At 70.7% G+C, this 111,159-nt stretch carries 111 protein-coding genes and 1 riboswitch (2 of these 112 only partly in view); of the genes, 48 read left to right on the plus strand and 63 right to left on the minus strand.

The genetic code is table 11. The features are described from left to right. The 4 genes from ACFXJ8_RS03760 to ACFXJ8_RS03775 all read right to left on the minus strand — a co-directional run. On the minus strand, positions 1-277 hold the 5' portion of the coding sequence (locus ACFXJ8_RS03760) for a hypothetical protein (protein ID WP_379642250.1). The gene continues 14 nt to the left of window position 1, outside the view; only the first 277 of its 291 coding nucleotides appear in the window; its start codon is at positions 275-277; its stop codon lies off the left edge, out of view. Further along, entirely contained in the window at positions 274-1,008 is a 735-nt protein-coding gene (locus tag ACFXJ8_RS03765) for a LytR/AlgR family response regulator transcription factor (RefSeq protein ID WP_379642251.1), read from the minus strand. Before ACFXJ8_RS03765 ends, ACFXJ8_RS03760 begins: the two co-directional genes overlap by 4 nt. Before the next feature lie 66 nt (positions 1,009-1,074). Next, entirely contained in the window at positions 1,075-2,211 is a 1,137-nt protein-coding gene (locus tag ACFXJ8_RS03770) for a sensor histidine kinase (protein ID WP_379642252.1), read from the minus strand. 55 nt (positions 2,212-2,266) lie between these two features. Continuing rightward, positions 2,267-2,866: a molybdopterin-dependent oxidoreductase gene (locus ACFXJ8_RS03775; RefSeq protein WP_379642253.1), complete on the minus strand. Its 600-nt coding sequence runs from the start codon at positions 2,864-2,866 to the stop codon at positions 2,267-2,269. A gap of 250 nt (positions 2,867-3,116) precedes the next feature. Between ACFXJ8_RS03775 and aroF the strand changes: the two genes are divergently transcribed. Both aroF and ACFXJ8_RS03785 read left to right on the plus strand, forming a co-directional pair. Beyond that, on the plus strand, positions 3,117-4,151 hold the full coding sequence (aroF, locus tag ACFXJ8_RS03780) for a 3-deoxy-7-phosphoheptulonate synthase (protein WP_379642254.1): 1,035 nt from the start codon (positions 3,117-3,119) through the stop codon (positions 4,149-4,151). Positions 4,152-4,265: 114 nt separating this feature from the next. Next, positions 4,266-4,556, plus strand: coding sequence for a YiaA/YiaB family inner membrane protein (locus tag ACFXJ8_RS03785; protein ID WP_379642255.1), 291 nt, complete (start codon positions 4,266-4,268; stop codon positions 4,554-4,556). Positions 4,557-4,568: 12 nt separating this feature from the next. On the opposite strand, the gene thiI is transcribed toward ACFXJ8_RS03785, so the two are convergent. The 3 genes from thiI to macS form a co-directional block, all read right to left on the minus strand. Further along, entirely contained in the window at positions 4,569-5,765 is a 1,197-nt protein-coding gene (gene thiI / locus ACFXJ8_RS03790) for a tRNA uracil 4-sulfurtransferase ThiI (RefSeq protein WP_379642256.1), read from the minus strand. A 103-nt stretch (positions 5,766-5,868) separates the two neighbouring features. Then, positions 5,869-6,492: a response regulator gene (locus tag ACFXJ8_RS03795; RefSeq protein ID WP_379642557.1), complete on the minus strand. Its 624-nt coding sequence runs from the start codon at positions 6,490-6,492 to the stop codon at positions 5,869-5,871. A gap of 21 nt (positions 6,493-6,513) precedes the next feature. After that, positions 6,514-7,620, minus strand: a complete 1,107-nt coding sequence (gene macS, locus ACFXJ8_RS03800; protein ID WP_379642257.1) for a MacS family sensor histidine kinase — start codon at positions 7,618-7,620, stop codon at positions 6,514-6,516. Positions 7,621-7,735: 115 nt separating this feature from the next. On the opposite strand from macS, the gene ACFXJ8_RS03805 reads away from it, so the two are divergent. Then, positions 7,736-8,743, plus strand: a complete 1,008-nt coding sequence (locus ACFXJ8_RS03805; protein WP_379642258.1) for an MHYT domain-containing protein — start codon at positions 7,736-7,738, stop codon at positions 8,741-8,743. Positions 8,744-8,927: 184 nt separating this feature from the next. On the opposite strand, the gene ACFXJ8_RS03810 is transcribed toward ACFXJ8_RS03805, so the two are convergent. Further along, positions 8,928-9,953: a 6-phosphofructokinase gene (locus ACFXJ8_RS03810; RefSeq protein ID WP_379642259.1), complete on the minus strand. Its 1,026-nt coding sequence runs from the start codon at positions 9,951-9,953 to the stop codon at positions 8,928-8,930. A gap of 149 nt (positions 9,954-10,102) precedes the next feature. On the opposite strand from ACFXJ8_RS03810, the gene glpK reads away from it, so the two are divergent. Next, positions 10,103-11,569 carry a glycerol kinase GlpK gene (glpK, locus tag ACFXJ8_RS03815; RefSeq protein ID WP_379642260.1) on the plus strand — a complete coding sequence of 489 codons (1,467 nt, stop codon included), beginning with the start codon at positions 10,103-10,105 and terminating at the stop codon, positions 11,567-11,569. 64 nt (positions 11,570-11,633) lie between these two features. Here glpK and ACFXJ8_RS03820 read toward each other — a convergent pair whose 3' ends face one another. Continuing rightward, the gene (locus ACFXJ8_RS03820; RefSeq protein ID WP_379642261.1) at positions 11,634-12,587 is read right to left on the minus strand and encodes a phosphotransferase family protein; all 954 of its coding nucleotides are present in this window, start codon (positions 12,585-12,587) and stop codon (positions 11,634-11,636) included. A 140-nt stretch (positions 12,588-12,727) separates the two neighbouring features. Between ACFXJ8_RS03820 and ccmA the strand changes: the two genes are divergently transcribed. The 3 genes from ccmA (at position 12,728) to ACFXJ8_RS03835 (ending at position 15,812) form a co-directional block, all read left to right on the plus strand. Beyond that, positions 12,728-13,357 (plus strand): heme ABC exporter ATP-binding protein CcmA, encoded by a 630-nt coding sequence (ccmA, locus tag ACFXJ8_RS03825; RefSeq protein ID WP_379642262.1) that lies wholly within the window; start codon positions 12,728-12,730, stop codon positions 13,355-13,357. Between the two features lie 38 nt (positions 13,358-13,395). Continuing rightward, a complete protein-coding gene (locus tag ACFXJ8_RS03830; RefSeq protein ID WP_379642263.1) occupies positions 13,396-14,925 on the plus strand; it encodes a DUF6297 family protein in 1,530 nt (509 codons plus the stop codon). A 182-nt stretch (positions 14,926-15,107) separates the two neighbouring features. After that, complete coding sequence (locus ACFXJ8_RS03835) at positions 15,108-15,812, plus strand: Clp protease N-terminal domain-containing protein (protein WP_379642264.1); 705 nt, start codon at positions 15,108-15,110, stop codon at positions 15,810-15,812. On the opposite strand, the gene ACFXJ8_RS03840 is transcribed toward ACFXJ8_RS03835, so the two are convergent. Further along, the gene (locus ACFXJ8_RS03840; protein WP_379642265.1) at positions 15,809-16,735 is read right to left on the minus strand and encodes a lactonase family protein; all 927 of its coding nucleotides are present in this window, start codon (positions 16,733-16,735) and stop codon (positions 15,809-15,811) included. The two genes, ACFXJ8_RS03835 and ACFXJ8_RS03840, sit on opposite strands and share 4 nt — an antisense overlap. A 31-nt stretch (positions 16,736-16,766) precedes the next feature. Between ACFXJ8_RS03840 and ACFXJ8_RS03845 the strand changes: the two genes are divergently transcribed. Further along, a complete protein-coding gene (locus ACFXJ8_RS03845; protein WP_379642266.1) occupies positions 16,767-17,690 on the plus strand; it encodes a GNAT family N-acetyltransferase in 924 nt (307 codons plus the stop codon). Here ACFXJ8_RS03845 and ACFXJ8_RS03850 read toward each other — a convergent pair. Further along, positions 17,687-18,778, minus strand: coding sequence for an alkaline phosphatase PhoX (locus ACFXJ8_RS03850; RefSeq protein WP_379642267.1), 1,092 nt, complete (start codon positions 18,776-18,778; stop codon positions 17,687-17,689). The genes ACFXJ8_RS03845 and ACFXJ8_RS03850 overlap by 4 nt on opposite strands. Positions 18,779-18,920: 142 nt before the next feature. Here ACFXJ8_RS03850 and ACFXJ8_RS03855 point away from each other — a divergent pair, with 142 nt between their 5' ends. Continuing rightward, on the plus strand, positions 18,921-21,623 hold the full coding sequence (locus ACFXJ8_RS03855; RefSeq protein WP_379642268.1) for a P-loop NTPase fold protein: 2,703 nt from the start codon (positions 18,921-18,923) through the stop codon (positions 21,621-21,623). Positions 21,624-21,678: 55 nt separating this feature from the next. Here ACFXJ8_RS03855 and ACFXJ8_RS03860 read toward each other — a convergent pair whose 3' ends face one another. Then, positions 21,679-22,146, minus strand: a complete 468-nt coding sequence (locus tag ACFXJ8_RS03860; protein WP_379642269.1) for a Dps family protein — start codon at positions 22,144-22,146, stop codon at positions 21,679-21,681. Between the two features lie 110 nt (positions 22,147-22,256). On the opposite strand from ACFXJ8_RS03860, the gene ACFXJ8_RS03865 reads away from it, so the two are divergent. The 5 genes from ACFXJ8_RS03865 to mmuM all read left to right on the plus strand — a co-directional run bounded on the left by ACFXJ8_RS03865 (position 22,257) and on the right by mmuM (position 27,861). Then, positions 22,257-23,213, plus strand: a complete 957-nt coding sequence (locus tag ACFXJ8_RS03865; RefSeq protein ID WP_379642270.1) for a MerR family transcriptional regulator — start codon at positions 22,257-22,259, stop codon at positions 23,211-23,213. Beyond that, positions 23,210-26,008 carry a VIT domain-containing protein gene (locus ACFXJ8_RS03870; protein WP_379642271.1) on the plus strand — a complete coding sequence of 933 codons (2,799 nt, stop codon included), beginning with the start codon at positions 23,210-23,212 and terminating at the stop codon, positions 26,006-26,008. The genes ACFXJ8_RS03865 and ACFXJ8_RS03870 overlap by 4 nt, the downstream gene beginning before the upstream one ends. A 306-nt stretch (positions 26,009-26,314) precedes the next feature. Continuing rightward, positions 26,315-26,500 carry a hypothetical protein gene (locus ACFXJ8_RS03875; RefSeq protein WP_379642272.1) on the plus strand — a complete coding sequence of 62 codons (186 nt, stop codon included), beginning with the start codon at positions 26,315-26,317 and terminating at the stop codon, positions 26,498-26,500. Beyond that, on the plus strand, positions 26,497-26,835 hold the full coding sequence (locus tag ACFXJ8_RS03880; RefSeq protein WP_379642273.1) for a hypothetical protein: 339 nt from the start codon (positions 26,497-26,499) through the stop codon (positions 26,833-26,835). The genes ACFXJ8_RS03875 and ACFXJ8_RS03880 overlap by 4 nt, the downstream gene beginning before the upstream one ends. Before the next feature lie 159 nt (positions 26,836-26,994). Next, positions 26,995-27,861, plus strand: coding sequence for a homocysteine S-methyltransferase (gene mmuM / locus ACFXJ8_RS03885; protein ID WP_379642274.1), 867 nt, complete (start codon positions 26,995-26,997; stop codon positions 27,859-27,861). On the opposite strand, the gene ACFXJ8_RS03890 is transcribed toward mmuM, so the two are convergent. Next, the gene (locus ACFXJ8_RS03890) at positions 27,794-29,143 is read right to left on the minus strand and encodes an MFS transporter (protein WP_379642275.1); all 1,350 of its coding nucleotides are present in this window, start codon (positions 29,141-29,143) and stop codon (positions 27,794-27,796) included. The genes mmuM and ACFXJ8_RS03890 overlap by 68 nt on opposite strands. Positions 29,144-29,231: 88 nt before the next feature. On the opposite strand from ACFXJ8_RS03890, the gene ACFXJ8_RS03895 reads away from it, so the two are divergent. Continuing rightward, complete coding sequence (locus ACFXJ8_RS03895) at positions 29,232-29,444, plus strand: hypothetical protein (protein WP_379642276.1); 213 nt, start codon at positions 29,232-29,234, stop codon at positions 29,442-29,444. On the opposite strand, the gene ACFXJ8_RS03900 is transcribed toward ACFXJ8_RS03895, so the two are convergent. After that, complete coding sequence (locus tag ACFXJ8_RS03900; protein ID WP_379642277.1) at positions 29,441-30,142, minus strand: lysophospholipid acyltransferase family protein; 702 nt, start codon at positions 30,140-30,142, stop codon at positions 29,441-29,443. The two genes, ACFXJ8_RS03895 and ACFXJ8_RS03900, sit on opposite strands and share 4 nt — an antisense overlap. 164 nt (positions 30,143-30,306) lie before the next feature. On the opposite strand from ACFXJ8_RS03900, the gene ACFXJ8_RS03905 reads away from it, so the two are divergent. Next, positions 30,307-31,065: an alpha/beta hydrolase gene (locus ACFXJ8_RS03905; protein ID WP_379642278.1), complete on the plus strand. Its 759-nt coding sequence runs from the start codon at positions 30,307-30,309 to the stop codon at positions 31,063-31,065. A gap of 42 nt (positions 31,066-31,107) precedes the next feature. Further along, the gene (locus tag ACFXJ8_RS03910) at positions 31,108-31,557 is read left to right on the plus strand and encodes a hypothetical protein (RefSeq protein WP_379642279.1); all 450 of its coding nucleotides are present in this window, start codon (positions 31,108-31,110) and stop codon (positions 31,555-31,557) included. Here ACFXJ8_RS03910 and ACFXJ8_RS03915 read toward each other — a convergent pair. Genes ACFXJ8_RS03915 through ACFXJ8_RS03945 form a run of 7 tightly spaced genes read right to left on the minus strand, consistent with a single transcriptional unit; the run spans position 31,550 to position 37,143 of the window. Then, the gene (locus ACFXJ8_RS03915) at positions 31,550-32,650 is read right to left on the minus strand and encodes a hypothetical protein (protein ID WP_379642280.1); all 1,101 of its coding nucleotides are present in this window, start codon (positions 32,648-32,650) and stop codon (positions 31,550-31,552) included. The genes ACFXJ8_RS03910 and ACFXJ8_RS03915 overlap by 8 nt on opposite strands. 36 nt (positions 32,651-32,686) lie before the next feature. Then, positions 32,687-33,379: an endonuclease/exonuclease/phosphatase family protein gene (locus ACFXJ8_RS03920; RefSeq protein WP_379642281.1), complete on the minus strand. Its 693-nt coding sequence runs from the start codon at positions 33,377-33,379 to the stop codon at positions 32,687-32,689. Positions 33,380-33,388: 9 nt separating this feature from the next. After that, positions 33,389-34,321, minus strand: coding sequence for an ROK family glucokinase (locus ACFXJ8_RS03925; RefSeq protein ID WP_379642282.1), 933 nt, complete (start codon positions 34,319-34,321; stop codon positions 33,389-33,391). Positions 34,322-34,350: 29 nt separating this feature from the next. Beyond that, positions 34,351-34,764, minus strand: a complete 414-nt coding sequence (locus tag ACFXJ8_RS03930; protein ID WP_379642283.1) for a hypothetical protein — start codon at positions 34,762-34,764, stop codon at positions 34,351-34,353. Then, positions 34,757-35,920 (minus strand): ArsA family ATPase, encoded by a 1,164-nt coding sequence (locus ACFXJ8_RS03935; protein ID WP_379642284.1) that lies wholly within the window; start codon positions 35,918-35,920, stop codon positions 34,757-34,759. Before ACFXJ8_RS03935 ends, ACFXJ8_RS03930 begins: the two co-directional genes overlap by 8 nt. Beyond that, entirely contained in the window at positions 35,917-36,354 is a 438-nt protein-coding gene (locus ACFXJ8_RS03940) for an SRPBCC family protein (RefSeq protein ID WP_379642285.1), read from the minus strand. The genes ACFXJ8_RS03935 and ACFXJ8_RS03940 overlap by 4 nt, the downstream gene beginning before the upstream one ends. A 21-nt stretch (positions 36,355-36,375) precedes the next feature. After that, positions 36,376-37,143: a metallophosphoesterase gene (locus tag ACFXJ8_RS03945; RefSeq protein ID WP_379642286.1), complete on the minus strand. Its 768-nt coding sequence runs from the start codon at positions 37,141-37,143 to the stop codon at positions 36,376-36,378. A gap of 181 nt (positions 37,144-37,324) precedes the next feature. Here ACFXJ8_RS03945 and ACFXJ8_RS03950 point away from each other — a divergent pair, with 181 nt between their 5' ends. Then, positions 37,325-39,079, plus strand: a complete 1,755-nt coding sequence (locus ACFXJ8_RS03950; RefSeq protein ID WP_379642287.1) for an AMP-dependent synthetase/ligase — start codon at positions 37,325-37,327, stop codon at positions 39,077-39,079. On the opposite strand, the gene ACFXJ8_RS03955 is transcribed toward ACFXJ8_RS03950, so the two are convergent. From ACFXJ8_RS03955 to ACFXJ8_RS03965, 3 genes are read right to left on the minus strand one after another with little or no spacing between them, the layout of a single operon-like run. Beyond that, positions 39,076-40,113 carry a serine hydrolase domain-containing protein gene (locus tag ACFXJ8_RS03955; RefSeq protein ID WP_379642288.1) on the minus strand — a complete coding sequence of 346 codons (1,038 nt, stop codon included), beginning with the start codon at positions 40,111-40,113 and terminating at the stop codon, positions 39,076-39,078. The two genes, ACFXJ8_RS03950 and ACFXJ8_RS03955, sit on opposite strands and share 4 nt — an antisense overlap. 34 nt (positions 40,114-40,147) lie before the next feature. After that, positions 40,148-41,347 (minus strand): FAD-dependent oxidoreductase, encoded by a 1,200-nt coding sequence (locus tag ACFXJ8_RS03960; RefSeq protein WP_379642289.1) that lies wholly within the window; start codon positions 41,345-41,347, stop codon positions 40,148-40,150. Continuing rightward, positions 41,334-41,939: a PadR family transcriptional regulator gene (locus tag ACFXJ8_RS03965; protein ID WP_379642290.1), complete on the minus strand. Its 606-nt coding sequence runs from the start codon at positions 41,937-41,939 to the stop codon at positions 41,334-41,336. The genes ACFXJ8_RS03960 and ACFXJ8_RS03965 overlap by 14 nt, the downstream gene beginning before the upstream one ends. Positions 41,940-42,106: 167 nt before the next feature. On the opposite strand from ACFXJ8_RS03965, the gene ACFXJ8_RS03970 reads away from it, so the two are divergent. The 3 genes from ACFXJ8_RS03970 to ACFXJ8_RS03980 are packed head-to-tail and all read left to right on the plus strand — an operon-like array spanning position 42,107 to position 43,674. Then, positions 42,107-42,625: a toxin-antitoxin system HicB family antitoxin gene (locus ACFXJ8_RS03970; protein ID WP_379642291.1), complete on the plus strand. Its 519-nt coding sequence runs from the start codon at positions 42,107-42,109 to the stop codon at positions 42,623-42,625. A 54-nt stretch (positions 42,626-42,679) separates the two neighbouring features. Then, positions 42,680-43,474: a DUF4097 domain-containing protein gene (locus ACFXJ8_RS03975; protein ID WP_379642292.1), complete on the plus strand. Its 795-nt coding sequence runs from the start codon at positions 42,680-42,682 to the stop codon at positions 43,472-43,474. Next, complete coding sequence (locus tag ACFXJ8_RS03980; protein WP_379642293.1) at positions 43,471-43,674, plus strand: hypothetical protein; 204 nt, start codon at positions 43,471-43,473, stop codon at positions 43,672-43,674. Before ACFXJ8_RS03975 ends, ACFXJ8_RS03980 begins: the two co-directional genes overlap by 4 nt. Before the next feature lie 613 nt (positions 43,675-44,287). Here the strand turns inward: ACFXJ8_RS03980 and ACFXJ8_RS03985 are convergent. From ACFXJ8_RS03985 to ACFXJ8_RS04010, 6 genes are all read right to left on the minus strand, one after another. Next, the gene (locus ACFXJ8_RS03985) at positions 44,288-45,376 is read right to left on the minus strand and encodes a glycosyltransferase family 4 protein (RefSeq protein WP_379642294.1); all 1,089 of its coding nucleotides are present in this window, start codon (positions 45,374-45,376) and stop codon (positions 44,288-44,290) included. A gap of 334 nt (positions 45,377-45,710) precedes the next feature. Further along, the gene (locus ACFXJ8_RS03990; RefSeq protein ID WP_379642295.1) at positions 45,711-46,943 is read right to left on the minus strand and encodes a M48 family metallopeptidase; all 1,233 of its coding nucleotides are present in this window, start codon (positions 46,941-46,943) and stop codon (positions 45,711-45,713) included. After that, positions 46,940-47,923 (minus strand): hypothetical protein, encoded by a 984-nt coding sequence (locus ACFXJ8_RS03995; RefSeq protein ID WP_379642296.1) that lies wholly within the window; start codon positions 47,921-47,923, stop codon positions 46,940-46,942. The genes ACFXJ8_RS03990 and ACFXJ8_RS03995 overlap by 4 nt, the downstream gene beginning before the upstream one ends. 70 nt (positions 47,924-47,993) lie before the next feature. Further along, complete coding sequence (locus tag ACFXJ8_RS04000; RefSeq protein ID WP_379642297.1) at positions 47,994-48,425, minus strand: C40 family peptidase; 432 nt, start codon at positions 48,423-48,425, stop codon at positions 47,994-47,996. Between the two features lie 130 nt (positions 48,426-48,555). Next, positions 48,556-48,698, minus strand: a riboswitch (cyclic di-AMP (ydaO/yuaA leader). Positions 48,699-49,053: 355 nt separating this feature from the next. Then, a complete protein-coding gene (locus ACFXJ8_RS04005) occupies positions 49,054-50,004 on the minus strand; it encodes an NlpC/P60 family protein (protein ID WP_379642298.1) in 951 nt (316 codons plus the stop codon). A gap of 107 nt (positions 50,005-50,111) precedes the next feature. Next, positions 50,112-51,389, minus strand: coding sequence for an NYN domain-containing protein (locus ACFXJ8_RS04010; RefSeq protein ID WP_379642299.1), 1,278 nt, complete (start codon positions 51,387-51,389; stop codon positions 50,112-50,114). Between the two features lie 166 nt (positions 51,390-51,555). On the opposite strand from ACFXJ8_RS04010, the gene ACFXJ8_RS04015 reads away from it, so the two are divergent. Beyond that, positions 51,556-52,584, plus strand: a complete 1,029-nt coding sequence (locus ACFXJ8_RS04015) for a phosphotransferase family protein (RefSeq protein WP_379642300.1) — start codon at positions 51,556-51,558, stop codon at positions 52,582-52,584. On the opposite strand, the gene ACFXJ8_RS04020 is transcribed toward ACFXJ8_RS04015, so the two are convergent. Both ACFXJ8_RS04020 and ACFXJ8_RS04025 read right to left on the minus strand, forming a co-directional pair. Further along, positions 52,579-53,238: a response regulator gene (locus ACFXJ8_RS04020; RefSeq protein ID WP_379642301.1), complete on the minus strand. Its 660-nt coding sequence runs from the start codon at positions 53,236-53,238 to the stop codon at positions 52,579-52,581. The two genes, ACFXJ8_RS04015 and ACFXJ8_RS04020, sit on opposite strands and share 6 nt — an antisense overlap. Continuing rightward, positions 53,226-54,395, minus strand: a complete 1,170-nt coding sequence (locus ACFXJ8_RS04025; protein WP_379642302.1) for a sensor histidine kinase — start codon at positions 54,393-54,395, stop codon at positions 53,226-53,228. The genes ACFXJ8_RS04020 and ACFXJ8_RS04025 overlap by 13 nt, the downstream gene beginning before the upstream one ends. A gap of 111 nt (positions 54,396-54,506) precedes the next feature. Here ACFXJ8_RS04025 and ACFXJ8_RS04030 point away from each other — a divergent pair, with 111 nt between their 5' ends. From ACFXJ8_RS04030 to ACFXJ8_RS04040, 3 genes are read left to right on the plus strand one after another with little or no spacing between them, the layout of a single operon-like run. Next, positions 54,507-54,731 (plus strand): hypothetical protein, encoded by a 225-nt coding sequence (locus ACFXJ8_RS04030; RefSeq protein WP_379642303.1) that lies wholly within the window; start codon positions 54,507-54,509, stop codon positions 54,729-54,731. A 3-nt stretch (positions 54,732-54,734) separates the two neighbouring features. Then, a complete protein-coding gene (locus tag ACFXJ8_RS04035) occupies positions 54,735-55,226 on the plus strand; it encodes a PH domain-containing protein (protein WP_379642304.1) in 492 nt (163 codons plus the stop codon). After that, positions 55,223-57,049, plus strand: coding sequence for a PH domain-containing protein (locus ACFXJ8_RS04040; RefSeq protein WP_379642305.1), 1,827 nt, complete (start codon positions 55,223-55,225; stop codon positions 57,047-57,049). The genes ACFXJ8_RS04035 and ACFXJ8_RS04040 overlap by 4 nt, the downstream gene beginning before the upstream one ends. 63 nt (positions 57,050-57,112) lie before the next feature. Here the strand turns inward: ACFXJ8_RS04040 and ACFXJ8_RS04045 are convergent, their stop codons facing one another. From ACFXJ8_RS04045 to ACFXJ8_RS04055, 3 genes are read right to left on the minus strand one after another with little or no spacing between them, the layout of a single operon-like run. Continuing rightward, positions 57,113-58,666: a hypothetical protein gene (locus ACFXJ8_RS04045; protein WP_379642306.1), complete on the minus strand. Its 1,554-nt coding sequence runs from the start codon at positions 58,664-58,666 to the stop codon at positions 57,113-57,115. A 44-nt stretch (positions 58,667-58,710) separates the two neighbouring features. Beyond that, positions 58,711-60,138 carry a serine/threonine-protein kinase gene (locus ACFXJ8_RS04050; protein ID WP_379642307.1) on the minus strand — a complete coding sequence of 476 codons (1,428 nt, stop codon included), beginning with the start codon at positions 60,136-60,138 and terminating at the stop codon, positions 58,711-58,713. A gap of 4 nt (positions 60,139-60,142) precedes the next feature. Beyond that, positions 60,143-61,660 (minus strand): serine/threonine-protein kinase, encoded by a 1,518-nt coding sequence (locus tag ACFXJ8_RS04055; RefSeq protein WP_379642308.1) that lies wholly within the window; start codon positions 61,658-61,660, stop codon positions 60,143-60,145. 94 nt (positions 61,661-61,754) lie between these two features. Here ACFXJ8_RS04055 and ACFXJ8_RS04060 point away from each other — a divergent pair, with 94 nt between their 5' ends. After that, complete coding sequence (locus tag ACFXJ8_RS04060; RefSeq protein WP_379642558.1) at positions 61,755-63,491, plus strand: DEDD exonuclease domain-containing protein; 1,737 nt, start codon at positions 61,755-61,757, stop codon at positions 63,489-63,491. Positions 63,492-63,508: 17 nt separating this feature from the next. After that, positions 63,509-63,796 (plus strand): Lrp/AsnC family transcriptional regulator, encoded by a 288-nt coding sequence (locus tag ACFXJ8_RS04065; protein ID WP_379642309.1) that lies wholly within the window; start codon positions 63,509-63,511, stop codon positions 63,794-63,796. A 603-nt stretch (positions 63,797-64,399) separates the two neighbouring features. Here the strand turns inward: ACFXJ8_RS04065 and ACFXJ8_RS04070 are convergent. The 4 genes from ACFXJ8_RS04070 to ACFXJ8_RS04085 are packed head-to-tail and all read right to left on the minus strand — an operon-like array spanning position 64,400 to position 68,595. Next, complete coding sequence (locus ACFXJ8_RS04070) at positions 64,400-66,052, minus strand: cytochrome bc complex cytochrome b subunit (RefSeq protein WP_379642310.1); 1,653 nt, start codon at positions 66,050-66,052, stop codon at positions 64,400-64,402. Beyond that, positions 66,049-67,158 carry a Rieske 2Fe-2S domain-containing protein gene (locus ACFXJ8_RS04075; RefSeq protein ID WP_379642311.1) on the minus strand — a complete coding sequence of 370 codons (1,110 nt, stop codon included), beginning with the start codon at positions 67,156-67,158 and terminating at the stop codon, positions 66,049-66,051. The genes ACFXJ8_RS04070 and ACFXJ8_RS04075 overlap by 4 nt, the downstream gene beginning before the upstream one ends. Next, positions 67,155-67,964 (minus strand): c-type cytochrome, encoded by an 810-nt coding sequence (locus tag ACFXJ8_RS04080; protein ID WP_379642312.1) that lies wholly within the window; start codon positions 67,962-67,964, stop codon positions 67,155-67,157. The genes ACFXJ8_RS04075 and ACFXJ8_RS04080 overlap by 4 nt, the downstream gene beginning before the upstream one ends. Before the next feature lie 16 nt (positions 67,965-67,980). Beyond that, complete coding sequence (locus ACFXJ8_RS04085) at positions 67,981-68,595, minus strand: heme-copper oxidase subunit III (RefSeq protein WP_379642313.1); 615 nt, start codon at positions 68,593-68,595, stop codon at positions 67,981-67,983. A 197-nt stretch (positions 68,596-68,792) separates the two neighbouring features. Between ACFXJ8_RS04085 and ACFXJ8_RS04090 the strand changes: the two genes are divergently transcribed. The 3 genes from ACFXJ8_RS04090 (at position 68,793) to ACFXJ8_RS04100 (ending at position 71,046) form a co-directional block, all read left to right on the plus strand. Continuing rightward, positions 68,793-69,191, plus strand: coding sequence for a hypothetical protein (locus ACFXJ8_RS04090; protein ID WP_379642559.1), 399 nt, complete (start codon positions 68,793-68,795; stop codon positions 69,189-69,191). Between the two features lie 7 nt (positions 69,192-69,198). Then, a complete protein-coding gene (gene trpD / locus ACFXJ8_RS04095) occupies positions 69,199-70,245 on the plus strand; it encodes an anthranilate phosphoribosyltransferase (RefSeq protein WP_379642314.1) in 1,047 nt (348 codons plus the stop codon). 108 nt (positions 70,246-70,353) lie between these two features. After that, on the plus strand, positions 70,354-71,046 hold the full coding sequence (locus ACFXJ8_RS04100) for a sensor histidine kinase (protein ID WP_379642315.1): 693 nt from the start codon (positions 70,354-70,356) through the stop codon (positions 71,044-71,046). A 16-nt stretch (positions 71,047-71,062) separates the two neighbouring features. Here ACFXJ8_RS04100 and ACFXJ8_RS04105 read toward each other — a convergent pair whose 3' ends face one another. From ACFXJ8_RS04105 to coxB, 4 genes are all read right to left on the minus strand, one after another. Then, positions 71,063-72,250, minus strand: coding sequence for an Ig-like domain-containing protein (locus ACFXJ8_RS04105; protein WP_379642316.1), 1,188 nt, complete (start codon positions 72,248-72,250; stop codon positions 71,063-71,065). A gap of 145 nt (positions 72,251-72,395) precedes the next feature. Continuing rightward, positions 72,396-72,791: a cytochrome c oxidase subunit 4 gene (locus ACFXJ8_RS04110; RefSeq protein ID WP_379642317.1), complete on the minus strand. Its 396-nt coding sequence runs from the start codon at positions 72,789-72,791 to the stop codon at positions 72,396-72,398. After that, positions 72,788-74,446, minus strand: a complete 1,659-nt coding sequence (gene ctaD, locus ACFXJ8_RS04115; protein WP_379642318.1) for a cytochrome c oxidase subunit I — start codon at positions 74,444-74,446, stop codon at positions 72,788-72,790. The genes ACFXJ8_RS04110 and ctaD overlap by 4 nt, the downstream gene beginning before the upstream one ends. Next, positions 74,443-75,195, minus strand: a complete 753-nt coding sequence (coxB, locus tag ACFXJ8_RS04120) for a cytochrome c oxidase subunit II (RefSeq protein ID WP_379642319.1) — start codon at positions 75,193-75,195, stop codon at positions 74,443-74,445. Before coxB ends, ctaD begins: the two co-directional genes overlap by 4 nt. 203 nt (positions 75,196-75,398) lie before the next feature. Between coxB and ACFXJ8_RS04125 the strand changes: the two genes are divergently transcribed. The 3 genes from ACFXJ8_RS04125 to ACFXJ8_RS04135 all read left to right on the plus strand — a co-directional run bounded on the left by ACFXJ8_RS04125 (position 75,399) and on the right by ACFXJ8_RS04135 (position 77,879). After that, positions 75,399-76,532, plus strand: a complete 1,134-nt coding sequence (locus ACFXJ8_RS04125; RefSeq protein WP_379642320.1) for a cysteine desulfurase family protein — start codon at positions 75,399-75,401, stop codon at positions 76,530-76,532. A gap of 67 nt (positions 76,533-76,599) precedes the next feature. Then, on the plus strand, positions 76,600-76,845 hold the full coding sequence (locus ACFXJ8_RS04130) for a sulfurtransferase TusA family protein (protein WP_379642321.1): 246 nt from the start codon (positions 76,600-76,602) through the stop codon (positions 76,843-76,845). 602 nt (positions 76,846-77,447) lie between these two features. Continuing rightward, the gene (locus ACFXJ8_RS04135; RefSeq protein WP_379642322.1) at positions 77,448-77,879 is read left to right on the plus strand and encodes a CBS domain-containing protein; all 432 of its coding nucleotides are present in this window, start codon (positions 77,448-77,450) and stop codon (positions 77,877-77,879) included. A gap of 513 nt (positions 77,880-78,392) precedes the next feature. On the opposite strand, the gene ACFXJ8_RS04140 is transcribed toward ACFXJ8_RS04135, so the two are convergent. Both ACFXJ8_RS04140 and erpA read right to left on the minus strand, forming a co-directional pair. After that, entirely contained in the window at positions 78,393-79,379 is a 987-nt protein-coding gene (locus ACFXJ8_RS04140; protein WP_379642323.1) for a carbohydrate kinase family protein, read from the minus strand. Between the two features lie 99 nt (positions 79,380-79,478). Continuing rightward, complete coding sequence (erpA, locus tag ACFXJ8_RS04145; protein ID WP_183658723.1) at positions 79,479-79,832, minus strand: iron-sulfur cluster insertion protein ErpA; 354 nt, start codon at positions 79,830-79,832, stop codon at positions 79,479-79,481. Between the two features lie 266 nt (positions 79,833-80,098). Here erpA and nadA point away from each other — a divergent pair, with 266 nt between their 5' ends. Continuing rightward, complete coding sequence (gene nadA / locus ACFXJ8_RS04150; protein ID WP_379642324.1) at positions 80,099-81,241, plus strand: quinolinate synthase NadA; 1,143 nt, start codon at positions 80,099-80,101, stop codon at positions 81,239-81,241. Positions 81,242-81,320: 79 nt separating this feature from the next. Here nadA and ACFXJ8_RS04155 read toward each other — a convergent pair whose 3' ends face one another. The 6 genes from ACFXJ8_RS04155 to ACFXJ8_RS04180 all read right to left on the minus strand — a co-directional run bounded on the left by ACFXJ8_RS04155 (position 81,321) and on the right by ACFXJ8_RS04180 (position 86,030). Next, positions 81,321-82,049 carry an SIMPL domain-containing protein gene (locus ACFXJ8_RS04155; RefSeq protein WP_379642325.1) on the minus strand — a complete coding sequence of 243 codons (729 nt, stop codon included), beginning with the start codon at positions 82,047-82,049 and terminating at the stop codon, positions 81,321-81,323. Positions 82,050-82,133: 84 nt separating this feature from the next. Further along, on the minus strand, positions 82,134-83,447 hold the full coding sequence (locus ACFXJ8_RS04160; protein WP_379642326.1) for an alpha/beta fold hydrolase: 1,314 nt from the start codon (positions 83,445-83,447) through the stop codon (positions 82,134-82,136). Positions 83,448-83,490: 43 nt separating this feature from the next. After that, positions 83,491-84,048, minus strand: coding sequence for a hypothetical protein (locus tag ACFXJ8_RS04165; RefSeq protein WP_379642327.1), 558 nt, complete (start codon positions 84,046-84,048; stop codon positions 83,491-83,493). 3 nt (positions 84,049-84,051) lie between these two features. Then, the gene (htpX, locus tag ACFXJ8_RS04170) at positions 84,052-84,951 is read right to left on the minus strand and encodes a zinc metalloprotease HtpX (RefSeq protein ID WP_379642328.1); all 900 of its coding nucleotides are present in this window, start codon (positions 84,949-84,951) and stop codon (positions 84,052-84,054) included. Positions 84,952-84,954: 3 nt separating this feature from the next. Beyond that, entirely contained in the window at positions 84,955-85,233 is a 279-nt protein-coding gene (locus tag ACFXJ8_RS04175; RefSeq protein ID WP_358123869.1) for a hypothetical protein, read from the minus strand. Continuing rightward, positions 85,230-86,030, minus strand: a complete 801-nt coding sequence (locus ACFXJ8_RS04180; protein ID WP_379642329.1) for a PspA/IM30 family protein — start codon at positions 86,028-86,030, stop codon at positions 85,230-85,232. The genes ACFXJ8_RS04175 and ACFXJ8_RS04180 overlap by 4 nt, the downstream gene beginning before the upstream one ends. 152 nt (positions 86,031-86,182) lie before the next feature. Between ACFXJ8_RS04180 and ACFXJ8_RS04185 the strand changes: the two genes are divergently transcribed. Continuing rightward, entirely contained in the window at positions 86,183-86,767 is a 585-nt protein-coding gene (locus ACFXJ8_RS04185) for a DUF3043 domain-containing protein (RefSeq protein ID WP_379642330.1), read from the plus strand. An 84-nt stretch (positions 86,768-86,851) separates the two neighbouring features. Here the strand turns inward: ACFXJ8_RS04185 and ACFXJ8_RS04190 are convergent, their stop codons facing one another. Then, complete coding sequence (locus tag ACFXJ8_RS04190; RefSeq protein WP_379642331.1) at positions 86,852-87,199, minus strand: hypothetical protein; 348 nt, start codon at positions 87,197-87,199, stop codon at positions 86,852-86,854. A 10-nt stretch (positions 87,200-87,209) separates the two neighbouring features. Continuing rightward, positions 87,210-88,262, minus strand: a complete 1,053-nt coding sequence (locus tag ACFXJ8_RS04195; RefSeq protein WP_379642332.1) for an SMI1/KNR4 family protein — start codon at positions 88,260-88,262, stop codon at positions 87,210-87,212. 37 nt (positions 88,263-88,299) lie between these two features. Between ACFXJ8_RS04195 and ACFXJ8_RS04200 the strand changes: the two genes are divergently transcribed. Beyond that, positions 88,300-89,298 (plus strand): aldo/keto reductase family protein, encoded by a 999-nt coding sequence (locus tag ACFXJ8_RS04200; protein WP_379642333.1) that lies wholly within the window; start codon positions 88,300-88,302, stop codon positions 89,296-89,298. A 49-nt stretch (positions 89,299-89,347) separates the two neighbouring features. On the opposite strand, the gene ACFXJ8_RS04205 is transcribed toward ACFXJ8_RS04200, so the two are convergent. Continuing rightward, entirely contained in the window at positions 89,348-89,554 is a 207-nt protein-coding gene (locus ACFXJ8_RS04205; RefSeq protein WP_379642334.1) for a hypothetical protein, read from the minus strand. 136 nt (positions 89,555-89,690) lie between these two features. Here ACFXJ8_RS04205 and ACFXJ8_RS04210 point away from each other — a divergent pair, with 136 nt between their 5' ends. Beyond that, on the plus strand, positions 89,691-90,686 hold the full coding sequence (locus ACFXJ8_RS04210) for a bifunctional adenosylcobinamide kinase/adenosylcobinamide-phosphate guanylyltransferase (protein WP_379642335.1): 996 nt from the start codon (positions 89,691-89,693) through the stop codon (positions 90,684-90,686). A 102-nt stretch (positions 90,687-90,788) separates the two neighbouring features. Here the strand turns inward: ACFXJ8_RS04210 and ACFXJ8_RS04215 are convergent, their stop codons facing one another. Then, entirely contained in the window at positions 90,789-91,595 is an 807-nt protein-coding gene (locus ACFXJ8_RS04215; protein ID WP_379642336.1) for an ABC transporter ATP-binding protein, read from the minus strand. 341 nt (positions 91,596-91,936) lie between these two features. Between ACFXJ8_RS04215 and ACFXJ8_RS04220 the strand changes: the two genes are divergently transcribed. Continuing rightward, positions 91,937-92,695, plus strand: coding sequence for an adenosylcobinamide-GDP ribazoletransferase (locus ACFXJ8_RS04220; protein WP_379642560.1), 759 nt, complete (start codon positions 91,937-91,939; stop codon positions 92,693-92,695). 63 nt (positions 92,696-92,758) lie between these two features. On the opposite strand, the gene ACFXJ8_RS04225 is transcribed toward ACFXJ8_RS04220, so the two are convergent. The 3 genes from ACFXJ8_RS04225 to ACFXJ8_RS04235 are packed head-to-tail and all read right to left on the minus strand — an operon-like array spanning position 92,759 to position 94,937. Further along, positions 92,759-93,616: a CPBP family intramembrane glutamic endopeptidase gene (locus tag ACFXJ8_RS04225; RefSeq protein ID WP_379642561.1), complete on the minus strand. Its 858-nt coding sequence runs from the start codon at positions 93,614-93,616 to the stop codon at positions 92,759-92,761. Further along, the gene (locus tag ACFXJ8_RS04230) at positions 93,616-94,593 is read right to left on the minus strand and encodes a hypothetical protein (protein WP_379642337.1); all 978 of its coding nucleotides are present in this window, start codon (positions 94,591-94,593) and stop codon (positions 93,616-93,618) included. The genes ACFXJ8_RS04225 and ACFXJ8_RS04230 overlap by 1 nt, the downstream gene beginning before the upstream one ends. Beyond that, positions 94,590-94,937, minus strand: coding sequence for a GntR family transcriptional regulator (locus ACFXJ8_RS04235; RefSeq protein ID WP_379642338.1), 348 nt, complete (start codon positions 94,935-94,937; stop codon positions 94,590-94,592). The genes ACFXJ8_RS04230 and ACFXJ8_RS04235 overlap by 4 nt, the downstream gene beginning before the upstream one ends. 96 nt (positions 94,938-95,033) lie before the next feature. Between ACFXJ8_RS04235 and ACFXJ8_RS04240 the strand changes: the two genes are divergently transcribed. From ACFXJ8_RS04240 to lipA, 8 genes are all read left to right on the plus strand, one after another. Then, the gene (locus ACFXJ8_RS04240) at positions 95,034-96,503 is read left to right on the plus strand and encodes a leucyl aminopeptidase (protein WP_379642339.1); all 1,470 of its coding nucleotides are present in this window, start codon (positions 95,034-95,036) and stop codon (positions 96,501-96,503) included. A 38-nt stretch (positions 96,504-96,541) separates the two neighbouring features. Beyond that, positions 96,542-97,906 (plus strand): dihydrolipoyl dehydrogenase, encoded by a 1,365-nt coding sequence (gene lpdA / locus ACFXJ8_RS04245; RefSeq protein WP_379642340.1) that lies wholly within the window; start codon positions 96,542-96,544, stop codon positions 97,904-97,906. Positions 97,907-97,927: 21 nt separating this feature from the next. Then, the gene (locus ACFXJ8_RS04250; RefSeq protein WP_379642341.1) at positions 97,928-99,391 is read left to right on the plus strand and encodes a 2-oxo acid dehydrogenase subunit E2; all 1,464 of its coding nucleotides are present in this window, start codon (positions 97,928-97,930) and stop codon (positions 99,389-99,391) included. A 424-nt stretch (positions 99,392-99,815) separates the two neighbouring features. Next, positions 99,816-100,709: a TIGR01777 family oxidoreductase gene (locus ACFXJ8_RS04255; RefSeq protein ID WP_379642342.1), complete on the plus strand. Its 894-nt coding sequence runs from the start codon at positions 99,816-99,818 to the stop codon at positions 100,707-100,709. 37 nt (positions 100,710-100,746) lie between these two features. After that, positions 100,747-101,484, plus strand: coding sequence for a Type 1 glutamine amidotransferase-like domain-containing protein (locus tag ACFXJ8_RS04260; RefSeq protein ID WP_379642343.1), 738 nt, complete (start codon positions 100,747-100,749; stop codon positions 101,482-101,484). A 59-nt stretch (positions 101,485-101,543) separates the two neighbouring features. After that, entirely contained in the window at positions 101,544-102,218 is a 675-nt protein-coding gene (gene lipB, locus ACFXJ8_RS04265; RefSeq protein ID WP_379642344.1) for a lipoyl(octanoyl) transferase LipB, read from the plus strand. Positions 102,219-102,300: 82 nt separating this feature from the next. Continuing rightward, the gene (locus tag ACFXJ8_RS04270) at positions 102,301-103,227 is read left to right on the plus strand and encodes a M48 family metallopeptidase (protein WP_379642345.1); all 927 of its coding nucleotides are present in this window, start codon (positions 102,301-102,303) and stop codon (positions 103,225-103,227) included. A gap of 18 nt (positions 103,228-103,245) precedes the next feature. Next, positions 103,246-104,175: a lipoyl synthase gene (gene lipA / locus ACFXJ8_RS04275; RefSeq protein WP_379642346.1), complete on the plus strand. Its 930-nt coding sequence runs from the start codon at positions 103,246-103,248 to the stop codon at positions 104,173-104,175. 118 nt (positions 104,176-104,293) lie between these two features. Here the strand turns inward: lipA and ACFXJ8_RS04280 are convergent, their stop codons facing one another. Together ACFXJ8_RS04280 and ACFXJ8_RS04285 are read right to left on the minus strand one after the other, a co-directional pair. Beyond that, positions 104,294-104,584: a hypothetical protein gene (locus ACFXJ8_RS04280; RefSeq protein WP_379642347.1), complete on the minus strand. Its 291-nt coding sequence runs from the start codon at positions 104,582-104,584 to the stop codon at positions 104,294-104,296. Further along, entirely contained in the window at positions 104,577-105,149 is a 573-nt protein-coding gene (locus ACFXJ8_RS04285) for an RNA polymerase sigma factor (protein ID WP_379642348.1), read from the minus strand. Before ACFXJ8_RS04285 ends, ACFXJ8_RS04280 begins: the two co-directional genes overlap by 8 nt. A 305-nt stretch (positions 105,150-105,454) precedes the next feature. Between ACFXJ8_RS04285 and ACFXJ8_RS04290 the strand changes: the two genes are divergently transcribed. Continuing rightward, positions 105,455-107,749, plus strand: coding sequence for a glycoside hydrolase family 3 C-terminal domain-containing protein (locus ACFXJ8_RS04290; protein WP_379642562.1), 2,295 nt, complete (start codon positions 105,455-105,457; stop codon positions 107,747-107,749). Positions 107,750-108,038: 289 nt separating this feature from the next. Here the strand turns inward: ACFXJ8_RS04290 and ACFXJ8_RS04295 are convergent, their stop codons facing one another. From ACFXJ8_RS04295 to ACFXJ8_RS04305, 3 genes are all read right to left on the minus strand, one after another. Further along, positions 108,039-108,590: a dihydrofolate reductase family protein gene (locus tag ACFXJ8_RS04295; RefSeq protein WP_379642349.1), complete on the minus strand. Its 552-nt coding sequence runs from the start codon at positions 108,588-108,590 to the stop codon at positions 108,039-108,041. Further along, positions 108,587-109,369: an alpha/beta fold hydrolase gene (locus ACFXJ8_RS04300; RefSeq protein WP_379642350.1), complete on the minus strand. Its 783-nt coding sequence runs from the start codon at positions 109,367-109,369 to the stop codon at positions 108,587-108,589. Before ACFXJ8_RS04300 ends, ACFXJ8_RS04295 begins: the two co-directional genes overlap by 4 nt. A 189-nt stretch (positions 109,370-109,558) precedes the next feature. Continuing rightward, positions 109,559-110,233 (minus strand): DUF998 domain-containing protein, encoded by a 675-nt coding sequence (locus ACFXJ8_RS04305; protein ID WP_379642351.1) that lies wholly within the window; start codon positions 110,231-110,233, stop codon positions 109,559-109,561. Positions 110,234-110,352: 119 nt separating this feature from the next. Between ACFXJ8_RS04305 and ACFXJ8_RS04310 the strand changes: the two genes are divergently transcribed. Beyond that, positions 110,353-111,159, plus strand: partial view of an alpha/beta fold hydrolase gene (locus ACFXJ8_RS04310; protein WP_379642352.1) — the start only. It continues 1,848 nt past the right edge of the window; 807 of the gene's 2,655 nt are visible here — the first part of the coding sequence; it begins with the start codon at positions 110,353-110,355; its stop codon lies off the right edge, out of view.

Raw genomic sequence — 111,159 nt, forward strand, 5'->3', positions numbered from 1 at the left:
CCACGCGTTCCGCCCGTCTGAGCTGGAGTACGGCCAGCACCACCCAGAGTGGCTGGACGGCGAGCGTCACCACCAGCCAGTCGCCTTCGGCGGTCAGCAAGGGCAGGGCGACCAGCACGGCGACCACCGCCGCCACCGTGACCAGCGCGCTGCCGGCCTGCCTGCGCATGAGCGCCCTGACCTCCGCGTCGCTGCCCGGCCCGTCGAGCCCGAGCGGCACCGGGGCCCGCCGGACCGCGGCGGGCCTCCTCGGCACGACCACCCGCCGGGCGTTCATGTGAGCGTCTTGAACTGTCGCACCAGTTGCTCCCTGACCTGTCTGGTGTGGCGGCGGCTGACGGGCAGCGTCTCCCTGCCCACCGTCAGCAGCACCCTGCCGCCCTCGAAGCGCAGCTCGCTGACGTGGCGGGCCGACACCAGCGTGCTGCGGTGCACCCTGATGAAGCCCGCGCTCGCCCAGCGGCGCTCCAGCGCGGCCAGCGACATCCGCACCAGGTAGCCGCCGTCGGAGGTGTGCAGGCGGACGTAGTCGCCCTTGGCCTCGGCGTACCAGACCGCCTGCTGCGGCACGAACCTGGTGACCCCGCCGAGCTCGACCGGGATGACGTCGTCGGCGCCGGGCTCGGAGGAGGGGGCGGCGGCCTCGAGCCTGCGCACGGCCTCGGCCAGCCGCTCGGCACGCACCGGCTTGAGGAGGTAGTCGACCGCCTCCAGCTCGAAGGCCTGCACCGCGCAGTCGTCATGGGCGGTGACGAACACCAGCCTGGGCGGGCGGGGGAACCCGCCGACCAGCCGCGCCAGGTCGAGCCCGTCGAGCCCCGGCATGCGGATGTCGAGGAAGACGCCGTCGAGCCGCTCGCCCGCCCCGATCAGCTGCACCATGTCCTGCAGCGCCGTGACCCCGTCCGAGGCGGTCGCGACGTGCTCGACCCTGGTGTCCTGACGAAGCAGGTAGGCCAGCTCCTCCAAGGCGGGCACCTCGTCGTCGACGGCCAGCACACGTAGCATGCGTTCCAAACTGCCTCAAGAACGCACACGTCACAAGCGACACGCCAGCTCTGGGTAAAGAATTGACTACAAAGAGCTATGGCGGGCCTTCGGCACGCGCATCTTCACCTTGGTGCCCGCGCCCACGGCCGTCTCCACCACCAGGCCGTAGTCCTCGCCGTAGATCTGCCGCATCCTGACGTCCACGTTGGCCAGCCCGATGCCGCCGCCCCCGCGGCGCGGATCGTCGTCGAGCACCTCGCGGGCGCGCTCGGGCTCCATGCCCGTGCCGTCGTCCTCGACCGTGATGTGCGCCTCCGGGCCGGCGTCGCGGACCACGACCCTGACCTCTCCGGTGCCGTCGCGCCCTCCCATGCCGTGCTTGATGGCGTTCTCCACCAGCGGCTGCAGGCACAGGAACGGCACCGGCACCGGCAGCACCTCCGGCGCGACCTGCACGCTGAAGCGCAGTCGGTCGCCGAAGCGCGCCCGCTCCAGCAGCAGGTAGCGGTCCACGCAGGTCAGCTCGTCGGCCAGGGTGGTGAAGTCGCGCGCCCTGCGCAGCGCGTAGCGGGAGAAGTCGGCGAAGTCGAGGATGAGCTCGCGCGCCCTGCACGGGTCGGTCCTGACGAACGAGGCGATCGTGGTCAGCGCGTTGTAGACGAAGTGCGGGGAGATCTGGGCGCGCAACGCGCGCAGCTCGGCCTCCATCGCCTGCCGCCTGGAGGAGTCGAGCTCGGCCAGCTCGAGCTGGCCCGACACCCACCTGGCCACCTCGGTGACCGTGCGCACCAGCGCCGCGCTCACCTCCTCGTCGTAGGCGGACAGCGCGCCCACCACCCTGCCCTCGACGGTCAGCGGCACCACGACCGCGCCGTTCGGCTCGCCCGCGAACACGTGCGGCCGCCCTGAGGCCAGCGAGGCGCGCGCGTGCGCCAGCACCTCCTCGGGGCAGGCGCCGTCGCAGGCCAGTGCGGCGTCGGTGGAGGTGATCGCGACGGCCGAGGTGCCGAGCAGGGCCCGCAGATGCCGTACGGCCTTGCGCGCCGACTCCCGCGTCAGGCCGGTCCGCAGCGAGGGGGCCGCCATCGCCGCGATGTGCAGGGTCGTGAAGGTGGCCTCGTCCTTCCAGCCACCCTCGGGTAGCTGGGGACGCCGTCTGGCCAGGGCGAACCCCGCGACGAACGCGAAGGCGGCCAGAACCACGCAAGCGGTGGTCGACATGCGCGCAACCGTAGCCAACAACGCACCGTGTCCGGGTGGGAACGCTGCGAGAGACCTAAGGGGGTGGACCTTCGCCGGGCTCCTCTTGGTAGGAGTAGCGCTGCTCCTTCCACGGGTCGGCCACGTTGTGGTAGCCGCGCTCCTCCCAGAAGCCGCGCCTGTCCTCCACCAGGTACTCCACCGCGCGCACCCATTTCACGCTCTTCCACGCGTACAGGTGCGGGACGACGATGCGCAGCGGGAAGCCGCGCTCGGCGGCCAGCGGCTTCTCGTCCAGGTCCGTGGCGAACAGGGTGCCGGGAGCCGTCAGGTCGGACATCCTGATGTTGGCGCCGTAGCCGTACTCCGCCCAGATCATCACATGGTGGACGCCGGGGGCCGGGGGCGCGGCGGCCAGGATGGTCCGCGGCGTCACGCCCGCCCACTCGTTGCCCATGAGTGAGAACTTCGTCACACAGTGGAAGTCGGCCAGGAGCGACGTCCGCGGCAGCCGTTGGAAGTCCTCCCAGGTGAAGCGGTGCTCCTCGCCCGAGGCCGTCGCGCCGAAGACCCGGAAGTCCCAGGATTCCTGCCTGAACCGCGGCACCCTGCCGTAGTGGATGACGGGTCGACCGCGTGGAATGTACTGGCCTGGGGGCAGGCGCGACTCTTCCACGATCACTCCCTCGCCGACTGTGTTCCACGCCATCCTCCCATCCCCCGCGCGGCGGACCGGACCCGGTGCCCGCTTGCCGGCTCTCGGGCATGCGCTACTATTGCCGCACTATGCACATCACCTTCCTGTTTTGGTATGGCGACGGACCCGATCGGACCGTTCGCCATCTGGTGATGCGCTAGCACACAGGCGATCGAAGGCCCCGGGTCCAGTCAGGACCCGGGGCCTTCGTCATTTTCAAGGAGAAATCATGGTCATCGTGATGGGCGCCGAGGCGACGCAGGGCGACGTCGAGGCAGTGGTCGACCTGGTGCAGGCGGCAGGGGTGGAGGCGTTCGTCAGCAGGGGCGTGCAGCGCACGATCGTCGGCCTCGTCGGCGACGTGACGCAGCTCAGCAGCGTCAACCTGCGCGGCATGAGCGGGGTGCGCGACGTCATGCGGGTGTCGACGCCGTACAAGCTGGTGAGCAGGGAGAACCATCCCGACCGCTCCACCGTGCACGTCGGCGGGGTGCCGATCGGCCCCGGCACCGTGACGCTCATCGCCGGGCCGTGCGCGGTCGAGACCCCGCAGCAGACGCTCGAGGCGGCCCAGATGGCCAAGGCGGCGGGCGCGACCCTGCTGCGGGGCGGCGCCTACAAGCCGCGCACCTCCCCCTACGCCTTCCAGGGGCTCGGCGAGAAGGGGCTGCGCATCCTCTCCGACGTGCGCGAGGAGACCGGGCTGCCGATCGTGACCGAGGTCGTCGACGCCCACGACGTCGACCTCGTCGCCTCCCACGCCGACATGCTGCAGGTCGGCACCCGCAACGCGCAGAACTTCGCGCTGCTGCAGGCCGTCGGCGCGGCGGGCAAGCCCGTCATGCTCAAGCGCGGCATGAACGCCACCATCGAGGAGTGGCTCATGGCGGCCGAGTACATCGCCCAGCGCGGCAACCTCGACATCGTGCTGTGCGAGCGCGGCATCCGCACCTTCGAGACCGCCACCCGCAACACCCTCGACGTGTCGGCCGTCCCCGTCGCCCAGCGCCTGTCGCACCTGCCGGTCATCATCGACCCGTCCCACTCCGGCGGCCGCCGCGACCTGGTGCTCCCCCTGACCCGCGCCGCCATCGCGGTCGGCGCCGACGGCATCATCGTGGACGTGCACCCGCACCCCGAGCAGGCCCTGTGCGACGGCCCGCAGGCCCTGGTCGACGGGGACCTGCGTGAGCTCGCCACGATCATGCGGACCTTCCCCGGCCTGATGGGCAGGAGCGTCGTGGGCGACGCGCTCGCGGTCTGACGCGCGTTCTTTTGGGCTGGTACGGCGGGCGCGCCACGAACCGCCTGCCGTACTCATGAGTAACTAAGTATTTCTCCGCATGTGTCGGCGTTTGCGGCTCGCCATCATCGAGCCATGAACAAACCGATCCAGCCCACCCAGACCACTGCCTACTACATCCAGTCGGTGCTTTCCTTCGGTGTGTCCCTGGCCGCCGTGGCGATCGGCGTGGCCTACCTGCCGGTCTCCGGATGGATCAGGGCGTTCCTCACGGTCGGCGTCCTGTACGTGGTCACGTCGGCGTTCACGCTGGCCAAGGTGGTGCGCGACCGCCAGGAGCTCAGCGTGGTCACCAACCGGGTCGACCAGGCCCGCCTCGACAAGCTCCTCGCCGAACACGACCCGTTCAAGGTGGACACCCCCTGACCGCACGGGCTTTCAGAGGGTGTACTCCTGGATCGAGTCGGCCAGCTGTACGGCGAGCTCCTCCGCGTCGAGGCGCTTCTCGATCAGCTTCAGGTCCTCGATCTTGGCCCTGGTCTCCGCGCGCTTGGGCGCCAGCAGTGTGCAGCAGTCCTCGTCGGGCAGTTCGGAGATCTCCAGGGTGCCGATGCGCCGGGCCTCGGCCATGATCTCGGTCTTGTCCCAGCCGATCAGCGGTCGCAGGATCGGCAGGTCGACCGCGTTGTCCTGGGCGGTGATGTTCTGCAGCGTCTGCGAGGACACCTGGCCGAGGGCGTCGCCGGTGACGAGCGCTCCGGCCCTGATGCGGTGGGCGACCTCCTCGGCCGTCTTCAGCATGAGCCGCCGCTGCGCGATGACCGCGAGCCGGTCCTGGCCGGAGGTCCTGATCGACTGCTGTGCCTTGCCGAACGGCACGACCCACAGCCGCGACCTGCCCTGGAAGCGGTCGAGCTTGCGGACCAGGGCGTACGCCTTGTAGATCGACTCGGAGGTGGTGAAGGGGATGCCGGAGAAGTGCAGGAAGTCGACGTGGAGCCCGCGGCGCATCATGCGGTAGGCGGCCACCGGGGAGTCGATGCCGCCGGACATCAGCACCAGCGCCCTGCCGCTGCTGCCGACCGGCAGGCCGCCCTGGCCCTGCAGGCCGTCGGTGAAGACGAAGACCTCGTCGCGGTCGACCTCGATGAACACGGTCAGCTCGGGGCGCTTCAGGTCGACGGGCAGGCCGTAGGTGTCGTTGATGGTGCCGCCGACGAGGCGGTCGAGCTCGTTGGAGCGGAGGGGGAAGCGCTTGTCGCGACGGCGGGAGCGTACGGCGAACTTCGCGCCCCGCTTGACCTCGTCACGATCCTTGATCAGCTCAAGCGCGGCCTTGACGACGGTGTCGGGGTCCTTGGCCACGCGCCACGCGCGGTGGATCCACACCAGGCCCGGCACGTCGGTCACGCGCTGGGCGACCTGGTCGGCCACCTCGACGCTGGTGCCCTCGGGCAGGAAGATCGCGATGACGCCGTGGCGCTGGCGCACGTCGGTCTTGAGGTCGAAGTCCTTCAGGGCGGCGCGGATGTTGCCGACGAGCCTGCGCTCGAACAGCTCGCGGTTCTTGCCTTTCAGGACGATCTCCCCCAACTTGAGCAGAACGCACGGCTCGCCCAGGGCGGACATCGTCATGGCGGGAACCTCCGGGAGGAATGTGGGAAAGCGGCGCCATCTGCAACGCCGCGACGCATCGAGTTTAGTCCGCCGGGGAGTGCCGGAGCCTCAGGAGAACGGGTCAGAGGTCTTTGTCGAGGCCCTGTTCGATGGCGTAGCGGACGAGTTCGACACGGTTGTGGAGCTGGAGCTTGTTGAGCGTGTTCTGGACGTGGTTCTGCACGGTCCGGTGACTGAGGACGAGCCGGTCGGCGATCTGCTTGTAAGACAGCCCCTTGGCCACCAGCCGCAGCACCTCCGTCTCCCTGTCGGTCAGCCGGGGCCCTTCGGGCTGGGCCTGCGGCGTGGTGGCCAGCCTGCGGTACTCCCCCAGCACCAGCCCGGCCAGCCCCGGAGTGAAGACCGCGTCGCCCGCGGCGGTTCGCGCCACCGCGTCGAGGAACTCCTCCCGGCCCGCCGACTTCACCAGGTAGCCGGAGGCGCCCGCCTTCACCGCCTCAAGCACGTCCTGCTGTTCGGCGCTGGCCGACAGCACGAGGATCTTCACGCCGGGCAGCCCGCTGGCGACCTGCGCGCCCGACAGGTCGGGCAGTTGCAAATCGAGCACGACCACGTCGGGCCTGACCGCCTCGGCCACGCGCAGCGCCTGTCGTCCCTCGCCCACCGCCGCGACCACCTCGTAGCCCGCCTCGGTCAGGTCTCTGGCCACCGCGTCGCGCCACATGGGATGGTCGTCGACCACCATCACCCGCACCACGCCGCAACTCTATGGCCGAAAGAGCGGTGCCGGAATGGTGATCTCCACTTCCGTGCCCTCGCCCGGCGTGGACAGGATCGTCACCCGGCCGCCGAGGTCGGCCACCCGCCCCTTGATGGACTGCGCCACCCCGAGCCGTCCGTCGGCGTGCGCCTGTTCCAGCCGCCCGTCGGCGATGCCGGGCCCTTCGTCCCTGACGCTCACGGTCACCTCTCCGTCGCCCTCCTCCGCGAACACCCAGGCCCGCGCCTGCTCACCGCAGTGCGCGCGCACGTTGTCGAGTGCCGCCCGTACGGCCGCGGCCGTCTCCTCGGCCGTCGCGGTGGGCATGACGAGCGGCGTGGCCGGCGTGGACACCGTCACCTGGGCGGACCCGAGCCGCATCAGCAGCGCGCGCAGATCCGCCGAGCCGGTCGGGGCGGCCCGCACGGCGACCAGTTCGCGCAGGGCGGCCTCCTGCTCCCCCGCGAGCCTGCCGAGCTCGGCCGCCTCGCCGCCGAGCTCCTGACCCCGCCGTTTGACCAGCGCCAGCACCTGGAGCACCGAGTCGTGGATGCCGCGGGCCAGGCGTTCGCGTTCGCGCTGCGCGGCCTCCATCTCGACGGCCCGCTGCATGCGTTCCTCGGCTCGGATGGCCAGGCGCGCCACGTGCCCGACGACGATCCCGGTCATGAACAGCAGGACCGCCCCGTTGATCAGGATCGGCGTGCCGGGCCCGGTCATCCGTACCCAGAGGTCGGCTCCCGCCACCATGGCCGCCGCCACCCCGCCGAGGCGGCGTCCGCCGTACACGGCCCAGGCCAGGACGGGGCCTGCCACCCAGATCGCCGGCACCGGCATGCTGCCCAGCTCGCCCTGGAACTCTCCCTGCACGTACGGCGTGGCCAGCAGGCACGCCAGCGCCACGAGCATGTCGATGACCAGCAGCGGCCACCCGCGCATGGCTTCGACGGAGTAGCAGAAGGCGGCGGCCGCGGTCCACAGCGCCATGATCGCGATGACCGTCCAGCCGGCGACGGGGTGGGCGAAGCCTTCGTGCTGGACCATCAGCACCGCCGCGTAGCCGAGCGAGGCGACACGGAACACCGCGATCGCCCGCCAGAAGGCAGAGTCCATGAGGCATTCTCACGTTTCCGACTGGGGTGTTTGACAGATAGTTCGACTATCCATGCAAAGAGGACAGACCCGCTGTCACAATCCGGTGGATCCCTATGGCAAGGATTGTCACACTATGAATCATTTCACCCAGGGTGCGCTCACGCCGATCCTCGCGTACGTGATGTCGTGCATGGGCTCGATGCTCGGACTGCGGCTGACCGCCCAGGCCAACGCCTCGACCGGCTCCTCGCGTGCCCGATGGCTCGTCGGCGCCGCCATCTCCATCGGCGGCACCGGCATCTGGGTCATGCACTTCATCGCCATGATGGGCTTCGACGTCGAGGGCACGGAGATCAGGTACGACGTGCCGCTCACCGTCGCCTCGGCGCTGGTGGCCGTCATCTTCGTCGGTGCGGGGCTGTTCCTGGTGGCCTACGGCAGGGCCAAGGTGCCCGCGCTGCTCGGCGGCGGGTTGCTCACCGGGCTCGGCGTGGCCGCGATGCACTACATGGGCATGTACGCCATGAACATGTCGGCCCACGTCTCCTACGATCCGACGATCGTGGCGGCCTCGGTCGTCATCGCGGTCGTCGCCGCGACGGTCGCGCTGTGGTTCACGCTGCGGGTCAGGCGGGCGGTGGCGATCACCGGCGCCGCGCTCATCATGGGGGTGGCGGTCTGCGGCATGCACTACACGGGCATGTTCGCGATGGCCGTCCAGGTCCAGCACGAGCCCGGTCACGTGGGCGGCGCGGACGCGCTGTCGTTCCTCGTGCCGCTGATGACGGTGGTCAGCCTGATCACCTTGACCATGCTGCTGATGGTCATCCTGTCTCCTTCGCAGGAGGAGCTCAGGGAGGACGCCGAGCTCATGGCCCGCCTCGAGATGCGCCGCCAGGCGGCCGCCCGCGCGCAGACCCTGCGCGCGCCCCAGCCCGTTCCCGCCGGTCCGCCCGCGCAAAGAGGCCGTGCCGCCCAGCGGCGCGCCGCCCAGGCCCGGTCCCAATACGGAGGGCAGGAATACAGCGGACAGGAATACAACGGATCCGAGTACGGCGGGCCGGAATACGGCGGGCCCGACCCCAGAAGGGCCCGCGCCCCTCAGGGCCAGGGCCAGGGGTACCCGTATCCGCGGAACTGAGACGTTCCGGACGAGAGGGCCGCGACGGGCGGTGTCCCCGGCGCGGCCCTCTTCGCGATCGACAAGGGTACGGCTCGCGCCCGCTACATCGGGCCGCGACAGTCAGGGCACGAGCCGTACCTGGAGGGGAATGGAGCGGACTCCCGCTCTGCCCTCAAGGTACGGCCGGCCGCTTGCAATCGGCTTAACCGAAGAAGACCTCGGCCTCCTCGTAGCGCTCGACCGGCACGGTCTTCAGCTCCGAGGTGGCCTCGTCGAGCCCGACCCGCACGATGTCGGTGCCGCGCAGCGCCACCATCGTGCCGAAGTCGCCCGCGTGGACCGCGTCGATCGCCTGCAGGCCGAACCTGGTGGCCAGCACCCGGTCGAACGCGGTCGGCGTGCCGCCCCGCTGGATGTGCCCCAGCACGGTGGTGCGCGCCTCCTTGCCGGTGCGCTTCTCGATCTCCTTGGCCAGTTGCTCGCCGATGCCGCCGAGCCGTACGTGGCCGAAGGCGTCGAGCTCGCCCGCCTGCAGCGTCATCTGCCCCTCGACGGGGTGGGCGCCCTCGGCGACCACGATGATCGGCGAGTAGCGGGTGCGGAAGCGCGACTCGACGTACTCGCAGACACGGTCGATGTCGAACGGCTTCTCGGGGATGAGGATGACGTTGGCGCCGCCCGCCATGCCCGCGTGCAGGGCGATCCAGCCCGCGTGGCGGCCCATGACCTCGCAGATGAGCGCCCTGTGGTGGGACTCGGCGGTGGTGTGGAGCCGGTCGATGGCCTCGGTGGCGATGTTGACGGCGGTGTCGAAGCCGAAGGTGTAGTCGGTGCCGGACAGATCGTTGTCGATGGTCTTGGGCACGCCGACCACCTTGACGTCACGGTCGTACAACTGGCGGGCGACACCGAGGGTGTCCTCGCCGCCGATGGCGATCAACGCGTCGATCCCCGCCGCGGCGAGGTTCTCCTTGATCCGGTCGACGCCTCCCTCGATCTTGATCGGGTTGGTGCGCGACGAACCGAGGATCGTGCCGCCGCGCGGCAGGATTCCGCGCACGGCCTGGATGTCGAGCGGCATGGTGTCGCCTTCGAGGGGGCCACGCCAGCCGTCTCTGAACCCGACGAACTCGTGTCCGTAAACACTGACACCCTTGCGAACAACAGCCCTGATCACAGCGTTCAGACCGGGGCAGTCGCCACCTCCGGTGAGCACTCCAATACGCATGGCGGGTTCCTCCCGATGGGGTTCACGGCCAAACTAATGGGGCGGTGCGATCGGCGCGGACTCCTGCCGCGTGGCGACACGAACCTCGCCGACGCAACGCATTGTGCCCCCTGGCACGGACATTGGTCTAGACCAAAAGGTGAGGCGCCGTGGGTGTTTTGGCGATAGACGCAGGCACTACTGGAGTAACCGCCCTGATCGTTACCGATGAGGGCAGAATTGAATCCCGGGGATACGAGGAGTTTGCCCAGCATTTCCCCCATCCTGGATGGGTCGAACACGCCCCTGAGGAGATCTGGCAGGCGACGCTCGCGGCCTGCCGTACCGCGCTGGACGGAGCCTCGGCGGCGCCCACCTGCGTCGGCCTCACCAACCAGCGGGAGACGGCGGTCCTGTGGGACCGACGCACGCTGGCCGCGCCGCGCCGCGCGATCGTCTGGCAGGACAGGAGGACGGCCGACATCTGCGCGAGGCTGCGCGAGGCGGGCCACGAGCCGCGCGTGTCCGAGCTGACCGGGCTGCGCCTCGACCCCTACTTCACCGCGACCAAGCTGACGTGGCTGGCGGCCCACGATCCGCGCGTGTGGGAGGGCGTCGTCTCGGGCGCGACGGCGGTCGGCACCGTCGACTCCTACCTGATCGCCAGGCTGACGGCGGGCGCGCGGCACGTGACCGACCCGTCCAACGCCTCGCGCACCCTGCTGTACGGCCTGGCCTCCGGCACCTGGGAGGAGGAGCTGTGCGAGCTGTTCGGCGTCCCCTCGCACGCGCTGCCGGAGATCGTCCCGAACTACGGCGAGATCGGCAGGACGGCCCCCGAGGCCTTCCTGGGGCTCGACCTGCCCATCACGGGGATGGCGGGCGACCAGCAGGCGGCACTGTTCGGCCAGACCTGCTTCGCCCCCGGAGAGGTGAAGTGCACCTACGGCACCGGCTCCTTCCTGCTGGTCAACACCGGTGACGAGATCGTCCGCTCGGACGCGGGCCTGCTGTCCACCGTCGCGTGGCAGACACCCTCGGGCGAGCGCACCTACGCCGTGGAGGGCGCGATCTTCGTGACGGGGGCGGCGGTGCAGTGGCTGCGCGACGGCCTCGGCCTGATCAACACCGCGCCCGAGTCGGAGGCGGTGGCCCGTACGGTGCCCGACAGCGGCGGCGTGGTGTTCGTGCCCGCGCTGACCGGGCTCGGCGCTCCCCACTGGGACCCCGACGCGCGCGGCACGATCACCGGCATCACCCGCGGCACGACCCGCGCCCACCTGGTGCGCGCGACGCTGGAGGCGATCGCCTTCGAGGTGCGCGACGTGGTGGAGACGATGCCCGAGGTCGCCGCGTTGAAGGCCGACGGCGGAGCCAGCTCCAACGACCTGCTCATGCAGTTCCAGGCCGACCAGCTGGGCATCGCGGTCGAGCGCCCGGTGGTCCAGGAGACGACCGCGCTGGGCGCCGCCTTCCTGGCGGGGCTGGGCTCGGGCGTGTGGGGCTCGACGGACGAGCTGCGCAAGACCTGGCGGCTCGACCGGCGCTTCGAGCCCGGCGAGCGCGACGAGGCGGCCTACGAACGATGGCGCGACGCCGTGAGCCGAGCGTGTGCCTCCCAGAGCGTCGGACCATGACCTCGTCGAGATTGCCCGCTCGATGCGGCAGAACGGCACTCGTGGCTGTCGGGCTCGTGCAGCCTCACATCCGGGATCTCAGCACGTCGACCTCGCAGCCTGGCGAGGACGGGTCGAAGCCATGCTCGACCAGCCAGCGGACCGCCAGCAGGCTTCGCAACGACCACCACGCGCGGATCACGTCAAGGTCGACGTCGGTGCCGTAGCCGGCGACGACGTCGCCAAGGTGCTCCTCGTGTCCGAGCGTCAAAGTGGCGAGGTCGTACAGGGCATCGCCCTGGGCCGCCTCGGACCAGTCGATCACGCCGGTGACCTCATCACCGTCGACGAATACGTGGGAGACCTGCAGGTCGCCGTGCGTGAACACCGGTGTCCACCGCCGGAGCGCAGCCTCGGCAACCCGGCGGTTACGCGTGACCAGGCCGGTGGGAAGGACGCCGTTCGTGACGAGCCACTCGCATTCGCCGTCGAGGTGCGAAGCGATCTCGTCGAGGCTCCGACCGGGCCATGACGGCAGCGGCGCGTCGTGCAGCTTCCGTGCGGCGGCACCCGCCGCGGCCCACGCCGCCGACGACGCGATCGACGGCTCGCCGAGGCGGCCGAGTGCCGTCCCTGGGAGGGCGGCGAGCGCGAGCACGGGCGGCTTGCGCCACAGGACCTCCGGAGTCGGGATCGGCGCCATAGCCATCGCCTCGACCTCGACGTCGATGCGCGTCTGATCGGCGTCGATCTTCAGGAACACGTCACCGACGCGCAGGGTCGCGCGCTCGTGATGGGCGACGACGACCTCGACCTCCTCCACGTCGGCCATTATCGCGGGGATGACCATCGACGTCGCCGGGTTTATCGCGTGCGACCGCGCGGCTGACCGCGTCCCGCTGCCCGGGCGGCCTCGTGCACGCCACCGACCGCTGACGGGTCGAGCGCTGCATTCGGCCCGCACCGAACCGATCCAGCGCTCGGCACAGCAGTTCGCCGTCAGTGTCGGCGGCGACGTCATCAGCACCGTGATGCCCACGGCGGCGAAAACCTCGAGCGCGTCCGCGATGGCGAAGGCGATGGCCTGGCTGGGCGCTGGGGAAGGACGGCGGGTTGGTGGTGAGGTCCAGGGCAGTGCTGAAGGCGACCGCGCCGGGGCTTAGTCGTTAGGCTCCAACGATGCGCGAACCGATCATCGCCGTCGATGACCTCTCGGTCGAGCTGGGCGGCAATCCCGTGCTGAGCGGGCTGACGCTCAGTGTGGGCCCGTCCGAGCTGGTGGCCCTCGTGGGGCCGAACGGGTCCGGCAAGTCGACGCTGCTCCGCTGCCTGGCGGGATTGCAGCCCGCCACCAGCGGCACCGTCAGCGTGTTCGGCGCTCCCCCTGCCGACGACGCCGCGTTCTGGCGGCGCGTCGCGCTGCTGAGCGACGAGCCCGCCTGGTATCCGGGGCTGACCGCCGGCGAGCATCTGGAGTTGATGCGGGCCGTGCACGGCGAGCCGCGCATGACCGTCGAGGCGGCGCTGGAGCTGTTCGCGCTGCGGGAGCGCGCCGACGCGCCTCCGCTGAACCTGTCGACGGGCCAGCGCCAGCGGTTGTCGCTCGCCGCCGCGCTCCTGAGGCCCAGCAGCCTGCTCCTACTGGACGAGCCGGAGCGCGGCTTGGACGCCGGGTTCCGCGAGCGCCTTGGAGCGCTGCTCAGCGAGTACACGGTCGCGGGCGGCACCGTGGTCATGGCCACCCACGACCCGGAGCTGGCCGGCCGGGCACGCCAGGTGTCACCGACGGACGGGCGGGTCGCCGCATGAGTGCTTCTCCCCCTCAGGGATCCGGGTCGGTCCGGTCGGTGCGAGCGTTCGTGCGGTCGCGGGGGCGTGCACCCGCGAGTCTGCTCGACCGGTACGTTGCCCTGTTCGCGCTGGCGGTGGCTGCGGCGGTGGCCGGGAATCCCGTCTCGTCGGCGCTGGCGGGCCTGGCAGGGCGAGTCGAGGTCGCGCAGGTCGGGCCGGGGGTGGCGTTGGTGGTGCTGGCCTACGCCGGGTTCGTCGCCGCCGCCCGCGCCGCCGGGCCGGTCGTGGTGACGGCCGCCGACGCCGCCTGGCTGCTCCTGTCGCCGCTCGATCGGCCGGGCGTCCTGGGCCGTACGGGACGTGTCCTGCTGCTGGTCTCCGTCGTGGTGGGGGCGGGGCTCGGGCTCGGCTTGCTGGCGGTGCTGGGCGCTCCCGACCAGTTGGTCTGGCGGCTGATGGCCGCGCTGGTCCTCGGCGTTTCGGCGTCCGTGGGCGGGATGGCGCTGGCGGTGCTCGGCCAGGCGTCCCAGTCATGGCACGCCTGGGTGACCGCCGGGCTGGTCGCGCTGCTGGTGGTGGCTGTGGTCGCCGCCAGCGGCCAGGCGCGCGGCGTGCTCGCCGCCGTCGCCGCCGCGCCCCTTCCCGCCGTGACGGCCACCGCCTCGGCCGTCGCGCTGACGTCCACCCTGCTGATCCGGCGGGCGTGGACGGCGCTCGCCCGCATCCCGTCACGGACGATCCTGGCGGCCTCGACCCGCGCCGGGCATGTCACGACCGCCACCGTCACCCTGGACCCCGGAGCTCTCACTTGGATCGCCGAGGACAACCACTGGCGGGCCAGGAGCCTGCGCTCCAGGCCGTGGCCGTCCCTGCCCTGGCCGTTTTTTAGCGCAGGCAGCCCCTCACCGGCCTGGCTGCGCATCGCACGCGGGCCCGGGCGCCTGGCCGGGCCGTTCGCGCTGGCCTGGCAGGACTGGGTGCGCGCCGCTCGACGTCCTGGACGTCTGGCCGCGATGCTCGCCACCGCCGCGCTGCCCGCCGTGCTGGCCGGGGCGGGTGGCGCGCCCGCGGCGGTGGGAGCCTCCGTACTGGCGGGCGCGCTGGCGATGGCGGCGGGCGCCACTTCCGGCGCCCGCCGCGACGCCGACAACCCGAGCCTGGCACGGCTCGCCGGTGTCGGCCACCCTCAGGCGCTGGCCGCGCGCGCCCTGCTGCCAGCGCTGCTCAGCGGCGTCTGGACGGCGACCGCGCTGACCGGGCTGTCGCTGGCGGGCTGGCTGCCCGCCGGGGCGTGGTGGCTGTTCGGCCCCCTGGCGGCCCCGGCCATCGCCGCGGCGGCCCTGCGGATGGCTCGGCGCGGCCCCGTGGACCATTCGATGCCCGTCATCGACACCCCGGGCGGCGCCATCCCGACCGGCCCGCTCATCTGGGCGCTCATCGGCGTTGACCTCGCCGTCCTGGGATCCCTCCCGGCGGTCGTGGCGCTGGTGAGCCAGCCGCACGCGATCGGCGGATTCCTCGCGGCCCAGGCCGCTTTGGGCGCGGCCGTCCTCGTCGGCTACGTCCACCGAAGCCGAGTGGCGTAGTCGACCTGGCAGTGTCCTCTTTGGCAGGCTCTCAGGCCGGGCCCTCCATGACCCGCCATGTCCGTCGTCACCGATCCGCCTCCCGACGACACCGCCGACCGATCTTGGTGACGAGTATCGCTCGCAGTCTCAGCGTCAACTCTGGGTTGACGATCTCTCTGTCGTCAACCTATGGTTGACGCATGGAGAACGCCATCAGGCTCGACGACCTGATCTCAGCGATCAAGACCCGCGGGGGCGACCCCCTCGCCCAGCTCTCCGACGCGGTCACCCTCGGAGAACACCTCGGCGACGTGGCCGACCACCTCATCGGCCACTTCGTCGACCAGGCCCGCCACTCGGGCGCCTCGTGGACGGACATCGGCCGCAATATGGGCGTGTCCAAGCAGGCCGCCCAGAAGCGGTTCGTGGCCAAGGACGGTCCGACCCTCGCCGAGGACCTGCGCAACTACGGCCGCTTCACCGAGCGCGCCCGCAGTGTCGTCGTCCAGGCCCAGACGGAGGCCAGGGACGGCGGGCACGACCAGATCGAGGTGGGGCACCTGGTGCTCGGCCTCCTGCACGAGCCCGAGGGATTCGCCGCCAAGGTCATGGCCACGCTCGGCGCGAGCCCGCAGGCCGTACGGGAGGCGGTGGCCGTGCCCGCGGGGTCCGGCGGGGGCGACATGATCGCCTTCTCGGCGCAGGCCACCAAGGCGCTCGAGCTCACGCTGCGCGAGGCGCTACGGCTCGGCCACAACTACGTGGGCACCGAGCACATCCTGCTCGGGATCCTCTCGCTGGAGGAGGGGCCCGCGGTGGAGGCGCTGACCGGCCTGGGCGTGACGAAGGAGGCGACCGAGCAGGAGGTCAAGCGGCTGCTGGCCCGCTTCCTCGCGACGAGCTAGCGCGGCAGCACGCAGGCGGGCGCGACGGCGTCGATCACGACGTCCGTCGGCTGGGGAACGCCGCCCCTCAGGGTCAGCACCGAGACCGTGTCGCCGGTCTGGTTGGCCACGTACATGGCGGCGCCGTCGATGGCGAAGTGCCTGGGCCAGGCGGCGCCGCTGGGCACCTCGGCCACCATGGACAGGTCGGCGGCGCGCAGCACGGAGATCGTGTCGGGGCCGCGGTTGCCGACGTAGACGTACTCGCCCGCCACGTCGATGTGCGAGGGGTAGTTCGTGCCCGGCTGCTCGCTGGCGACGGCGGCCGCCACCTCGTTCCAGTCGCCGTCGTAGGTGCGGACCATGGCGTCGAGCTCGCCCGCCACATGGCAGCGGCCACCGGCGAACACCAGGTGGCGGGGGCCCGTGCCCGCGGGCAGCTTGACGAAGTCGAGCGCCCGGCCGTCGAGGGCGTAGCGGCGGATCTCGTCGGTGCCGAGGTCCGAGACGTGCAGCACGTCGTCGTGGAAGACGGCCTGGTGGGCGTGGGGCCGCTCCTGCCGTTCCCACACCGGCCCTGAGCCGCTGTGGGTGAGCACGATCGGGTCGCCGGTGAACGCGCCGTTCGCGTCGAGCCGGTGCAGGCTGACGACGCCGTCGCCGTAGTTGGCCACGGCCAGCAGCTCCCCGCCGGGGTGCACGGCCAGGTGGCACGGCTGGCTCCCCTCGCTCGGCCGCCCGTCCAGCTCGGACAGCTCGCCGTCGGTCACCGTGTAGGCGGTCAGCGTGCCGGTGTCCTGCTCGCCCACGGCGTACAGCACGGGCAGAGTCGGATGGAAGGCGAGGAAGGAGGCCTTGTCGGCCGCCGTCCGCGCGACCACGTCGAACTCGCTGTTCGCAGTGAGGATGTCAGGGCCGTATCCACCGATAAAGAGGTGCTTCACAGCGGACATCCTTTCATGCTTGACTGTGTCAATGAACTCGTTGACCGAGGCAAGGATCGCGGAGATCAGGGCCTTCAATCGCTTCTACACCAAGGTCATCGGCATCCTGCAGCTCGGCATGCTCGACTCGCCCTACTCGCTGACCGAGGTGAGGGTGCTGTTCGAGCTGGCCAACGCCGAGGGGCTGGTGCTGGAGGCGGGCGAGCTGCGGCGGATGCTCGACCTCGACGCCGGATACCTCAGCAGGATCCTGACCAGGTTCGAGACCGACGGCCTGGTCTCCAGGGAGCGGGCCTCGACCGACGCCCGCAAACAGGTGGTACGGCTCACCGAGGCGGGTTCGGTCCTCTTCGCCCGCCTCGACCGGCGCCAGAGCGAGCAGATCGGCGCGCTGCTCGACGGGCTGAGCGAGCAGGAGCAGTCGCGACTCACCGAGGGGATGGCCGCGATCAGGGCGGTGCTCGACCGGGCCGCGTCACCCGCCCGCGCGCCGTACGTCATCAGGCCGCCGCGATCCGGCGACCTCGGCTGGGTCGTGTGGCAGCACGGGGCGCTCTACAGCAGGGAGTACGGCTGGGGCCTCGACTTCGAGAAGCTCGTGGCGGGCATCGTCAGCGCGTACGACCCGGAGAAGGACGCGGGCTGGATCGCCGAGATCGACGGGACGCCGGTCGGATCGGTGTTCTGCGTGCACAAGGACGAGCACACGGCCCAGCTGCGGATGCTGCTGGTGGAGCCCTCGGCGCGCGGGCTCGGCCTGGGGCGGCGCCTGGTGGAGGAGTGCCTGCGGCACGCGCGGGAGTCGGGCTACCGGCGGATCATGCTGTGGACCCGGGACTGCCTGGACAGCGCGCGCCGGATCTACCAGGCGGCCGGGTTCACCCTCGACTCCGAGGAGAAGTCGGTCGAGAACGGGGTGGACGTCGTCGAACAGGTCTGGTCCCGCGACCTCTAGAGCGCAGCTGAGAAGGGGCCCGTCACCTCGAAGGTGTGGCCGTCGCGGCCGCCCGAGTCGCCCCTCCTGCCGCGCTGGGAGGAGAAGTAGAGCCGCCTGCCGTCGGGAGAGAACGCGGGCCCCGTCAGCTCCGACCGGCCATGTCCGGAAAGCCGCAGGAACGGCGAGACCTCTCCCGAGGCGCTGACCAGGCTGATCTCCATGTTGCCGCCGTCCTCGGCGACGAACAGCTCACCCGAGCCGGTGCCGGTGATGTTGTCGGCGCCGCGCACGGTCGACAGCGTCCGCAGCCTGCCCGCCGCCGCGTCGTAGGCCCACACCTTGCCGTCGCCCTTGGTGGTGAAGTAGCAGACACCGCCCGTGTAGTGGCAGCCTTCGCCGCCGTCGAAGTGCCTGGCGTCGTCGACCTGGTGGCGGGTGGCCCTGGTGAGCGCGGCGGGCGAGGGAACGCGCCGCCAGGCGCCCGAGGTGGTCAGCACCTCGAGCGTGCCCTCTGTCAGGTCGCCCCAGTCGCGCGGCCTGAACCGGTAGAAGCAGCCGTCGGGCTCGTCCTCGGTCAGGTAGACGACCTGCCGGTCGGGGTCGCAGGCGGCGGCCTCGTGCTGGAAGCGGCCCATGGCCAGGCGGGGGCGGGCGGCGCGGGAGCCGTACGGGTCGCACTCGAAGACGCGGCCCCGCGTGATCTCCTCGCACGACAGCCACGTGTTCCACGGGGTGGCGCCGCCCGCGCAGTTGAGGTTGGTGCCCGACAGGATCCGGTACGCGTCGCGGACGGCCCCTCCGGCCCCGAACCTGAGCGCGGACACGCCGCCGAGCAGCGGGATCTCGGAGTTGGACACGTAGATCCAGCCCGCGCCGTCGGGGAAGCACGCGCCGCCGTCGGGAGCGGCGTGCCAGGTCAGCCCCGCCACCTTGCGGCCCGAGCGGGCGACCACGCGGCCGGTGAACCCCCTGGGAAGGGCGAGGCCGTCGGCGTTCGGCTCCTGGAGCGGGCCGTAAGGGCCTGCGGAGGCGTACGCCTTCGACGAGCCGAGCCACAGCGAGCCGACGACGACGGCGCCCGTGCGGAGGAGAGTTCTGCGCAACATGTGGGCCCTCCCTGTCAGTTGTCACGCTAGGCCCAAGCCCCTACCCAGTGGAGCGGAACGACATGAATGGAAGGGGATCTCGCCGTCAAACTCTGCGCAAACCCTGCTCCGGAAGCCGATCCGGAGCCCCAGCATTCTGGACATGACACCCATGCAGCTCGCTCCCAGGGTCAAAGCGCGCAGGGCGCTGGTCTTCCTGGACGGCGAGCCCTCCCGCAGGCTCGCCCACGCGCTGCGGCAGCGCGGGTTCGAGGTGCGTACCGGCGAGGCCGAGGCGCCGTTTCCCGCCCTCATCGCGTTCCTCCAGTCGGCCAGGCCAGGCGAGCTGCTGCTGGTGCGCTGGCCCGCGGGCTCGGCGTGGGTGCCTAGCGCGTTCACGGGACTGATCTCGGAGTTCGCGCGGCGGCTCGGCGACTCGTGCGCGGCGGCGCTGCTGCTGGTCGTCGACTTCGGCTGGGTGCTGCACAGCGGCCCCGACGAGCCCGGCCACGCCCGCCTCGACGTGCCTGGCGATCCGCCGGTGGCCGCCGCGGCGCTGACGGCCTCGCTGGGCAACGCCGCCGAACGCCCAGGACCCGCCCCGTCGCTGACCGAGCTGCTGGCCGACGGGCTGCTCGCGCGGCGCGACGCGGTGACGGTGTCCGATCTGTACGGCATGGCGAAGCGGAGCTACGAGGAGCTCGGCTCCGACCTGCGCGCGATCATGTTCAGCCACGGCGACATCGAGGACGTGACCGTCAGCGCCGGCCGTACCGCGGGAGAGGCGGCGCTGGCGCACACCGCGGCCATGCTGAGGGCGGCCGGCGAGCGGGAGGTGCCGGAGTCGGCCGCGGAGATCGTCGCGCGCGTCCACGACCTGCACCTGAGCGAGCCCGCGCGACGGCTGCTGCCCGTGGCCGCGCTCCTCGGGCCCGCCGAGGAGCTGACGGCCGACCACGCCGACCTGCTGGACGCCCGCGAGGGCCTGGACGAGCTGGTCAGGTGGGGTCTGGCGCCGGCGCCGCACCGGGCGGTGCGCGAGTTCGGCGGCTCGCTGCTGTCGCGGGAGGAGTCCGAACGGCTGGCCTGGAGCCTGCGGCGCATGCGCGCCCGCCGCACCGCCGTACAGCCGAGAGCCCGGCTGACGCCGGACCGGTGGACGCTCGACGACCGGCTCGGGCACCGCGTGTACGCCGAGGCGATGGCCGCCTTCATCCGCCACCCCGACACCCAGCCGCCGCTGACGATCGGCGTGAAGGGCCCGTGGGGCGTCGGCAAGACGTCGCTCATGCGGATGGTGCAGGAACTACTCGATCCGGGGGCGACCGGTGGCAGCCCGGTCGGCCTGCGCCCGCCGTCCCGCCGGCGCGGCCCCGTCACCAACGCCGAGATCCTCGATCGGGTACGGCGGGCCGTCACCTCGCGCGAGGACCGGGCGGTCCCCGACGCCGACGGCGACTGGCGGCCGACGGTCTGGTTCAACCCGTGGATGTACCAGGACGGCGAGCAGGTGTGGGCGGGTCTCGCCCACGAGATCATCACGCAGGTCACGCAGCGCCTGTCCCCCGTCGAGCGCGAGAGGTTCTGGCTGGAGCTGAACCTGACCCGCGTCGACAGGGAGTCCGTCCGCAGGCAGGCCTACCAGCTGGCGCTCACCAGGCTCGTGCCCGTGGGGATCGGCCTGGCCGGGACAGGGCTGCTGTCGGGCGCGTCGCTCGCGGCCGAGCAGCTGCTGCCCTGGCTCAAGGGGACGGCCGCCGCGATCGGGGCGGCGGGCGCGGTGGCCGCCGTGACCGCCGGGACCCTGCGGATCGCCAGGTTCTTCGGCGAGTCGGCGGGCGGCAGCTTCAGCGGCCTGATGCGCCCGCCCGACCCGCTCGGGCTCGGCCTGGAGCACGACTACCGCGGCAGGGCGGGCTTCCTGCACCTGGTGCACACCGACCTGCGCAACGTGCTCGACCTGGTGGCCACGCCCGAACGGCCGCTCGTGGTGTTCGTCGACGACCTCGACCGCTGCTCGTCGGGGACGGTCGCGCAGGTCATCGAGGCGATCAACCTGTTTCTGGCGGGCGAGTTCCCCAACTGCGTCTTCGTGCTGGCGATGGAGCCTGACGTGGTCGCCGCCCACGTCGAGAACGCCTATCGGGGCCTGCGGCTGCCGGACGGGGTCGGCTGGCGGTTCCTGGAGAAGATCGTGCAGCTGCCGCTCAGCGTGCCGCAACTCGATGACGAGCGGCTGCCCCACTACCTGCGCGCCCTGCTCGGCCTGCCGTCGGGCGAGGCGCCGCCGTCCCTCGAACCCGTGCGGGAGGAGGAGATCGACAAGGTGGAGGCGGCCATCAGGCGGCTGTCGCCCACCTCGGCGACGCTGGAGCACAGTGTCAGGCACGCGCAGGCCGCCCTCGGCGCCCGCCCCGAGGAGGTACGGCGCGCGGCCGACCGCGTCTTCGGCGACCTCTACAGCGACGAGAACGCCTTCCACGCCATCGAGGCCACACTTCCGTGGCTGGACCTGCGCAACCCGCGCGAGGTGAAGCGGTACCTCAACGTGTTCCGCTTCTACTCGTTCGTCACCTACCGGCGGCAGCTGGCCGGGGCGCCGCGAACGCCGGACGCGGCGGTGGCCAAGCTGGCCGCGCTCACGGTCGGATGGCCGCACCTGCTGTCGACCCTGTCGACGGAGGCGCATCCGGGCGCGACCGTGCTCGACCGGCTGGAACGGGCGGCGCTGCGCGGCGACGGCGACGCCTGGCTGCGGGCACTCATGGAGGCCGAGGTCGACACGCACGGGGCGGCGGAGGAGGCGCTGCGCCTCCTGCTCGCCACCCGCCCGCCGGTCGCCGCGCTGGCCGCCCTCTTCCTCTAGCTTCCAGCATTGGCCGCTTTCGTCCGCGCTGGCGCCTTTCGCCGGCGCTGGCCCTTTAGCGCTGGGCCTGGAACATCCAGTGCTGCTTCTCGACGTCCTGGGTGACGGCGATCAGCAGGTCCTGGGTGACGGGGTCGGGCTCGTCGGTCGCGGCGACGCGCTCGCGCATCCGCTTGGTGACCCCTTCGAGGATGTCGGTGAAGGTAGCGACGACCTTGCCGTCCTCGATCCACCCCTGCTCGGGCTGCTGCAGCTTCGTCGACCCCGCGATCGTGGCCGAACGCCCGTCCGGGTTGATCCCCAGCGCGACGGCCCGCTCCGCGACGGTGTCGGCGTGCTCGCGGGCCACCGCCACCAGCTCGTCCAGCTGCAGGTGCAGCGGACGGAAGTGCGCGCCGATCACGTTCCAGTGCGCCTGCTTGGCCACCAGGGAGAGATCGATCAGATCGACCAGCGCCCCCTGCAGAGCCTCCGCGACGACCTTGCGCGCCTCACCCGAAAGCGGTCCGGTGATCGTAGCCATGAGGTGTCCTCTCGTCGCTCGACAATCAGTTCTCATCTTGAAGAACCCATGTCACCGGCCGAATCTTCCCCACCTTGACACTGCAACGGTGACAGTGTCATTCTTGCAGCATGAGTGAGACCTGGACGATCGGCGAGCTGGCACGGCGCGCGGCCGGCGAGTTGCGCACGTCGGGCCCGCAGGCCAACGGGCGGGTGCGCGAGGTGCCGAGCGAGCGGCTGATCAGGTGGTATGCCACGATCGGGCTCCTCGACCCGCCGCTGACCAGGCGCGGCAGGGTCGCCCTCTACGGCCGGCGTCACCTGTTGCAGCTGGTGGCGATCAAGCGGATGCAGGCCGACGGGTCGTCCATCGCGGAGATCCAGGTGGCCTTGACCGGCGCCACCGACGCGATGCTCGCCCAGGCCGCCCACCTCCCCGGCCTTTCCCCCAGCCCCGAGCGCGTGGATCCGCCCCCTGGAGGTCTCTCCGCCATGGGACCGCCCCTTGCGCCTCCCTCCACCGCGAGTCGGGCCCGTGGGTCTTCCCCCTCCGCGGCCCCCCAGCCCGGAGCTCCGCTCTCCCCGGCCTCCTCTGCCGCGCCTGCGCCCGCGATCGCCGAGGACCTGAGGCATGACCACGCCGTGACATCCCCCGCCCCACCGCCCACGGGGGAACCTTCTGCACCACCCGAGGTCCACGATGGCCTCGAACCAGCCTCGCCCCCCACGCCAGGCGACACCGGACGGCCACCCTCCGCCCTACCGCACTCCCCCGCCACCGCGCCGTTCGACGACCCCGACACCGGGCGGCCTTCCCCCGCCCTTCAGGGGTCTCCGGACCGCACGCCAGACACCGTGTGGCTGGGCGAGGAGACGGGCAGGCCGCGGTTCTGGGCCCGTGCCCCCGAGCCGGGCCCCCGATCATGGCCCGTCCACGGGGTACGGCTGGCAGAGGGCGTGACGCTGCTCATCGACGGGGCGGGCCGTACCCCGTCCGAAGCCGACCTCGAGGCAGTCCTCGCCGCCGCCGGACCGCTTCTCACGGTGCTCGAAGAGCGCCGCCTCCACGAAGGGAGCGCGACATGAAGATCATTTCGCTGGACCCGGCCGAGTGCCTGCCGGTCCCCGAGGCCGGCATGGGCGCGCTGCGGACCGAACGCGGCAACCTGCCGCTGGAGAGCGTCGACGTAGCCACGCGCATCTCGGGGCTGATCGCGGGGGTGGAGGTGGCGCAGGGCTTCCACAACCCCTTCGGCGTGACGCTGGAGGCGACCTACGTCTTCCCGCTTCCCGACAGGGCGGCCGTGACCAGGTTCACGATGGAGGCCGATGACCGGCTGATCGAGGGGGTGCTCAAGGAACGCGGCCAGGCGAGAGCCGACTACGACAGGGCGTTGGCCGAGGGCAGGCGGGCCGCGCTCGCCGAGGAGGACAGGCCCGACGTCTTCACGATCACCGTCGGCAACATCCTGCCGGGCGAGCGGGTCACCGTACGCCTGACGCTGAGCCAGCCGCTGCCGTACGAGGACGGCGCGGCCACCTTCCGCTTCCCCCTGGTCGTCGCGCCCCGCTACATCCCCGGCGACCCACTCGACGGCGCTCCCGCGGGCGGCGGCGTCGCCCCCGACACCGGTGCGGTCCCCGACGCCTCCCGCATCACGCCACCCGTGCTGCTGCCTGGCTTTCCCCATCCGGTACGGCTGTCGCTGCGCGCCGACATTGACCCCGCGGGTCTCGAGTTGCGCGAACTGGCCTCCAGCCTCCACGTCGTCCAGCGCGAGGGCACGACCGTCGAGCTCCAGCCTGGCGAGCGCCTCGACCGCGACTTCATCCTCCGCATGGGCTTCGAGGCGTCGACGGCGCTGCTGCTCGACGGTGACGGCACCTTCAACCTGACCGTGCTGCCGCCCGCGCTGCGCGAACGCCGTACCCCGCGCGACGTGGTGCTGCTGCTCGACCGTTCGGGCAGCATGACCGGCTGGAAGATGGTGGCGGCCAGACGCGCCGCCGCCCGCATCGTCGACACGCTGACGACCGACGACAGGTTCGCGGTGTTGACGTTCGACTCGGTGGTGGAGCAGGCGTTCGAGGGGCTGCGCGAGGCGTCCGACCGCAACCGCTATCGCGCGGTCGAGCACCTGTCCAGGGTGGACGCCCGCGGCGGCACCGAACTGCTCGCCCCGCTCCAGCAGGCCATCGCCCTGCTCACCCACCCATCCGCCGTCGAAACGACCACCAACCCGCCAACCCCGGTGATCTCACCGATTCCCCGGGCCTCGGCCACCCCTGCCGATCCGCACACTTCCCCGGCCTCGGGCACACCCGAGATCTCAGCCACCCCCGGCGATCCACACACTCCCCGGGCCTCGGCCAGCTCCCCGAGCTCGCCGACCGCCCCCGGCTCGCCGACGCCAAGTGGCTCGAACAGCCCCATGAGCTCAGCCACCACCGCAGAGTCAGGCAACGCCGAAAGCTCAGGGGGCATCGTCGCCGGAAGGACAGCCAGAGCTGCGGGGTCGGCCACCGTGCCCGGCGATGGGCAGGGCGCCCGTGACAGGGTCGTCGTGCTGGTCACCGATGGCCAGGTCGGCAACGAGGACCAGATCCTGGAGCAGGCGGGAGGCGCGCTGTCGGCCATGCGCGTCCACGTGGTCGGCATCGACAGAGCCGTCAACGCGGGCTTCCTCGGCAGGCTGGCGACCCTCGGCGCGGGCCGTTGCGAGCTGGTCGAGTCGGAGGACCGCCTCGACGCCGCCATGGAGCAGATCCACCGCAGGATCGGCGCTCCGCTGGTCACCGACCTTTCGCTCAAGGGCCTCGACGTCGAGCCCGACACCGTCACCCACCTCGGCTCGATCTTCCCCGGCGTCCCGCTGACGGTGTCAGGACGCTACCGCGACGGCTCGTCCGTCACCGTCCACGGACTGGCGGGCGGCACGCCGTGGGAGGAGACCGTCCCGGCCACCGTGGTCGACAACCCGGCCATCCGCGCGATCTGGGCCCGTGCCCACCTGCGCGACCTCGAGGACCGCTACGCCATGGGCGAGCGCGACCTCGAGCCCAGGATCGTGGAGACGTCGCTCACCTACGGCGTGCTGTGCCGCTTCACCGCCTACGTCGCGATCGACACCCACCAGGTCGCCGAGGGCGCACCGGAACACCGGGTGATCCAGCCTGTCGAACCGCCCAGCGGATGGGAGATGCCTCCCATGCCGCCCTCGGCGTCCGGCATGATGTTCACCGCCATGGTCGCCGCGGCTCCGGCCGCCCCGCCCCGGCCCCGCCCCGGCCAACCGGCAGGCCCGGGCCTGCCGCGTGCCCTCCCCGAGCCCGGTGCCTCCGCTCCGCTCGGCGATGCCCCCGGCTTCGGTGGCAGTCCCACCGCCCAGCCGAGTATCGACTGGATGGACGACGAGCAGGCCCGAGGCGGCCCCGGCGACTCCACGATGGGCGGCACCCCGTCCTTCAGCCGCAGAGCCAGACCGGCCCGCGGCAGGGTCAGTCCGCCGCAGCCAGTGGTACGGCACGAGCTCGACCTGATCAGGCCGCAACTCGTCGCCGAACTCGAGCGGCTGAAGACGGTCCTCGTCGACCGCCGGCTCTACCTGGCCGATCTCGGTAGTCGCCTGGCCGCCCTGTCCGCCTACCTCGGCGGTCACCCCGAACTGTCGGCGCTGGCCACCGAACTGGAGACGGCCGAACACCCCGACTCCGACGCGGACGCCCTCTGGACCCGCGCGGTCGAGGTCCTGACCAGGCTCGTAGGCGGCCCCACCACCGGCGGCCACCGCACCGAGACCACCGCCGACCACTCCGCGGAGACCACTGGCGGCCCCTCCACGGAGGCCACCCGCTCTCGCCCGTTCTGGAAGCGGAGCTGACCGACCGGTCTGACGAGCCGACCGAAGGCCGGGCTGGATGGTCCACCCGCCCGGCCTTCACCCCCCTACCACGCCTTGGAGGCAACCGGAACCGTCACCTTCACACTGGCCGGGGCACGCACCGCTGGTCCGTCCAGCGCTTTCCCTCTGGAGCCAGCCCTGCCCCTCACCGAGGTGCTCCAGCACCCACCAAGTACCACTACTGACCGGCGACGAAGCGCCGGTCCGGGCTACTCTCACAGAAGCGGGACCTGACTGAGGAAAGCAGCCAGGTCCCTTACCCCCCACGGTAAGGGAGATCAACAGTTGAGCACAAAGACCACGGTAGAGCCTCTCACCGCTCTGGAGGCTGGGGCCTTCCGTACGGGCGAGGACGTGGCCGCGATCAAGGCTGAGATCGCTGACCTGCACGAGGATGTGGCATATACCCGCCAGGGCGTGGATCTGCTCCTCGACCACTACGGCATCGAGCGGCCCGAGGAGTCGAAGTGAGCATCAAGGACGTCAGCCTCCGGCTCGCCACGGTGCTGGAGAACGAACTGATCCAGATCCGGGCGGACCAGATGGAGGCCGCCGAGGCCCTGACCAACCGGATCAACGGAGTGGGTGAACGAGTCAAGAGGCTGGACGCCAAGGTCACGACGCTGGTCGAGACGATGGACGCCAAGGTCGCGACGCTGGACGAAAAGGTCACGACGATGGACGCCAAGGTCACGACGATGGACGAAAAGGTCACGACGATGGACGCCAAGGTCGTGACGCTTCAGGACACCCAGACTCAGATGCTGGAGATCCTGATCGACGTCCAGCGGAGACTGCCCTCCTAAGCCCGAGGCATCATCAGCCCCTTCCCCACGCGGGAAGGGGCCTTTCTGTTGTCAGGTGGCATGGCGGGCCAGGCTCCGGTACCGGGTTGGCCGCCGTCGGAGGCGGGCCGGGGGTGGCGGGGAGGAAACCGGCGGGAGAAGTGCGAATAAGGTGAAGGCGTGAGCACACTTGTCCTGGATGGCGGCCTTGCCACCCATCTCGAAGCGCTGGGCGCCGACCTGCGCGACGAGCTGTGGTCGGCGCGGCTGCTGCTGGAAGACCCCGCCCTCATCCGCCGCGTCCACGCCGACTACTTCGCCGCAGGCGCGCAGGTGGCCACCACCGCCAGCTACCAGGCTTCCATTCCGGCCTTCGTCAAGCGCGGCCTGTCCGAGCGGGAGGCCGCCGACCTCATCACCCGCTCCGTCGAGCTTGCCACCCAGGCCAGGGACGAGGCGGGCGGAGGACTGGTCGCCGCCAGTGTGGGCCCGTACGGCGCCTATCTGGCCAACGGCGCGGAGTACACCGGCGTCTACGACCTCGACGAGGACGGCCTGGCCGACTGGCACCGCCCGCGGTGGGAGATCCTGGCCGGTTCGGGCGCGGACCTGCTGGCGTGCGAGACCATCCCGTCGTTCGCCGAGGCCAAGGCGCTCAGCCGCCTGCTGAAGGAGACACCCGAGGTGAGGGCGTGGATCGCCTTCTCGTGTCGCGACGCCGTACATCTCAACGACGGCACCCCGATCAGGCGGGCCGCGGCCCTGTTCGCCGACAGCCCGCAGGTCGTCGCGGTGGGCGTCAACTGCACGGCGCCGTCCCACATCTCGGGGCTGATCGGGGAGCTGGCCGGGTTCACGGTCGTCGTCTATCCGAACTCGGGCGAGACGTGGGATGCGGAGGCGCAGCGTTGGCGCGGGTTCGCCGACCCGATGGAGTACGGCCAGGCCGCCAGGCAGTGGAAGGACCTGGGCGCGTCGTTCATCGGAGGCTGCTGCCGGACGACGCCTGAGCATGTGAAGCAGGTGCGCGCAGCCACCGCAGGGTGAGCAGCGCACCGGCGAGGACGACGGCCGCGACGACGAGGAACCCGGCCGACATGCCGTGGGTGGCCAGGGCGCTGCCCATGACGGCGACGCCGACGGCGCTGCCCAGCTCACGGGCGGCGCTGGTGAGGCCGGAGCCGAGCCCGGCGCGTTCGGGCGGCAGCGCGGCCATGGCGCGGTGTGAGAGGGGCGGCAGGCTGAGCCCCATGCCCCCGCCCATGAGCGTGGGCCCGATGGCGTAGATCACGTACGGCGTGCCGGCGCCGACGAAGGACAGCGCGACCAGCCCGATCACGACGAGTGCGAGCCCGGCCGGCATCGCCTTGCGCGGGTCGAGGCGCGCCGACAGCCGCGACAGCACGATCATCGGCAGCGTGAGCGGCAGGATCGCGACGCCGGTGAGCAGCGGCGACAGGCCCATGACCTCTTGCAGGTAGCGGGCGTTGACGAAGAACAGCGCGAACAGCCCGAAGAACAGGGCGGCGACGCCGAGCGTGCCGGCGCGCAGTCCCGGCCTGGCGGACAGGCGCGGGTCGAGCAGCGGCCCCGCCGTACGGAACTGGTGGGCGACGAAGCCGGCGAGCAGCGCGGCGGCGACGCCGAAGGCGCCGAGCACGGGGGCGCTGATCCAGCCGTGCGAGGGCCCCTCGATGACGCCGAACAGCAACGCGACGGAGCCCGCGATGAGCAGCGCGGCACCGGGCAGGTCGAGGTCGGCGTGGTGGCGGGGCAGCCTGGGCGCTATCCGGGCGGTGAGCAGGGCGAGCAGTCCGGCGATCGGCACGGGGATCAGGAACAGCGCCTGCCACGGCAGGTACTGCATGATGAGCCCGCCGCCCACGTTGCCGACGACGCCCGCGATGCCGGTGGCGGCGGTCCAGGTCGCGATGGCCTTGCCGCGTTCCTCGGGCGGGTGGACGCCGACGGTCAGCGACAGCGAGGCGGGCATGATGAGGGCCGCGCCCGCGCCGCTGAGCGCCCTGGCGGCGATGAGCACACCGGTCGTGGGGGCGAGCGCGGCGATCAGGCTGCCGAGGGCGAACACGCCGAGGCCGGTGAGCAGCACGCCTTTGCGGCCGTAGCGGTCGCCGGCCGCGCCGGCGGGGATGAGCAGGCAGGCGAAGACGATGACGTAGGCGTCGACGATCCAGACGAGCTGCGACGAGCTGGGCCGCAGCGCGCTGGCGGCGAGGGTGGGGATGGCCAGGTTGACGGCGGCCACCAGGGAGACCGCCAGGGTGACCGCGGCCGCCATGACGGCCAGGACCCTGGATCTTTCGGGCATGCGAAACCCCTCGAAACAGGTGGGAACGGGAGACGTCCTCACCGTAGGATCGGAGGTGACCTAACTCGCCTTCACCCAGTCGCTGATCGTGCTGCGCGACTCCGACCTGGTCGGAATGGTGGGCGCGTGGCAGGCGCCCGAGGCGGTGGCGGCGCTCGGTCTGGTGACGTTCGAGATCCCGCTGGAGCTGCCCGCGCTGGAGATCTCGCAGGCCTGGCATCCCCGCCACGACGCCGATGCCGCCCACGCCTGGCTGCGCGCCACGGTCAGGCGAGTGTTCCTCGACAGCGGGCGAAGCTAACCTCGCTCCGCGCGTGCCGCGCGCTCCATCTCGACCCTCGCGCTGGCGGCGTACTTGTCGACGTACTCCTGGCCCGACAGCTCCATCAGCGCGTACATGATCTCGTCGGTGACGGCCCGCAGCACCAGGCGGTCGTCCTCCATCCCGTAGTAGCGGGAGAAGTCGAGCGGCTTGCCGAAGCGCACGCCTGGCCTGATGCCGAGCTTGGGCAGCGGCCGTCCTGGCGGCATCATCTCGAAGGTGTTGACCATCGCCCACGGGATGACGGGCACCCGCGACTCCAGCGCCATCCTGGCCACGCCCGTCTTGCCCTTGTAGAGGCGGCCGTCGGGCGAGCGGGTGCCCTCGGGGTAGATGCCGAGCACATGGCCCTCGGCCAGGATGCGCTTGCCGGTGCGCAGCGCCGCCTCGCTGGCCTTGCCGCCGGAGCGGTCGATCGGCACGGTGCCGACGCCGCTGAAGAACAGCCGGGTGAAGAACCCCTTGACGCCGCGCCCGGTGAAGTAGTCGGACTTGCCGAGCGAGATCACCTTGCGCGGCAGGTGGAGCGCGCCGAAGAAGTGGTCGGCGAAGGACAGGTGGTTGCCGGCGAGGATGACAGGACCCTGGCGCGGCACGTTGTCGAGGCCCTCGGCCCACGGCCGGAAAACCAGATGCAGGAACGGCGACAAGATGGCCTTGACCACCCAATAGAACACCTGGCCACCTCTCCCTCGGAACAGTCGGTAATCATCTTCGCATCTCGGGGGCGAAGCTCCTACACCACTACTCGCGCAACTCCCCCATATCATGCGACGATCGGGCAAATCGGGGATCCATCAGCAGGTGTTGTGCAGGGATGATTTCCCGGCGAGGAGCGGTTATGCCGGTCATGCCAGGTGCCGAGCCGTACCACCACGAGGCCGGACAGGTCGGTGTGTTGCTGTGTCACGGCTTCACCGGCACGCCTCAGTCGTTGCGCCCGTGGGGGGAGTATCTCGCGGCGCGCGGCCTCAGCGTGGCCCTGCCCAGGCTGCCGGGACACGGCACCACGTGGCAGGAGATGAGCCACACCCGCTGGGAGGACTGGTACGCCGAGCTGGAGAAGGCCTTCGAGGACCTGCGCGGCAGGTGCGAGGAGGTGTTCGTGGGCGGTCTCTCGCTGGGCGGCTGCATGGCCTTAAGGCTGGCCGAGGTGCACGGTGAGGGCGTCAAGGGCGTAATCGTGGTCAACCCCTCGATCGCCAACGACGTCCCGCTGCTGCGCCTGGCGCCGGTGCTGAAGTGGTTCGTCAAGTCGGTTCCCGGCGTGGCGGGCGACATCAAGAAGCAGGGGGCGGTCGAGCTCGCCTACGCGCGAACCCCCGTCAAGGCGGCGGCGTCGCTGCCGTGGCTGTGGTCGCTGGTTCAGGCCGACCTCGGCGCGCTCGCCGCGCCGGTCCTGGTCTTCCACAGCCCGGACGACCATGTGGTCAAACCGACAAGCGTGGCGATCCTGCGCGAGCGGGTCGCCGGAGTGACGGTGGAGGAGCTCCCCGATAGCTACCATGTTGCGACTCTGGACAACGATGCCGACAGGATCTTTGCCGGGAGCCTGGACTTCATCAGGAGACATGCCTCGGTACCCTTGCAGAGAGACTGATCGCCGCCAGGGGGAATGTGCGATCTTCGTGAAGGATGTGACGTGACGCCACAGAGTGACGAGGACGAGGTCTGGCGTCAGATCGTCGCGTCCTACAACGAACCCGACTCGGCCGAGCAGCCGTGGCCCGACAGTGAAAACCTGTCCCCCGCCGACCATGAGCCCGAGCCCACCCGCCGGGTGATCAAGGCCTCCGAGCCCGAGGACGACGACGAGAGCCCGCTCGACCAGGAGGAGGACGACGAGGGCCATTTCGTGCCCGAGCCGCCCCCTCCGCTGCCCAAGCTCGACCTGGCCACCAAGGTGGCGTGGGTGGCGCTGTTCGGCGGTCCCGCCTACCTGCTGGTGGCCGCCATGAGCGGCTGGGACATGCAGGGCTGGGCGCTGTTCACCGCCGTGGCGGCCTTCATCGGCGGCTTCGTCGCGCTCGTGGTGCGCATGGGCGACGGCCCGCCCAACGACTCGGGCTGGGACGACGGCGCGGTCATTTAGCCGACGAGCGGCCGAACGACTCCACGATGTCGCTGTAGCGTTCGGCCGCGTCGACGACGTGGCCGACGGCCCAGACGCCGCCCTTGCCCGGCAGGTAGGTCACGGCCTGCAGCCTGACGCTGCCCCTGTCCTTCTCGGGGCCGCCGCGGATGACCTCCCACCGCTTCTTCTCGTGGCGCAGCAGGAACGCCTCGCCGTCGTGGTCGGGGTCGTAACCGGAGACCCAGAAGCGGCCCTTGCCGTCGCCCGTCACACCGTAGAGCCTGGCGCGTGACTTCGGCAGGTCGGCGCGGGCCCACCGCTTGCCGTTCCAGACGAGCGCGAGCGGCTCGGACACGCCGAGCTCGCCGTAGACGCCGCCGACCGCCACCGCCTTCTTGGCGCTGTCGACGTAGACGTCGCGCAGGTAGCCGCCGGGGATCGAGGGCAGCGGCATCGAGGTCCACTCGCCCTCGGCGTACCGCATGATCAGCGGGCGGTCGCCGGTGTTACCGACCGCGAAGGAGCCGTCGACCGCGTAGAGAGCGCCCTTCTTGTCGATCGGGTGGAAACTCCACTTGCCGCCCTGCCCGGTCAGCAGCAGCGCCTCGCCGTCGCGGCTGCCCGCGACGACGACCTTGCCCGCCCGCGCGTCGATGCCGCCGAACCAGTCGCCCGCCCGCATGCCGGGCACTCTGACCCTGTCGAAGCCGGAGGCGTCACCCCTGCCGAGGAACGGCAGGCCGTCGTGACCGTCGCCCACCGCCCACACCTGGCCGGACGAGACCGCCGACACGCTGCGCAGCGGCCCCGCGCCCGTCGCCTCGCGAACCGGCACCTCGCTCCACGAGCTGCCGTTCCACCTGCCGATGGCGCCGCGGTTCTCCCACACGTCCCAGATCTGCTGCTGGCCGACCGCCCACACCTCGTTGGCGGAGACGGCGTCGACGTCGGTGAGGGAGCTGTCGGCGCTGAGACTCACGCGCGTCGAGCGCTGCCACGCCTCGATCGGCGTGCGGGCTGGCTCGGCGTGCGCGGCGCTCACGACGGGCAGGCCGGAGACGATGGTTGCCACGCACAGGAACAGCGCACGCCGCCGAAGGCGACGGGTCATGACCAAATGGTACGGCCAGCGGTGAGGCCGCGCCGCCTAGCCCCGCACAAGCCTGGCGACCACGGGAAGGTGATCGGTGGCCGCGACGAGGTCGGCGGCATCGGCTTCCACGCCGCCGCACCAGGCCACCTGCAGCCCCTGAGCAGCGAAGATCGCGTCGATGCGCCGGTCGGGGCGGCTGGCCCTGAAGGTCAATCCATTACCTCGCGGCGCCAGCGGATAGCAGTCGCTCAGCCTGGCCGCGATGTAGCGCCAGGTGGTCTTGTCGTCCTGCTCGTTGATGTCGCCCGCCAGCACGATCGCCGCGTCGAACCTGGCCGCGACCTGCTCGATCATCGCGACGGCCTCGGTGGCGTGATGGAGCCTGGCGGCCTCGTCGAGATCGAGATGGATCGAGCCGACGGCGAAGCGCGCGCCTTCGACCTCGACGACCGCGATGGCCACCGCCCTGATCTCCAAACCTATGAAGATCTTTAAGACGCGGCTCTCGGTGTGCAGCAGCCGTACCTTGGGAGCCAGGAGGATGGCGACGCCGCCGAGCCTGCCGCCCGCGGCCACCCGCAGGCCCGCCGACTCGGCCAGCTCCATGCGCCGGCGCCGCCAGCACAGCAGCCGCGGCGCCTCCTGCACGCACAACACGTCGGGACTCATCGCCCTGATGACCCTGGCAAGCGCGGCGACGTCGTCCTTCATGCCGCGCACGTTGTAGGTGCCGACCGTGATGGTCACATGGCGAATTTAACGCCTGCGCGCCAGATCCGCAGCGCCTACGAGGCCCGCGGACGCGCCGAGTTCGGCGAGCCTGATCTCGGCGACGGGCCGGTGGCCCCGGCCGGTCAGCACGCGGCCGAACGTCTCGCGGGTCCTGTCGATGAACAGGTCGGCCGCCCTCGACACGCCGCCGCCGATGATGAAGCGCCCGGGGTCGAGCACGGCGGCCAGGTCGGCCATGCCCTGGGCCAGCCAGTCGGCTATGGCGGTGAAGGCGGCCAGCGAGGCCTCGTCGCCCTGCCTGGCGGCCTCGGTGACCTCCTCGCCCTCGATCGTGCCGCCTGCCAGGCCCAGCAGGATGCCGGCCCGCTCGGGCTGGTCGGCGGCGATCTCGCGGGTCTGGCGGACGAGCGCGTTGCCGCTGGCGTACTGCTCCCAGCAGCCGAGGTTGCCGCACCCGCACAGCCTGCCCTCGGGCACCACCTGCATGTGGCCGAGCTCGGCGCCCATGCCCCAGCGGCCGCGGTAGAGCTGGCCGTCGATGACGATGCCGCCGCCGATGCCGGTGCCGACGGTGATGCAGACGATGTGGCTCTCGCCTCTGCCCGCGCCGAAGCGGGCCTCGGCCCATGCCATGGCGTTGGCGTCGTTCTCCACGACGACGGGCAGCCCGATCAGCTCGGTGATCTTCTTCTGGAGTGGCTCCTCGCGCCAGGCCAGGTTGGGCGCGAAGCGGACGATCGAGCGGGTCTCGTCGACGAATCCGGCCGCGCCGACGCCGACCGCCTCGATCTCCTTGCCCTTGGCCAGCTCCCTGACCACGTCGGCGACTGTCTCGGCCACCAGGTCGGGCCGGTCGGCCGGGGTGGGCCGCAGCGCGTTCGCGAGGATGGCGCCGTGCTCGTCCACCACTCCGGCGGCGACCTTCGTCCCGCCGATGTCCACGCCGATGGTCAGCATGTCCGTCCAACCTTTCTACCCGGGGCTCCTCAGCCCAGGTCGATGTGCTCCACGTCCTCGTGCCGCTCCTCGCGGGGCCTTCGGGGGGAGCTCGGACGGCTCAGCGCGTCGAGCGCCTGGCGGAAGGCGGCGAACAGCTCTCCGCCTGCGGCCATCAGGTGCCCGGTCACGTCGGACCCCGACTCCTTCTGCGCGGCGATGGCCCTGCAGACCGGGCACGCGCGGCAGATGTACTCGCCTTCGGGGTGTTCGGAGACGGCCTCGCCCCACACGTCCTTGTCACGCTCACGGCCGCCACCGCCGCCGGTGAACGAATTGATCACCGTCTTGCCCACCTGGCGGGTCGCGCGCCCCTGCAGCGCGTCGAACAGCTTGCGCGCCTCGTCGGCGACCGTGCCGATGGGGTCCGTCCTGATGGGGTCTCTGTCGTTGCTCTCAGTCATCTCGCCCTCCTGCCACGAACCGTACCCGGAGGCGGCCCTCGCGGAGCACCGCGCCGCTGACCTTCCTGCGGGCCAGCGCCGTGGGCAGGGCCAGGATCCTGCGGTACGGCCCTGCCGTGACGATCAGCTCGTCGCCCTTGCGGGCCAGGTCGACCTCGGCCCTGTCGGCTCCCGGCAGGGCCAGGGACAGCTCGTGCCCGTCGAAGATCAGCGGCGGCTCGACGGCGGGGTCGGCGAACGGATCGCTACCGGCGTACAGGCCCTCGCCCACCTCGGCCAGGGCGTCGACGCCGACGGGCTCGCCGGGAAGGTAGGGGACGACGTGGACGGGCAGCGGCGCGAACGACTCCTCGGCCTCGGCCAGCAGCTTGGACTGCGCCCGCACCCACTGCGAGCGCCAGGCGTCGGCGTCGTCGGCGGGGAAGACGCGGTTGGCGATCACGGCGTCGACGCGGTAGCCGTACAGGTTGAGGGAGGTGAGCGTGCGCCTGGCCTCGGCGAGCACCACCGACTCCGGCGTCATCACCAGCCTGACGGAGGCGGATGCGCCCGTGAGCAGCTCACGCACCTCCATGAGGCCACGGTGGAACCGCTCGCCCGCGCTCACGACCTCGTCGCCGGGGGTGCTGACGTGGGCCAGGCCGCGCACGAACGGGGCCACGACCTTCATCAGCCTGCGCCCCACGGGCAGCAGGCGGGAGACGTGCCAGTCGAGCGCCTCAGGCAGCGCCAGCAGGCGCAGCGTCTCGGCGGTCGGCGCGCAGTCGACGACGACCACGTCCCAGCGGCCCGACCTGGCCTGCTCGCGCAGCTCCAGCAGCGCGATGACCTCCTCGGCGCCCGGCAGGACGGTGACCTCCTCGGAGGTGATCTCGTCGAGGCCGAGCTCGGCGAACAGGCCCCTGGCGTAGTCCTGCAGCTCTCCCCAGTGGCGTTCGAGCGACTTCTGGGTGTCGACCTGGTGGAGGTGGAGGCCGGGCTCGATCTCCACGGGCTGGTCGCCCACGCTGACGTCGAGCGCGTCGGCCAGCGAGTGCGCGGTGTCGGTGGAGACGACCAGCGTCTTCAGCCCGCGCCTGGCGGCCAGCGTCGCCGTGGCCGCCGCCACCGTGGTCTTCCCGACGCCGCCCTTACCGGTGAAGAGCAGAACCCTCATCGGCCTTCGACGCGCTTCTTCAGGCCCTTGAGCGCCGTGTCGACGATGACCTTCTCGGCCTTGCGCTTGATCATGCCGATCATCGGGACCTTCAGGTCGACCGCCAGCTCGTAGGTCACCTCGGTGGCGCCGCCCCGATCGGCCAGGGTGTAGCTGCCCTTCAGCTCGCGCACCATCGTGCCCGACTCGACGACCTGCCAGCTGACGCTCTGGTCGTCGGACCATTCGTAGCCGAGGGTGTAGGTGTCGCTGATCACCCCCGCGTCGAGCACGAAGCGCACGGTCTGCGGGCGGCCTTCGCCGTTGGTCGTCAGAACCTCGGCGGACTTCACCTGGCCGGCCCATTCGGGGTAGGCGGGGAAGTCGGCGACGACGGTCATCACGCGGGTGCGGTCGGCGTCGATGGTGATGCTCGACGTGGTGCGATCAGCCATGCGACAACGGTACCGGTCGGGTCACCATTCGAGGACGTACGGGACGCCCTTTCCACGGAAATGACCGACGTTCACGCATTCGGTCCTGCCGATCCTGGTACGCGCGTAGAGCGGCTGGTGCACGTGGCCGAAGAGCGCGTATCGGGGCTGGGTCCGCCTGATCGCCGCCAGCGTCGCCTCGCTGCCCCGCTCGTAGCGCCTGGCGACCACGTCGTACAGCAGCTCGGGCACCGCGGGAGGGATGTGGCAGCACAGGACGTCGACCTCGCCGACCGCCTCCACCTTCGCGGCGAACTCCTCGTCGCTGATCTCGTACGGCGTGCGGTAGGGCGTGCGCAGCCCTCCCCCGACGAACCCGAACCTGAGCCCGCCGATCTCCGTGGTCTGCCCGTCGAGCACCTGGAGCCCTGGCTTGAGGTAGTCGCCCCACAGCCTGGGCAGGTCGACGTTGCCGTAGGTGAGGTAGGCGGGCGTCGGCATGGCCTCGAACAACCGCGCGTACTGCTCCCTGACGATCGGCTCGATGTGGTCGCGCGGATCGCCGCCGAGCCCCGCCCACAGCCGCGCCGACAGCCGCCTGGCCTCGTCGAAGCGCTTGGCGGTGCGCAGCGCGATGAACTCGGCCGCGTTCTCCGCCCCGAACAGGTCGGGGAAGATGCCCTGCGCGTGGTCGTCGTAGTCGATGAACAAGATCAGGTCGCCCAGGCAGATCAGCGCGTCGGCGCCGTCGCCCGCGCGGGCCAGCGCGTCGACGCTTCCGTGGACATCGCTCACGACATGCACCCGCATACGGCACACCCTAACCGCGCACCCTAACCGTGGGGCCTCGTGGCTCGTGCGGCGCAGCGCCATCCGGCTGCTAGCGTGATGAACGCCCTAGATAACGCCTATGTGACGAGGCTACCCACGCGTAACTTAACGCGGTAGCGTCCCTGCTCGTCCCATCAGCGTGCACCCGGAGGAGTGATCCGTGCGCGAGTACAGCGTCCCCGTCCTGGTGGATGTCCCGCTAACCGCCAACTGCACCGACACGGTCTTCCGGCGAGGCGAGCAGGAGCCCGGGGCGGTCGTGATGCGCAAGAAGGCCGGCGACAGCTGGCCCGCCGTCACCGCTCGCGAGTTCCGTGACGAGGTCGCCGCGCTGGCCAAGGGCCTCATCGCGGCGGGGATCGAGCCGGGCGACCGCATCGCGTTGATGTCGCGCACGCGCTACGAGTGGACCGTCATCGACTACGCCATCTGGGCGGCGGGCGCGGTCAGCGTGCCGGTCTACGAGACCTCCTCCACCGACCAGGTCGCGTGGATCCTGTCCGACAGCGGCGCCAAGGCCGCCTTCGTCGAACTCGACACCCACGAGGAGACCGTCAGGGCGGCGCAGCCCTCGCTCGCGAACGTCTGGCGGGTGGAGGAGATCGCCTCCCTCACCGGGCCCGACGTCTCCGACGAGACGCTCGAGGCCCGCCGTACCTCCCGGCATGGCGCGGACCTGGCGACGATCATCTACACCTCAGGCACCACGGGCAGGCCGAAGGGCTGCCGGCTCACCCACGACAACCTGATCTTCACCTCGATCAACGTGGCCCGTGGTCCGCTGGAGCAGCTGTTCGAGGTGCCGGGCAGGGCCGCGCTGCTGTTCCTGCCGCTGGCGCACGTGTTCGCCAGGGTGATCCAGATCGTGCTCGTCGAGACGGGCACCGTCCTGGCCCACACGCCGAACATGAAGAACGTCGCGCCCGACCTGGCCGCCTTCCAGCCCACGTTCCTGCTCGGCGTGCCCAGGGTGTTCGAGAAGGTCTACAACGGCGCCGAGCAGAAGGCCATCGCGGGCGGCAAGGGCAAGATCTTCGCCCGCGCCGCCGACGTCGCCATCGCCTACAGCAAGGCCCAGGCCGCCGGGGGCGCGCCGCTCGGCCTCCGGTTGCGGCACAAGCTCTTCGACAAGCTCGTGTACGGCAAGCTGCGCCAGGCCACCGGCGGCCGCCTGTCCGCCGCCGTCTCCGGCGGCGGCGCGCTCGGCGAGCGGCTCGGCCACTTCTTCACCGGCGTCGGCATCGAGGTGTTCGAGGGGTACGGCCTGACCGAGACCACCGCCCCCGTCTCGGTCAACATGCCGGGCGCCAACAAGATCGGCACCGTCGGCAAACCGATCCCCGGCGCGAGCGTCAAGATCGACGAGGACGGCGAGATCCTCACCAGGGGCCGCCACGTCTTCCACGGCTACTGGAACAACGACGAGGCCACCGCGGGCGCCATCGACGCCGACGGCTGGTACCACACGGGCGACGTCGGCGAGCTCGACGGCGACGGATACGTGCGGATCACCGGGCGCAAGAAGGAGATCCTGGTGACGGCGGCGGGCAAGAACATCGCGCCGGCGCCGCTGGAGGACGCGATCAGGTCGCACCCGCTGATCTCCCAGGCCATGATCGTCGGTGACGGGCGGCCGTTCGCCGCCGCCCTGATCACGCTGGACCCCGAGGCGCTGGCGCAGCGCGGGCTGTCGGTCAAGGAGGCCAGGCAGGACACGGCGGTGCTGGCGGAGGTGCAGTCGGCGGTCGACACGGCCAACGCGAGTGTGTCCAGGGCGGAGCAGATCAAGAAGTTCGTCATCCTGGACGTGGACCTGACGGAGGAGAGCGGGCACCTGACGCCGACCCTCAAGGTCAAGCGGAACCTGGTGATGCGCGACTTCGCCGCCGACATCGACGGCCTGTACGCCACCTAGCTCCTGCTGTAGGCCGCCTCGCGCAGGGTGTTGTCCAGCGCGTTGCGCGCGGCGTCGGTCAGGTTCCTGTCGTAGGTGACGACCACCGAGATCCCGTTGTCCCACATCGCGAAGAAGGAGCTGAACTGCCGCGGGGTGGTCGCCGACGATCCCCAGCTGCCGTGATGGAAGAGGTTGCGGCCCGATGCCGTACGCACCACGAACATCCCCAGCGACGCGGTCGGCTTGCGCGAGTTGGCGCGCGCGTCGATGAACCTGTGGGCCGCGGGGCTCAGCAGGCGGGCGCGGGGGTCGTAGGCGCGCGCGAACATCGCGTAGTCGACCGCCGACAGCTCCCAGCCGCCGAACGCGCCCATGGCGCGGATGCCCGCGCCGATCCTCGCCTGGGCCGCGCCGCGCGGAGCCAGCGCCATCCGCCGGCAGTAGGACTCGTACGGCTCGCGGGTGACCGACTGGATGACGAGCCCGAGGATCGCGTAGTTCATGTTGTTGTAGACCTCGCTCCTCGGCATGGTGCTGAGCGGCTGCCGCAGCGCGAGGCGGACGAGCCTCCTGTCGGAGGAGGCGGCGTTGGGGATCCCGGCCAGTCCTGCCTGGGACGGATCGACGGTGATCCGGCTGGTGTGCCGGAGCAGCTGCTCGATGGTGATGTCGCCGACCGCCCTGCTCGACCACCGTCCGGTCATCCTCCGGAAGCTGGGCGGCAGCGAGCGGAGCGGCGTGTTGAAGCGGAGCCTGCCGTCGTCGACGAGCGACATGACGCACACGCCGGTGATCGCCTTCGACAGTGAGGCGACGGGAGCGGGCGTCTCCGCCGACATCTCGTTGTAGCCGTAGGAACCGACGAGCGCGTTGTCGCGCATCACCGCGAGACCGGCGTTGGCGACCCCGTTGGCGGACATCCACCGGCTGAGAGCGGCGTTGACGCGGTCCTGGACGGTGGACCGCTGGGCGACGGCGGGGGCGGCCGGGGACATCCCGATCGCCATCGCCGCGGTGAGGGCGAGCGTCACGAAGCGCCTGGCATGCATCATTCCCCAGGGATAGCGCCCACCGCCTTCAGGATGCTTACAGCGCGCCGACCGGAGCGTCCCACCGCACGTGGTGACGTTGCTCGACGCCGAGCGCGCGCTCCGGCCTGAGGAAGGTGCGCATCGCCACCGGCATCATCATCCGCATCATCGTGATGGCGAACGGCCCGAGCGCCTTGCTGTTGTTGGTCCTGGCCGCCCGGGCCGCGACCTTCTCGACCCTGCCGCGGCGCAGCCGTACATAGGCGGAGAAGGCGGCGGGCGCGTCGGGCAGGTCGCGCAGGCAGCGGGCGAGCTGGACCGCGCTCTCCGCCGCCAGTGACGCGCCCTGGCCCGAGCTGGGCGACGGCGCGTGCACGGAGTCGCCGACCAGCACCATCCTGTCGCTGTGCCAGCGCGGGACGCTCGGCATGATCGCGACCGAGCCGAGCGCGACCAGCTCCTCCTCCCTGGTGTGCCGCAGCAGGTCGGGGCCCGGCACGTCATGGGCGTAGATCTCGTGCAGCCTGCGCAGCCACTCCCTCGCGGGCACCTCCCGCGCCTGGGACGTGGTCATCGGCGTCCGGTGGGGAAGGTTGGCGAACCAGGCGGTCCTGCCGTCGGGCTGCACCCAGTAGCCGAGGAAGCCGTGCCTGCCGAAGACGAAGTACGTGGCGTCGGCCCGGGCGGGGAGCGCGATGTCGGCCAGTCCGCCGAAGTTGAGGAGCGGGACGTGGCGCGGACCGGGCGCGGCGGGGTCGATGAGCGTGCGGACGACGGAGTTGATGCCGTCGGCGCCGACGAGGATGTCGGCGTCGGCGCTCGTCCCGTCGGCGAACCTGGCGGTGACGCCGGTGGGACTCTCGTCGGCGGCGACCAGGCGCCTGCCGTACTCGAAGGAGACGCCGCAGGCGCGGGCGTGCTCGTGCACCGCGCGGTAGAGCTGCGAGCGCCACATCGCCTGACTGGGCTGGAGGTCGCGCAGGCCGGGGAACTCGCCGATCCGCCTGCCCGCGCCGTCGTTGATGACCGTGTACGCCACGGGCTGCCCCACGGCCCTGACGGGGTCGTCGGCGCCGACGGCCCGTAACGCGTCGAGCCCGTTGGGGGCGATGGTGAGCGTGCCGCCGATGCCGTCCGCGCTGCCCGCGTAGGCCTCGAAGACGGTCGCCTCGACGCCCGCGCGGCGCAGCGCCATCGCGGTCACGGGGCCCGCGATGCCACCGCCGATGACCAGTGCCGTTCTAACCGCTGTCATGCTGACTCCCGAAGACCGTGTGCCATGTCTTGATGTAGTCGGGTTGCTGGAGCGACTCGATGAGCCGGGTGACGAAGCGGAGCTCGGCCTCCAGGACGGCGAGCCGGTACTCCTCCTCGACGAGGAAGACCCACGCGACGCCGCCGTCGGTGGCGGCCCGCACGCTTTCGCCGATCTCGCGGGTCTGCGCCTCGAGCGCGGTCGTGCGCCGTCGCAGCAGGTCGGCCGCCTCGGCCGGGTTCAGGACGCTGAGCAGCGAGAGCGCGACGCCGAAGTACGGATACTCCTCCACCGGCCTGGCGACCAGCTCGCCCAGCCAGTCGTAGAGCTCGTGCCGCCCTTCGTCGGTGAGCGCGTAGAGCGTGCGTTCCGGCCGCTCGGTGTCACGGACGGTCTCCCGCTCGACGATGAAGCCCGCCTTCGCCAGCTGCTTGACCACCATGTACAGCGAGCCCCTGTTGTACTTGAAGCTGCGGTCCTTCTCGGTCTCCTGCAGCCGCCGCCCGAGCTCGTACGGATGCATCGGCTCCATCAGCAGGAACGCCAGCACCGCCAAGGCCAGCGGGTTGGACACCTTGCGCCGGTTCTCCACTCCACCTCCATAGTTGATATCAACTATCCATTTACAGCTAGTTGATGTCAACTATCTTTGTGGCGGCGGCCGGGTCGCGCCAGGGCCTCCCCTTTTGTCCGACTGGTGCGGCAGTGCTTGACGTCATCCCTCTTGCCATGACGTCACCTTGATGCCATGATGACGTCATGGATCTGACGCAGTACATCGAGAACCTGCGCCGCGAGTTCGGCGACGCGGCCGAGGCGGCGGGCTCCGAGGCCCGCGCCACGGCCGACCGGCTCACCGGGCTGCTCGACTCGGCGCTGCGCCTCACCCTGATCGAGGTGCTATCCGAGGCCGCCGACGAGCTGACGAGAGAGATCGAGCCGGGCGTCGTCGACGTGCGAATCCGCGGCCGGCAGCCCGAGTTCGTGGTCACCATGCCGCACGCCTGGCACGCGGGCGCACCCGGCGCTCCGCAGCCCCCCACCGCGCCGCCGCCACCCGGTCCGCCCGAGCCGCCGGGTGACGCCGACCAGGGCACGGCCAGGATGACGCTCCGGCTACCCGAGGCGCTGAAGGCCCGCATCGAGCGGGCCGCCGCGACCTCGGGCGTCTCGGTCAACGCGTGGCTGGTCAGGGCGCTGTCCGGCGCCGTGTCCGAGCCCCAGCCACCCGCCCCGCCGCCCACCATCGGCCGCCGGATCAGCGGCTGGGTGAGCTGACAGCTCGTTCGTTCGTCTCTTCTTCACACCTCCGCACACCGATGGAGTTCCGTCATGCCCGCTTTTCCCACACCAGACCCCGTCTCCGTCCACGTCGACTTCCCAGCGGGCCGGCTGCGGGTCACCGCCACCGAGCGCGATGACACCCATATCGAGGTACGGCCGGCCGACCCCGCCAGCGAGACCGACGTCGAATACGCCCAGGCCGTCCTCATCGAGCACACCGACGGGCTGATCACCATCAAGGCCCCTGACCGGCCCCGGCTCAGAAGAACCCCGTCGCTCGACGTCACCATCGACCTGCCCACCCGCTCCAACCTGCGTGCGATCACGGCGTCGACCGACGTCACGGCCACGGGGCAGTTGGGCGAGGTCGAGGTCAACTGCGCCTCAGGTGACGTCACTGTGGCACACGCGGGCAGCCTCGGCGTCAAGTCCGCCTCGGGTGACGTCAGAAGTGACGTCATCGAGGGCGACGCGGTCATCAACGCCACCTCGGGCAAGGTACGGCTCGGCACGGTCCACGGCCACACCTCCGTCGTCACCGCCTCCGGCGACGTTCGCATCGACCAGGCGGGCCGCGACGTCGACAGCCGTACCGCGTCCGGAAAGCTCGTCATCAAGAACATCCGGCACGGCAAGGTGTCCGCGGAGACGGCCTCGGGCGACATCACGATCGCGATCGCAACGGGGTCGGTGGCCTGGCTCGAGGTCTCGTCGCTGTCGGGACGGGTGAAGTCCGAGCTGCGCCAGTCAGGAGAACCGGCCGAGGGCGTCGACACCGTCGAGGTGCGGGCGCGCACGCTGAGTGGCGACATTTCCATCGTCAGGGCGGAGGAACCCCGATGAACGACCAGATGAGCTACCTACTCGCCCACTCCGTGCACCGGGACCGCGTCGAGGAGGCTGAGCGCATGGTCGCCCTCCACCCGTACCGCGCGTCCCACCGCGCCACGATCCGTCACGCGATGGCGGTCCGCCTGCACCGCCTGGCCGACTCCATCGACTCGTCCCGCCCGACCCGCATCAACCCTTCCCCCTCGCGTTAACCCGCGACCCCCTTCCCGATATCCCGCAACGCCTCCACTTCCACTCAGGAACGCCTCCACTTCCACTCACGGCGGCACCCCCTCCCGTAACCGGCAACGACCTCTTTCCCGAGCCCAACCAACTCACCACACCCACCGGTCCAACCCCATCGAATCCGGCTGAGGCCCTCGGATGCCGCGCCGACTCGCCGGCCACCACGTCGGTTGAACGCTCCTCCGGGATCGTCCAGTCGGTTGAACGCTCCTCCGGGATGCTCCGAAGGATTCCAGGCCGACCCAACCGAGCGGCCACCCCACCCACCAGCCCGCCACACCCATGGTCGTCGAAACCGGATGCCACCCCAGCGGCCGCCAAGGACCAGGGGCACCCCACCAGACCGCAACCGATAAGTCCAGAGCGCTCCAGCTGGCCTGGCCGACCTAAGCCACTACGCGCGCGGTCGTCGACCCAGAGGCCACCCCCGGCAGCCCTGAGGGACTCGTGGTGCCACGCCGGGCCACAACCGATATGTCCTGTCAGAGGACCCCAGCCGACCCCCAGCCGAACAGCAACGCCACCAGTGTCGGCGCCAGTGTCCCCCGGCGCCCTAAGGACCAGTGCAACCGCTCCGGGTCAGAGGAGGGTGTGGAAGCGGGTGGCGATGTGCTCCCAGTTCCATTCGCTGGAAACCCACTCCCTGCCCCGCTCCCCCATCTTCCGTGCCCGCTCGGGGTCGCCCAGCAGGTCGACGAGCGCTGCCGCCACCTCGTCCACCGACCTGCCGTCCACCACGAGTCCGGTCTCGCCGTGCCGTACCGCGTCCGGAGCACCGCCGGACGCTCCCGCGACGACAGGAAGCCCGGTGGCGGAGGCCTCCAGGAACACGATCCCCAATCCCTCGACGTCGATCCCGCCCAGCCGTGTCCTGCACGGCATGGCGAAGACGTCGCCCACCGCGTAGTACGAGGGCAGCAGAGAAGGGGGCACGATCCCGGTGAACCGTACCGACCCGCCGAGGGGCGCCGCCATGCGGGTCAACCGCCGCCGGTCGGGCCCGCCGCCCACGATGAGCAGCACCGCGGCGGGGACGGCCCTCAGCACCTGCGGCCATGCTCTGATCAGCTGGTCCTGTCCTTTGCGCGGCACGAGCCTCGACACGCACACCACGACAGGTCTGTCCTGTAGTCCGAGCGTCCGTCGTAGTTTCGCGGCGTCCACCGAAGGATGGAAGAGGGACGGGTCGACACCTGGCGTGAGCCGTACGAGCTTGGCGGGAGGCACCACCGCCGCGAGCCGGGCGTGGGTGTAGGACCCCAGGTAGGTGACCACGTCGGCGTGGGCGCCGATCCGCCGCATCAGCGGGCGGAACAGCGGCGAGGACTCGTGCCCGTGGGTGAGCATGACGATCCGGCGCGCTCCGGCCGCGCGCAGGCGGGGCGCGAGGAGGCCGAGAGGGGCGGCGGCCCCGAACACGACGGTGTCGGCGCGGTGGGCGGCCACGAGCCTGGCCGCCCTCCGCGCCACGGCCGGTGCGGGAAGCATGAGTGAGGTGGGGTGCCTGACGACCGGGTACGGCTGGCGCCGGTCGAACTCCTCGCATCCGCGCCACCGTGGGGCGTAGACCAGGACCGAGGGGGTGCGAAGGGCGAGCCCGTGCACGAACGACTGGATACCGCCCGGCCGGGGCGGGAAGTCGTTCGTGACGATGAGGACCCTGGTCATACCTGAACCTCGTTCGCGAGGGCGGCCCTGACCCCAAGACGAACACCGTTCGCGAGGGGAGCCTTGCACGGGCGACGAACAGCATTCGCGAGGAGAACGCCGCTCGCGCGTCGAACACTGGTCGTGGAAGGAACGCCACTCGCGCGACGAACACTGGTCGTGGAAGGAACGCCACTCGCACTACAAAACATCGGTCGTAGCAGGAACGCCGGGCGCGACCACGAACCCCGCTCGGACAACGAACATCGTTCGCGCAGAGGCTCGAGACGAACTCTGGTCGTGAGACCGAGAACCCCCCTCGCGTGACGAACACCGGTCACGGGAAGGGCCGGGTTCACGGGGCGTTCATGAGCTCCCATGAGCGGGCCATGGCGATGCGTTGGGGTGCGGTCGGGTGCGAGGCATAGAGCACATATTCCACAGCATCAGGCGACAAGTCCGAAATGTTGGTAACGGCAAGCCGCTTTTGCATGGCGATGAACGTCCCAGGGTCCCTGGTCAGGTCGAGCGCGTGCAGGTCGGCTCTGGCCTCGACGTGACGGCTGACGACGTTCTGCGCGGGCCCGGACAGCACGGTCGCCAGCGAGAGGAAGCCCATGATGGCCCCCACCGCCAGCGGATCCGAGAGCGGCCGCCGCCACAACGGGGCCAGGCAGAACAGCAGCACCGCCCCGAAGGCCGCGCCGAGCCCGCCCACGAGCGTGCCGTTGAGCACGTCGTTGTACTTGGCGTGCCCCAGCTCGTGCGCGATGATCAGCTCCACCTCCTTCTCCGGCGCGGCGAGCAGCGTGTCGTAGACGACGATCCTGCGCGTGGCGCCGAACCCTGACACGTAGGCGTTGAGCGCGGTGGTCCTTCGTGAGGCGTCGGCGACGAGTACGTCCTCGACGGGCACGTCGGCCCGCTTCGCCAGGTCGAGCAGGTCGGTGCGCAGCTGTCCTGCGGGCATCGGGGCGAAGTCGTTGAAGATCGGCTCGAAGACGACGGGGTAGATGAAGGAGGTGGCAAGCGTCAGCACGAACGCGCCGACGGCCGCCGGGATCCACCACCGCTTGAAACGCCTGGCCAGGCCGACGATCGCCAGCACCATGACGGACAGCAGCGCGACGCGCACCCCGATCGACTTCAGCCTGTCGCCGGTCCAGCTCCCCCAGTTCTGGGTGGACAGCCCGAAGTCGCGCAGCTCGGTCTCGAACCACATGCCGAGCGGCCAGCGCAGCACCTCGACGACGGCGGTCAGCACGAGGACGCCGAGGACGACCCGCAGCCACCACGGTCCCTTGACCCTGCGGACCAGGCGCGCGCCGAGGGGGGTGGCCACGAGCAGCCCCGCGAAGAAGACGGTCAACCCGAGCGACAGGTAGGAGGGCACGCTGGTGGCCGCGTCGAAGGCGCGGGAGCGGGCGATCTCGGCGGCGGTGAAGTCGTGTGCGGGGTCGGGCGACACGGAGGGCGCGCCGGCCATGAGGTCCCATGGTGTGGTGAGCGCGACGACCGCGAGGATCGCCACCCCGAGCACCGCCAGCGCGATGCCCCCGATGCCCGCCTGCCGGTCCAGCCGCCTCATCCGCTTTCCCCCATATCGGTCAGCTCGTTCCGGACATACTCCCGCCAGTGCGCGGTCAGCGTGGGGACCGACAGGCCCAGCGACGCGAGCGCCTGGCCGAGATCCTTTCCGGCAGCCCGATAGTAGAGGTCGACGAGCGCCTGCGTGCCGTACCGGATGGCGATCAGGCGGCTGGCCAGCCACGCCTCCTGGTAGACCTGCGCGAGGCGGGGCGCGCCCGGCGCGAAGTCGGCGTCGGCGGGCAGCGCGGCGGGCAGCCGTCCCGCGCGCGCCTCAGCGGCCAGTTCGGCTGCCGCGACCCGCGTGGGGAGCCCCGAGCGCAGGTAGCCGACGTAGTCGGCGAGCCCCTCCCGCAGCCACACAGGCCGCCCTCCCACGCCACCGGCCACTCGGGTGAGCTCAGGCGCGCGTACGGCATCGCCTGCCCCGGCGGAGATTCGGGCGGGCTCGGGCGCGCGTACGGCGTCGCCTGCCTCAGCCACCACGCGTGGCGCGTCCCCAGCGGCCAAGGGGGTGAGTTCGGGGGCGCGGGCGGCGTCGCCTGCCGCTGCGGCCACGTGGGTGAGTTCGTGGGCGAGGACGACGTCGCGGCCGACGGGCGTCAGGCGCGCGAACGCGTCGGGCAGGACGATCACCCGCCCCGCCGAGGCCAGCGCGGCCAGTCCATCGACGGATCCGGTGCCCGCGAGCGCGACCGCCTCGGCGGTGGTCCGGGGCACCAGCACCACCGGCCGTACGGCACGCCGCAGCACAGTGGAGACGGTCAGCGCCGCCGTATCGGCCCGGGAGGCCAGGTCACGCAGGAGGGCGGCCTCGGCGTGGTGGCCGACGACGAGCGAGCGCGGGCCGTACGCCAGGGTGACGCCTGACTCCCAGACCCCTCTGGCCTCGGGCGGCAGCCGTCGGCCCGCCGACCCCGCCACCGTGCAGATCGCCGGGCAGGCCAGCGCGGCCGCCAGCAGCGTTCTGCGGGTCACCACGGCTGCGATGCTAGCCCGAACACGCCGGAGCCCCGTCCAAGGGGGGTGGACGGGGCTCCGGGCGTCCGGCTCAGCCGCCGGGGCGGACCGCGCCGGCGAAGGAGGCCTTGCGCCAGCCGTTGAGCCTCTCGATCCGCACGGTCTTGCCAGTGCTCGGCGAGTGGATCATACGGCCGTTGCCGACGAACATGCCCACGTGGCCCTTCCCGCGGAAGAACATCAGGTCACCTGGCTTGAGGTTGCTCCACGTGACCTTCCTCTTGATGCGCGCGTACTGGCTGTACGTCACGCGCGGGATCTTGATGCCGGCCTTGGCCCAGGCGTACTGGACCAGTCCTGAGCAGTCGAAAGCGCCTGGGCCCGTGCCGCCGAAGCGGTAGGGGTCACCGAGCTGCTTTTTCGCCGCGGCGACGGCCTTGGCGGCCTTCACCTTCTGCCGAGCGGTGCTGGTCTGCCGCTTCGCCGTGGACGTCGACGTCGCGGCCGTCTTCACGGTGCTCACCGCGTTGACGGTCACGCTCGCCTGTGCCGTGGGTGCGTGGAGGACGACTCCTCCCATCGCCGCCACGACGCCGCTCAGGGCAAGGCAGGACAGACGGGTTTTCTTGACGGGGGTAGACAGAACGTCTCCTTGGGACTTCCACGAATGCCTACCGGGTTAGCTGACGGGTTCGGGCGTGGAAGTCGCCCTTCCGGCCCTCAGGCCGGATTCACCCCAGGAACGTGGGTCCCCGGCTCCGTGCTCCATGCCGCACGGACTCGGCAGGTCGGTCCGCGCACGACAGAGGGGGGACTCGGCGCGGCGACCAGCGGATCTTTATGCGTGCTCACCGGACACGCCTGGCGCCGGTGAACGTTGCGGGCGCCATGGCTTGGTCGCCGCGATGGGAGAAAGTACCCAAACGGCCAACGGCGGGCAAAGCCGAAGTAAAGCTGTCAAGATCACCGACCCATACTTGTCAGAACGGGATCCGCTGCTCCAGGAAACGCTCCGTTATCCGAAAGTGACGCTACTCACACTTGGACAAATGGCGACTTGTCAGGTCCCATCTGTCACTCAAGTCACACCCGTAACAGGGGTAGGTACGGCCTCGGCCTCGCACCGAGAGCGGTCGATGTCAGCCAGGGCACTACGGGCGGATGGCGCCGACGAGTCGCCTGCCGTAGGCGGACAGGGGGACGATCTTCACCACGTCCCCCGTCTGCGGCGCGTGCACGATCTTGCCGCCGCCCGCGTAGATGCTCACGTGCCCGAGGCCCTCGCTGAAGATGAGGTCGCCGGGCTGCAACGCGTCGAGGGAGACCCTGCGCTTGGCGCCCCACGCCCACTGCTCCCAGGTGGTGCGCGGCAGCGACACGCCGCCCGCCCGCCACGAGGCCTGGGTCAGGCCGGAGCAGTCCCAGCCGCCGGGGCCCGTCCCGCCGTACTGGTACGGCTTGCCGACCTGCGCGTAGGCGAAGGTGAGCACGGAGGCCGCGTTGCCGGAGGCCGAGCCCGTGTACTTGATGCCGGTGCTGTTCGGGTTGCCCACCTTGTAGGCGCCGAGCCTGCGCAGCAGCTTCTCCTGCTGCTCGATCAACTCGAGGACCTTGTCCTTTTCCGACTTGACCTCGTCGCGCAGCTTGTCCGCCTCGGTGAGCGCGTCCTGGGCCTTCTCCTTGTCGGCCTTGAGCTGGCGGTTCTCGTCGTCGAAGACCGCGAGGGTCTGCGCGCGCTCGGCCGTCATCTGGTCGATGAGCGCCATGCTGCCGAGGGTGGCCGTGGGGTCGGCGTCGCCCAGCATCGAGGTCCAGGCGGTCATGTCGACGCCCTGGTAGGCGTTGACGGCCATGCCGACGACCTCGGCCCGCAGGCCCGCCACCTTGGCCACCTTGGTCTTGTACCTGGTGTTGAGACCGGTGAAGGTCTTCTTCGCCTTCTTGTACTTCTCGGTGGCGGTGTTGTACCTGTCGACGACCTTGTCGGCCTTGTCGTTGAGCTTTTCGAGTTTGGCCTTCGCCTGCGCGATCGTCGGTTTGGGATCGGCGACCGCGCCGTCCAGAGGCAGGAGGAGAGCCCCGATCGAGAGACCCACAGCCACCGGTACCCGGCCAAACCTCACAGCTACACGCCTCCCAGTGATCACGCCTGGGGCGAAATAGTACAGAAGCGTTGCCTACCGGCTCAAAATGTCACCCAAGTTGTGACCTAGGCACGGCCAAGACGGCGCAGGAGCAGCGCCGACTGCACGGGCCGCGCGCCCATCCTGCGCACCGACTCGGCCACCTCGCGGTCGGAGGAGACCACCGCGATCGCCCTGCCCTGCGGCTCGGCCCTGACGAGCTGGCGGATCAGGTCGTCGGCGATCTCGCCTGGCGCGCTGAACATCACCCGCACCCCGCGCGGCGCCACGACCTGCACCGGCGCGTTGAGCTCCGCGCCGTCGAAGACCACGGTCACCTCGACCCTGGTCTGCGCGACCAGGCCGCCGAGGCCGGTCATCAGCCGGTTGCGCTGGTCGGCGAGGGTGAGCGTGCCGTACCCCGTCTTGGTCACGTTGTAGCCGTCGATGATCAGGTGCACCTGCGGCAGCGCCATCAGCTGGTCGAGCAGCTGCGGATCGTCGTCGGCCAGCGCTCTGGCGGGCACGCCCCGCACCGTGGGCGCGCCCGGCGTGACGGCCGCCACCGAGTCGGCGGGCCGGCTGATCGTGGTGGGCAGGGCCAGCTCCCTGCGCAGCCCGGCGGAGGCGTCCTGGAGCGCGTCGAGCAGCACCCTGATCCTGGAGTCCTCGACGCTGCGGCCCTCGCGGGCGGCCCTGCGGGAGGCTTCGAGCTGCCGTTCGACATCGGCCAGGCGTTCCTTCAACCGGCGCAGCTCCGACTCGCCCGCGCTGCCGGCCGTGGACGCGGCCAGCTTGGCCTCCTCCGCCGCGTGGGCCATGTCGGCGGCGAGCCGGTCGGCGGCCTTGAGCCGTTCTCTGGCGTCGTGGAGTTTGCGCCGCAGGTCGGAGTTCTCGGCCCGGGCCGCTCTGAGCTGCTCGCGCAGCTTTTCGGCCTCTTCCTTGGCGGCGGTCTTCTGGGTGGCCAGCTGCTCGCGCAGCCTGGCGACCGTCGCCTCCTGGGCCGAGCCCTCGGCGGCGACGGCCGACTTCTCGAGGTCGGCGCGCGCCGTCTCCACCATTTCCGCCCAGCCGGGTGGCCTGGTCAGATAGGCTGCCGCCGCGACCAGCACGGGGTCGGCGGCGGGTGGCACGTTGCCCTCGGCCAGCGAAGCGATCAGCTCTGGCCAGCCCTTCTCGATCGACTCGGCGACGGCCTCGCGAAACTTCTTGTCGGTCTCCAGCTGGGCGGCGATGGGCGCGCCACCGAGTTTGGCGCGTTTACGGGGGTCGAACTTGGCGATGCCGCGCAGCGGTTGCGGGACGGCGGTGGCCGGCATCGTGCCGAGCAGCTGCGCCGCCAGGTCCACCACGTTGAGCCTCACCTGCTCAGGAAGTGGACGAGACAGGCCTTCACCGGCTGAGCTCATCCCACTGCCTCTCATGACCCTTCGCGATTGCGCTACTCACCAAGGGTAAGGCTGTCCCGCACATGTCCGTGTCGTGACTCACATATGGACAAGCGCTTGGTTGGAGATGTACGACAGGGGCGTGACAGAGCCGATGCGTACCTCCACCAGGGACCTCGACGACCTGCGCGAGCGGCTGAGCGCCTGGCTGGGTGACGACGTCTCCCAGCTGTCGCGTCCGTCGGCCAACGGGATGTCCAGCGAGACGCTGTTCTTCACCGCCGGAACGACCAGGTGCGTGGCCCGGCTGGCGCCCGCGCGGGAGGCGGTGCCCGTCTTCCCCACCTACGATCTCGGCACACAGTTCGAGGTCATGCGGCTGGCCAGGGAGCGGGCGGGGGTTCTCGCGCCGAGGACGCTGCGCTTCGAGCCGTCGGCCGAGCCGCTCGGCACGCCGTTCTTCGTGATGGAGCGGGAGGAGGGGCAGGTGCCGCCCGACGTCCCGCCGTACACCTTCGAGGGCTGGTTGCTGGAGGCCGCGCCCGCCGACCGGCGGCGGCTGCAGGACGCCACGGTCGCCGTCGCGGCCCGGCTGCACGGCACCGCGTTCAGCGACGCCGAGCTGGCGCCGCTCGGCGCGCGAGGGCTGCGGGCCCACGTCGACGCGCAGCGCGCCTACTACGAGTGGATGCGCGGGCCGACGCGCATCCCGCTGCTGGAGCGCGCCTTCAACTGGCTGGAGGAGCACTGGCCTGAGGATCCCGGCCCCGACGTGCTGACGTGGGGCGACGCCAGGATCGGCAACGTGATGTACCGCGACTTCACCCCCGTGGCGGTGCTCGACTGGGAGATGGCGGCGGTGGGGCCCCGCGAGCTCGACCTGGCCTGGATGATCTTCCTGCACCGGTTCTTCCAGGACCTGGCCGAGGTCTTCGGGCTGCCGGGCCTGCCCGGCTTCATGCGCCGCGCCGACGTCTGCGCCACCTACCTGGACCTGACCGGCCACCCGCCGCGGGACATGGACTTCCACGAGGTGTACGCGGCGCTGCGGCACGGGATCGTCATGGCCCGCGTCTGGCAGCGCCGTATCCACTTCGGCGAGCAGCCCGTGCCCGACGATCCCGACGACCTGGTGCTGCACCGCGCCCTGCTGGAGCGGATGCTGTCATGACTCCGAGTCGTGGACCAGCAGCGCGATCTGCACCCTGTTGTTGAGGTCGAGCTTGGTCAGCACGCGCGAGACGTGCGCCTTGACGGTCGCGACGCTCATGTAGAGCTCGCGGCCGATCTCGGCGTTGGACCTGCCCTGCCCGACCGCGACCGCCACCTCGCGTTCGCGCTCGCTCAGCCGCGACAGCAGCTCTCGCGCCCTGTCCCTGCGGCTGCCCGCGCCGCCCTCGGCCACGTGGGAGATGAGCTGCCTGGTGACGGCGGGCGACAGGATCGGCTCCCCCGCCGCGACCTTGCGGATCGCGGCGACCAGGTCGGTGGGCGGGATGTCCTTCAGCAGGAACCCGGCCGCGCCCGCCCGCAGGGCCCGCAGCACCTGGGCGTCGGCGTGGAAGGTGGTCAGCACCACGACCTCGGGCGAGCCGGTCGTCGCGCGCAGCGCCTCGGTCGCCGCCAGGCCGTCGACGCGCGGCATGCGGATGTCCATGAGCACCAGGTCCGGCCGGTGCAGGGCGACCAGTTTCGGCACCTGGTCGCCGTCGGCGGCCTCCCCCACCACCTCGATGTCGTCGGTGCCGCCGAGGATCATCGACAGCCCCGCCCTGACGAGCGCGTCGTCGTCGACGAGCAGCACGCGGATCTTCACTTCTGCCACGGCAACCATGCTTCCAGAACGAAATCACCCTCAGGGGTACGGCGGTGCTCCAGCCGTCCGCCCGCCAGTTCGGCCCGCTCGGCCAGCCCGATCAGCCCCGTGCCAGTGCCGGGGATGCTGGACGGCCAGCCGGTCTTGTTGCGCACCGTGATGGTCAGCCCCTCTTGCGGCCCGCCCATGACCTCCGCCCGCACGGGAGCGCCCGGGGCGTGCTTACGGGCGTTGGTGAGCGCCTCCTGGACGATCCGGTAGGCGTTACGGCCGAGGCTCTCCGGCGCCTGACCGGCCGCGAGCCGGAGCGTCACCTCCATGCCCGCCTCCCTCGACTCCTCGACCAGGCCCGGCAGGTCGGCCAGCGTAGGCTGCGGACGCTCGGGCCGGAGCTCGCCCTGCTCGCCCGGCTGGCGCAGCACGCCGATCACCTCGCGCAGATCCTGCAGCGCCTGGTGGGCGCTCTCCCTGATCGCCCCCGCCGCCTTGGCGATCTGCTCGGGCGGCGCGTCGGGCCGGAACTCCAGCGCGCCCGCGTGGAGGCTGAGGATGGAGATCCGGTGGGCGAGCACGTCGTGCATCTCGCGGGCGATGCGCTCGCGTTCGAGCCGCCTGGCCTCGCGCCCCGCCACCGTGGCCTGCTCCCTGAGTGAGTAGACCAGCTGGCGCCTCGACCTGACCACGATCCCCCAGCCGAACACCGCCAGCACGATCATGAGCCCGAAGCCCGCCGTCCACAGGGGACCGAGCGCGGCGTCCGGACGCCACCAGGCAAACGGCAGAACCGTGACCAGGTTGAGCCCGAAGAGGATGCCGGAGATCTTGAAGGGGCGGTGCACGGCGACCGTGAACAACGCCACCGCCGCCGCCCCGCCCACCATGACGAAGAAGGCCGACAGTACCGCCGTCACGACCGCGAGCGTGACCGGCCACCGGCGGCGCAGCCACACCGACGCGCAGGCGAGCGCGCCGAGCACCTGCTCGCCGATCCGCAACGGCCTGGCCAGGTTGTCCAGGTCGGGCAGCGTCAGCACCGCCAGCCCGCACGCGATCAGGAAGGCGAGGATGTCGACGATCCAGTCGCGCGTCGAGCGGCGCACCGGCCGTCCCTCGTCGGGATCGCCGAGCAGGACCGAGGGCAGCAGCCACCGGTACTCCACGTTCATGGTGTCCCACGTTATGGCCTTGCTTCGGCCCGGCGACAGCGACCAAAGTCGATGCCGTCGCCGACCTCCGGCCGACGCCCGCGCCCCTGCCCTGGCCCGAGGCTTGACCGCATGAAGGCAATCCTCGACGTGGTCGGAACCGTGCTCCTCATCCAGGGCGTCGGCGGCGTGGTCAACACCGTCCTCGGCTGGTGGGGCTGGGCGCACGACTTCCTGCTCATCAACCGCCTGGCGTTCCTCGACGGTTATGAGGTCTTCGCCGGAATCGGGCTCGGCGTCCTCGGTTTCGCGCTACTGGCCGCGGCCGACTCCATGCAGAAGAAGACGACGAGCTGACCCATGGCCGAGCTCACCCTGCGCCCACCCCGCAACCTCGCCGACCCGCGCACCGTCTCCTGGTGGACCGTCCAGGCGTTCATGCTCGCGCTGCCGCTGGTGGCCGCCATCGGCGTGGCCTACTGGTTCTTCACGCCGCGCCCCGCCTTGCTCGGCGCGGCAGCCGTGGCCGTCTCGCTGGCCTGCCTACTGCTGGCCACCTTCGCGCCGCGTGCCTACTACCGGGTCCAGCGGTGGGAGATCACCGACGAGGCCGTCTACGTCCGCACCGGCTGGATCACCCACACCTGGCGGGTGGCGCCGATGTCGCGCGTCCAGACCGTCGACACCGCGCGCGGCCCCGTGCAGCGGCTGTTCGGGCTCGCCGACGTCACGGTGACGACCGCGTCGGCCGCGGGCGCGATCACGATCGAGGGGCTCGACCACGAGCTCGCCGCGGAGCTGGCCGCCAGGCTCACCGCAGTCACCCAGGCCACGCAGGGAGACGCCACATGACCACCGGCATCGAGACGGCTGTGGCGTGGAGCACGCTCCACCGCAGGATCCCGCTGGCCACCGCGGCCATGTCGCTGACGGTCGCCGTGCCCGCGGCGTTCGCCGTGACCCGGTTCCTGCTCGGCGAGGACCTGGCCCGCGAGCTGGTCGTCGGCTGCGCCGCGGGCGTCGTCGTCCTGGTGCTGGTCGCCGGCTACGTCTACGGCGTGGCCCGCCTGCGCACCACCCGCTTCAGGCTCACCACCGATCGGCTGGAACTGCACACGGGGGTCGTGGTGCGCCAGCAGCGTTCGATCCCCCGTGACCGCGTGCGCAGCGTCGACGTCAAAGCCGATGTCGTACGGCGTGCGCTGGGCCTGGCAGTCGTCAAGGTGGGCACCGGCGAGCACACCACGGGAGAGCACGCCGAGCTCACCCTGAACGCGATAGCCGCCACCGAGGCCGAGACGTTGCGCCGCACCCTCCTGACGGGGGCGGGCGCGGCGGCGTCCGGCCAAACCGTCGCGCCCCGCCAAGCCACCGTGGCCTCCGCATCGCCCGACCAGGCCGCCGTGCCCGCTGTCAGGCCGGGCGCCGGGGGCGAGGAGGGTGGGCAGGTCGTGGCCGCCCTGCGGTGGAGCTGGATCCGCTACGCGCCGCTGTCGATCTGGGTGTTCGTCGGCGGCGGGATCGCCATCGGCGCGATCAAGAAGGTGCTCGACGTGGTCGGCATCGACCTGTTCAGCACCTCGGCCGCCAAGGCCGCGTGGGAGTGGCTGACCGGCAACCCCTGGGTCGCGGTGCCGATCGTGGTGGCGGTCAGCCTGCTGGTGGGACTCGTCGGGGCGGTGGGCCTGTTCGCCGAATCATGGGGCAACTACCGCCTCGACCAGGAGGCCAGGACGCTGCGGGTGCGCAGGGGGCTGCTCACCACGCGCTCGCTCACCCTGGAGAAGCGCAGGCTCCGCGGGGTGGCGGTGGCCGAGCCGCTGCTGCTGCGGCTGGGCGGGGGCGCCAAGGTCAGGGTGGTCGCGGTCGGGCTGCGCAAGGCGGAGGGGCAGGAGAGCGAGGAGGTTTCGGCGCTGACGCCGCCCGTCCCCCGCGCGGAGGCCTTCCGCGTCGCCTCCCACGTCCTGCACGCCGCACCGGCCCCGGCGGGACGGGATCCGCACGCCGCACCGGCCGCCGGGCGGGAGGCTGTCCCGCACGCCGTATCCACCCCGGGCGGATGGGATCTGCACGCCGTACCGCCCCCGGGTGGATGGGATCCGCACGCCGTACCGCCCCCGGGCGGGTGGGATCCGCACGCCGTACCGGTCGCCGGGCGGGAGGCTGTCCCGCACGTCCCGGGCCCGGGCGGGTGGGCGAGTGTCGGGTGGGGCGAGCTGGAGCCGCACCCGAGAGCCGCGAAGGGGCGGCGCACCCGTCAGGCGCTCGTCACGGTGGTGGTGCTCGCCGCGGCCATGGGCGTCACCGAGTGGCTGACCGGCTGGATCCCGGTCGCCGCGTGGGCACTGCCTGTCCTCGCCGTGCCGGTCGCGCTGGCCCTGGCCGCCGACGCCTACCGAGGGCTCGGACACCGGCTCACCGGTGGACACCTGCTCACCCGAGCGGGTTCGGCGGGACGCACCACTGTCGCGCTCGACACCGGCGGCATCGTCGGCTGGCGGATCAGGCAGTCCTTCTTCCAACGCCGCCTCGGCCTCATCACCGTGGCCGCCACGACCGCCGCGGGCGACGGCCACTACGACGTGCTCGACGTGGGCACCACCGAGGGGCTCGACCTGGCGGCCCGCGCCGTACCAGGACTGCTCGGGCCCTTCCTCGTCGAAAGCGCCCCCTGACCGCCTCGGCGGGGAGGAGCGCGGGTGGCGGATCCGCCATCCCCGCCCAGCCCCGCCGACGCGTCAGTCGTTCTTCAGCCCCGCCTTGGCGAGGGAGGCGAGGATCTCCCTGGCGACCGTCATGGCACCGTCACGAGCCTCCTTCTCGCCCAGCACCTTGACCTTGGGCGAGTTGGTCGGCTCGTCGGCGCCGAGATCGGATCCGGCGTAGGAGGCCTGGATGACCGTGGGACCCAACCTGACCACGACGTCGGCGCTGCCGTTGAACACGGTGTTCTTCTTGTCGACCCGGTATTGGACGTAGGCGGCGTCGCCGAGCCCCTTCAGCTCCTCGATCTTGCCCCAGGTGACGCCGCCGATCCCGCTGCTCTCCGAGAACCTGGCGCCGCCGAGTTTGGTGGAGTAGTTGCTCAGCGCGGCGGTCGGGTCGCCGGCGCCCGCGCGGTTGCTGAACACCTGGATGGTGAGGAGCACGCTGCGGATCCTGCGCCTGCCCTCGCCGGCGGGGACGTTCAGGTTGAGCCAGCGGCACTCGGTCTCCTTCATGCCCGCGGCGCCGTTGGCCCTGGCGCGCTCGGTGGCGCCAGGCACCAGCTTGATCATCGCCGGTGTCATCCGCTTGCACGCAGGGGGCAGCTGGGCCATCACCGTGGGCGAGGACGACGGCGTCGGCGCGGGAGTCGGGGCGGCGGTCGGGGTCGCGGACGGCGACGGGCTGGGCTCGGCATGGGCGAGCTGGCCGGGGTGCGCCTTCTTCCACTCCGCCGCCGACTTGGCCAGGTGGGTCAGCAGGAGGCCGACCTCGCGCAGCGCGTTCTCCTCGCTGATCGACTGGGTGCCCTCGTTCGAGAGCATCTTGGCGTCCTTGCGCTGCTGGCTCGCCTGGTAGCGAACCTCGATGACCAGGTCGTCGACGCGGACGCGGCCCTCGCCGAAGGAGTACCAGAGCAGCTTGTCACGCCGCCACGTGTACTGGCCGAAGGCGGCGCCGTCACCCACCCCCGCGTAGTCCCTGACGGGCGAGTTGTAGTTCTTCTCGCCAGGCTCGTCGGGCTTGTCCTGGTTCTTCGCCTTGTAGTTGAAGAAGCCCCGCTCCGACTCGAACGACTGCTGCGCCTCGGCCCTGCCGGTGCTCGGCCCATCGGGCTTGTGCTGGGCGATGGAGACCTTGATCTCGCGGCTGCGCCAGAACTCGCCGTGAGAGATGCGGCGGTTGCTCCAGTCGCAGTAGGAGTAGACGGCGTAGTCTGCCTCCCTCGACCGCTTGTCCACGGTCGCCGCCGGCACCAGGCGCTCGGCCTCCGCGGCGGGAAGCATGGCGCAGACGTCCATCACCGGCCTGGTCGGGGACGGGGTGGCGGACTGGCTGGTCGCGGGTGAGGCCGCGTCACCCGAGGTGGTCTTGGCGGGCTTGCCGTACAGGAGGAACGCGCCCGCGCCACCGGCGATCAGCACGACCGCGGCCCCTGCCGCCACCGTCGGCAGCACCCATGAGCGACGCTTCGGCGGCTGGGGCGGCGGCGACGGCATGGTCGGCACCTGCTGGAACTGATGGGACTGCCAGTCCGGCGCGCGGTATGGGTTGGTGGGCGGGGGATCGTCCTGATTCCAAGACATGGGCATGGATGCTATCCGCTGGGCTTGCAATTGACTTGCACTGGTCACGGCCGAAGCGATGATGTGACCTGGCGCGCCGCCTCCTCCGCCACCCGCTGCCGCCGGCCGTCGACCCCCTTCACGTCATGGACGTTGTAGACGATCTCCGCAGTGAGGTTGCTGTCGCGCAGGGCCACGCGATACCACGCCTGGCCCGAGTCGTCCCCGCCCATCTGGTAGGTCTCGTAGGAGTCCTGGGCGAAGGCCGCCTCGCCCACGCCCCGGAGGTCTCTGATCTTGTAGGTGGTCTTCCTGAAGGCCGTGCCGTCGGACGCGGCGGCGGCCGTCCGGTCGTTGTCGAACACCAGCGCGGCGACCTGCGGCCCGTCATGGCCGCCCTGCGGCCCGTGTACGGCCAGCCGCACGCTGATCGAAAGCTCGGCGCGCGATCCCTTCCATACCTTCCAGGCGCATTCGCCCGGCATCGGCGCCTGCCTGTCCACCTTGCCGCCGCCCAGCAGGGCCTTGGCCTGGGCGTCGCCGAGCAGCGCGCAGGCGTCAGGCACGTCGGCGAACCTGCCCTGCTCCCCCGCGCCTGGCACGGCGAAGGCGTAGGTCACCCCGCCCACGACGGCCACCGCCGCGAGCGCCAGCGCCGCGGGCAGTTTCCATCTGCGGCGCGGCCGGTAGGCGACGGGCGCGGTGTTGACCGAGGCGGTCAGCCGTTCGCGCGCCTCACGCGGCTGCGGGCGCCGTTCGGGCTGCTTGGCCAGCAGGTCGAGGATCAGCCTGCCCAGTTCGCGACCGGCCCGCTCGGGCGGCGGCGGGTCGTGCAGCAGCACGGCGGCGGCCACCGCCGCCTGCATCTCCCTGTGGAACGGCGGGCGGCCCTCGACCGCGGTGTAGAGGCTCGCGCCCAGCGAGAACAGGTCGGAGGGGGGACCGGCGGGCAGGCCGTTCAGGCGCTCGGGAGGCATGTAGCCGGGCGATCCGCCGCCGCCGACGCCGCCGACGGGCGCGGCCACGCCGAAGTCGGTGAGCATGGCGGTGCCGTCGGCGTCGAGCAGGATGTTGGCGGGCTTGACGTCCTGGTGGAGGATGCCGTGCGCGTGCGCGACCTCCAGGGCCGACAGCACCTGCAGGCCGATGCGGGCCACGATGTGCGGCGGCAGCGGCCCGCTCTCTTTGATGATCTTGTCGAGGGAGCGGCCCGTGGCCAGGTCCATGATGATCCAGGGCAGCCCCTGGTCGAGCACCACGTCGTGGACCATGACGATCGACGGGTCGCGCAGCCTGCCCGCCGACCTCGCCTCGTGGATGGCCTGCTCGACGAAGGCCGCCCGGCTCGCCGCGTCGAGGTGGTCGGGGATGCGGACCTGCTTGACGGCGACGTCGCGGCCGAGCCGTTCGTCGCGGGCGTGCCACACGGTGCCCGCGCCGCCCTCGCCGAGCCGTTCGACCAGCCGGTAGCGCCCGGCGAGCACGTACTCCACGTCGCTAGCCCCCGTCCCGCAGCGCCTGCGCGCTCTGCCGGGCGACGGTCAGCGCGCTCTGCCTGACCTGGTCGTCGGTGGGCCTGCTGGCCAGCGTGGTGAACTCCACCTGGACCACCAGGTTGGCCACGCGATACATGACGACGGCGGTGTGGACCCTGCCCTGGGCGCTCAGCTCGTAGGCGTAGCCCTCCTCACCCACGCCCTGCAGGGGCCGCGTCTTGCCGATCTGGGCGGTGAACGGCCCCTTCGCGCCGATCTCCTTCCACGACCACTGCAACTGCGGGTACCTGCCGATCCACGCCCGCTGGCTCTGCATCAGCCTGCGCGCCGAGTCCGTCGTCATCGACCACGGCTGCGGAGTGTCGGAGTCGCGCTGCGCGGTCAGCGAGACGCCCCTGCCGCTGACGGTCCACTGGCAGACCACGCCGAGCCTGTCGTCGCTCTCGGCGACGCTCTGCCCGCCCTTGGGCGGCTGGCCCGTGCCGAGCACCTCACCCACCTGGGAGGGCGTCAGCAGCCCGCACATGTCGACGGGCAGCGTGAAAGCGGTGGGCGTGGCCGTACCGCCCCTCCAGAACAGCAGGGCCGCGGTGATCGCGCCCGCGACGGCCACGGCGCCCGCGGGAACCAGCCACACCAGCCGCCTGCGCCGCCGCTTCGCGACCCGGCCGGGGACGGTCAGGTCCTGGACGGCCAGCGGCGGGGCGGCCTGGCCCGCGGCGACCTGGCGCAGAGCGTGCACCGTGCTCCACGGGTCGGGGCGAGCGGCCGGGTGCCTGGCCATCATCGCGCTCAGCACGGGCGCCAGCGGGCCGGAGCGCTGAGCCGGCCTGGGCGGCATGGTGAGCGTCGCCTTGATGCGCTCCATCGCCGTGCCCTCGTAGGCGGAGACGCCCTCGGCCGCGGCGAACAGCGTCGCGCCCAGCGACCACAGGTCGCTCGGCGGCCCGCCCGGCTCGCCCTCCAGCCGCTCGGGCGCGATGAACCCCGGCGAGCCGATCATCAGGCCCGCCTGGGTGAGCGGCGCCTCCCCCTCCTGCCGGGCGATGCCGAAGTCGGTCAGCACGACCCTGCCGCTGTCGGTGAGGAAGATGTTGCCCGGCTTGACGTCGCGGTGCTGCAGGCCGCGCGAGTGGGCGGCGGTCAGCGCCTCCAGCACGTCGGCGCCGATCCTGGCGACCGTCGCGGTGGGCATCGGGCCGTCCTGCGCGATGGCGTCGCCGAGGGTACGGCCGCGCAGCAGCTCCATGATCAGCCATGGCCTGCCGTACTCGACGATGACGTCGTGGAGCGCGACAATCCCGGGGTGGCGCAGCTGTGCGGTGGCCTGCGCCTCGCGCACCGCCCTCGCGACCGCCTCTGACCTGTCCTGCTCGCCGAGGCCTTCGGGCAGCGTGAGCTCCTTGACCGCCACCTCGCGGTCAAGCATCTCATCTCTGGCCAGCCAGACCTTGCCCATTCCGCCGCTGCCCAGCGGCCTGATCAGGGTGTAGCGGCCGGCGAGTCGTCCCCCGGACATAAAGGGGAGAGTAACGAATAATCTCCCCTGATGAGGCCCGCCGGTCCGTCCGGTGATCCCTGGGCCGCCCGGATAACTGTCGGTGCGCGTGTCTATGGTCTTGGACGTGGACGCGGTTCAAGGCACTCTCGACGAGCTCGGCACCCCGCTGAGCCAGGTCACCTTCGTCGTATTCGACCTGGAGACCACCGGCGGCTCGGCGCACGAGCACGCGATCACCGAGATCGGCGCGGTCAAGGTGCGCGCGGGCGAGGTGATCGGCGAGTTCGCCACCCTCGTCGACCCCGGTGGGCCGATCCCGCCGTTCATCTCCGTGCTGACCGGCATCACCGACTCGATGGTGATGGCCGCCCCGCGGCTCGAGTCGGTGCTGCCGAGCTTTCTCGAGTTCATCGCCGGTGCGACGCTGGTCGCCCACAACGCCGCCTTCGACACCGGCTTCATCAAGGCCGCCTGCGCCGCGCAGGGCTATCCGCCGCCCGCCAACCCCGTCGTCGACACCGTCGACCTGGCTCGCAGGGTGCTGACCCGCGACGAGATCCCCAACGCCAAGCTCTCCACGCTCGCCAGGTTCTTCCACAGCCCCGTCGAGCCGTGCCACCGGGCCCTGCAGGACGCCAGGGCGACCGTCGACGTGCTCCACGGCCTGATCGCCCGCGCGGGCTCCTTCCAGGTGCACACGCTCGAAGAGCTCAAGTCGTTCGTCCGCGCCCCCACGCCCGAGCAGCAGCGCAAGCGCCACCTCGCCGAGACGGTGCCCCATGCCCCAGGCGTCTACCTTTTCGAAGACGTCCGCGGCGAGGTCCTCTACATCGGCAAGTCCACCAACCTGCGCAACCGCGTCCGCTCCTACTTCACCGCCAGCGAGACCAGGCCGCGCATCCGCGAGATGATCGGCATCGCCGAGCGGGTCCGCCACATCGTCTGCGCCACCCCGCTGGAGGCCGAGGTCAGGGAGCTGCGCCTGATCGGCGGCAGCAAACCCCGCTACAACCGCAGGTCCCGCTTCCCTGAGAAGGTCGTCTGGCTCAAGCTGACCGACGAGGCCTTCCCGCGCCTGTCGATCGTCCGCGAGCTCAAGGACGACGGCGCCGCCTACCTCGGCCCCTTCACCAGCGCCAAGGCCGCCGACGACGCCCGCACCGCGCTCCACGAGGCCGTGCCGCTACGCCAGTGCACCGAGCGGCTCACTGCCAAGACGTGGCGGCCCGCCTGCGTGCTGCACGAGATGGGCCGGTGCGGCGCCCCCTGCGAGGGCAAGGAGACGCCCGCCGACTACTCCCTCCACGTCGACAGCGCGCGCAGGGCCATGGCCACCGATGTCTCCCTCGTCTTCACCACCCTGGAGGCCCGCATGGAGCGGCTGTCGGTCGAGCAGCGCTACGAGGAGGCCTCGGTCGACCGCGACCGGCTCGCCTCCTACGTCCGCACCGCCGCCCGCATGCAGCGGCTGACCTCCCTGACCCGCATCCCGCAGATGGTCGCCGCCAGCCCGGCCTTCGACGGCGGCTGGGACATCCACGTCATCCGGTACGGCAGGCTCACCGCCGCGGGGCACATGCCGCGCGGCGCCCACCCCACCCCGTTCGTCGAGGCGCTCGTCGCCACCGCCGAGGTCGTCGCCCCCGGGCCGGGGCCCATCCACGCCGCCAGCGCCGAGGAGAGCGAATGCATCCTGCGGTGGCTGGAGTCGCCGGGGGTGCGCCTGGTCGAGGTCGACGGCGACTGGGCGCTGCCCGCCCACGGCGCCGCCCGCCACAATTCCCGCATCGAGCTGGCCTACCAGCGGCTCGACCACCGCAGCAGGCGTGAGGGGCGGCCATTGCGGTGACCCGATACAGTTGGGTCATGGTCACGGCAATCGTTCACATCAACGCCGAGGTGGACCGGATCCCGGAGATCGCGCAGACGATCGCCGAGATCGACGGCGTCAGCGAGGTCTACTCGATCACCGGCGAATACGACCTGATGGCCATGGTGCGCGTCGCCGCCTACGAGGAGATCGCCGAGGTGATCCCCGGGCGGATCAACAAGGTGCCCGGCGTTCTCGACACCTCGACGCACATCGCGTTCCGCACGTACTCCAAGCACGACCTCGACGCCGCCTTCTCCATCGGCCTCACCGAGTCCGACTAACCCGGCCACCACGAGTCCACGCTGAGTATTGACCGCTGGTGGCCGTCCGCGCGTCTGTACGGGCCGACGCCGCTTTGCCGTCCATCGAGTCCGTACGGCAAGCCCAGTCAAGGCCACCGCAGGCGCGTGGCCGGGGCCTGTCCATCACGCCGCTCCAGCAGGACTCCGGCTGGCCACCGTCACGTCGCCCGTAAAACCCAGTCCGTTACCCAGGCCCGCAACGCCCGCTCGCTGACGCATATCCCCGGCCAGCCACCGTCGCGTCGTCCCTGAAACGCGGTCCGTTGGCCGCCCCCGCCACGCACGCTCGGTGACGCGTATCCCTGGACAGGCGCCAGCCACGTGCCGAGGGTGGCGCATGACCCGGCCAGCCGTACAGACCGACCTTACGCGCGCAAGGGACCACGCGGCCTGCCGTACAGACCGACACCACGCGCGCCAGAGACCACGCCCGGTATACGACCTCCACGCGCGCCAGAGAGCACGCGCCCACAGGCCCACAAAAAGAGCCCCAGGCACGCCGCTAGAGACGCCGCCGGAGACAGGGAAACGCCCCGGCTCGGACGGATAGTGTCCGGGTCGGGGCGTTTCGCTGTGGTGCGCCTAGTGCGTCAGGGTGTGGTCGTCGCCGGGGGTGATCTCGGCGTGCTCGTCGCCGTGACCATGGCCGTGACCGTCGTCCAGCGGGATCTTCTCCCCGCCGTACGCCTTCGACATGCGACCGCGCAGCTTGCCGATCGGGCCGCGCATCCCCTTCGGCGGGATGCCGTCGGTGTCGGCGTCGACGTCGACCTGCTGGATGGCTTCCTTGCCGCGCATGTGGGCCTCGATGTCCTCCGCCGGAGGCGTGTGGATCTCGATGAACTCACCGTGCGGCAGCCGCTTGATGACGCCCGACTCCACGCCGTGCCCGATGATCGCGGCGTCGGCACGCTGCAGACCCAGGCAGATGCGGTAGGTGACGATGTAGGCGATCACCGGGGCGACGATCACCGCGACGCGGCCGATGTAGGTCGTCCAGTTCAGGCTGATCTGGAAGTTGGCCGACAGTTCGTCGTTGGCGCCAAGCAGCCACAGCACGCCGTAGAACGTGATGGCCGCCATGCCGATCGAGGTGCGGTGCGGGTTGTTGCGGGGACGCTCGGCGATGTGGTGCTCGCGCTTGTCGCCGGTGATCCACCGCTCCATGAACGGGTACAGCGCCAGGCCGGTCATCACGATGCCCATGGGCACCAGCGCCGGGATGATCACGCTCAGCGGCAGCGTGCCGAACTCGCTGGCCCCGAAGATGTTGATCTCCCATGGCGGCATCAACCGCAGGGAGCCTTCGAGGAAGCCCATGTAGAAGTCGGGCTGCGAACCGGCGGAGATGTCGGCGGGAGTGTAGGGACCGAACGCCCAGATCGGGTTGATCTGCGCGAAGGTCGCCAGGCCCGCCACCACCGCGAAGGTGAACAGGAAATAAGCACCGGCCTTGAGCATGAACGCCGGGTAGAACGGCGCGCCGACCACGTTGTGGTTGTCGCGGCCCTTGCCGGGCATCTGCGTGTGCTTCTGCACCCACATCAGCACCATGTGGGCCGAGATCAGCGCCAGCAGGATGCCGGGGATCAGCAGGATGTGCAGCGAGTAGAACCGGGAGATGACATCCTCACCCGGGTACTCCCCGCCGAACAGGAAGAACGTGATGTACGTGCCGACCAGCGGCAGCGAGATCGCCACGCCCTCGGTGATCCGCAGACCGGCGCCGGACAGCAGGTCGTCGGGCAGCGAGTAGCCGGTCAGGCCCTCGGCCAGCGCCAGCGTCAGCAGCAGGACACCGATCAGCCAGTTGAGCTCGCGCGGCTTGCGGTATGCACCCGTGAAGAACACGCGGAGCATGTGCACCATCATGCCGGCGACGAACAGCAGGGCGGCCCAGTGGTGGATCTGCCGCATGAGCAGACCGCCGCGGACCTCGAAGCTGATCTCCAGCGCGGAGGCGTAGGCCTCCGACATCACGACGCCCTTGAGCGGCTCGTAGGAGCCGTCGTAGACGACGTGCATCATGCTGGGCTTGAAGAAGAACGTCAGGAACGTGCCGCTCAGCAGCAGGATGACGAACGAGTAGAGCGCGATCTCGCCCAGCAGGAACGACCAGTGGTCGGGGAAGACCTTGCGCAGGTTGCGCTTGAGGAAGGTGCCCGCGCCGATCCGGTCGTCGAGGTAGCTCGACGTGCCGCTGATGGGCTTGGGAACCGTCTTCAGGTCGCTCATGCGTGGCCTCCCTCGGAGCGGACCTTCGCCTCGGCGTCGCCGCGCTCCCAGAAGCTGGGGCCGACGGGCACCGCGAAGTCACCCTTGGCGATGAGGTAGCCCTGCTCGTCGACCGCGATGGGCAGCTGCGGCAGCGGCCTGGCGGCCGGGCCGAAGACGACCTTGGCGCCGTCGGCGGCGTCGAACGTCGACTGGTGGCAGGGGCACAGGATGTGGTGCGTGGTCTGCTCGTACAGGGCCGCGGGGCAGCCGACGTGCGTGCAGATCTTGGAGTAGGCGACGATGCCGTCGTGGGTCCAGTTCAGGTTCGTGCCCGACTTGATCTCGTCAGGGCGGAACTTGATCAGGATCAGCGTGGCCTTCGCCAGGGCGTTGAGGTCGTGCTCGTAGCCCTCGGGAACCACCGAGAGGATGCCGCCGGGCGAGTTGAAGTCGGCGGCGCGGATCGGCTGACCCGTGCCCTCGACGACGAGCTTGAGCGGCTTGCCCTCCTTGGTCTTCTCCCCCCACACCGTGTGGCGGAGCTCCTTGTGGAAGGCGGAGGCGGGCATCTTGGAGTTGTCGAGGTCACGCAGCAGCACCAGCGGGATCAGCCCCAGCGGGGCCGAGGCCAGCAGCAGCGTACGGCGCAGCAGCGGCCGCTTGACGAAGCCGCTCTCCTTGGCGCCCTGCAGGAACGTCTCGGCGACGTAGCCCCTGGTGTCGCTGTCGGAGGCCATCGCGTGGCGCTCCTGGACCAGCGTGTACTTCGGCATGACCTGGCGGACCCATACCACGATGCCCACCGCGAGGCCGAGCAGCGCCACCGTCAGCGGCGCGCCGAGCGCGAGGTTGGAGATCGCCGTGCTGTCGACGTCGCCCACCTGGAAGACCACGTAGTTGACGATGAACACGATGGCCGCGATGAAGGTGACCGTGAAGCAGAGCGCCACGATCTTCTCACCCTTGCGGGCCTTGGCCTCGTCGGGGTAGTAGACGCCGGGAACCTCCACGTCCTCCGGCTTCTGCTCCGCGGGGATCAGCGTCTTGCCGTGCGGAGGGGTCCCGATGACGCGCTTGGGGACGCGCTCGTCGGGCTGCTCGATCTCATGTCCGTTGTCTGTCATGACGCCTGTCGCTTCTTAGCGGTGATCCAGATGGCGGCAAGTACGAGGGCGCTGATGCCCACGAGCCACGCCACGAGGCCCTCGGTGACCGGGCCGATGCGGCCAAGACCGAAGCCTCCGGGGTCCTTCTGCTCGCGCACATCGACGATGTACGCGATCATGTCGCGCTTCTCCTTGGGCGTGATCGTGGAGTCGTTGAAGACCGGCATCGCCTGCGGGCCGGTGGCCATCGCCTCGTAGATCTGCTTCGGCGTCGCCAGGTTCAGGTTCGGCGCGTACTTGCCCTGGGTGAGGGCGCCGCCGGCACCGGTCCAGTTGTGGCACTGGATGCAGTTGGCGCGGAAGAGCTCACCACCCCTGGCCACGTCGCCCTGTGCGGGGTCGACCGCGTTCTTGTCGGGGATGACCGGCCCGCCGCCGAGCGACTGCACGTAGGCGGACAGCTGGCGGGTGGTGTCCTCGTTGACCCACGTGGGGGTGGGCTTGCGCGGTGCCTGGGCGCCAGGGTTGGCGGCGGGCATACGGCCGCTGCTCACCTGGAAGTCGACCGCCGCCGCGCCCACGCCGACGAGCGTGGGCCCGGTGGACGTGCCCTCGGCGTTGAGGCCGTGGCAGCTCGAGCAGTGCGCTTCGAAGAGCTTCTTGCCTTCAGCGACGTCGTCGGCCTTGCCGGACGCCAGGGCGGCGTCAGCCGGCCTGCTGGCCGGCGTGATGAGGGTGTACACCCCCCCGACCAGCGCCAACGCGAAAAGCAGGACGGCGTATCTCGCGAGCGGATGCCGCCGCCGAGCGGTGATCCTAGTCACAGAGATCCCCGTTTCCTTACTGGATGATGTAGATGGTCGCGAAAAGGCCGATCCAGACAACGTCAACGAAGTGCCAGTAGTAGGACACGACGATCGCGCTGGTCGCCTGCTCATGTGTGAAGCGCTTCGCGGCGTACGTGCGTCCCAGCATGAACAGGAACGCGATCAGTCCACCGGTCACGTGCAGGCCGTGGAAGCCTGTGGTCAGGTAGAACACCGAGGTGTACGGGTTCGCGGAGAGCGTCGCACCCTCGTGGGCGAGCTGCATGTACTCGTAGATCTGGCCGCCGACGAAGACGGCGCCCATGAGGAAGCTGACGAGGTACCAGAAGCGGAGCTTGCCGACCTGACCCTTTTCCGCGGCCCACACGCCAAGCTGACACGTCACACTCGACAGGACCAGGATGATCGTGTTGACCGTAGAGAACGGAACATTCAGCTCTGCCTCGGGCCAGGGCTTGCCCTCGCCGAGACTCACTGACCGGATGGTGAAGTACATCGCGAACAGCGCCGCGAAGAACATGAGCTCAGAGGACAGCCACACGATCGTCCCCACGCTGACCAGATTTGGCCGGCGGGACGCGTGAGCCGTCGTCGTCGTAATTGCGGATGCTGTCGCCACGGGCAGCATTATTGCGGCTCTGGTGGTCGGGTCGCCGCACGACCCCCCGTTAGCGGCCCCGGACACGCCCACAGCCTGGGAGAATTAGTACAAAACGCCCGCCGACCACGGCGGCCTGGGTTTCCGCGTGAAGGCACCGGTACGATCCCAGGTGACCATACTGCTACCACTGATAGTGAGCTGTGACCGTGAGCACCGACGACACCATGAGGGTCCTCGTCTACAGCGACGATGCCAGGACCCGCGACCAGGTACGGCAGGCCATCGGGCGCCGTCCCGCAGCCGACGTCCCGCTGGTGGAGATCGTGGAGTGCGCCACCCAGCCCAAGGTCCTGCAGCTGCTCGACTCGGGCACGATCGACGTCGCCGTGCTCGACGGTGAGACCCAGCCCGCGGGTGGCATGGGCGTCAGCAAGCAGGCCAAGGACGAGGTCTACGACTGCCCGCCGATCCTGCTGCTGGTCGCGCGCAAGGACGACCGCTGGCTGGCCAACTGGTCGCGCGCCGACGCCGTCGTCCCGCAGCCGCTGGAGCCGATCGCCGTGGCCGACGCCGTCGCCACCCTCATGCGCCAGCGCTCCTCCACTCGACTCAACGCGAAGTAGGTTCGCCATGGACGCTCGCACCACCTGGCCCGCGCTGCTGTCGGCCCTCCTGTCGGGAGAGCATCTGACCGCCGACGAGACGGCGTGGGCGATGCGGGAGATCATGTCGGGCTCGGCCACCCCCGCGCAGATCGCCGGGTTCGCGGTGGCGCTGCGCGCCAAGGGCGAGACCGTCGCCGAGGTGACGGGCCTGGCGCGGACGATGCTTGACCTGGCCACCCCGCTGAAGGTGGAGGGGCCTGTCGTCGACATCGTCGGCACGGGAGGCGACCGCGCTCACACGGTCAACGTCTCGACGATGGCGGCGATCGTCGCCGCGGCGGCCGGAGTGCGCGTGGTCAAGCACGGCAACAGGGCAGCCTCCTCCTCCTGTGGTGCCGCGGACGTCCTTGAGTATCTCGGCATCAGGCTCGACCTGCCGCCCGAGTCGACCGCGCGGGTGGCGGCCGAGGCGGGCATCGCGTTCTGCTTCGCGCCCGTCTACCACCCCGCGCTGCGCTTCGCCGGGCCGCCGCGCAAGGAGCTGGGTGTCCCGACGGTCTTCAACTTCCTGGGCCCGCTGACCAACCCGGCCCGGCCCGCCGCGCAGGCCATCGGCGTCTACGACGCCCGCATGCTGCCCGTCCTGGCCGGGGTCTTCGCCGAGCGCGGCGTCTCCGCGCTGGTCTTCCGCGGCGACGACGGGCTCGACGAGCTGACCATCGCCACCACCTCGACGGTGTGGGTGGTGCGTGACGGTACGGCGACGCAGACCGTGTTCGACCCCGCGGTGCTGGGCATCCCGCGCGCGGAGGTCGGGGCGCTGCGCGGCGGCGACGTGGCCTTCAACGCGCAGGCGGTGCACGACCTGCTGCGCGGCAAGACCGGGCCGGTGCGCGACGCGGTGCTGCTCAACGCGGCGGCGGCGCTGGTGGCGGCCGACGGTCCCGGCGACGACCTCGACTCGGCGATGATCGACGGGTACGCGCGTGCCGTACAGGCGGTCGACTCCGGTCGCGCCGCGGCGACGCTCGACCGGTGGATCGAGGTCAGCCGCACCCTCAGCCCCGCCTGACCACCCGTCCCCACGCCGCTGGGCGGGGAGGCCTCCGCTCGGGGGTGGAGCGGAGGTCCTCCGCCAAGCGGATGCCGCACCACCGGCCCCGCGCCTACGCTCCGGGCCATGCCGCCTCTCCTGTCCTGGCTGGCCGCCGTGACCACGGCAGTCCTGTGCCCGGCCGTCCTCCTCTTGCTCCGCTCCCGCGCCCGCCTGACGGCCGAGCTCGCCGCCGAGCGGAGTGCGAGCGCGGCGACCGTACGGCGCGCCCTGTTCGTCCAGGAGCTGCACGAGGTCGTGGCGCATCGCGTGAGCGTCATGACGCTCGGCATCGGCGCGGGCAGGATGACCATGGGCAAGGACCCGGACAGGGCCGCCGGCACCCTGAGGGACGCCGAGGAGTCGGGCCGCCAGGCGCTCGCCGAGCTGCAGCGCATGCTGGCCGTCCTGAGCGCCTTCACCGGCGTCCCACCTTCGCGTGCGCCGCAGCCCCGCCTCGCCGACCTGCCCGACCTGCTCGACGAGGCCCGCGTGAGCGGCCTGCGGGTGGACCTCGTCCAGGACGGCTCACCCGCGCCAGTCGCCCCGGGGGTGGAGTTGTCCGCCTTTCGCATCGTCCAGGAGGCCCTCAGAGTCGCCGAGGGGGCGTCCTCGGCCACAGTGACCCTGAAGTGGCGACAGGGCTTCCTGGAGGTCCTGGTGAGCGCCGACGGCCCTTCCAGGCCCGCCGGTCAGCCGGTGCGCGAGCGGGCCGCCCTGGTCGGCGGCACGATCACGATCGAAGGAAGCGCGATCCACGCCCGGCTCCCGCTCCACTGAGTCGGCTCCGAAGGGGTCAGAGCGACTCGGTGTGGGACGCCTTCAGCGAGCTCCACTGGAGCCACTGCTTCCAGTTCTCCTGCCAGTGCCCCCACCCGTTGGTCGGCTCCAGCGGCCGCGGCGAGCCGGTGATGATGATCGGGTCGCCGATCAGCGTGTTCTTGATGAACCAGGCGGCGTTGGCCGGGCTGACGTTCACGCACCCGTGGCTCACGTTGGCGTAGCCCTGCGACCCGACCGACCACGGCGCGCTGTGCACGTACTCGCCCGAGCTGGAGATCCTGACGGTGTTGTAGACGGTCAGCTGGTAGTAGCCGGCCTGACCTGGTCCGATCCCCGGCGAGGTCATGACGGTCACCGGCTCCCTGGACATCGCCAGGTGGATGCCCGAGGTCGTGTAGTACTTCCAAACCCCGCCCTGGCCGGCGCTCATCGGCATGTTCCTGACGACCTTGCCGTCGCGCTTCACCTTGAGGTGGTGGTTCTGGGTGCTGCCTGAGGTGATCTGCGACCTGCCGATGGTGAAGTCGAGGGTGTAGTCGCGCTTGCCGTACATGCCGTCGCCGCCCGGCACCCCCTCCAGGCGCGCCTCCAGGCGGACCTTGGTGCGCGCGGGCCAGTAGACCTTCGGCCGGAAGTCCACGTGCCTGTCGTCGAACCAGTGCCAGGCCCCCTCGACCGGCTTGGAGGTCCTGACGGTGAGGTTGCGCTCGACGGACACGCGGTCGGTGATGTCCTTGTCGAAGGTGATCATGATGGGCATGCCGACGCCGACCGTCAGCCCCGTGTCGTACTTGTGCGGCAGCAACTGCTCGATGCTGTAGGTGCTCTTCGCCTTGACCGTGGTGAAGGTGCTGGTGGTCTTGGTGGTCTGGCCCGCGGGGTTGGCGGCGAGCGCGCTGACGGTGTACGTGGCGCCGGGGCGGGCGTAGCGCTTGCTGCGCCACTGCGTGCTGTCCGCGCTCAGCTCGCCGGCCAGGCCGCCGTCCGGGCCGGTGATGGTGACGTTCCTGAGCGTGCCGCCGCGCGCGGAGATCAGGACGGTCTGGTCCGTGGGCACGTTGCCCGCCTTGTCCGCGGGGACGATCGCCACGGTCGCGGGCGGGGGCAGCGCCGCGCTGGGCGAGGCGATCCCCACCGGTGTCCCCGCCGAACACGCTGTGAGTACGGCGAGGGCCAGAACTCCAGCCGAACCTTGAGTCATCCGCCCCACGGGTACACCTCTCTCCTCCGAACCCCTAACGTCCACTTACTACCCTCAGTGATCGTTTCGCCACATTCGGCAGGGAGTAAAAAACACCAAAAGCGGGCGCCCTCGGACAGGGCACCCGCTTCTGCGGTGGATGGGGTCAGTGAGAGAAGTTGCCCCGGTAGTACTGGAAGACGAACCCGACCATCGCCATGATCACCATGAACACACCGATCAGGAACATCCACAGGCCGATCACGAAGCCGACGAACGCGAACGCCGCCGCGAGGCAGACGAACAGCGGCCACCAGCTGCTCGGGCTGAAGAAGCCGATCTCACCGGCGCCGTCGCTGATCTCGCCCATCTTGTTGTCTTCGGGCTGGTCGCCGATGCGACGAGCCGTGAACATCAGGTAGTAGCCGATCATGAAGGCGAAGCCGACGGAGATGGCCATGGCCGTGGTGCCGACGGGCTCCCTGGACCAGAACCAGTAGACGACGTCCACGCCCGCGAAGAACAGTCCGCAGAGCAGGAACAGCCAACCCTGAACCTTCATCGGGCCTCAACCTCCTGCGGCTTGGCCGACACGTGCGGGTAGTGGAGGTCGAACGCGGGGCGCTCGGACCTGATGCGCGGCAGCGAGGTGAAGTTGTGCCGCGGCGGCGGGCAGGAGGTCGCCCACTCGAGCGAGCCGCAGTAGCCCCACGGGTCGTCGACGGTGACCTTGGGCGCGCTGCGCCAGGTCTGCCAGACGTTGTAGAAGAACGGCAGCATCGAGGCGCCGAGGATGAAGGCGCCCACCGACGAGATCATGTTCAGGTCGGTGAAGCCGTCGGCCGCGGCGTAGTCGGCGTAGCGGCGCGGGAAGCCCAGCATGCCCAGCCAGTGCTGCACCAGGAACGTGGTGTGGAAGCCGATGAACAGCGTCCAGAAGTGGATCTTGCCCATCGTGTCGTTGAGCATCTTGCCGGTGAACTTGGGCCACCAGAAGTAGAAGCCCGCGAACATCGCGAACACGACGGTGCCGAAGACCACGTAGTGGAAGTGGGCCACGACGAAGTAGCTGTCGCTGATCTGGAAGTCCAGCGGCGGCGAGGCCAGGATGACGCCGGTCAGACCACCGAGGAGGAAGGTGATCAGGAAGCCCACCGAGAACAGCATCGGCGACTCGAAGCTCAGATGGCCTCGCCACATCGTGCCGATCCAGTTGAAGAACTTCACGCCCGTCGGCACCGCGATGAGGAACGTCATGAACGAGAAGAACGGCAGCAGGACCTGGCCCGTGGCGAACATGTGGTGCGCCCACACCGTGATCGACAGACCGGCGATGGCGATGGTGGCGGCCACCAGGCCGATGTAGCCGAAGATCGGCTTACGGCTGAAGACCGGCAGCACCTCGGTCACGATGCCGAAGAACGGCAGCGCGATGATGTAGACCTCGGGGTGGCCGAAGAACCAGAACAGGTGCTGCCACAGCATCGCGCCACCGGTCTCGGGGGCGAAGATGTGGGTGCCGAGCTTGCGGTCGGCCTCCAGGGCCAGCAGCGCGGCGGCCAGCACCGGGAAGGCCATCAGCACGAGCATGCTGGTCAGCAGGACGTTCCAGGTGAAGATCGGCATCCGGAACATCGTCATGCCGGGCGCGCGCATGCAGATGATGGTGGTGATGAAGTTCACCGAGCCGAGGATCGTGCCCAGACCCGACAGGGCCAGACCCATGATCCACAGGTCGCCGCCCATGCCGGGCGAGCTGATCGCGTTCGACAGCGGGGTGTAGGCGAACCAGCCGAAGCTGGCCGCGCCGTTCGGGGTCAGGAAGCCGCTGACCGCGATGATGCTGCCGAACAGGTAGAGCCAGTAGCTGACCATGTTGAGGCGCGGGAACGCCACGTCAGGGGCGCCGATCTGCAGCGGCATCAGCTCGTTGGCGAAGCCGGCGAACAGCGGCGTCGCGAACATCAGCAGCATGATCGTGCCGTGCATGGTGAACAGCTGGTTGAACTGCTCGTTCGTGGTGACCTGCAGCCCCGGCTGGGCCAGCTCGGCACGCATGATCAGCGCCATGACGCCGCCGATCAGGAAGAACACGAACGACGTGATCAGGTAGAGGTGTCCGATGACCTTGTGGTCGGTGGAGGACAGCCACTTGGCGATGACCAGGCCCTTACGGGTCGGCTGCGCGATGATCGAGGGGGTTTGGATGGCGGTCACTGGGTTCTCCCAGCCTGGGTCGTCATGTACTGGTCGAACTCAGCCTGCGAAACGAGCTTGACCTTGAAGAGCATGCGGCTGTGGTCGACGCCGCACAGCTCGGCGCAGCGGCCCGCGTAGACGCCCGGCTTGTTCAGCGTGGTGATCTCGAACTTGTTCTTCTCGCCGGAGATGCCGGGGATCACGTCGCGCTTGAACATGAAGGCGGGGACCCAGAACGAGTGGATCACGTCGTCGGCGTCGAGCTTGAACAGCACCTTCTTGTTCACCGGCAGCACCAGCTCGGGCGACTGCGCGGCCCGGTAGTCGCTGACCGGCATGCCGACGACCTGGGCGGTCTTGCCACCGGCGTCGGTGGTGAACCGCCAGCTCCACTGGAAACCTTCCACGTGGACCGTGACGTCGGCCGTCTCCGAGGTCGCCATGATCTTCGTCTCGTCGCGGGCGGTGAAGAAGAAGAACACCGACACCATGACCAGCGGCACGACCGTGTAGAGGATCTCGATCGGCAGGTTGTAGCGAACCTGCGGAGGAAGCTCGGCCGAGGTCTTGCGCTTGCGATGGAAGATGCACGCCCAGATGATCAGGACGGTGACGACGGCTCCCGTGGCCAGCGCCGCGATCCAGGCCCCGTTCCACAGGTTCGTGACGATGTCGGCCTGTTCGGTGATCCCCTCAGGAAGGAGACCACGCGACCAGTCGGCCTCGGGCACGTCATTTGCACAGGCCGTCGCGGAGACCAGCAGCATCGCCAAACCGGCGGCGCTGGACACTCTGCGCCGGCCCAACGGACGCCGCTCAGTACGGCGGGTCGGACTCACGGATCGCCTACCCCACAGATGAAGCCCAGAAGTCGCTCCTGGGCGCTCGTATTTCCATATGCACAGCTGATTGCAGACACATTAGCGTGGGGGGTGGTCGGCTCCCCGCTCACCCCCGTTAATGTCTCGATGTGCCTTACTTCGACGCGGCATCGACCGAGCCTCTGCATCCCCAGGCGCGTGAGGCGCTCATCGCGACCATGGACGCGGGCTGGGCCGACCCCGCGCGGTTGTACGGCCAGGCCCGCCGTGCCCACCTGCTGCTCGAACAGGCGCGCACGGAGGTGGCCGAGGCGCTCGGTGCCCGGCCGGACGAGGTCTCCTTCACCTCTTCCGGCACCCAGGCCGTGCATCTCGGCGTGCTCGGCACCCTACACGGCAGGCGGAGGGCCGGTCGTCACCTCGTCACCAGCGCGGTGGAGCACTCCAGCGTCCTGCACGCCGCCGCGGTGCACGAGAGCGAGGGCGGCACGGTCACCAGCGTGGGCGTCGACCTGGCAGGTCGCGTCGACCTCGACGCCTTCGCGGCGGCCGTCGCCGCCGAGGGCACCGCGCTGGCCTGCCTCCAGACGGCCAACCACGAGGTCGGTACGCTCCAGCCGGTCGCCGAGGCGGCCGCGAGGTGCCGTGAGCACGGGGTTCCGCTGCTGGTCGACGCCGCCCAGAGCGCGGGCCGCCTGCCGGTTCCGCAGGGCTGGTCGGTGCTGACCGCGAGTGCGCACAAGTGGGGCGGACCCGCGGGAGTCGGCGTGCTGGCCGTCAGGAAGGGCACGCGCTTCCGCTCCTTCCTGCCGGAGGACGAGCGCGAGCGCCGCAGGGTGCCGGGCTTCGAGAACGTCCCCGCGATCGTCGCCGCCGCCGCCGCGCTGAAGGCGATGACGCGGGAGTCGACGCAGGAGAACGCCCGCCTGTCCGCGCTCGTCGACGTGATCAGGGAGCGCGTCCCGCAACTCGTGCCCGACGTGGAGGTGATCGGCGACCCGGTCGGCAGGGCCCCGCACATCGTCACGTTCTCCTGCCTCTACGTCGACGGGGAGGCGCTGCTGACCGAGCTGGACAAAGCGGGTTTCGCGGTATCCTCCGGTAGTTCGTGCACGGCTAGTACGCTTCGTCCATCGCATGTTTTGGAGGCGATGGGCGTGCTTACGCATGGAAACGTCCGGGTATCGCTGCCCAGGGGCGCTTCCGCGGCCGAGGTGGACAAGTTCCTCACCGTCCTCCCCGAGGTGGTGCGCCGGATCCGTCAAGACGCAGGGGTCGTATGACCGGGCTTGTTGAGATCGTCCGTCAGGGACGCGGCACGGTGGTCATGAGACCGACGAAGGGGGCATCGTGACCGTCGCAGCTCAGCCGACCCTGACCATCGACGCGCTCGGCAAGAAGTGCCCGATCCCGATCATCATGCTCGCCGAGCAGATCAACTTCGTGCCGCTGAACGCCATCGTTGCCGTTCTCGCCGACGACCCCGCCGCCTACACCGACGTGCCCGCCTGGTGCAGGCTGAAGTCGCACCCGCACGTCGGCACCTACGAGCTGCCGAACGGCGGCTGGGAGATCCACGTCCGCCGCAACTACTGACCTACCGGCGCTCCCAGCGCGGGACCTCCGCGGGGAAGGCCCACACGGCTCGTCTCGCGGGCCGAACCCTCCGCGCGGCCACTCAAGCCCTCCATCTCGTACGGCAGGCCGGTCTGGCGCCTCCGTGGTCACGGGGTCCCGTCCGTCGCAGGCGCGCCGCCCAGCAGGACTTCGCCTCCCGCCGTCACGGCGCCCCCAAACCGGCACTTGGCCAGAACAGCGCCCGGCGAGAGCGGCGCCCCAGCGAGAGAGCGGCGCCCCGGCGAGAGAGCGGCATCCAGCCAGAGCAGCGCCCGGCCAGCACAGCGCCCAGCGAGAGCAGCCCCTCGGCGAGAGAGCGGCATCCGGCCACAGCAGCGCCCCGCCAGCGCAGCGCTCGGCCAGAACGGCGCCCGGCCAGAACGGCGCCCGGCGAGAGCAGCGCCCCGGCGAGAGAGCGGCGCCCGGTCAGAGCGGCGCCCGGCGAGGCGAGGGATGGCTGGGGCGGCAACGCTGGCGGGAGCGGTGAGGTAGGTGGACCGGGGCTACCCGAGGGGTCACAAATCGTGCTAAATGGGTAGGAACCCCCCGGGACAAACGTCATCGACTTCAGGGGGAACCAGATGACAAGCGGACATCCGCACAACACCGCGCGTGACCTCATGAACCCGGGCGTGGAGTGCATAGCCGCCCACGAGACGCTCGACCGCGCGGCGCAGATGATGCGCGACATGGGAGTCGGCGCCCTGCCTGTCTGCGGGCCCGACGACCGCCTCAAGGGCATCATCACCGACAGGGACATCGTCGTGAAGTGCATCGCGCAAGGGCACGACGCCTCGCGCATGACGGCGTCCGACCTGGCGACGGGACTCGTCTGGGTGCCGGCCGAAGCGACGGTCGAGGAGACGCTGACCCGCATGGAGGAGAACCAGATCAGACGCCTGCCGGTGATCGACCAGCACCGCATCATCGGCATGATCACCGAGGCCGACCTCGCCAAGCACCTGCCCGACGACAAGCTCGCCGAATTCTGCCACCGGGTCTACGCACCCTGACACCCAGCACGAACACCCAGCAGGAACATCCGACACAGAGCCCAGCACGGATATCCGACACGACATCCAGCACAGTTCCGCTAGAGTCGGCTCCTTCCGCGATAGCCAAGCGGGACATGCTGGACGGCCGCCGGGCGGGCGGTCGCAGCGCGGGGAGACTTCTAGGGGTTGCCCGAGTCGGTGAACCGCGAACCACCAGACCCGACCGCAAGGTCGGGAGTTGGAATCCCCCGCCTTCAGACGGGGGAGGACGTCAAATCCCGATGTGACGGCGGGAAGCGAAGTCCTGCTGGAGTGGCGTGACGGACGGACGGCCACCGGTGACCCCGGTGGCCGTTACCGTGCCTGCCGTACAGGATGGGCAGCGTGAAGGGCCGCCCCCAAGGCGCGCCCGTGAAGGAACGAGCCCAAGGCACGCCCGTGAAGGAACGAGCCCAAGGCGCGCCCGTGAAAAGACCGAGCCAATGGCGCGCCGGTGAAGGAACGAACGGGGCGGGCCGGTCACATGGTGGGCTAGGCGTAGTGGCAGTGGAGGTGGGCGGCGACCTCGTCGGCGGCGGCCTGGCCGTAGGCGGCGGCGAAGCGCTCCAGGAACACCCGCTGCCCGAGCTCGTACTCCTGGCAGCCGACCCGCTCCAGCACGTGTGTGGCCGTCAGGTTGCCCACCTGGCCCGCCCGCTCCAGCGACAGCCCCCACGCGACGCCCGCCAGGAAGCCCGCCCTGAACGCGTCGCCTACGCCCGTCGGGTCGGCCTTGCCCAGCTCCGGCGCGGGGGTCACGTGGATCGACGGCTCCCCCTTGCGGTCGATGACCGCGCCCTTCGGCCCGAGCGTCGTCACCCGCACGCCGACCCTGTCGAGGACCTCGGCGTCGGACCAGCCGGTCTTCTGCTCGATGAGGCCCTTCTCGTAGTCGTTGGAGAACAGGTAGGCCGCGCCGTCGACGAGCTGGCGGATCTGCTCGCCCGTCATCCTCGCCAGCTGCTGCGACGGGTCGGCGGCGAACGGGATGGCGCGCTGGCGGCACTCGTCGGTGTGGCGGAGCATGGCGTCGGGGTCGTTCGGGCTGATCAGCACCAGGTCAAGCCCGCCGACCCGGTCGGCGATCGGCTTCAGTTCGATGAGCCGCGCCTCGGCCATCGCGCCGGTGTAGAACGAGGCGATCTGGTTGTGGTGCTCGTCGGTGGTGCACAGGAAACGAGCGGTGTGGTGGGTGTCGGAGATGTGCACCGAGTCGCAGTCGACCCTGTGCCGCTCCAGCCACGAGCGGTAGTCGGCGAAGTCGGCGCCGACCGCGCCCACGAGGATGGGGTTGAGGCCGAGACAGCCCATCCCGAAGGTGATGTTTGCCGCGCAACCTCCGCGCCTGACCTGCAGATCGTCGACGAGGAACGACAGGGAGACCCGGTCGAGCTGGTCGGCGATGAGCTGGTCCCCGAAGCTTCCGGGGAAGGTCATCAGATGGTCGGTCGCGATGGAGCCGGTGACGGCGATGCGCACGGGATTCTTCTTCCTCGTTGTCAGCAAGCCAATGAGCCCCAAGAGAATACGCGAAGGTCCCGCGCGCACAAAGGCGAGCGGGACCTTGCGGGCGCCGACCTAGTTGAACGAGTCGCCGCAGGCGCATGAGCCCGTGGCGTTGGGGTTGTCGATGGTGAAGCCCTGCTTCTCGATCGTGTCGACGAAGTCGATCGTGGCGCCGATCAGGTACGGCGCGCTCATCCTGTCGGTCACGACGCCGACGCCGTCGAAGTCGGACACGATGTCGCCGTCCATCGAGCGGTCGTCGAAGAAGAGCTGGTAGCGCAGACCGGAACAGCCGCCCGGCTGCACGGCCACGCGCAGCTGGAGGCCCTCTTCACCCTGCTGCTCCAGCAGGCTCTTGACCTTGGCCGCGGCCGCGTCGGTCAGGACCAGGCCCTGCGTCGTGGTCTCGCTGCTCTCAACCGTCATGTGCTGACTCCCGCGTCTGGATCAGCCGCAGTGTCACGGCTGTCTGTTTCTGACGTCCTACTCAGACGCTACCAACACCGGAGGCTTGCTATGCATTCCGCGTCTGTGGGGTTGTTATGGATCGTCCAGAAAAACCGGAAAACGGAACCCTGCCCGCAGGTGGGGCCTCCCACGTGCGGGATCAGGGCGAAACGGGTGCCCGGAATAAAAGGGCCCAAGCCGTGTGTCATCATTAGTCGTCACTTCGACGATAAGGGGGTACGGCCATGGCCACCCAGACAGGGCTGCCGCTCTTCGTCCTCGGGCAGGGCACCGATCCGCACAGCGAGAAGGGCGTCGACTGTCCCGGCGAGCTTCCCCCGGCCTCCGACCCGGGGCTGGTGGAGCGGGCGCGCAAGGCGAAGGAAGCGCTCGGCGACAAGCTGTTCGTCCTGGGCCACCACTACCAGCGTGACGAGGTCATCCAGTTCGCCGACGTGACCGGCGACTCCTTCAAGCTCGCCCAGCAGGCCGCCGCCCGCCCCGAGGCGGAGTACATCGTCTTCTGCGGTGTGCACTTCATGGCCGAGTCGGCCGACATCCTGACCAGCGACTCCCAGAAGGTGATCCTGCCGGACCTGGCGGCCGGGTGCTCGATGGCCGACATGGCGACTTTCGACCAGGTCGAGGAGGCGTGGGAACTGCTGGAGGACGCCGGAATCGCCGACGTCACCGTGCCGGTCACCTACATGAACTCCAGCGCCGACATCAAGGCCTTCTGCGGCAGGCACGGCGGCGCCGTGTGCACCTCCTCCAACGCCAGGCGGGCCCTGGAATGGGCCTTCGAGCAGGGCCAGAAGGTGCTCTTCCTGCCCGACCAGCACCTGGGCCGCAACACCGCCGTGCTGGAGATGGGCATGTCGCTGGACGACTGCGTGGTCTACAACCCGCACCGGCCGCCGAGCGCCCAGGAGTTGCGCGACGCCAAGATGATCCTGTGGAAGGGCCACTGCTCGGTGCACGGCCGCTTCACCGCCGACTCGGTCGACGACGTACGGCGGCGCATCCCCGGCGTCAACGTCCTGGTCCACCCGGAGTGCAAGCATGAGGTCGTGCTGAAGGCCGACCATGTGGGCTCGACCGAATACATCATCAAGAAGCTCGAGGCCGCGCCGTCGGGCTCGCAGTGGGCCATCGGCACCGAACTGAACCTGGTCAAGCGGCTGGCGCAGATGTTCCCCGACAAGGGCGTCTCGTTCCTGGACAAGACGGTCTGCTACTGCTCCACCATGAACCGCATCGACCTGCCGCACCTGGTGTGGGCGCTGGAGTCGCTGGCGCTCGGCGAGGTGGTCAACCAGATCACGGTCGACGCCGACACCACCCACTGGGCCAAGGTCGCCCTCGACCGCATGCTGGCCCTGCCGTAGTCGGGTCAAGGAGAATGATCAAGGGCCGTCTCCTGGGGAGACGGCCCTTGGCAGGTGGTCGGCGGCGGCCCTCGGAGGACTAGCGGAGCCGGTAGACCACCCGGACGTTGACCCCCAGCGTCTGGCGGCCGGGGCTCACCGACGCCTTGTCCTCGACGAGCGCCCCGGTGAGGTGCACGGGCGTGGGACCGCCCGTGACCTCCTCGCTGATCTCGAGCACCTCGCCGAGCTGGCGTCCGGCCAGCGCTGCGTACTGCTTGGCCTTGACGCCCGCGTCCTTGAACGCGGCGGCGCGCGCCGCCTCCAGTTGCCTGCCCGGGTTGGACACCTCGAAGGTGATGCCGTTGAGCCTGACCTCGTTGCCGACCGCGGCGGCCGCGTCGATGATCTTGTCGGCCTTCGACAGGTCGCGGACGATCGCGTCGACGCCCTGGGCTCCGCGGTAGCCGGTCACCTTCGGGTAGCTCTCGTACTCGGGGCCGAGCGACAGTTCGTTGGTGGTCAGGTCGTCGGCGGACACCCCGGCCCTGACCAGCGCCCTGGTGAGCGTCGCCGAAGCGGATCTGGCCGCCTTGAACGCTTCGCCCGCGGTGGCCCTGCGTACCTCGACGCCCACCGACAGCCGCATGATGTCGGGAGCCGCGGAGATCGCGCCCTGTCCGACGACGGCGATCTGGTTTCTCGTCTCGTCCACAACCACCCTCGCTGATTCCGGCCCCGCGGATGCCGCCTGAGCCGTGCCGCCGAGCGTGCTCATCATCCCGATCGCCAGGGCCGAGGCCGCCAGCGCGTCAGCAAGTTTGATCATAGGCGCCATGTCACCATCGGTCCGATGCGTGCGCGTGAACCGACGCGGCCACTTGACCAGATCATGGAACGAGCAGCCCGCCGACTACCGGCAGGCCTCGACGACCGCGGCGGGCAGCTCCCGGTGCGGCACTCGCACCAGCCGCGCGCCGAGCGCCGCCGCCAGCCGTTCGTGGCCTGAGTTCCGCCGTCCGCCGCTGATGACCGTCACGGGCACGGCGGGAAGAGGGCGCTCCCGCCTGAGCTTCCACAGCGTGCGAGCCATGTCCCTGTGGGCCAGCCACTCCCCCACCGCCGCCGCGGCCACCCTGCCGGTGGCGTAGACGCCGTACGGGTCCACCGCGCCGCGCCTCAGCCGGTGGAGCGGCGGCCCCAGCACCCTGGCCAGCGCGGTCGCGCCCCAGGTGGCGCCGAAGGCGGGCAGCCACCGGCCGAGCCCCGCAGGCAGCGCCCTGCGGTGCCTGCGCAGCTCGCACGCGGGCTCGACGAGGACGAGGCCCGCCACGCGCAACGGGTGGAGCCTGGCGAAGGCCTCGGCGTGCCAGGCGGCCACCGAGTGCGCCACGACCGTGGCCCTGATCGGGTCGGGAACGAGGGCGGCCAGGCGGGCAGCCTCGCCGTACAGGGTGGGTGGGGTGAGGGCGGCGGGGCTGCGGCCGAGACCCGGCCGGTCGAAGCGGATGACGCTGCGGCCATCGCGCAGCCCCTCGGCCACCTCGTCGGCGTGGAACCACGCGCCCGCGGGACCCGAGCTGACCAGGACGGGGTGGCCCGCGCCCTCGTTGACGACGTGCATCGGCCCCGTCACCACCCGCGGAGTGGCCGCGCCGAGCAGCCTGGTGGCCAGGTAGATCAGCCAGACGGCGATCAGCGTCGCCTGGACGCGCTGGGCCAGCCCCGCGTAGCCGCCGAGCACGTCGGCGACGAGCGTGACGCCGCTGGCGGTGAACATGACGGCGGTGAACCCCCAGCCGACCGCCGACCGCCACGCGGCGCTCAGCAGCACCATCGCGACCAGCACGGCCGCGTTGGCGGCGCCGCCGGACAGGACGTGCAGCCAGGCCTGCGGGGAGGGTGCGCGCCCGCAGTCGGCGCAGTCGAGCGGGAAGAGCGCGGCGAGGGCGGTGAACAGCCCGAACAGGGCCATCGCCAGCCAGCCCTGCCATTCCTCGCGCACCCTGGCCACCAGGGCGACGGCCCCGATGCAGGCCAGCCCGGCCAGGCCGTCGCACGCCCTGAACATCCTGGACCACGGCTGGTCGCGGGCGGCCAGCTCGCCGATGTAGCCGTCGAGCCGGTCGAGGGCGGGCGCGGCCAGCTGGCCCGGCAGCCAGGCGCTGTAGAGGACGGCCCCGACGACGAACGCGTAGGCGGCGCCCAGAGTAAGCCGTCGCTCCATGTCACCATTAAATCACCCAAAGTGACACACAATGGGCAGGGGGTCAGAGGCCGGGCGCGCCCCACACGGGGAACCACCGGCTGAGGTCCTCCTCGATCTTCAGCTCGCCCGACAGAGCCGCCCTCGCCTCCAGTTCCAGCGCGTTGTCCCTGGTCTGGCCGCGTAGCGGAGCGAAGGGATAGAACGTGCCCCGCTTGTACAGGTAGACGACCGCCAGCCGACGTCCCCGCGGGTCGGCGAAGGACACCAGCGAACACAGCAGGGAGGGACCGAAGCCCGCGTCCTCCAGCGACGAGTTGACCGCGTGCAGCTCGGTGACCAGGTCGCCGACCGCCTCGGGCGCGCGCCTGACCACCAGCCACGAGTACCCGTAGTCGTCGCGCGTCTCCTCCACGCGGTCGCCGAGCAGCGCCTTCACATCGCCCTCCAGCGTCGCGAACGCGCCACCCTCGGCCGCCCGGTAGCTGACCGATCCCACTCCCGTCGGGGCGAGCCCGGTGGCCGCCTGCAGTGTGACGGCCGCGGACGGCAGCGCGAACAAGGCGTCGAGGTTGGGCTTGACCGGCTTGGACCTGCCGAGGATCACGTCGAGCCAGCCCATCGCTCAGCCCTTCCCGAGTTGCGCGGAGATCTTCGCCAGGTTCTCCAGGCGGCGCTCAAGCGGCGGGTGGGTGGAGAACAGGTGCGCCAGCGCCTTGCCGGGAGCCAGCGCGGGCGCGAAGTAGAAGGCGTTGAACGGCTCGGCCTCGCGCAGGTCGCGGGTGGGGATCCTGGCCATCTCGCCGCTCACCTTGGTCAGCGCGCTGGCCAGCGCTGACGGCTGCTGCGTCAGCAGCGCGCCCGCCCGGTCGGCGGCCAGTTCCCGGTAGCGGGACAGGGCGCGGGTCAGCAGGAAGCTGACGGCGTAGACGGCGATCGAGACCAGCATGACGATCAGCCCGATGGGCAGGCCGCCCTGGTTGCCGTCGCGGCGGCTGCCCAGGCCGCTGTAGAGGGCGAAACGCGTCATGAGGCCGGCCACGATGCCCAGGAAGGAGGCGATCGTCATGACGGCGACGTCGCGGTGGGCGACGTGCGAGAGTTCGTGCGCCAGCACGCCTTCGAGCTCTTTCGGCTCCAGGCGGCGCAGGATGCCGGTCGTCACGCAGACGACGGCCTTCTTCTGGTTACGGCCCGTCGCGAAGGCGTTGGGCACGTCGGAGTCGGCGACGGCGACCCTCGGCTTGGGCATATCGGCCATCGCGCACAGCCTGTCGATCAGGCCGTGGAGTTCCGGGGCCTCCTGCGGCGAGACCTCCCGCCCGCCCATCGCGAACAACGCGATCCGGTCGGACAGGAAGTACTGCGCCAGCAGCATCACACCGGCGATCAGCAGAACGCTCAGCGCCCGCACGCCCAAGGCGATGAGGGCGCCGACGAAGACGACGTAGAGCAACCCCAGCAGGAACATCGTCACGACCATGCGGCTGGTGAGGCCGCGGTCGGACGCGAACCGGGTGCTCACGGGCTAGCCCGGGATGAGCCCCGAGTCGCCCAGCATCTCCCTGACTTCCTCGATCGAGGCGTCAGCGGGGGGAAGGATCAGCTCGGACGGCTCCAGGCTGTCGTCAGGCAGCGCCTTGCCCACGTGGCGCACCTTGTCGAGCAGAGCGTGGAGCTTCTCGCGAAACTCCGGCTCGTTGTCGGCCTCGATGGCCGCCTCGAGCTCACCGTCGAGTTCGTTCAGCACTCCGAGGTCGGAGTCGGCGATCTGCACCTGCCCCTCGCCCATGATTCTGACGATCATGCGGGCTCCCCGGGCTGGCGCAACTGCTGGGTCTGCGACTGCGGCTGGGGCTGGGCCTGCGGCTGCCCCTGCTCGATCGAGGACTGGGGCGCCGAACCCTGGCCGAGCTCGGCCTTCATCTTGGCCAGCTCCAGCTCGACGTCGCGGCCGCCGCCCATGCGGTCGAGCTCGGCCTGGATGTCGTCGGTACGGCTGCCGCTGAAGTCGTCGAGCGCGCCTGAGGCCAGCAGCTCGTCGATCGCGCCGGCCCTGGCCTGCATCTGCGCGGTCTTGTCCTCGGCCCGCTGGATCGCCAGGCCGACGTCGCCCATCTCCTCGGAGATGCCGGAGAACGCCTCGTTGATGCGGGTCTGCGCCTCGGCCGCGGTGTAGGTGGCCTTGATGGTCTCCTTCTTGTGCCGGAAGGAGTCGACCTTCGCCTGCAACCGCTGGGAGGCCGTGGTGAGCTTCTCCTCCTCGGCCTGCAAGTTGTCATGCTGAACCCGGAGGTCGGCGATCTGGGTCTGCAGGCTGGAGCGGCGGGTCAGCGCCTCGCGCGCCAGGTCTTCGCGCCCGACCGACAGCGCCTTGCGCCCCTGGTCCTCAAGGCGGGTGGCCTGCTGCTCGATCTGGTTGATCTGCAACTCCACCCGCTTGCGCGACGTGGCGACGTCAGCCACACCCCTGCGCACCTTCTGCAGCAGTTCGAGCTGCCGCTGATAGGAGTAGTCAAGGGTTTCGCGCGGATCCTCCATTTTGTCCAGGGCCTTGTTGGCCTTGGACTTGAAGATCATCGAAAGTCTCTTCATCACGCTCATGCGCGTCGGCCGTCCCCTTCTTAGGTCGTGCTGTGGTCACCCAGTGCAGCGCAGCCGCCTTGGGATTACCCTACGCATAACGCACGGGGGCGTCACTAAGTTGCACTCCAGGTAGGGTTGACGCTGTGTTGCGACGCCGTTCCCAGACCTCAGTGGACGAATCCCCCGTCCCCACTGACGATCCTAAGCCCCAGGGCAAAGGACGTCCCACCCCGAAGCGCCGTGACGCCGAAGGGCGTCGGCGCCAACCGGTGACCGCGCCTGCCAACCGCAAAGAGGCCGTCAGGCAGATGCGGGCCAGGCAGGCGTCCGACCGGGACAAGGCCCGCCAGGGCATGCTGCGCGGCGAGGAGCGCTACCTTCCCGCCCGCGACAAGGGCCCCGTGCGCAAGTTCGCCCGCGACTGGGTCGACTCGCGGCGTGTCATCAGCCAGTACTTCCTGCCGTTCTCGCTGGTGATCCTGCTGCTGACGTGGATTCCCTTCCCGCCGGACATCCGCAACCTGGTCTACTTCGGCGTCATCACGGTCGGCTGGCCGGTCATGATGGTCGGCGTGCTGGCCACCTCGATCTGGGTGTCGTGGAAGGTCAAGAAGCTCGCCGCGGAGAAGTTCCCGAACGAGGAGCTGCGGGGCGTCGGCTTCTACGCGGCCATGCGGGCGCTGCAGATCCGCCGGCTCCGCTTCCCTCCGCCGCAGTTCCTGCCGGGCGGCAAGCCCGCGCCGCCCAAGGCCTGACCTCAGCCTCATCCGGTACGGCCCGCGCCCCTCAGGCGTGGGCCGCACCGGCATGTGCGGCAAAGTTTCCGCAAAAGCGGCAGGTCACTCGGGCGGCTCCCACCGGAGCGCCCCGCGGACCACGCGGGGCCGCCATCCGTCGATCGCGGTGCCGTCGCGCAGGGCGTCGGCGTTGGCCCGCAGCAGCTCCACATACGACCGTCCGGGGAAGACCGAAGCCGTGCCGTCGTCCCACCCGGTGTCGCCCACCGCGGAGTCGATCACGCCGTAGGGCTGCCGCTCGTCGTTGACGGGGTCGTGGAAGTACTGGAACGGGATCATCCTGCCGTTCCAGTACTCGGCGCGGGGGTCGGCGGCCGTCACGGTGTCGCCCGCGCACATCTGCCGCCAGCTGTCGGACGCGGTCAGCGCCAACCGCAGGAGCTTGAGCACCCGCGGCACCCTACCCGACGTACTCCCAGACAAGCTCACCGGAGATCACCGTCGGCCGGTGGCCGTCGACGACGCCTCCCGACTCCAGCGCGTCGGCGGTGTGCTTGAGCAGGGCGTGGAAGGAGCGTGCCCACGGCTCGCCGCCGAAGTACATGGACTCGGCCTTCAGGATCCTGCCGAGGTCGCCTCGCTCGGAGTCCAGCACCAGGTAGCCGCCCAAGCCTACGGGGCCGAGGGGGATCATCTGGCCGTCCCACGACTCGCCTCTCGGGTCGCCGCCGTCGTCGAAGTCGTCTGACTCGCACAGGGAGCGCCAGGTGTCCCTGATCTCGCGGATGCCGGTGGTGTGGTGGGAGGGCAGGGAGAGGCCGCCGTTGTGGCGCAGGAGGGAGGCGCGCAGGTCGTCGGGGAAGCGCAGGCCCATCTGGGACTCGGCCAGCGCGATCGTGCTCGCGCGTGCCGGGCGGCCAAGGCTGCTGTGGGACCTGGGCGCGTTGGCGGCCAGCCAGCCCTCGATGCGCCGCCACTGCCGCTCCACCAGGCGCTTCACGCGGGGGTCGACAGGCCGTACAGCGGGCGGGCGCCGCTCGGGGTGGCACGAGGCGTCGTCCGTGGTGATGGCCTCGAACAGGAGCTCGGGCCGAGATGGCGGCGCGGACGTCTCGAACTCCAGCGGCTCCTTCTTTCTCACGCCCGACAAGAAGCACTCGCCGTCCTCGTCCGGGCACGGAGGGAGCGATTCAATCGCGATCGCTATGGCTGTCTTGCAGATGCCGTCCAGATCCGCGCAGGAGAAGGGCTCGATGACCACGGGTGTCGCCTCGGGCGTCCACCTCCGTGGCTGCTCCCGCGGCTTGCCGAAGACCCACGCGTCCAGCGCGAGCGAGCCCGTCGCGAGCGCCCCCAGCGCCACCCCCGCGATCATCCAGCGTGGCCACCACCGCCGTCTGGGCGCTTCCTCGGCCCGGCCTTCCCGTGTGACGCCCGCGCGGCGGCGGCGCAGCCGTACCGCGATGGCGGCCAGGATGGCGGCGGTCAGCGCGAGCCGTACAAGCTTCACCACACGGGGCACACTATCCCGAACCGATACAGTCGAGTGCATGGAATTCCGTCACCTCGGCCGCAGCGGTCTCCTGGTCAGCGAGATCAGCTACGGCAACTGGATCACCCACGGCTCCCAGGTCGAGGAGGAGGCCGCCAACGAGTGCGTCAAGGCCGCTCTCGACGAGGGGATCACCACTTTCGACACCGCGGACGTCTACGCGGGCACGCGCGCCGAGGAGGTGCTGGGCCGGGCGCTGAAGGGGCTCAGGCGCGAGTCGCTGGAGATCTTCACCAAGGTCTACTGGCCCACGGGCCCCGGCCCCAACAACCGCGGCCTGTCGCGCAAGCACATCACCGAGTCGATCAACGGCTCGCTGCGCCGCCTGCAGACCGACTACGTCGACCTCTACCAGGCCCACCGCTTCGACTACACGACGCCGCTCGAAGAGACCCTCAAGACCTTCGACGACCTCGTACGGCAGGGCAAGGTCCTCTACGTCGGCGTCAGCGAGTGGACCGCCGACCAGATCGCCCAGGCGCTGAAGATCGCCGACGACATGGGCTTCGACCGCATCGTGTCCAACCAGCCGCAGTACAACGCCATCTGGCGGGTCATCGAGACGGAGATCGTGCCGCTGAGCGAGGAGGAGGGCGTCAGCCAGATCGTCTGGTCGCCCATCGCGCAGGGTGTGCTGACCGGCAAGTACCTGCCGGGCCAGGCCGTGCCCGCGGGCTCGCGCGCCACCGACGAGACCGGCGCCAAGATGATCGACAGGTTCATGAACGACGACGTGCTGACCCGCGTCCAGGAGCTCAAGCCGATCGCCGCCGACCTCGGCCTGTCCATGGCCCAGCTCGCGATCGCGTGGGTGCTGCAGAACCCCAACGTCGCCAGCGCCATCGTCGGGGCGTCCAGGCCCGAGCAGGTGCGCGACAACGTCAAGGCGGCGGGCGTCAAGCTCGACGCCGCGGTGCTCAAGCAGATCGACGACGTGCTCGGCCCCATCATCGAGCGCGACCCGGCCAAGACCGTCTCTCCGGCCACACGGCCATAGCGGTCAGCCATGAAACGAAAAACCCCTTGGCGTCCAAGGGGTTTTTCATTCACTCGGCTCGCAACGACAAACCCGCGTATTCAACCCGTTCCTCGTCGAGCAGAGCGACCTGCTCGACCCCCGATTCCAGCAGGTCACGATAGTTCTCGCCGAGCCACGACTCGGCGTCGGCCTGGCTGGGGAAAACCTCGCGCGGCAGTTGGCGGTCGGTCACTTCGCCGCCGTTCGCGTTTTCATAACGCCAGCGCCATGTCATGCCATACGCTCCTTGTCCGCGGGATCGCCGAGCTCACACACATCGTCACCCGCACCATACCGCCGCGTGATTATCGGCGATCGTCTCTGGACACCGCCGTGCGCGCCGGTCGGGCAGGCGTGCCACGCTGTGAGGCGTGCTTGTCAGGTTCATCGGTACGGCGGGGCGCGACGGCTGGCCCGCGCCCGGGTGTGGATGCGTCTCGTGCGCGGGACTGCCGCCGGGCTGGCGCGCCCCGCTGCGGGTCGAGGTCGACGGCGTGCTGACGCTGGGGCAGGAGGCGCCCCCGCCCGGCTACGAGGTCCGCGGCTCCCTCGTCGTCGCCCCTGACGGCTCCAGGCTCCTCGACCTGTCGTCGAGCGCTCCCGTTCCTCCCGTCACGTGTGATCTCGTTTTGGCAGACCTGCTCGCCGACCCTTCCGTGCTCGGCGACCTGCGCAGGCGCGGGCTCGTCACCGACACGACCCATGTGATCGCCGTCGGCCTGGACCACCGCGTCAGGTCGGAGCCGGAGCTGGCCAGGCGCCTCGCGATGTGGGGGGCGCGGGCCGTACCGGACGGGACCGTCCTGGACACCGCGCACGCTCCCCCGCCCGCCCCCGCTCCGCCCCGCCGCACGCTGCTGCTCGGCGGCTCGCGTTCGGGCAAGTCCGACGAGGCCGAGCTACGGCTGGCGGCCGAGCCCCACGTCACCTACCTCGCCACCGGCCCCTCGGGCGACGGCGACCCCGAGTGGGCCGCGCGGGTGGCCGCCCACCGCGCCAGACGTCCGGCCCACTGGGCGAACGAGGAGACCACCCGGCTGGCCGACGCGATCGCGCGGGCCACGACGCCGCTGCTGGTCGACGGGCTCGGGACGTGGCTGGCGGCGATGTTCGACGAGGCCGGCGCGTGGGAGGAGCCTTCACGCCGCGAAGAGGTGGTACGGCGCTGCGACGAGCTGGTCGAGGCCTGGCGCTCGACCCCTCAGCGGATCGTCGCGGTGTCGGACGAGGTGGGGCTCGGCGTCGTCCCCTCCACCCCCAGCGGACGCGCCTTCCGCGACGCGCTCGGCCGCCTGAACCAGCGACTGGCGGCCGAGTCGGAAGACGTCACGCTCGTCGTGGCAGGCCGCCTGCTCCCCCTCACCTGATCCGCACCCCGGGTGCCGATGGCCAGCTGCCTGCGCCCTTACCTGAGGCGGCACCCCGAGACGGTGGCAGGGCGCGCACCGCCGGGTGGGAAGAACCCGTGGTCAGGGACGGGCGTTTCGGACGGCGCGGGCCGACCAGCGGCCGTCCAGCCGGTCCACGCGCAGCTCGCGCCCGAAGCACTCCGACAGCGCCTGCTCGGTCAGCGTCTCCTCCACCGGGCCCGCTGCCAGGATGCGGGTGTCGCGCATGAGCAGCGCGTGCGTGGTCGTGGCGGGCACCTCCTCCAGGTGGTGCGTGACGGTCACCGTCGTGAGCCCGTCGCGTCCAGCCAGGTCCTCGATCGCGGTGATGAGGTCCTCGCGGGCGGGGAAGTCGAGCCCCGCGAACGGCTCGTCCAGCAGCAGGATCGCCGGATCGGCCATGAGCGCCCTGGCCACCCTGATCCTGGCCCGCTCCCCCTGCGAGCACACCACGAACAGCCGGTCGGCCAGATCCTTGCAGCCCATCTCGGCCAGCAGCGCGTGGGCCCTGTCGTGTTCGGCCTCGCCGTACCTGTCCCAGAGCGGCGCGCTCGTGCCCGTGTGACCGGTGAGCACCACGGTGTGCGCGGTCGCGGCCTCCTCCTCCAGCAGCGCCTCGTCCACCAGGCGCTGGCTGGCCGCGACCAGGCCGATGTCCCTGCGCAGCTCGCGGAGGTCCACCCTGCCCATCCGGCGGCCGAGGACGGTGGCCGTGCCCTCGCTGGGATGCCGTACGGCGGCGGCCAGCGACAGCAGGGTCGTCTTGCCGGCCCCGTTGGGACCGAGGATCACCCAGTGCTGACCGTAGGCGACCTGCCAGTCGATCCCTGCCAGCAGGGTCTTGCCGACCGCCCTGACACTGACACCTTCGAGTTCCACGGCATGCATCCGCACACCCTAACGACCATCCGGGCCCGATCCTGCCCGCGGGTCCTCTCGATGTCGGCGGCCGCCCCACCCGCCGGGCGGGACTTCGGCACCCCCTGGGACCGGGAGGACGCCCGTGGACGCCGAGGGACTAGAGGGACGCGCCCCGAGGGACGCTGGGGACACACGGGACTCCAGGGAATGCCCCGAGTTTCCCGGGAGCGCCCGGGACTCGGCGGACGTCCCGAGACTCCGACGGACGTCTGAGGGGACGCCATGAGGGACGCCTAGGGACTCGGCGGACGCACTGAGACTTCGGCGGGGCGAGGGAGGCGGGCGCGGTGACCGTAGGATCGGCGGTCATGACCGGGTGGGCGGACGGGTTGCGGTTCGCGGTGGGGACGTTGAGCGTCCTCCCCGTCAGAGTCGATCGGGTCGACCGTGAGGTGGCGGGGCAGGCGATGGTCCTGGCGCCGGTGGTCGGGCTGGTGCTCGGGGCCGTGAGCTGCCTGCCGCTTGCCCTGCCGGGTTCGGACCTGCTCGGGGCGGCGCTGGCGCTCGGTCTGCTCGCGCTGCTGACCAGGGGCCTGCATCTGGACGGGCTGGCGGACCTGGCGGACGGGCTGGGCAGCGGCAGGCCCGCCGCCCAAGCCCTCGATGTGATGAAAAAGTCGGACATCGGGCCGTTCGGGGTCGTCACGCTGGTCTTCACGTTGATCGTGCAGTGCGCGGCGCTGGCCGAGACCGGCCCGGTCGCGCTGGTCGCGGCCTGCGTGACCGGGCGGCTGGCGCTGACATGGGCGTGCACGCGGGGGGTGCCGTCCGCACGGCCGGGCGGGCTCGGCGACATGGTGGCCGGCACGGTACGGCGTGGCACGGCGCTCGCCGCCACCCTGGCCGTGCTGGTCGCGGCCCTACTCGCCGGACTCGGCGGGCTCGCCGGACTCGGCGGAGCGGGAGGGGTCGTCCTCCCGCTGGCCGTGCTCGCGGGCCTGGGTGCGGCGGTGGGGTTGCTCGCCCACGCGGTGCGCAGGCTCGGTGGCGTCACGGGCGACGTGCTGGGCGCGCTCGTCGAGACCGCGACGACCGTGGTGCTCGTCGTGTGCGCGCTGTTCAGCTGACCGGCTGCGCCTGCCCTACAGCGACAGCCGGTGCGCGCTGTCCTGCCCAACTGCGACAACAGTTCAGGTGACCGGCTGCGCTTGCCGTACCGGCGACAGTTTGAACACCAGCGCCGCGATGACGGCCAGCACCGCCCACCCGACGAGGCCGGTGATGCCCGCGAACACCGTGTTGGGCGGGTCGGCCGCGTCGCCGAGCAGGAGGGCGAGAGCGGCGGCAGGGTTGAGCGCCGCGTGGCCGATCACGGCGGGCCAGAGGCTGCCCGTGCGCAGGCGCAGCCAGCCGAACAGCATCCCGGCCAGCACGCAGAACCCCACGAACAGGAGGGCGGACCACGGGCCGATGGCCGGGTAGTTGTAGCCGAGCGCGGTCGCGGGCGCGTGCCAGAGCCCCCAGATCACCCCGGACAGCACCAGCCCGCCGGACACTCCGCGCGAGGCGACCAGGTTCGGCAGCAGCCAGCCGCGCCAGCCCCACTCCTCCCCCAGCATGGGGACGATGTTGAGGATCGGCAGCAGCAGGGTCGAGACCAGCAGTTGGACGATCAGCGCGGTGTGCGGGTCGGCCGAGGCCCCGAGCACCGAGGCGAAGAGGCTGCGGCCGAGGTCGAGGGTGACCAGGCCGAGGGCCGCGGTCAGGGCGAGCGTGCCGTACACGATCAGGGGGACGGCCGCCCACGCGGCCAGCAGCAGGCCGACGGTGCGGCGCGGGCGCTCGCCGAGAGTGAGGCCCGTCTGCCTCGCCCATGCGCGGAACGGCGTGCGCCTGGCCAGCCAGACGGCCAGCACGCCCAGGGTGGGGGTGAACATCATGAGCCCGATCAGCGGGCCGAACAGGGGGTCGGCCAGTCCTTGGCCGAGCCACAGGGGTAGCGCGGCCAGCCACGCCGTACCGAAGGTGACCAGGAGGAAGAGCGCCATCACGCGCTGACCCTTTCGTCGATGAGGGCGTTGAGCAGGGCGGCGCCGCGTGCGGCGTCGTCGACGCTGATCAGGAGCTGACCTCCGGACCGGTAACGCAGGATCAGGCAGTCGCCACCGCGCAGCATGATCGCCGCGGCGCCGGGGAGGCCCCTGATGCCCCAGCCGCCCACCTGGCTCGGGACGCGCTGCTCCGACCAGGCGCGCTCGATCTTGGAGAGTCTGATCCGGCGCACCGGCCAGCCGAGGGGGCCGAAGCCGACGGCGACGCCGTCCTCGGTGATCCGCACAGTGGCGGAGGAGGTCAGCAGGCCGCACGCGAGCACGAAGGCCGCCACGCCGAGCAGCGGCCAGCCCGCGCCCGGCATCAGCCCCATGAGCGTGAGGACGCCGCAGGCCACGGTCAGCAGCGCGGCGCCCACGGTGACCGCGACCAGCCACGCGTTGGAGACGCGGCTGACCCACACCGAACGCTGGCCGGGACGCAGCCGCAGCCTGGGCGGCGCCTCGCCGTCGGGCGCGGACTGGTCGGGCTCGCCCCTGAGGAGGAAGCCCGCGAGCACGCCCACGGCGGCGGCCACGGTCAGGACGGCCACGACGTGCCAGCCGACGTTCCTGGCCTGGGTCCAGACCGGGATGTCGAGGTTGGCGAAGACGATCGACAGCTCCATGCCGATCACGAGGCAGCCCCAGCCGAACAGGCCGCCCCACCAGTAGGCGCGGCTCAGCCTGCGCTCGAAGGCCCTGCCGTGCAGGGCGATGCCGGCCATGAGGGCCAGGGCCGCGAGTGCCATGGCGGCGGTGAACAGCAGGTTCTGGGTGAAGGACATGCTGCCGTCGGGGACGGAGCCGCTCCAGTGGGTGGCAATGGGGTCGGGCAGCCTGTCGCGCACGGCGAGGGGCAGCGCCACGAGGACGGCGGAGACGGTCAGTCCCCACACCCCCGTGGCGAGCAGCGCGCGGTTCCTGCTGGTCATGGCAGCTCCTTCAGTACGTCAATGAGGTCGTCGCGGCTGTAGCCGTACTTCTTGGCCTCCTCGAGCAGGTCGCGGGCGCGCTGGACGATGAGCGCGCGGCCGGTCGGGACGCCCGCCACGCTCACCCCCCTGCCTCTCCTGAACTCCAGGAGGCCCTCGTCGCGCAGGTCGCGCAGGGCGCGCAGCACGGTGTTGGCGTTGATGCCGAGCGCGTCGGCGAGGTCCTTGGCCGGCGGGAGGCGGTCGCCTGCCTGATAGGAGCCCTCGCCTATGGCGCGCCTGATCGCTCCCGCCACCTGTTCGTGCAGGGGCCGGGGATCGTTGAGATCGAGCGTGAGCAACATGGTGCTATTAACACTAGCATCATTTTGCGATGGGGCATTGGTGGGATGAACCCCTGTTTATGAATAAGCCGCCAACCGTGGATAGCATCGGTCTACGTGACCACTGTGCGGCTGAACTCAGCAGATCCCGTCTCGTTCGACACCGACGCTCTGGTCGTCGGTTTCCTGTCAGGTTCCGAGGGCCCGCGCCCCACCGCGAAGGGCCTCGACGCCGCCTTCGACGGCAAGCTGGGCGCCTCGCTGAACGCCCTCGGCTTCGCGGGAAAGCCCGGCGAGATCGCCAAGATCCCGACGTTCGGCGCCATCACCGCGCCGCTCCTGGTCGCCGTCGGGCTCGGTGAGTCCGCCGACCCCGAGTCGCTGCGCCGCGCCGCGGGCACGGCCGTCCGCTCCCTCGCCGGTACGGCACGCGCCGCCCTCACGCTGCCCGCCGCCTCCGAGCGGGAGGCCGAGGCGATCGCGCTCGGCGGCCTGCTCGGCGCCTACAGCTACGCCAGGTACCGCACCAACGGCGAGCAGAAGGCCCCCGTCGGTGAGCTGGTCGTGCTGACCTCCGCCGAGGGCTCGGCCGAGCGCGTCTCGATCCTGGCCGACGCCGTCGCGATGGTGCGCGACCTGGTCAACACCCCGCCGATGGACCTGTGGCCCGCCAAGTTCGCCGAGATCGCCGAGCAGGAGGGCGCCAAGGTGGGCCTGAGCGTCGAGGTCCTCGACGAGAAGCAGCTCAAGGACGGCGGCTACGGCGGCATCGTCGGCGTCGGCCAGGGCTCGGCCAACCCGCCGCGCCTGGTGCGCCTGGCCTACTCCCACCCCGAGGCGACCCAGACGCTGGCCTACGTCGGCAAGGGCATCACCTTCGACTCCGGCGGCCTGTCGCTCAAGCCGTCCGCCGCCATGGACTGGATGAAGTCCGACATGGGCGGCGCGGGCGCGGTGTTCGGCGCCCTCCTCGGCATCGCCCGCCTCGGCCTCAAGGTGAACGCCGTCGGCTACCTCTGCCTGGCCGAGAACCTGCCCAGCGGCACCGCCACCCGCCCGTCCGACGTGCTGACCAGCTACAGCGGCAAGACCGTCGAGGTGCTCGACACCGACGCCGAGGGCCGCCTGGTCCTCATGGACGGCATCGCCCGCGCCCTCGAGGACGACCCCGACCTCATCGTCGACGTCGCCACCCTGACCGGCGCGCAGATCGTCGCGCTCGGCTGGCGTACGGCGGGCGTCATGTCCAACGACGACGCCATCCGCGAACTGGTCGTCTCCGTCGCCGACGAGGCGGGCGAGGGCGCGTGGGGCATGCCGCTGCCCGAGGAGCTGCGCAAGGGCCTCGACTCGCCGATCGCCGACATCGCCAACCTCCAGCCCGAGCGCTGGGGCAGCATGCTCGCTGCGGGGATCTTCCTGAAGGAGTTCGTGCCCGAGGGCAGGCGCTGGGCCCACATCGACATGGCGGGGCCCGCCTTCAACAAGGGCGAGCCGCACGGCTACACGCCGAAGGGCGGCACGGGCGCTATCACCCGCACCCTCATCGGACTGGCCGAGAGGGCCGCAACGGGCCTTAACAAGTGAAAAGATGACGGCATCACCATCCGACAAGGAGCTTTCCTGTGGCCTACGACATCGTCGTCCTAGGTGGCGGTAGCGGCGGCTATGCCTGCGCACTGCGGGCGGCAGAGCTGGGCAAGACGGTCGCGCTGATCGAGAAGGACAAGATCGGCGGCACCTGCCTCCACCGCGGCTGCATCCCCACCAAGGCGCTGCTGCACTCTGCCGAGATCGCCGACGAGACCCGCGAGAGCGAGGCCTACGGCGTCAAGGCCCGGTTCGACGGCATCGACGTGCCCGGCGTCCACGCCTTCAAGGACAAGATCGTCACCCGGGCGTGGAAGGGTGTGCAGGGCCTGCTCAAGTCAGCGGGCGTCACGATCGTCGAGGGCGAGGGCAGGCTCGTCGGCCCCAACCGGATCCAGGTGGGCGACGAGGTCTACGAGGGCGCCAACCTCGTCCTGGCCACGGGCAGCGCGCCCAAGTCGCTGCCCGGCCTGGAGATCGACGGCGAGCGGGTCATCACCAGCGAGCACACGCTGAAGATGGACCGCGTTCCCTCCTCGGTCATCGTGCTCGGCGGCGGCGTCATCGGCGTGGAGCTGGCCAGCGTCTACCGTTCCTTCGGCGCCGAGGTCACGATCGTCGAGGCCCTGCCCCACCTGCTTCCCCTGGAGGAGGAGTCCAGCTCCAAGCTGCTGGAGCGCGCCTTCCGCCGCAGGGGCATCAAGTACGAGCTGGGCGTCTTCTTCGACAGCGTCAAGACCACCGACACCGGCGTGGTCGTCACGCTGGCCAACGGCAAGACCCTCGACGCGGAGCTGCTGCTGGTGGCCGTGGGCCGCGGCGCGGTGAGCGCGGGCATCGGCTTCGAGGAGCAGGGCGTCGCGATCGAGCGCGGCACCGTGGTCGTCGACGAGCACTGCCAGACCAGCCTGCCCGGCGTCTACGCGATCGGCGACCTGATCGACACCCTGCAGCTGGCGCACGCCGGTTTCGCCGAGGGCATCATGGTGGCCGAGCACATCGCGGGCCTCAACCCGCCGCCGATCGACTACGACGGCGTGCCGCGCATCACCTACTCCGACCCCGAGGTCGCCTCGGTGGGCATCACCTCCAAGCAGGCGGCCGAGCGGGGCATCGAGATCGTCGAGCAGGTCTACGACCTGGCGGGCAACCCCAAGAGCCAGATTCTCGGCACCGCCGGGGCCGTCAAGGTGCTGGCCGAGAAGGACGGCCCCGTCGTGGGCGTCCACATGGTCGGCCGCCGTATCGGCGAGCTCGTCACCGAGGGCCAGCTGATCTACAACTGGGAGGCGCTCCCCGCGGAGGTCGCCCAGCTGATCCACGCTCACCCGACCCAGTCCGAAGCCATGGGCGAGGCCATGCTGGCGCTGGCCGGCAAGCCCCTGCACGTCCACAACTAACACCTCGAGGAAGACAAACCCATGCCGGTCTCCGTACAGATGCCCCAGCTCGGCGAGAGCGTGACCGAGGGCACGGTAACCCGTTGGCTGAAGAAGGAGGGCGAGCGCGTCGAGGCTGACGAGCCGCTCCTCGAAGTGTCCACCGACAAGGTTGACACCGAGATCCCGTCGCCTTCGGCGGGTGTTCTCACCAAGATTGTCGTCGCCGAGGACGAGACCGTCGAGGTCGGCGCCGAGCTTGCGGTCATTGACGAGAACGGCACGGCCGGCGCCGCCGCTCCCGCTCCCGAGGCTGCCGCGGCTCCCGCGCCCGCCCCTGAGCCCGAGCCTGAGCCCGCTCCCGCACCGGTCTCCTCCATCCCGCAGCCCGCGCCCGCCGCCGCGGCCCCTGCCCCTGCCGCACCGGCTCCGGCTCCGGCTCCCGTGCAGGCCCAGGCGCCCGCGCAGGCTCCCGCCGCCGCGCCGCTGCCCTCGGGCGAGAGCCCGTACGTGACGCCGCTGGTGCGCAAGCTGGCCAACGAGCACGGGGTCGACCTCGACTCGCTGAACGGCACCGGCGTCGGTGGCCGCATCCGCAAGCAGGACGTGCTCGAGGCCGCCAAGACGCAGCGCGAGCAGGCCGCCCCCGCTCCCGCCGCTCAGGCAGCCGCGCCCGCCCAGGCCGCGCCTGCTCAGGCCGCGCCCGCCGCCCCTGCCGCTCCGGCCGCCGCCGCTCAGGCTCCGGTGGCCGCCGCGCCCGAGGCGGTCCAGGTCGACACGACGCTGCGGGGCCGTACCGAGAAGATGTCGCGCCTGCGGCAGACCATCGCCAAGCGCATGGTCGAGTCGCTGCAGACCGCGGCGCAGCTCACGTCGGTCGTCGAGGTCGACGTCACCAAGATCGCCAAGCTGCGAGCGAAGGCGAAGGACGAGTTCTTCCGCCGCGAGGGCGTCAAGCTGACCTTCACTCCGTTCTTCGCGATGGCCGCGGTCGAGGCGCTCAAGCAGCACCCGAAGCTCAACGCCACGATCAACAACGAGACCAACGAGGTGACCTACTTCGACGTCGAGAACCTCGGCGTCGCGGTCGACACCGAGCGTGGCCTGCTCGCGGCGGTCGTCCACCACGCCGGCGACCTCAACCTGGCCGGCCTGGCCAGGAAGATCACCGACGTGGCCGAGCGCACCCGCGACAACAAGGTGACCCCTGACGAGCTCACTGGCGGCACGTTCACGCTGACCAACACCGGCAGCCGCGGCGCGCTGTTCGACACGCCGATCCTGAACCAGCCGCAGGTCGGCATGCTCGGCACCGGCGCGGTCGTCAAGCGTCCCGTCGTGCTCGACACGCCGGAGGGCGAGGTCATCGCGGTCAGGTCGATGGTCTACCTGGCGCTGACCTACGACCACCGCCTGGTCGACGGCGCCGACGCGGCGCGCTTCCTGACCACGATCAAGCGCCGCCTCGAAGAAGGCCGCTTCGAGGCCCAGCTGGGCCTGGCGTAGCCAGCTCTGTTTTGTCGACGGGCGCCCGCGGATTCTCTCCGCGGGCGCCCGCGGCATTTCTTTCTCTTCTGTACGGCAAGCCAGGTCAAGCCCACCGTGGTCACCGCTGACCGCCCGTCCTCCACGCCACTCCAGCGGGACTTCGCGACCCGCCGTCACATCGCACCTTCACGGACTCCCCACGCGGCTCCCGTCCTGCCCGCTCCGTCACCGCCTGGCCCGCCCCCGCCTGACACCCCGGCCGACGCCGCGCCCCGCGCACTCCGGGGTAAGTCATCCGGCCAACACCACTCGCCACGTAGAGCCGAACCCGCACGAGCGGTCCCCGCCGCCCGCCTGGGGGTGTGGGGTGGGCCGCGAGCGGGTGTGGCGGTGGCGGGCGGGGGAGCCTGGTGGGCGGGGGTGGGACGCGTAGGGTGGGAGGATGGCGATCATCGTGACGGGGGCGTCGGGGCTGCTCGGCAGGGCGCTGGTCGGCGCGCTCACCGAGGAGGGTGAGCGGGTCGTCCGGCTGGTAAGGCGCCCGCCCACGAGCAGCGACGAGGCGCTCTGGCAACCCGACAAGGGCCTCGTCGACCAGGCCGCGCTGGACGGCGCGCAGGCGGTGGTGCACCTGGCGGGCGCGGGGCTCGGCGAACGCCGGTGGAGCGAGGCCTACCGGCGGGAGATCGTCGACAGCAGGGTGGCGGGCACCAGGACGCTGGTCACGGCGCTGAAGAAGCTGGAGCGCCCGCCCCACGTGCTCCTGTCGGCCTCTGGAGCGGGCTTCTACGGCGACACGGGCGACCGGGCGACCGATGAGAGCGGCCCACGCGGCGAGGGCTTCCTGGCGGAGCTGTGCGAGCAGTGGGAGGCGGAGGCGGCGCAGGCCGAGTCGGCGGGCATCAGGACCGTCCGACTCAGGACCGCGATCACGCTGTCGTCCCGTGGCGGGGCGCTCAAGCAGATGCTGCCGATCTTCAAGCTGGGGCTGGGCGCGCCGCTCGGTTCTGGCGGGCAGTGGTGGGCGTGGATCTCGCTCGACGACTGGGTGCGTGCCGTACTCCATATCCTGAGAAATCGGGATATCGCGGGGCCGGTGAACGTGGCCGCGCCCGAGCCCGTGACCAACAAGGAGTTCACGAAGGCGCTGGGCAGAGCGCTGAAGAAACCGACGATGCCGATCGCCGTGCCGGGGTTCGCGCTGCGGACCGGGCTCGGCGGTTTCGCAGACGAGGGGCTGCTGATCGGACAGCGTGCCGTACCGGCGAAACTGCTTGACAGCGGCTTCAGGTTCCTGCATCCGACCCTCGACGAGGCGCTGGCGGCCGTACTCTAGTGAGCCATTCGTCCGACTCACCGTGGGGGGTAGCACAATGACCAGGACAGGGCAGTCCCACATCCTCGCCATCGGCGGCGGATCCTTCAGAGCGACCGAACGCTACAGCTTCCTTCAGGCCAGCCCGCTGCTGCGCTACGCGCTTGATCTCACCGGCCAGGACCGGCCCAAGCTCGGCCTGCTCGCCACCGCGACAGGTGACGACTCCGACTGGCTGCTGAAGATGTATGGCGCGTTCGCCGGTTGGGACGTCGAGGTGAGCCACCTGACGGTGTTCCCGATGCCCAACGTCGAGGACCCGAGGGCGTGGATGCTCGACCAGGACATGATCTACGTCAGTGGTGGCAGCGTGGCCAACCTGGCGGCCCTGTGGCGGCTGCACGGCCTCGACGAGGCCTTCGAGGAGGCGTGGCGGTCGGGTGTGGTGCTGGCGGGGCAGAGCGCCGGAGCGCTGTGCTGGCACGTCGGCGGCAACACCGACTCCTTCGGCCCCCGGCTGCGGGCGTGGGCCGACGGCCTGGCGCTGCTGCCGTACTCGTGCGGCGTCCACTACAACTCCGACCCGCAGCGCAGGCAGCTGCTGCACGAGTCGGTGGCCAGCGGCGAGCTGCCCGACGGCTACGCCGCCGACGAGGGCGTGGGCCTGCACTACGTCGGCACCGAGTTCATCCAGGCGGTCACCGTCGACCCGGCGGGCTACGCCTACCGGATCGAGCACGACGGCGCGGGCGGGGTGAAGGAGTTCAGGATCGAGCCGCGCCTGCTCACGGCATAACCGGCCGACGGCCGGGCCATTGCGGTCCCGTGGTCGTTTCTTGTGAGTAACCTTTATCTGTGGCGAAGCTGACGATTGTCCGTCTTGGTGTGGACGTGCCGTACGAACAGGCCTGGGAACTCCAACGACGCGTCCACGCCCACCGGGTCGCGGGGTCGCTCGGCGACACCGCGCTGTTGCTGGAGCATGCGCCGGTCTACACCGCGGGCAGGCGTACGGCGGCGCACGAGCGGCCCGCCGACGGCACCCCGGTCGTCGACGTCGACAGGGGCGGCCGTATCACCTGGCACGGGCCGGGTCAGCTCGTCGGCTACCCGATCATGCGGGTGGGCGACGTCGGCGCCTATGTGCACGCGCTCGAAGAGGCGATGATCCAGATCTGCGCCGACTTCGGCGTGAGCGTGCACAGGGTCGCGGGGCGCAGCGGCGTCTGGGTGCGCGACGAGGGCGGCCCCGAACGCGCTCTCGGCGCGGTCGGCATCAGGATCGTGGGCGGCGTCACCATGCACGGCTTCGCGCTCAACTGCGCCAACGACCCGAGCTGGTTCAACAGGATCGTGCCGTGCGGCATCACCGACGCGGGCGTCACGTCGCTGTCGCAGGAGTCGGGGCGGCGCATCGTGGTCGACGAGGTCATGCCGTACGCGGAGAAGCGGCTGGCCGAGGCGCTGGAGGCCGAGCCGCAGGACATGCACGAGGAGGACCTTCTCCAAGCGGTGGCGAAACTGCGGTGAAATCGGGATGAGCGGCCCTTAGGATCGCGGCATGCGAAGGAGCGCCGCTCTCGTCCTTTCCCTCGCTGTTCATGCTCTGACCTTGGGTTTCGTCGTGCTCGGCGTGGTGATCGTCGTCAACGGTGCGAGCCTCTTCCTGTCCTGGCTGCTCGGGGCGCTGCTGGTGGCGATCGGGGTGCTGCTGCGCCCGCGCCTGGGCCGCCTGCCCGCCGAGGCCGAGGTGCTCGACAGGGCCGCCGCGCCCATGCTGTACGGCGCGGCCGAGCGCGTGGCCGACGAGACGGGAGTGGCCAGGCCCGTCCGGGTGGCGGTGATGGATCTGGCCACGGCCGCGACCTATGTGCGGGTCGGCGTGCGCAGGACCCCCGTGCTGGTCGTGGGCCTGCCACTGTGGCTGACGCTGTCGCCGAGGCAACGGGTGACGCTGCTGGCGGGCGCCTACGCCGGCGCGGAGTCCTTCGACGGGCTGGTCGTCGAGGGGGCGCTGTCGACGCTCGGCGAGTGGCGCCACACGCTGCTCGGCGCCGAGCCGCTGAGCGCCCGCAGGGAGGCCGACGTCACGATGGCGATGTCGCTGGGCGCCTGGAGCCCGAACAGCTCCTACAACGCCGCAGGTCTGCTTGGCCGGATCGTCGGCAGGGTCCTCGGCTGGCCGGTGCTGGTGGTGGAGCACGCGCTGCGGCGGCTGGCCCACTCGGGCGACCCCCGGGCGGCCGCGAGGCGGCGGGCGCTCGCGCTGCGGGCGGTGACCGAGGACGACCTTGCCGAGATGGAGGAGCTGATCGCCAACCGCAGCTATCTCGCGCCGATGCAGGCGGCGGTGCTGCGCGGCGAGAGCGTGGAAGAGATCAGGCAGGCGGCGCTGACGAGGTCGAGGCTGGCCGAGGACGGCGTGCTCACCTCCGCGCCGGGCTCGCCGCTGCTCGGCGCGGCCGACTCCGCGGTCATCGACACCGAGCTGAGCAGGCACTACGCCAGGGCCGCACGCGGATTCGGTCTCATAACGTGAGCGACGTAAGCTTTAACGGTGACCGTTGCTCCTGAAGGCCGTAAGCTCCTCCGCCTGGAAGTGCGAAACGCCGAAACCCCTATTGAGCGCAAGCCCCCGTGGATCAAGACCAAGCTCAAGACCGGTCCCGAGTACACCGAGCTGAAATCGCTGGTGCGCCGTGAGGGCCTGCACACGGTCTGTGAAGAGGCGGGCTGTCCCAACATCTACGAATGCTGGGAGGACCGCGAGGCGACCTTCCTCATCGGCGGCGACCAGTGCACCCGCCGCTGCGACTTCTGCCAGATCGACACGGGCAAGCCCAAGGAGTACGACAAGGACGAGCCGCGCAGGGTCGCCGAGTCCGTCCAGCAGATGGGCCTGAAGTACGCCACGGTGACCGGTGTCGCCCGTGACGACCTGCCCGACGGCGGCGCGTGGCTCTACGCGGAGACCGCCAGGCAGATCCACTCGCTGCTGCCGGGTTGCGGCGTCGAGCTGCTGGTCCCCGACTTCAACGCCAACCAGGAGCAGTTGGAGGAGGTCTTCTCCAGCAAGCCCGAGGTGTTCGCGCACAACATCGAGACGGTGCCGCGGATCTTCAAGCGGATCCGTCCCGCCTTCCGCTACGAGCGCTCCCTCCTGGTGATCACCAAGGCGCGTGCGGCCGGGCTCGTCACCAAGTCCAACCTGATCCTGGGCATGGGCGAGGAGCGGTCCGAGGTGGTCCAGGCGATGCGCGACCTGCACGAGGCGGGCTGCGACCTGCTGACGATCACCCAGTACCTGCGCCCGACGCCGCGCCACCACCCGGTCGACCGGTGGGTGAAGCCGGAGGAGTTCGTCGAGCTGCAGGCCGAGGCCGAGGCGATCGGCTTCGCCGGCGTCATGTCGGGGCCGCTGGTGCGCTCGTCGTACCGCGCGGGCCGGCTCTACCAGCAGGCCATGGAGGCCCGCCAGAGCGCGTGACACCCCAACGACGAGAAGGCCGCACGATGTGCGGCCTTCTCGTGTTTTGCCGGACGCCGCGCGACCGGTTTTCTCAGACGGCGTGCGAGAACGGCGGCGGGGGTGCCGGGGCGGGGGGCTAGCTGTCGTGGTCCCCGTGGGAGCCAGCCGGGCGTGCGACGGTCAGCTCGCAGCGGCCGTCAACGCACGAGCGCTTCAACCGTCCCATCGAGATGGTCTGTATCAGCCCGATCGTCCAGCAGGTCGGACACCCGCGCAGGGCGAGCAGCCCGACCGGCGCGAGCAGCAGGCTGACGACCCCGGCCACCGGTATGAGCGCGACCGAGCCGATCAGCGCGCCGAATCCCACCACCCCGCGGGCCAGGTGGCGGGGCAGCGACGTGCTCGCGAAACTTCCACCGTCAGTCATCGACGCCTCCACGGGCCGAGTCGGGTATGCCCTGCAGCGTGCGGTGAACCGCTGCACGGGCGCGATGCAACCGCGACTTCATCGCGGCGGTGCTGAGGCCGAGCGCGTCGGCGACCATCCGGCCGCTGTAGCCCTGGACGTCCCGCATGATGAGCACGCGCCGCTGGTCGGCGGGCAGGGCGGCGATGGCGGTCGCCACCCGTTCGGCCTCCAGGCGTTGCAACACCTCTTCCTCCGCCGAGGGCCCAGAGGGCTCAGCTGGCGTGACAGTGTCCGGGACCCGCTGCCGCAGCATCAGCTGCGACCGCCGTAGGCACTCATGGCGGACGATGCGGAACATCCACGACGCGAGCGCCCCCGTGGCCCGCAGCATCCCGATCTTTCGGTAGAGGATGATCAGCGCTTCCTGTGCGGCGTCCTCGGCGTCCTCGGGCGTGGCGCACAGGGCATGGGCGAATCGCCGTACGTGCGGGTGCGATCCGGACACCAGCGCGGCGATCGACTCGACGTCCCCGCCCTGAGCGGCGACGATCAGCCGCTCGGCGGGCCAGGCGGGGTCAGCCACGGGAGCGAGCCCGCCGACGCAGCACGACCACGCACGTGCAGACGAGTACGGCGGCGGCGACGACGATGGCACCAATGATCATGACAACCTCCTGGTCCTGTTCCGACGCTGTTGTCGGCACATGTATGAGAGGCGCCGGCATCGCCAAAGGATTCACCCTGGGCCACAGAAACCGCAAAAGTAACGTAATAGTCACAAACCTATCTATCGGTAGGTTTTCTGGTGACACTGGCTGCGTGGACTTCGACGAACTGATCAACCAGCTGGACCTGCCCACCAAGATCCGCCTGCTCACCGGCGCGGACATGTGGTCGCTGCCCGCCGTACCCGAGATCGGCCTCGACCGGCTCGTCATGAGCGACGGGCCCATCGGCGTGCGCGGCGAGCAGTGGACCTCCGCCGACCCCTCGATCGCGCTGCCGAGCCCGACCGCGCTGGCCGCGACGTGGGACGTCGACCTGATCCGTCAGGTGGGCCGCCTGCTCGCGCAGGAGGCCAGGCGCAAGGGCGTGCACGTGCTGCTCGCGCCCACGATCAACCTGCACCGCTCCCCTCTCGGCGGGCGGCACTTCGAGTGCCTGTCCGAGGACCCCTACCTCACAGGCGAGCTGGGAGCCGCCTACGTCGAGGGCGTCCAGGAGGGTGGCGTGGCCACCACGCCGAAGCACTTCGTGGCCAACGACTTCGAGACCGACCGCTTCACCGTCGACGTCAAGGTCACCGACCGGGTGCTCAGGGAGGCTTACCTGGCGCCCTTCGAGCGGGTGGTCGAGGCGGGCGCGTGGGGCATGATGACGGCCTACAACGCGGTCAACGGGACCACGATGTCCGAGCACTCCGCGCTGGTGAACGGCGTGCTCAAGGACGAGTGGGGCTTCGACGGGTTGGTCGTCTCCGACTGGACGGCCGTGCGCTCCACCGAGGCGGCGGCGGTCGGCGGCACCGACGTGGCCATGCCGGGGCCGTTCGGGCCGTGGGGCGACAAGCTGGAGGAGGCGGTCCGCGAGGGGCGGGTGCCCGAGTCGGTCGTCGACGACAAGGTGCGGCGCATCCTGCGCCTGGCCTCCCGCGTGGGCGCGCTGCGCCCCTCCGCAGGAGAACCCGCGGCGGACGAGCCGATCGACGGCATGGCGCTGGCCCGCGAGGTCGCGGCACGCTCCTTCACGCTGCTGCGCAACGAGGGCGACCTGCTCCCCCTGTCCGGGACGCCGACGCTGGCCCTCATCGGCTCGGCCGCCGCCGAGGCGCGGATCATGGGCGGCGGCAGCGCCCAGGTCTTCCCCGACCGCACGGTCTCCCCGCTGGAGGGGCTCGGGGCCAGGGGCGAGGTCAGGTACGCGCTCGGCACCGATCCCCGGGTGCGTCTGGCGCCGCTCGCCGTACCGACGACGGCGCAGTTCCTGGACGCCGACGGCGAGGTGCTCGCCGAGCACCCGCTGGCCACCACGGAGGCGCGGTGGGTCGGCCAGCTGCCGCCCGACGTGGACGCCGATCGGCTGAGCGCGGTACGGCTGCGCGCCACCTATGTCCCCGACGTCTCGGGCGAGCACGAGCTGTCCGTGGCGGGCGTGGGGCCGTTCACCGTGCGGGTGGACGGCACGACCGTGTTCGACGAGGCGATCGAGCTGGAGGGCGACGACCCGGGCGCCGCGTTCCTGGCACCGCCGGAGAAGCGCGTCGTCGCCGAGCTGGTCGCGGGCCGGCCGTACGAGCTGGAGGTGACGCATCCCGCGGGCGCCTTCGGCGGCATGGCGTTCGTCGCCTACACCCTCGGCCACGCCAACCCCTCCCCCGGCGAGGACGCGCTCATCGCCGAGGCCGTGGAGGCGGCGCGCGCGTGCGAGGTGGCCGTGGTGGTGGCCTCGACGACGCTGGAGGTCGAGAGCGAGGGCTTCGACCGTGAGGACCTGCGCCTGCCAGGCCGTCAGGACGAGCTCATCGCCGCCGTCGCCGCCGCCAACCCGCGCACGATCGTCGTGGTGAACGCGGGCTCGCCGGTCGAGATGCCGTGGGTGTCCGAGGTGGCGGCCGTGCTGCTGACCTGGTTCCCCGGCCAGGAGGCGGGGCTGGCGCTGGCCGACGTCCTGTACGGCGACGCCGAGCCCGGTGGCCGTCTGCCCACCACCTGGCCGGTACGGCTGGCCGACAGCCCCGTCGTCAATGTCACGCCGGTCGAGGGCCAGGTCCCCTACGAGGAGGGCGTCTTCATCGGTTACCGGGCGTGGGAGAAGCAGGGGCGGGTGCCCGCCTTCTGGTTCGGCCACGGCCTCGGCTACACGTCCTGGTCCTACGACTCGATCGCGGCCGAGGGCTCGACCGTGACGGTCGCGGTCACCAACACGGGCACGCGCCGCGGCCGGGAGGTCGTGCAGGTGTACCTGTCGGCGGCCACGCCCGACGACCGGCCCGCCAGGTGGCTGGCCGGGTTCGACGTGGTGGAGGCGGGGCCGGGCGAGACGGTGCTGACCACGCTGTTCCTGCCCGAGCGGGCCTTCCAGGTGTGGACGGAGGACGGCTGGAGCACCGTGCCCGGCGAGTACACGGTCGAGGCGGGCCGCAGCGTCGCCGACCTCAGGGCGAGCGCGACCGTCAAAATCTGACACGGCCGTAGTCCTCCGACTGACGGGGACTGGAGTTCCTGGGTGAGGGAGGAGCCGCGGGCGTAGCCGATGCGGATGTCGGCCGTGGGCCGGTCGGGGTCGACCGGGGCGGGCGGCGGGGTGCCGGGCCTGCGGTCGGTGGGGGCCTGAACGCGCAGCCGCTGCAGGTGGCGGTATCGGGTCCTGCGCGACGGCCGGCCCCGCTCGAAACGTAGGGTCGCCTCGTCATAGTGGCCGACCTTGTCGTAGCCGGTATCCCGTTGCGGGATACCGGCTACGAGGGTGTCCTCTACTGGGGAACCGCCGGCTGATAGGTCAGGTGGACGACGCCGGTCCTGAAGACCTCAGAGCCGGCCAGGCGTAGTGACTTGTTCAAGTCGTCCTCCTCGAAAAGGCGCCGGCCGTGGCCGAGAACCACCGGGTGAACCAGCAGTTGGAGTTCGTCCAGGACGTCGTCATGCAGCAGTGAGCGCACCAGGGTGGGGCTGCCGGCGATGGTGATGTTGCGGCCGGGCTGCTGCTTGAGCTTGGTGAGCTCGTCGGCGACGGTGCCGCTGATCAGGGTGCTGTTCTGCCATGCCACGGTGTTCAGGGTGGTGGAGGCGACCAGTTTGGGCATCGTGTTGATCCGGTCCGCGAGCGGCACTTCGCTGCCGTGTTCGGGCCAGGAGCCGGCGAACACCTGGTAGGTGGTCCGGCCCAGAAGCAGGATGTCGGACTGGTGGAACTGCTCGGCGACCACTTCGGCCATCCGCTCGTCGTAGTAGGGGAAGTGCCAGTCCTCAGGCGCTTGCATGACACCGTCGACGGACACGAACAACTGCGCGACGATCTTCCTCATCGGTTCGCCCCGAAGAACTCGGCGACGGCGGGGGCGATGGCCGCCGCGTCGACGTCGTGGGGTTGGCCGTGAAGCGTGGTGCGGTGGGCGTCGGACAGGGCATCGGCGATCGCCTCGGCCGCGGCGGTGATCCAGGGGGTCGTCGCGCCGTCTATGACGACGGTAGGGATGGTGATTGACTTCAGCACCTCGGAGGGCAGGGCGAAGTCTGCGGCGACGTCGGCGTCGTAGGCCAGGCAGCTCGCCCCGGCCGCCATCGCCTCCCAGAACGGAGCGGCCTTCATGCCTTCGACGAACTCGGCGGGCATGAGCACGGCCTTGACCATGAATAGTTCCATCATGTCGCCGAAGCGGCCTTCTGCGCGCAGGGCGTATTGCTGGTCGCGATAGTCGGCGGGGACGGGCTCGCGGGTACCGGGCAGGATGTAAGGGACCTCCCATAGGGCCAGCTTGGTGATGGGCAGGCCGCGGGCGGCGGCCTGGATCGCGATCATTCCGCCGCCGGAGGTGCCGTAGACCATCGCGGACCCGCCGGCCTCGGTGATCAGGGCCTGGAGGTCGTCGAACTCGCGGTCGACCGAGTACGGAGCGGTGTCTACCGTCTCACCGCGGCCGCGCCGGTCGTAGCTGTAGACGGTGAAGTGTTCGGCCAGCAGTGCGGCCAGCGGCGACTCGGCTGTCCGATCGACCGGCCCTCCGCCGATCACGATGACCGCCGGGCCCGAACCGATGCTGTCGTAGGCGATGCGAGTGCCGTCCTGGGAGGTGACGAAGGTCATGATGATCTCTTCCGATTCGTTTGGCAGTGCTGGACGATTGACGTGCGACGAGCTGGAACTCTTCGGAGCCAGGGGGGCCAAGCGGGTGTGACTGGGCCGGTTAGCGGATGTTCCCGGCGGCCAGCGTGGAGACGGATTTGTCGATGCGCCGCTGGCGGGTGGCCTCGGTCTTGGCGCCCTCGATTTGACCTAGGCCGCCTGTCGCATCAGGTGGGCGGAGGTGGCGCAGATCCAGGCCCAGCCGAGCACCACAGCGGCGGTGAAGGCGAGGTTGATGACGGCGTTCCCGGGGCCGGAAGCGATCCCGGCGAAGGCGGCGAAGAAGACGATCCCGGTAGCCCCGCTGTAGATCGCCCATCCACGGCGGCCGAGGGCGGCGTAGGCGCGGGCGAACACCAGGCAGGCGCCGATCAACCCGAGGAAGCCGATCCCGCCGCCGACGAAGTGCAGCAGACCGTGCCAGCTGACCGGCCCGGGCCCGTCGGGCGTTCCGACCGGGAAGCCGAGAGCCGGGTCGGCGCGGAAGATCCCGCCGGAGATCAGGCCCGCGCCGTACAGGGCGACCAGCCGCGGCCCCCAGACGCGGCCACTGCCCGCCCGCAGTGCCCGCCGCATTCCGACCGCGGCGGCGACGGTCATCAGGCCTGCCAGGATGAGGTTGGCGATCTGGACCCAGCCGAGGCCGCCGTTGGCCAGCAGGCTGGCCGGGTGCCGGGTGAGGTCGAACCCGTCGCGGGTCAGTGCCTGCACGGCGGTCACGACCACATACAGCGGACCTGCGACCACCCCCCAGCCCAGCAGGGACTTGGTGATCCGGGCCTGAGGCGAACAGTCGGTACGGCGGGCGGCTGCGATGGCGGTCATCTCGGGGTTCCTTCCGTCCCTCTTGCTGATATCCACAGCTTGTCGGCGGAGGCTTCAGAACAGCTTCAGAACTACTTCCGGTGACCTTGAACCACTTAGCCTGAGGCATGCGATTCGGCGTGCTTGGTCCGCTTGCCGTCTGGACAGATGACGGTGCACTGGTTCGGGTTCCCGACACGAAGGTCCGCGCCCTGCTGGCCGACCTTCTCCTGGGAGAGGGCCGCCCGGTGTCGATCAGCGCCCTGATCGACGATCTGTGGGGCGATGATCTTCCGGTCAATCCCACCAGCACCCTGCAGACCCGCGTCTCCCAGTTACGGCGGGCGCTGGAGGAGGCGGAGCCGGGAAGCCGGGACCTGGTGGTGACTCAGCCGCCGGGCTACGTGCTGCGAGTAGCCGCCGACGCGGTGGATGTAGGCCGGTTCCGGGGGCTGGCCCAGCGTGCGCGGACAGTCGCCGAGCCACGTACCCGCAGGTCGCTTCTCGCCGACGCGCTGGCGCTGTGGCGGGGCCCGGCCTTCGCCGACGTATCCGAGGCGCCCTTCGCTCGCGCGGCCATCGACCGGCTCGAAGAGGAACGGATGGTCGTCATCGAGGAGCACGCCGAGGCCCGCCTGGAGATGGGTGAGCACCACCTGCTGTCAGCCGAGCTCGCCGAGGTCGTAGCCGGACATCCGTTACGGCAGCGCCTGCGCGCGGTCTACATGCGCGTGTTGTACCGGTCAGGACGGCACAGCCAGGCGCTGGACACCTACCATGACCTCCGCACCCGCCTAGCCGACGAGCTGGGCCTGGACCCCGCCGCCGACCTCGTCAGGCTCCACCAGGAGATTCTCAGCCAGGATCCCGCGCTGGCCGCAGTACCGGCCGAAGCGTCTGCTCAGACGAATCTGCCCGCCGCCATGACCGAGTTGATCGGCCGGGCC

This window comes from Nonomuraea sp. NPDC059194 (assembly GCF_042754765.1).
Classification (GTDB): Bacteria; Actinomycetota; Actinomycetes; order Streptosporangiales; family Streptosporangiaceae; genus Nonomuraea.

Coding starts and splice junctions, on each gene's coding strand:
- ACFXJ8_RS03935 (WP_379642284.1), bottom strand. CDS start 35,920: ATGAGGGTTCTGCTCTTCACCGGTAAGGGCGGCGTCGGGAAGACCACG.
- ACFXJ8_RS03905 (WP_379642278.1), top strand. CDS start 30,307: ATGCCGGTCATGCCAGGTGCCGAGCCGTACCACCACGAGGCCGGACAG.
- ACFXJ8_RS03835 (WP_379642264.1), top strand. CDS start 15,108: ATGGAGAACGCCATCAGGCTCGACGACCTGATCTCAGCGATCAAGACC.
- ACFXJ8_RS03980 (WP_379642293.1), top strand. CDS start 43,471: ATGAACGACCAGATGAGCTACCTACTCGCCCACTCCGTGCACCGGGAC.
- ACFXJ8_RS04155 (WP_379642325.1), bottom strand. CDS start 82,049: ATGATCAAACTTGCTGACGCGCTGGCGGCCTCGGCCCTGGCGATCGGG.
- ACFXJ8_RS04220 (WP_379642560.1), top strand. CDS start 91,937: ATGACCGGGTGGGCGGACGGGTTGCGGTTCGCGGTGGGGACGTTGAGC.
- ACFXJ8_RS04135 (WP_379642322.1), top strand. CDS start 77,448: ATGACAAGCGGACATCCGCACAACACCGCGCGTGACCTCATGAACCCG.
- trpD (WP_379642314.1), top strand. CDS start 69,199: ATGGACGCTCGCACCACCTGGCCCGCGCTGCTGTCGGCCCTCCTGTCG.
- ACFXJ8_RS04175 (WP_358123869.1), bottom strand. CDS start 85,233: ATGATCGTCAGAATCATGGGCGAGGGGCAGGTGCAGATCGCCGACTCC.
- ACFXJ8_RS04215 (WP_379642336.1), bottom strand. CDS start 91,595: ATGCATGCCGTGGAACTCGAAGGTGTCAGTGTCAGGGCGGTCGGCAAG.
- ACFXJ8_RS03765 (WP_379642251.1), bottom strand. CDS start 1,008: ATGCTACGTGTGCTGGCCGTCGACGACGAGGTGCCCGCCTTGGAGGAG.
- ACFXJ8_RS04295 (WP_379642349.1), bottom strand. CDS start 108,590: ATGAGGAAGATCGTCGCGCAGTTGTTCGTGTCCGTCGACGGTGTCATG.
- ACFXJ8_RS04200 (WP_379642333.1), top strand. CDS start 88,300: ATGGAATTCCGTCACCTCGGCCGCAGCGGTCTCCTGGTCAGCGAGATC.
- ACFXJ8_RS04070 (WP_379642310.1), bottom strand. CDS start 66,052: ATGAGCGACCTGAAGACGGTTCCCAAGCCCATCAGCGGCACGTCGAGC.
- aroF (WP_379642254.1), top strand. CDS start 3,117: ATGGTCATCGTGATGGGCGCCGAGGCGACGCAGGGCGACGTCGAGGCA.
- macS (WP_379642257.1), bottom strand. CDS start 7,620: ATGGACTCTGCCTTCTGGCGGGCGATCGCGGTGTTCCGTGTCGCCTCG.
- ACFXJ8_RS03805 (WP_379642258.1), top strand. CDS start 7,736: ATGAATCATTTCACCCAGGGTGCGCTCACGCCGATCCTCGCGTACGTG.
- ACFXJ8_RS03970 (WP_379642291.1), top strand. CDS start 42,107: ATGGATCTGACGCAGTACATCGAGAACCTGCGCCGCGAGTTCGGCGAC.
- ACFXJ8_RS04060 (WP_379642558.1), top strand. CDS start 61,755: ATGGTCTTGGACGTGGACGCGGTTCAAGGCACTCTCGACGAGCTCGGC.
- ACFXJ8_RS04235 (WP_379642338.1), bottom strand. CDS start 94,937: ATGTTGCTCACGCTCGATCTCAACGATCCCCGGCCCCTGCACGAACAG.
- ACFXJ8_RS03785 (WP_379642255.1), top strand. CDS start 4,266: ATGAACAAACCGATCCAGCCCACCCAGACCACTGCCTACTACATCCAG.
- ACFXJ8_RS03865 (WP_379642270.1), top strand. CDS start 22,257: ATGAGTGAGACCTGGACGATCGGCGAGCTGGCACGGCGCGCGGCCGGC.
- ACFXJ8_RS03795 (WP_379642557.1), bottom strand. CDS start 6,492: ATGGTGGTCGACGACCATCCCATGTGGCGCGACGCGGTGGCCAGAGAC.
- ACFXJ8_RS03860 (WP_379642269.1), bottom strand. CDS start 22,146: ATGGCTACGATCACCGGACCGCTTTCGGGTGAGGCGCGCAAGGTCGTC.
- ACFXJ8_RS04205 (WP_379642334.1), bottom strand. CDS start 89,554: ATGACATGGCGCTGGCGTTATGAAAACGCGAACGGCGGCGAAGTGACC.
- ACFXJ8_RS04065 (WP_379642309.1), top strand. CDS start 63,509: ATGGTCACGGCAATCGTTCACATCAACGCCGAGGTGGACCGGATCCCG.
- ACFXJ8_RS04280 (WP_379642347.1), bottom strand. CDS start 104,584: ATGACTGACGGTGGAAGTTTCGCGAGCACGTCGCTGCCCCGCCACCTG.
- ccmA (WP_379642262.1), top strand. CDS start 12,728: ATGCGCGAACCGATCATCGCCGTCGATGACCTCTCGGTCGAGCTGGGC.
- ACFXJ8_RS03955 (WP_379642288.1), bottom strand. CDS start 40,113: ATGATGCATGCCAGGCGCTTCGTGACGCTCGCCCTCACCGCGGCGATG.
- ACFXJ8_RS03930 (WP_379642283.1), bottom strand. CDS start 34,764: ATGACTGAGAGCAACGACAGAGACCCCATCAGGACGGACCCCATCGGC.
- ACFXJ8_RS04030 (WP_379642303.1), top strand. CDS start 54,507: ATGAAGGCAATCCTCGACGTGGTCGGAACCGTGCTCCTCATCCAGGGC.
- ACFXJ8_RS04250 (WP_379642341.1), top strand. CDS start 97,928: ATGCCGGTCTCCGTACAGATGCCCCAGCTCGGCGAGAGCGTGACCGAG.
- ACFXJ8_RS03945 (WP_379642286.1), bottom strand. CDS start 37,143: ATGCGGGTGCATGTCGTGAGCGATGTCCACGGAAGCGTCGACGCGCTG.
- ACFXJ8_RS03960 (WP_379642289.1), bottom strand. CDS start 41,347: ATGACAGCGGTTAGAACGGCACTGGTCATCGGCGGTGGCATCGCGGGC.
- thiI (WP_379642256.1), bottom strand. CDS start 5,765: ATGACGATGTCCGCCCTGGGCGAGCCGTGCGTTCTGCTCAAGTTGGGG.
- ACFXJ8_RS03770 (WP_379642252.1), bottom strand. CDS start 2,211: ATGTCGACCACCGCTTGCGTGGTTCTGGCCGCCTTCGCGTTCGTCGCG.
- ACFXJ8_RS04300 (WP_379642350.1), bottom strand. CDS start 109,369: ATGACCTTCGTCACCTCCCAGGACGGCACTCGCATCGCCTACGACAGC.
- ACFXJ8_RS03925 (WP_379642282.1), bottom strand. CDS start 34,321: ATGCTGACCATCGGCGTGGACATCGGCGGGACGAAGGTCGCCGCCGGA.
- ACFXJ8_RS04230 (WP_379642337.1), bottom strand. CDS start 94,593: ATGACCAGCAGGAACCGCGCGCTGCTCGCCACGGGGGTGTGGGGACTG.
- ACFXJ8_RS04040 (WP_379642305.1), top strand. CDS start 55,223: ATGACCACCGGCATCGAGACGGCTGTGGCGTGGAGCACGCTCCACCGC.
- ACFXJ8_RS04260 (WP_379642343.1), top strand. CDS start 100,747: ATGACCAGGACAGGGCAGTCCCACATCCTCGCCATCGGCGGCGGATCC.
- ACFXJ8_RS03890 (WP_379642275.1), bottom strand. CDS start 29,143: ATGCCCGAAAGATCCAGGGTCCTGGCCGTCATGGCGGCCGCGGTCACC.
- ACFXJ8_RS03855 (WP_379642268.1), top strand. CDS start 18,921: ATGACACCCATGCAGCTCGCTCCCAGGGTCAAAGCGCGCAGGGCGCTG.
- ACFXJ8_RS03940 (WP_379642285.1), bottom strand. CDS start 36,354: ATGGCTGATCGCACCACGTCGAGCATCACCATCGACGCCGACCGCACC.
- ACFXJ8_RS03985 (WP_379642294.1), bottom strand. CDS start 45,376: ATGACCAGGGTCCTCATCGTCACGAACGACTTCCCGCCCCGGCCGGGC.
- ACFXJ8_RS04055 (WP_379642308.1), bottom strand. CDS start 61,660: ATGTCCGGGGGACGACTCGCCGGCCGCTACACCCTGATCAGGCCGCTG.
- ACFXJ8_RS04090 (WP_379642559.1), top strand. CDS start 68,793: ATGAGGGTCCTCGTCTACAGCGACGATGCCAGGACCCGCGACCAGGTA.
- ACFXJ8_RS04075 (WP_379642311.1), bottom strand. CDS start 67,158: ATGACAGACAACGGACATGAGATCGAGCAGCCCGACGAGCGCGTCCCC.
- ACFXJ8_RS04160 (WP_379642326.1), bottom strand. CDS start 83,447: ATGGAGCGACGGCTTACTCTGGGCGCCGCCTACGCGTTCGTCGTCGGG.
- ACFXJ8_RS04225 (WP_379642561.1), bottom strand. CDS start 93,616: ATGGCGCTCTTCCTCCTGGTCACCTTCGGTACGGCGTGGCTGGCCGCG.
- ACFXJ8_RS03915 (WP_379642280.1), bottom strand. CDS start 32,650: ATGACCCGTCGCCTTCGGCGGCGTGCGCTGTTCCTGTGCGTGGCAACC.
- ACFXJ8_RS03870 (WP_379642271.1), top strand. CDS start 23,210: ATGAAGATCATTTCGCTGGACCCGGCCGAGTGCCTGCCGGTCCCCGAG.
- ACFXJ8_RS04290 (WP_379642562.1), top strand. CDS start 105,455: ATGTGGTCGCTGCCCGCCGTACCCGAGATCGGCCTCGACCGGCTCGTC.
- ACFXJ8_RS03975 (WP_379642292.1), top strand. CDS start 42,680: ATGCCCGCTTTTCCCACACCAGACCCCGTCTCCGTCCACGTCGACTTC.
- ACFXJ8_RS04180 (WP_379642329.1), bottom strand. CDS start 86,030: ATGAGCGTGATGAAGAGACTTTCGATGATCTTCAAGTCCAAGGCCAAC.
- ACFXJ8_RS04085 (WP_379642313.1), bottom strand. CDS start 68,595: ATGCTGCCCGTGGCGACAGCATCCGCAATTACGACGACGACGGCTCAC.
- coxB (WP_379642319.1), bottom strand. CDS start 75,195: ATGCTGCTGGTCTCCGCGACGGCCTGTGCAAATGACGTGCCCGAGGCC.
- erpA (WP_183658723.1), bottom strand. CDS start 79,832: ATGACGGTTGAGAGCAGCGAGACCACGACGCAGGGCCTGGTCCTGACC.
- ACFXJ8_RS04100 (WP_379642315.1), top strand. CDS start 70,354: ATGCCGCCTCTCCTGTCCTGGCTGGCCGCCGTGACCACGGCAGTCCTG.
- ACFXJ8_RS04035 (WP_379642304.1), top strand. CDS start 54,735: ATGGCCGAGCTCACCCTGCGCCCACCCCGCAACCTCGCCGACCCGCGC.
- ACFXJ8_RS04255 (WP_379642342.1), top strand. CDS start 99,816: ATGGCGATCATCGTGACGGGGGCGTCGGGGCTGCTCGGCAGGGCGCTG.
- ACFXJ8_RS04165 (WP_379642327.1), bottom strand. CDS start 84,048: ATGGGCTGGCTCGACGTGATCCTCGGCAGGTCCAAGCCGGTCAAGCCC.
- ACFXJ8_RS03810 (WP_379642259.1), bottom strand. CDS start 9,953: ATGCGTATTGGAGTGCTCACCGGAGGTGGCGACTGCCCCGGTCTGAAC.
- ACFXJ8_RS04045 (WP_379642306.1), bottom strand. CDS start 58,666: ATGTCTTGGAATCAGGACGATCCCCCGCCCACCAACCCATACCGCGCG.
- ACFXJ8_RS03845 (WP_379642266.1), top strand. CDS start 16,767: ATGAACTCGTTGACCGAGGCAAGGATCGCGGAGATCAGGGCCTTCAAT.
- ACFXJ8_RS04110 (WP_379642317.1), bottom strand. CDS start 72,791: ATGAAGGTTCAGGGTTGGCTGTTCCTGCTCTGCGGACTGTTCTTCGCG.
- ACFXJ8_RS04105 (WP_379642316.1), bottom strand. CDS start 72,250: ATGACTCAAGGTTCGGCTGGAGTTCTGGCCCTCGCCGTACTCACAGCG.
- ACFXJ8_RS04025 (WP_379642302.1), bottom strand. CDS start 54,395: ATGAACGTGGAGTACCGGTGGCTGCTGCCCTCGGTCCTGCTCGGCGAT.
- ACFXJ8_RS03850 (WP_379642267.1), bottom strand. CDS start 18,778: ATGTTGCGCAGAACTCTCCTCCGCACGGGCGCCGTCGTCGTCGGCTCG.
- nadA (WP_379642324.1), top strand. CDS start 80,099: ATGGCCACCCAGACAGGGCTGCCGCTCTTCGTCCTCGGGCAGGGCACC.
- ACFXJ8_RS04305 (WP_379642351.1), bottom strand. CDS start 110,233: ATGACCGCCATCGCAGCCGCCCGCCGTACCGACTGTTCGCCTCAGGCC.
- ACFXJ8_RS03990 (WP_379642295.1), bottom strand. CDS start 46,943: ATGAGGCGGCTGGACCGGCAGGCGGGCATCGGGGGCATCGCGCTGGCG.